Genomic DNA, 115343 nt, shown 5'->3' with positions numbered 1-115343 from the left:
CAAGTGTGGCAGCGGCTCCTATAATAGCTAGTAATGCCGGCCGTGTCGTACTTGCATCTGAAAATGGAATTTATGGATTAAATATTGTGATAGATCATGGATTTGGGCTTTATTCGCTTTATGGACACTGCTCAAGCACTAGAGTAAAAGAGGGCGATATGGTGGCAGCTGGCGATCAGATAGGTACTACTGGAACTAGTGGTCTTGCGCTTGGAGATCACCTTCACTTTGGAATTTTAGTCCAAGGTGAAGAGGTAAGACCTCAACAATGGATGGATAAAAAGTGGATAAAAGACAATATCACAAGTGTCTTAGATGCTGCAAAAGCAATGATAGACAAGAACTAAAAATTTGAAAAATTGATTTTTTAGTGCTATCATAAGCGGATTAAAAATATAAGGAAAATTCTTGAAACAAACTACTATCGCAAGACGCGTTGAGACCGTTGGTATAGGGCTTCATAAAGGTGAGCCGATAAGACTTATACTAGAACCTCTTGATGCAAATTCTGGTATTATTTTGCACCGCGAAGATCTTGGTATTAGTTTTAAAGCTGAACCTAAAAATGTTATAAATACGCAGATGGCAACCGTTGTTGGCAACGAAAAGGGCTTTATTAGTACGATCGAACACCTGATGTCAGCCATAAATGGTTATGGTATTGATAATATTAGAATTTCTGTTGATGCAAATGAAATTCCTGTCATGGATGGCAGTGCGATAAGCTTTTGTATGCTACTTGATGAAGCTGGCATAAGATATCTTGATGCTGGCAAAAAAGTAATTCTTGTTAGGCGCGAAGTTGAAGTCGTTGAGGGTTCTAAATTTGTACGAACTTCACCTTCAAGAAGTCCAAAATTTGACTATACGATAAAATTTGATCATCCAGTTATTGGTGAACAAAGATATGTTTTTGATTTTAGTAAAAGTTCGTTTATAAAAAATATAGCTCGTGCTAGAACTTTTGGCTTTTTGAAAGATTTACAACGTTTACAAGCTCAAAATTTAGCTCTTGGTGCATCGCTTGATAATGCCGTGGCAATCGATGATACGCATATCCTAAATCCAGAAGGTTTGAGATTTGAAAATGAGTTTGTAAGGCACAAAATTTTAGATGCGATTGGCGATTTAAGCTTGCTTGGGGCGCCTTTGTTGGGCGATTATACAGCATTTGCTGGAAGTCACGATCTAAATCACAAATTAACTCTTGCTTTGATGGCCGATGAGAAAAACTACGAGATCTCAACTCTAAATGGTGAACTTCTAAAAGAGTATCAAAAGGTATTTGCATAGAAAATATTGAAATTTTAGTTGTCTCTTTATCGACTCCGCTCTTGGTTGGAGTCTATAAAGACGGCGTAAAATTTGATGAAATTACAACTGATGAACATGTCAGTGAAGCTTTGATAAAAATCTTAGAAAATTTATCCTCTAAATTTAATATCACAAAAATTATCTATGCAAATACGCCAGGCAGTTTTATGGGGCTAAAGGTGGCCTATGTCATCTTAAAGACTTTCTCTTTAGCAAAGGGTTGCGAATTTTATGCGGTTAGCGGCTTTAGCTTAAATGGCAGCCAAGCTATAAGGGCAAATAAAAATTTGAGCTTCGTTTTAAAGGATGGCGAAATTTCACTTGAAAAAGTGGAGCCAGTAGGATTTAGGTTGCCTTTAAATTTAGATGAATTAAAACTAAATTCAGATACACTTCCAGATTATATCATCCAAGCAGTTTAGGAGAAATTTTGAATATCTTAGTCCCTGCAACAAGTGCGAATTTGGGCCCTGGTTTTGATGCTTTGGGGCTTAGTTTGAAGCTTTTTAATAGCGTAAAAATCGAGCCAGCAAAATTTAGCTCAGTGTCGATAAACGGCGAAGGCAGTGGAAGTGTAAATTTAAAGAGAAATAATATATTCTTAAGTATTTTTAATGAAATTTTTTTTGAGCTAACTGGTAAAAATGAAAATTTTAGAGTCGTTTTTGAAAATAATATCCCATTTTCAAGGGGGCTTGGCAGTAGCTCCGCTGTTGTCGTTGGAGCCATTGCTTCAGCATACGAAATAGCTGGTTTTAAGGCAAGTAAAGATACAGTTTTGAATAAAGCTATCATCTACGAAACCCATCCTGATAATATCTCACCAGCAGTTCACGGCGGATTTATCAGCGCGATCGTAAAAAATGGCAATGTTTACGCAAATAAAATAAGTTTAAGCGACGAGATAAAGGCGGTAGTTGTTATCCCAAATAAGCCAATGAGTACATCCTCGTCAAGACAAATTTTACCAAAGAACTATACGATGAAAGAGTGTGTAAATAACTTATCTCATGCCGCTTTTTTAACGTCTTGTTTTTATGAAAAAAAGTATGATCTCTTAAAAATAGCAAGCAAAGATTTGATGCATGAAGAGCGTAGAATGCATGCTTTAGAAGAGCTTTTTGAAGTTAGAAAAGTAGCTTATGAAAATGGTGCTTTAATGAGTACGCTTTCAGGCTCAGGCTCAAGCTTTTTAAATATCGCTTACAAAGATGATGCTAAAAATTTACAAGATATTTTAAAGAGTAAATTTAGTGATTTTAGGGTTGAGGTTTTTTCATTTGATAACGATGGATACGAAATTACGCAAAGCTAAAAACAAGTTTAAAAAGATATAATGAACAAAAATAATCCTGTAAGGACATGTGTCGCTTGTAAAATTAAAATTTCTCAGAGCTTGCTAAAAAGATACCGCTTGGTAGGTAAAAATTTAGAGCATGGCAAAGGAAATGGTCGTAGCTTTTATCTGTGCGACAAATGTATACAAAAAGATATAAAAATTTTAAAAAAAATAATTGATAAACAAACTAAAGGTGCTTTTATTTGTGATGCACCGAAGTTAAAGGAGATACTCTTAAATGAGCAATGTTAGGATTTCAGAGATCGCAAACGAGCTTGGCTATCCAAGTAAAGAGATAGTAGAAAAAGCTCAAGAGCTAGGATTAAAAGTCAAAACTCACTCAAATGCAGTTAGCCTTGAAGAGGCCGAAGCTATATATGAATATGTTCAAACTGGCGTGATACCAGATAAATTTAAAAAGAAAAAGAGTGAACCTAAACCAAAAAAAGAGCCTAAAAAAGAAATAGAAAAAGAGTCAGTAAAAAAAGAAGAAAAGCAAAAAAGTGAACCTAAAAAAGCTACTACTAAAACTGAGTCAAAGTCGGTAAAAGCTGAGACTAAGAAAGAGGCACAAATTTTAGAAGAAAAACAAAAAATTGAGCCTAAAAAAGAAGAAATCAAAGTAGAGCAAAAACAAGTCGAAGCTCCAAGACCAAAAGAGAGCTTGGCTGATGTGACTCAAAAAAGACGTGGCCTTGTGATAGTAAAAAAGAAAAAAGACTATGAAGCGCCAATTGCTACAAAAGAAGAGAAAAAGCCTGAGCCAAGCATAGCTAACATAAGCGATTTTAAAAGTATGTTTTCAGCAAATGATGAAAATTTAGCTAAGAAAAAGAAAAAAGATAAAAAAGTAGTTGTTGCAAGTAAAAAGGATAGCGCTCAGAAGATGGATCTGCTTGGCGGAAGTGATTTTGGTGACATTGTACTAGAAGATGAAGATGTAGTCGTTCTTCCTGATTTTAGTTTTAAAACCCCAGCACCAGCACCTGCTCAAAAGACAAAACAGCCAAATGTTATGAGAACTACGGTCAACAATACGATAAATTCATTTGGCGAAGGCGGCATTCAAAGAAGAGCTAGAAAAAAACACAAAAAGCCTGAAAATAAACAAAACAGTGAAGCTGTGACATCTATAAATATTCCAAAAGAAATTCGTGTTTATGAATTTGCTGAAAAGCTAAACAAACAGCCAAGCGAGATCATAGGTAAGTTATTTATGCTTGGTATGATGACAACTAAAAATGACTTTTTGGATGAAGATGCGATAGAAATTTTAGCCGATGAGTTTAATGTAGAGGTTAATATCATCGACGATCAAAAAGAATTTGACTACGTAGCAGCCTATGAGGAAGAGATAAAAGACGATGAAAATCTCCAGCCAAGAGCACCAGTTATAACCATCATGGGCCACGTTGATCATGGTAAAACTTCATTGCTTGATTACATAAGAAAATCACGTGTAGCAGTAGGAGAGGCCGGCGGTATCACTCAGCATGTTGGTGCTTATATGGTCAATAAAAACGGCAAAAACATCACATTTATCGACACTCCAGGTCACGAAGCGTTTACTGCTATGCGTGCAAGAGGTGCTGGTGTAACTGATATAGTTATCATTGTTGTTGCAGCAGATGACGGCGTAAAACCACAAACAAAAGAGGCAGTTAGTCACGCAAAAGCTGCTGGTGTACCAATAATCATCGCGATAAACAAAATGGATAAAGAGTCAGCAAATCCTGACCTGGTAAAGACTGGTCTTGCTGAGCTTGATATCATGCCAACAGAGTGGGGCGGAAAGTATGAATTTGTGCCAATCTCTGCAAAAACAGGCATGGGTATAGATGATCTACTTGAGATCGTACTTTTACAAGCTGAGCTTTTAGAACTAAAAGCAAATCCAAAGGCAAACGCAAAAGCAACTGTTATCGAGAGCTCACTTCAAAAAGGTCGTGGTCCAGTAGCTACTATCATCGTTGAAAATGGTACGCTTCATGTTGGAGATACTGTCGTAGCTGGTGTTGCATATGGAAAGATAAGAAGCTTGCTTAATGACCAAGGTAAGCCTTTGCAAGATATAAAACCAGGCGAATGCGGTGTGATAGTAGGTCTTAGCGAGATAGCAGAGGCAGGCGAGACGCTAATAGGCGTAAAAACTGATAAAGAGGCTCGTGAATACGCGCAGAAAAAGGCTGAATATATCCGCCAAAAAGAGCTTAGCAAGAGCACAAAAGTTAGTATTGATGAGCTTAGTGCTAAGATCGCTGAAGGTGAGTTAAAGACGCTTCCAGTTATTATTAAAGCTGACGTTGGTGGCTCACTTGAGGCGCTAAAAGCAAGTCTAGAAAAACTAGCAAATGATGAGATCAGGGTAAATGTCATCCACTCAGGTGTTGGCGGCATCACGCAAAGCGATGTAGCACTTGCTAGTGCGAGCGAAGACTGTATAATCCTTGGCTTTAACATAAGACCAACTGGCGAGATAAAAGAAAAGGCAAAAGAGAGTGGCGTTGAAATTAAAACTTATAACGTTATTTATAATTTAATTGACGACGTGAAAGCAATCTTGGGCGGACTAATGTCACCAATCATCAGAGAAGAGCAGCTTGGTCAAGCTCAGGTTCGTCAAGTGATCCATGTGCCAAAAGTTGGTGCTATCGCTGGATGTATCGTCACTGAGGGCACGATAAACAGAGGCGCAAAAATTCGCCTTATTAGAGAAGGTGTGGTCGTTTATGAGGGCTCAGTAAGTTCGCTCAAACGCTTCAAGGATGACGTTAAAGAGGTCGCTAAAGGCTACGAGTGTGGCGTTGGTATCGAAAATTTCAATGACATCAGAGAAAACGACTATATCGAAAGCTTCAAAGAAGTCAAGGAGAAAGCTACTCTATGAACGCTAACGAAATAAAGCGTATGAGAACAGAGAGTGTGCTAAAAGAGCTCATTCCAGAGGCTCTAGCCACTCTTGAAGATAGCATTTTAAAAGGGCTTTGCGTCACCGATGTCGAGTGTAAAAAGGGCAGATATGATGCCTTTGTTTATCTTGATAAGATGGCTTTTGATGAGCGTGAACAAGAGTATATTTTGGGGCATCTAAAGCGAGTTTGTAGGCATTTGCAAAACCACTGTATGGCAGCTGAGGGCTGGTATAGATGCCCAAATTTTCACTTTAAATTTGATGATAGATTAGAGTATCAAAACCATATGGATAAGTTGTTTGATAAAATTTCAAAGGATTTAAACAAAAATGGATAATTTAGACAAACTAGTACGCGAATGCGGTGTAGAGCTTTACGACAGCGAGATCGCAAATGAAAATGGTAAGGCTATTTTTAGAGTTTATATCACGAAAAATGGCGGAGTTAGCCTAGATGACTGTGAAAAAGTGAGCCGTCTACTCTCGCCTATCTTTGACGTGACACCACCAGTTAGTGGGGACTATAACCTTGAAGTTAGCTCGCCTGGCCTTGAAAGAAAGCTTAGTAAGCCATCTCATTTTAAATCAAGCATCGGTGAGCTAGTTAAAATTCAAACCGAGGCTGATAAATTTACAGGAAGACTCGTAAAAGCGGATGAAGAGAACATCGCAGTAGAAAACGAAGAGGGAATTTTTGAGATCAACATCAGTGAGATAAAAAAAGCAAAAACATATTTGGAGTGGTAAATGCTAAGCGACATCGAGATAACTCATCAAACAAAACTAGAACACATCAGTAAAGTTGCTGCAAGACTAGGTTTAAGCGAAGACGAGCTTGAACTTTACGGCAAATTTAAGGCTAAAATTTCCCCTAGACTTGAGCCATCAAACTCAAAGCTCATCTTAGTCACCGCGACTAACCCAACCCCATACGGCGAGGGCAAAACGACTATGTCGATCGGCCTAGCTGACGCGCTAAATTCACTTAATAAAAAGGTTTGCCTAGCACTTCGCGAGCCATCTCTTGGACCAGTTTTTGGCATAAAGGGTGGAGCAGCAGGTGGTGGCTACTCGCAGCTTGCGCCTATGGAGGATCTAAATTTACACTTCACTGGCGATTTTCACGCGATAACATCGGCAAATAACCTGATTTCTGCAATGATAGATAATAGCCTCTATCAAGAAAACCCACTAAAAATAGAGAAAATTTTATGGAAGCGCTGTATGGATATGAACGACCGCGCGCTTAGATTTATCACTGTGGGTCAAGGTGGCAGAACGGATGGCGTGCCAAGAGAAGATGGCTTTAACATCACTGCAGCAAGCGAGATCATGGCTGTACTTTGTCTAGCCACAAGCTTATCTGATCTAAAAGAGCGCGTGGCAAACATCATGGTTGCCTATGATAGTGATAAAAAGCCTATCTATGTGCGTGATCTAGGCTGCCAAGACGCTGTTTGTATACTTTTAAAAGATGCGATCAAGCCAAATTTATTTCAAACACTAGAGCACACACCTACGCTTGTGCATGGCGGTCCATTTGCAAACATCGCACACGGCTGCAACTCAGTCATCGCAACAAAAACAGCTCTAAATTTAGCAGACTACGTCATCACAGAAGCTGGCTTTGGCTCGGAGCTTGGAGCGGAGAAATTTTTAGATATAAAATGCAGGGTTGCTGATATCAAACCAAGTGCTGTAGTGCTTGTAAGTACGATCAGATCGCTAAAATATAACGGCGAAGCAAACAAGGACGAGATAACAAAACCAGATATGAACGCCCTTAAAAAAGGTATCGAAAATCTTGGCGGACACATCGAAAATTTAAAAGGTAAATTTGGTCAAAACGTGGTTGTGGCGCTTAATAAATTTGGCTTTGACACTGATGAAGAGATAAATTTCGTAAAAGAGTACTGCCGTGAGCTTGGCGTAGAAGTGGCAGTTTGTGAGAATTTCTTAAAAGGTGGCAAAGGTGCGATTGAGCTTGCCGAGCTAGTTTTAAAAGCGTGCGATAAGCCAAGTAAGATAAATTTCACATACGAGATGAGCGATGATACGAAAACTAAAATAGAAAAAGTCGCTAAGGAAATTTATGGAGCTGGTGAGGTGGTCTTTGAGGAAGCCGCTCTTAAAAAGATTGAGATGATAAAAGAGCTCAATTTGAGTCATTTGCCAGTTTGTATCGCAAAAACTCAGTATTCATTTAGCGACGATGCGAAGCTTTTGGGTAGAGCAAAGGGCTTTATATTTAGCGTAAAAGACCTTGACATTAGAACGGGAGCTGGCTTTATCGTCGCAGTTTGCGGTAAGATCATGCTAATGCCAGGACTTCCAAAAGTGCCAGCTGCTGTCAATATGAAGATAGATGCAGACGGCAAGATTGACGGCTTATCGTAAATTTAGAAAATATGAAATTTGTAAAAATACTCTTTTTAATAGTTTTAAGTGTTTTCTTCGTTGGATGTGGTGGAAGATATAAATATAATGTTGAGCCAACGCCGATACAAAAAGGCGTGGCTAAATACATTGTTAGTGATTTTAACCTAACATTGATAAATCAACCAACTAGATACGAGCACAACACTAACTATAAAAATGAAAGCGAACTTTGTGATGAGTTTATGGAATTTATAAACAAACATCTAAAAGAGCAGGGCATTTTAGGGGACGAAAATAGCTTCAAGATAAAAATACAAATGGACTATAAAAGATGGTTTAACTGGGGTGGCAAGGCGTTAAACAAGCCACACTTTCGCTATAGCGTGGAAATTTATGATAACGCTGATAGGCTTTTGGTCTCTTACGCTATACCACTTTCTACAACGAAATATAGCTATTTTAAAGAGATCGCGGTTTTGGCAGAGATTGCTGCTTTTAGGTGGGACGCAGAGGATGAGCCGACCGATATTGACTTGATCTCAAAAACTCTTGTTGATGAGATAAAAGATATAGGAAAATAAATATAGTCTGCTAAGATGAACGACGAATTTTACATGGATCTTGCTTTAAGCGAGGCTTGGAAATTTCAGATCTTGACCTATCCAAATCCAGCCGTTGGATGCCTTATCCTTGATAAAAATGGTCAAATTTTATCTTGCAAGGCTCATGAAAAGGCTGGATATTTACACGCTGAACCGACAGCGATACTTTTTGCACTTTGCAAAAAAAGTGAAAAATTTAAAGAAGATTTTATAAAAGCATATAACGATAAATTTAACTCTAATATAAAAGAGGACGAATTTGGCCTTTTGGAGCCAAAATTTACCTACGAATTTATACTAAATAACCACTCAAATTTACTAAAAAATGCAAAGGCTTACGTCACGCTTGAACCTTGCCTACATCATGGCAAAACGCCACCTTGTGCAAATTTGCTAAAAGAACTTGGCTTTAGTAGGGTGATAATAGGCAGCTACGATAAAAATAAAATCGCAAGTGGTGGTAGTAATTTGCTTAAAAGCACTGGTATAAAAGTTAAACTTGGCATTTTAAAAGAGCGTTGTGATAAGCTACTTGAGCCATTTTTAGCCTATCAAAATGGTGGCTTTAGCTTTTTAAAAATCGCAATTAGTAAAAATGGTGTGGCAAGTGGCGGCATCATCACAAATGAACTTAGCCGTACACACGTCCATAAACTAAGAAGCGTCATAGATACGCTAGTGATCGGCGGCAACACAGTGCGAGTTGATCGCCCAAAGCTTGATAGTAGGCTAGTAAGTGGCGGCAAAAATCCAGATGTCATAATCTACTCAAGAAGTGATAAATTTGATAGGACAATACCACTTTTTAGCGTGTCAGGGCGCAAAGTTAGCATTCAAAAAGAGTTTAATCTAAAAGGACTTTGCATGTTTGAAGGGGCTGGTGAGTTTTTAAAACTTGCAAAAGAGGGCAAGCTAGCAAATGTAAAGTGGCTACTTATCTATCAAAGCTCAAATTTTAAGGATGGTAAAAGCTTGAGCCTTGATCTAAATTTAAAGCCACTATTTAGTGGGAATTTTGGAGACGATAGCTACACCTGGTATGAAATTTTGGATTAAATATCTAAGCCAAAATAGTGCTTGACTAAAAAGCCAATACCAAACGAAATGATCGCAACACCAAAAGTTATCACACACATCTCAATCACTCTTGGTAAAAATTTAAGCTCTTTTGCCACGCTTATGTAAAAGTTGTAAGTGATAATGGCAACAAAGGCAAAGAAAAACATCGACAAGACAGCGTAAACACCACTTGAAAAGATGAAAAATGGAAGTATCAAAAACGCCGTTGTTATGATGTAAGAACCACCTGTGTAGAGCGAATAGGTAAGCGGTTTGATCTCGTCGCTTGGATTTTCTTTTGACTCAAGATATGCTGAGCCAGCCATGGAAAGTGCAGCTGCAATACCCATGATAAGGCCCGTCGCACCAACTGATTTTGTATTTGAAAAAGCTAGAGCGATGCCACTTAGCGTGCCAGTTAACTCAACTAATGCGTCATTCATACCAAGAACAATGCCGCCGGCATTTACGAGCTTTGTGTCTTTTAGCATAGAGATTAAATTGTTTTCATGATTTACTTCTTCATCATAAATATCTCTAGCTTCAGGATACTCATCAACGATACCAAGATAAAATTGCTCTGCGTCTTCTTCGCGTGACTCCATAAATTTTAAAGTAAAAGAGGTTCCAAAAATTTTAACGAGTATCGTATAGAATATGACTTTGAATAAATTTGCAGTTCTACTCTCACCTGTTATCTTTTGGCAAAAAGCATAGTGTCGTTTTTCTTCAGTGATTAATTTACGAAGTATTTTTTTATTTTCTTCATTTTTTTCACTAGCTTCAAGTAGCGTATAGATAGCGGTATCATCTGCTTCATTTTGTAGCTGTTTTAAAGCACGCTTTTTATCTAGCATAAATTCCCCCTTTTTAAATTTTGTAAGATTTTGGATTTTGAAGTGTAAGATTGGATGGTGCGATCAGCGAGACTCGAACTCGCACACCTAACGGCACTACCCCCTCAAGATAGCGTGTCTACCAATTCCACCATGATCGCAAAAAGAGTAAAGCCCCAAAGGGGCTAAATTTAAGCTTTACGCTTAGCCAAGCATTGGGTTTGCGTAAAGAACGATAAGTGTAATAACAAGTGCGTAGATAACTTGTGCTTCGATCATCGCAAGAGCGATAAACATTGTAGTCATAAGTTTGCTACCAACACCTGGGTTTCTAGCTGTTCCGCTAATTGTTGCAGCAGCTGTATTACCCATACCAATAGCGCCACCAAGGGCTGCAAGGCCAAGACCAATACCACCAGCGATAACTGAATATGATCTAATCATCTCGCCATCAGCGCCAAATGCAAATGCAGCAAGACCAAGAATTAAAAACACGATCTTTTTCATCGTTGCTCCTTTAAAATTTTAAAGCTCTTTCGGATCTGTCCCCTACTTAAACTTTATGAGCCGTAATATTACAAAAACAAAACTTTGTTTCAAATAAAAACACTAAAAATTTAAATTGCCCATAAAAAATTCTTGGCTTAGAAAAATAAAAGTTTTTTTATGTTATCTTTGAAAAAATTAATTTATTCTTAATCTCAGGTAATCAATGATAAATGAAAAATTTTCAAAAATAGGCTTTGTTCTTGCTATGGCAGGATCGGCTGTTGGACTTGGTAATGCATGGAAATTTCCAACAATGGTAGGAAACAATGGTGGCTCAGCGTTTATAATTTTATATTTACTTCTCACGTTTGCTATCGCTTTTGTAGCGTTTTTAGCGGAGCTTAGCATTGGTAAGCTTGGTGAGAGTGACGTTGTAAGCTCCATTTATAAACTTGCTCCAAAACATAAAAAAATATGGTCCCTTTCAGGCTTTTTTATGATAGGAGCGATACTTATTGCTTCGTTTTATATGGTTGTCATTGGCTGGATATTAAAGTATATTTATCTTGGCTTTTCGCCACTTTTGGCTGATACTAAAGAAGCAGCAGTGCAGTTTAATACGCTTTTATCAAATGATCTAAGTAGTGCTATTGTTTGCTTTAGCTTGGTCTTTTTGATGGTATTTTTTGCTGTTTCAAAAGGTGTGAAAAGTGGTATTGAGAAGCTAAATATTTGGATGATGCCGGGCCTTTTTATACTGCTTGTTTGTATACTTTTTTATGCAATTAGCATGGGTGATGGCTTTGTTAAGGCGGCTAAATTTTTATTTGTGCCAAATTTTAGTGCGATCACGCCAGATGTTGTTTTGCGAGCTCTTGGACTTGCATTCTTCTCGCTATCTATGGGTGTCGGCGTCATACCGACATACGCTGCAAATTTACCAGAGCAGACAAATCTTATAAAATCAACGCTTTCTATCATCTTTATAAACATATTAATAGGCATTATGATGGGACTTGTGGTCTTTACATTTATATTTGCTTATGGAGCTGATAGTACGGCAAGTGGACCAGGGCTTATTTTTATCTCACTTGTTACACTTTTTGCAAAGCTTGGGATGGTTGGCAATATCATGGCTATCGCATTTTTTGTTTCACTTTTATTTGCTGGTGTTACAAGTGCTGTTTCGATGATTGAACCATTTGCTTATTATTTGGTTAGAAAATTTGAAATTTCACGTAAAATGGCTCTTGTTTATATTGGAATTTTTGTCTATATTTTAGGTCTTTTTTGTATTTTTTCATATTATGCACAGACGGCTAATATCTTTAGTATTTTTGGCAAGCCAGTCTTTGATGCGCTTGATTTTCTTACTTCAAATATAATGATGCCAATAGGTGCCATAATTTTTAGTTTTTTTGTTGGCTATAAACTTAAAAAAGAGAGCCTATTTCTACTCTTTGGCGAATTTATGGGAAAAGTATTTTTTGAAATTTGGTATTTTGCTTTAAGATACATCGTACCAATCGCAATTTGTGCCATCATGATCTATCAAATAGCAGGTAAATGATGGATAGATTTAGTAAAGTTGGTTTTGTTCTTTCTATCATTGGAGCGGCTATTGGCCTTGGTAATGCATGGAAATTTCCATATATGGTCGGTAGTAATGGCGGTTCAGCATTTATTCTTATATATCTATTTTTTGCTTTTGTTGTTGGCCTTAGCATATTTTTTGCTGAGATGGCAATGGGTAAAATTTCACGCCTTGATACGGTTGGGGCATTTAAGAGTCTAGCTACAAAGGGGGCAAATTCTTGGAAATTTGCTGGTGTTGTGATGGTGACCGGGATATTCATCGCATCTTTTTATACGCTCATTATCGGCTGGGTTTTAAAATACGTTATCTTAAGTCTTGGTGAGCTTCCAAAAGATATGGCAAGCTCAGAAGCGCTTTTTGTAAATTTTACTTCAAAGGGAATAGAGGAGCAAATTTTATATTTTAGCATCGCTTTTTTTGCATACTTTTTTATACTTACAAAAGGTATAAAAAGTGGAATAGAACGTATAAATGTATATCTTATTCCAGCACTTTTTATTTTGCTTTTGCTTATGCTTGGCTACTCTTTTGGCATGAATGGATTTGATGAGGCGGCTAAATTTTTACTTGTACCTGATTTTTCAAAGATAGATCAAAGCGCTATCTTAAATGCTCTTGGGTTAGCTTTTTTTACGATGTGTATTGGCATTGGCTGCATTTTAACTTACTCATCAAGCCTAGGCAATGATACAAATTTATTCACTTCATCACTTTATGTAGTCTTTGCAAATATAATTATTAGCGTAATTATAGGGCTTATAGTTTTTACATTCACCTATGAATTTGGCTCAGAGCCATCAAAGGGTGCAGGGTTAGCATTTATCTCGCTTCCAACGCTTTTTGCAAAGCTTGGTTTGCTTGGAAATTTCTTGGCTTTTGCATTTTTTACATCTTTATTTTTTGCTGGTATAACATCGGTTATTTCGCTAGTCGAGCCATTTATATTTTTCTTAAATAAAAGTTTGGGATTTAGTAGAAATAGATCAATTATCATTGTCGGTGCCGTAGTTTATGTTTTAGGGATTTTATGTGCATTAAGCGGTATTGGCAATTTTAAAGAAGCACTTACATTTTTTGGTAAGAGCTTTTTTGATTTGCTTGATTATCTTAGCTCAAACATTATGCTCCCACTTGGTGGCATTATATTTGCCATTTTTGTTGGGTACTTTATGAAATTTGAGCTTTTAAAAGAGCTATTCTTGCCTTATATGGGTGAGATTGTTTTTAAAATTTGGTATTTTTTAATAAGGTTTGTAGCACCAGTTCTAGTTTTTGTGGTGCTAGTAAGGGAGATTGCATAATGGCAAAAGAACAGTTTTCTAAAATAGGTTATGTTTTAGCAGTTGCAGGGTCAGCTGTTGGACTTGGCAATGCGTGGAAATTTCCATATATGGTCGGTGAAAATGGTGGATCAGCATTTGTTATTTTATATCTTTTGATAACGTTTTTAGTTGGCATACCTATCTTTATGGCAGAGCTAAGTATTGGCAAACTTAGTGAGAGCGATAGTGTAAATGCCTTTAGAAAGTTAGCGAATAAAAATAAAAATTTATGGCAGCTGGTTGGAATTTTAGCTATGGTAACCGCAGCTATAATCTCATCTTATTATATTGTAATCATCGGCTGGGTCTTTAAGTATTTCACGCTATCTTTTACCGGTCTTCCAAACGATATAGAAAGTTCAAAAGTAATATTTAACGAGCTTCTTACACATGGTCTTGGCGAGCAGACACTTTATTTTGTTATAGCATTTGTAGCTTGCTTTTTTATCCTTTCAAAAGGAGTGAAAAGTGGCATTGAAAAGCTAAATGTTTGGATGATGCCAAGCCTATTTATCATGGTTTTAATCATGCTTATCTTTTCTATGACAATGAATGGTTTTACAAAATCGGCTGAGTTTTTACTTGTTCCTGACTTTAGTAAAATTTCATTTAACTCGCTCTTGCTTGCTCTTGGGCTTGCTTTTTGGACACTATCTCTTGGTATGGCAGCGATCATTACATATTCAGCTAGCTTAAGTGATGATACAAATTTAGCTACTTCTACGCTAAGTATCGTTTTTATAAACATCGTCCTAGCCATCATGATGGGTCTTGTTATCTTTACATTTATATTTGAATTTGGCGCAGAGCCGTCTCAAGGACCAGGACTTGTCTTTATCTCGCTTCCAACGCTCTTTGCTAAGCTTGGCGTGATAGGTCAAATTTTAGCTGTGGCATTTTTTGCTGCACTTATCTTTGCTGGCATTACTTCAGCCATCTCTATCGTAGAGCCGTTTGTATTTTTCTTGATCAGAGAGTATGGCATTAGCAGGATAAAAGCTCTTAGCATAGTTGGAGCCGGTGTTTTTGTTTTAGGATTTTTATGTCTTTTATCAAATATAGAAAATGTTGGCGACAAATTTATGCTCTTTGGTAAAAATTTCTTTGATTTTCTTGACTTTACCGCTTCAAATGTTCTGCTTCCAATTAGTGGCATAGGTGGAGCGATATTTGTTGGATATTTTATGAAAAGAGAAGCACTTTATGTGCTATTTAGTCCATATATGAGCGACTTTGTATTTAGTGCGTGGTATTTTTTATTAAGATATGTGGCGCCAGTTTGCGTCTTTATCATCATGATAAATAAATTGTTTTTTTAAGGGTTGTTTATGCAAAAAGTTGAGAAATTTTTTGATAAGGTCGGCGATATAGTCGGCTATATTTGCATGTTTATTATGGCTTTGATGATAATAGACGTCTTTTTTAACGTTGTGGCAAGATATTTTTTCTCTTATGGAAACGTCGCATTCCAGGAGCTTGAGTGGCATTTTTTTGCTGTGATATTTTTGCTTGGCATGAGCTATGCATTAAAAGAAGATGCGCACGTTAGAGTTGATATCTTTTATGCTAAATTTTCACCAAAAAATAAAGCTCTTGTAAATATGATAGGAACTGTTATTTTTGTAATTCCATTTGCACTTTTAGTTTCAAATTTATCGTTTGAATTTGTGAGTGATGCTTATACTTCAGCTGAAGCTAGTGCGGATCCAGGCGGTCTTACTCACAGATGGATCATAAAAGCACTTATTCCTTTTTCTTTTTATCTACTTGTATTTTTTGCGATTGGCTTTTTTATAAGAAATTTTAATCTTTACAAAAAAGCTAAAAAGGGGGAATAATGGCTGGTTTGATAATGTTTATAGCCGCACTTTTGATGCTAGGCATTGGTTTTCCAGTAGCCTTTACCTTTGGTGCGGTTTCGATGATATTTGGCATGATTGGTAGTATTGTTGAGAGCATTGGGGACGGAGATGGGCTGCTTGGAAGTATCGAAGTTTTCAAAGATATGTTTAACTTCATGCCTTATAGAATTTTCTCTATAATGGAGAGTAGAATTTTTATAGCAGTTCCACTTTTTGTCTTTATGGGCGTTGTGCTTCAAAAGTCAAAACTAGCTGAGAGGTTACTTGAGAGCATGGGCATGCTTTTTGGAGAAATTCGTGGAGGTATTGCTATTAGCACTATCTTGGTTGGAGCACTTCTTGCAGCTTCAACTGGTGTTGTTGGTGCAAGTGTCGTTGCAATGGGCGTTATAAGCTTGCCTGTTATGTTAAAGTATAAATACGACCAAGCGCTAGGTTGTGGCACTATATGTGCTGCTGGTACGCTTGGACAGATCATTCCACCTTCTATCGTGTTGATTATTTTGGGTGATATATTTTCAGTGCCAGTTGGTGAGCTTTTTCATCAAGCCATCATACCAGGACTCACGCTAGTAGCAGTTTATATCATTTATATTTTGATTGTTGCTTATTTGAAACCAGATACCGCACCGGTAGTAAAAGATGAGAGCGGTGTTAGTAAATTTAAGCAGATCATGAGAGCACTAATTGCTATCTTTCCGCCGCTTTTACTAGTTATTTGCGTGTTGGGTTCTATATTTGCAGGTATCGCTACACCAACTGAAAGTTCAGCTTTTGGCTGCGTCGGAGCCATTATTTTAGCTATTTTTTACAGGACATTTTCATTTTCTATGATAAAAGAGGCATTGGCAGAAAGCGTAAAAACTACAGCACTTGTCTTTGCTATACTTGTTGGCGCGACAGCCTTTTCTATGGTATTTAGTTATACTGGTGGCGATGAGATTGTTGAAAAATTTATGACAAATTTACCAGGCGAGAAGTGGGGCTTTATCATTTTTAGTATGGTTGTCATCTTTGTGCTTGGCTTTTTTATCGACTTTGTTGAAATTTCATACATTGTGCTTCCTATCTTGGTACCAATAGCCGCAAAGCTTGGTATAAATCCAATTTATCTAGCAATCTTAGTTGCGATGAATTTGCAAACTTCATTCCTAACGCCGCCATTTGGTTTTAGCTTATTTTTCCTAAGGTCAGTCGCACCAGCTGAGATAAAAACGACTGCTATTTATAAAGGTGTTGTGCCTTATATTTTTATTCAGCTTGCTGTACTTGTATTTTTCTGCGTCTTTCTAATGGAATTAAAGCCAATGCTTGATGCGAGCCACGGCGGATTATTAAACTTCTTACTCTCACTTTTTAAATGATATAAAAGTTTTTGGTTGTAAAATACCAAAAAACAAGCAAAATGGCTAATTTGAGTTTCTAATCAATTTAGCCATTTTCTATGAATTCTTTAAATAAATTTATAAAATTAATGAGGTGGGTGATGGCGAAGAAATTTATCGATGTTATGGATACGACCTTTAGAGATGGCTTTCAGTCAGTTTATGGCGCTAGAGTGCTTATGAACGACTTTTTGCCCGCGCTTGAAGCAGCCAAAGAGGCTGGCATAGAGCATTTTGAATTTGGTGGCGGAGCGAGATTTCAAAGCCTTTATTTTTACCTAAATGAAGATGCTTTTGCGATGATGGATAAATTTAGAAGCATCGTAGGACCAAAAGCAAATCTTCAAACCCTAAGCAGGGGCGTAAATACCGTTACACTTGATACTGGTAGCCGCGAGCTAATCGACCTTCACGCAAAGCTTTTCAAAAAACACGGAACCACCACCATTAGAAATTTTGACGCACTAAATGACGTTGAAAATTTAAAATATTCAGGCGAGAGGATCGCTCATCACGGACTAAAACACGAAGTCGTAGTTACAATGATGGATCTGCCTAGTGGCTGTGTGGGAGCACATGATGTTAAATTTTATGAGAAAATTTTAAGAGAAATTTTAGATGCAAATATCCCTTATCACAGCGTTTGCTTTAAAGATGCAAGTGGCACAAGCAGCCCACAAAAGGTCTATGAAACCATAAAAATGGCTAGAAAGCTACTACCAGAAAAAACTCATATCAGACTTCACACGCATGAAACTGCAGGCGTAAGTGTAGCTTGCTATCTTGCAGCGCTTGAGGCCGGCGTTGATGGCATAGATCTAGCCGCAAGCCCAGTAAGTGGCGGTACAAGTCAGCCAGATATCTTAACTATGCTTCACGCAGTAAAAGGCAAAAACTACGATCTTGGCGGACTTGACGTGGAGAAAATTTTAAAATATGAAAGCGTTTTGAATGATTGCTTAAAAGAGTATTTCTTGCCGCCTGAAGCTGTGCAAGTAAGCCCACTCATACCATTTTCACCGATGCCTGGTGGCGCGCTTACAGCAAATACCCAGATGATGAGAGATAATAATATCTTAGATAAATTTCCAGAGGTTATCCTTGCGATGCGTGAAGTGGTGCAAAAGGGTGGATACGGTACTTCAGTGACCCCTGTTAGCCAGTTTTACTTCCAACAAGCATTTAATAATGTGATGTTTGGCAAGTGGAAAAAGATCGCCGAGGGATACGGCAAAATGGTGCTTGGCTACTTTGGCAAGACCCCAGTTACGCCTGATAAAGAGATCATTAAGCTTGCAAGCGAGCAGCTAGGCTTAAAACCAACTACAAAACACGCAGTTGATATAGCCGATAAAGATGAGAGCAAGTCGCTTGCTCATGTAAAAGAAATTCTAAAGCAAAACAATATAAAAACTACCGAAGAAAATATATTTATAGCAGCTGCTTGTAAAGAAAAAGGCATCGCATTTTTAAAAGGTGAAGCCAAAGTAAATGTAAGAAAGATCGATCCAAATGCTAAAGCAAACGAGGGCAGACAAACTCAAAGTGGTAGATATAGTGTCGTCGTAAATGGTAGCCGCTACAATGTCGAAGTGAGCGAAGGCTTTAACGATAGTATCCAAGTAAAATCAATCACCGAAGTTGAAGGCAAGAGCGTAAAAAATGCTAAAAGTGCAGCAGCAGGCGCAACAGCAAATGATATCGTTGCAAGCTTGCCAGGCGCTGTGCATAAAATTTTAGTAAGTCCTGGCGATATCGTCAAAAAAGGACAAGCTGTTGTTGTGCTTGAAGCGATGAAGATGGAGATAGAGGTCAAAGCCCCAAAAGATGGCGTCATAGGCTCTATCGAGGTTAGCAAAGGTCAAAGCGTCGCAAACAATCAAGTGGTAGCTAAATTTAAATAAATTTGCCACTTTTAAAAAGATAGTGTTAAGCGAAATTTGATTAACATTTTGATGACTTTTAGGTCAGAATTTATAAAAAATGAAAATTTTAAAAGGAAACAACATGATAAATAAACTAGACGAGCTAGGTCTAAAAGAGATCAAAAAGATAAATCACAATCTAAGCTACGACGAGCTTTTTGAGCTTGAAAAGGCAAACAACGAGGGCAGAGTCTCAAGCAACGGCACATTTATGGTTGATACAGGAATTTTTACAGGTAGAAGCCCAAAAGACAAGTACTTTGTAAAACAAGATCCAAGTCAAAAGTATATCGCTTGGGGCAAGATCAACCAGCCTATCACAAAGGAGCTATTTGACAAGCTTCTTAAAAAAGCAAAAGAGCAGCTTAGTGGCAAGGAAATTTTTATCCAAGACGCATTTTGTGGAGCTAGTAAAAAGAGTCAAAAATCAGTCCGTTTTGTTACTGAAGTAGCGTGGCAAGCACACTTTGTAAAAAATATGTTCATCCGTCCAAGCAAGGAAGAGCTAACTAAATTTGAGCCTGATTTTGTAGTATATAACGCTTGTAAAACAAAAAATGAAGACTATAAGGCTGATGGGCTACACTCAGATGTCTTTGTTATCTTTAACGTGGAAGAAAATGTTGCAGTGATCGGCGGCACATGGTATGGCGGTGAGATGAAAAAAGGCATTTTTTCTATGATGAACTACTGGTTGCCACTTGAGGGCAAACTAAGCATGCACTGCTCTGCAAACGTAGGCGAGAAGGGCGATACAGCGCTATTTTTTGGCCTATCAGGTACTGGCAAAACCACACTTTCAACTGATCCAAAACGCAAACTAATAGGCGATGACGAGCATGGTTGGGACGATGATGGCGTGTTTAACTTTGAGGGTGGCTGCTATGCAAAATGTATCAACCTTGATCCAAGTAGTGAGCCAGAAATTTATGCAGCGATCAGGCGTGATGCGCTACTTGAAAATGTTGTGGCTAATGAAAATGGAGTAGTTGATTACAAAGATGGCTCAAAGACTGAAAACACACGAGTTAGCTATCCGATCTATCACATCGACAACTACGAACCAAGCTCAAGTGCCGGCCATCCAAAAAATATCATCTTTTTAAGTGCTGACGCTTTTGGCGTGCTTCCTCCAGTTGCAAAGCTTACAAAAGAGCAGGCGATGTATTATTTCCTAAGTGGCTATACAGCAAAAGTTGCTGGCACAGAGCGCGGTATAACAGAGCCAGTCGCTACTTTTAGTGCTTGCTTTGGCGAGCCATTTATGCCACTTCACCCAACTGTCTATGCAAAACTACTAGGTGAGAAGATCGATAAACACGGCGTTAATGTCTATCTTGTAAATACAGGCTGGAGTGGCGGTGCTTACGGCGTTGGCAAGCGTATGAGCATAAAAGCAACTCGTGCTTGCATAAATGCGATCCTTGATGGCAGCATCACAAAATGTGAGTTTGAAAATTTTGATAAATTTAACTTTGCTATCCCAAAAGAGCTTGATGGCGTCGAGACAAAACTGCTAAATCCTATAAACACATGGACACATCCGGCCGAGTATAACGCTTCACGTGATAAGCTCGCTAAGATGTTTGTTGAAAATTTCAAACGTTACGAAGATGTAAAAGAGGGCGTTGAGTACGCTAAAGCTGGACCAAAAGCTTAATTTTATAGCCTTGCAAAGAGCTTGCAAGGCTAGTCTTTTTATTTGATATTTTTGATATGACTAAATTTAAAGTATCTCTCTTCTAAATTCCAATCTCAAGTGTTACATTTGTAAATTTATTCTAGTAAGTAACAAAATATTAGATATTGCCAAATATATGAGTTGCTAATAAAATTTTTCCTATTACACTTAGCTCCTAGTTTTTCTTTTTGTGCTTGAACTAGTTATCAAATATTGTTTATTGTGTTGCTTTCTAAAAATTTTTATAGGTTTGAGGAGGAGATATATCACATTAAATTTAGAATAAAAAATAATAAGGGCAAAGTTGCCCTTATAGTTATAAAGTTATATTATGAGTGAAAGTGAAATTCCTCCGGATGATCTAGTGTGTATCTAAATTTATCCATATCGACTTTTTTATCCCAGATAGAAACTATCATGCAACCAACAGCGTTACCGCAGAGATTACCAACTGCACGCATCTCTGACATAAATTTATCGACGCCAAGTAGCACAGCTACGGTGACTACTGGTATGCCAGTGCTCGGAAGTGCGCTTAATGTGCCAGCAAGGACGACAAAGCCCGATCCTGTCACGCCAACAGCGCCTTTACTTGTGATCATTAGCACGATTAAAATGCTTATTAGATGCTCAAAACTTAGCGGTATATTAAATGCTTGAGCTAAGAAAATAACGCTTAGGCTTAGATAGATGTTTGTGCAGTCAAGGTTAAATGAGTAGCCAGTTGGGATGATAAGGCCAACAGCGCCTCTATTTATACCAGCTGATTCTAGCTTTTGCATAAGTGGCGCAAGAGCTGTTTCGCTCGAGCTTGTCGCAAAGACTACCAATACCTCTTTTGAGATAAAGCGCATAAATTTAAAGACATTGATTTTTGCAAAATAGCAAATAACACCAAGCACGACAAAGATAAAAAAGCAGCTTGCAAGTGCCATAACAACCAAAAGCTCCATCATGCCAAGAAGCGTTCCGATGCCAAATTTACCGATCAGATAAGCCATAGCTGAAAATGCAGCCACCGGGCTAAAGAGCATAAGCCAACTAAGAAGTTTCAAGACATAGTGCTGAATAAATTCAAGTGGCTTTAGGCAAGCTTGTTTTTTATCATGAGCTAGCAGCGAAAGCACGATGGCAACGATAATAGCCATGAAAAGTACTTGAAGTGTGTTTGATTTTATAAATGGATCAAGTATATGCACGTAAGGAAAAATGTCATCTACTGGCACAGCACCTCTTAAAAGATGAAGTGTATGTGCTACAAACCCACTATTTGCGTCCATATTTGCAGCCTGAGATGTAAATTTAGCTACGCTTGAGGCATCAAGCTGAGTGTAGTCAAGATTCATGCCATGTCCTGGACGAAGTGTCTCGCCAAAGATGATACCAACAGCAAGCGCAAGTGTGCTAACTATCTCAAAATAGATAAATGCCTTTAATCCAATAGACCCAAGATCTTTTAAACTCTCAAGTCCAACGATACCTGAAACGATCGTTAAAAAGATAATAGGACCAATTAAAATTTTAAGTGCTTTTATAAAATAATCAATGCCTGGCTTGCTTGCTATACCAAGCTCAGGTACGACCATGCCAACGATAACACCACCAACAATACCGATCACAACCCAAAAGGCAAGATTGGTAAATAACCTCACAGCAAGGCTTCCTTGCTTTTTAGTATTATTCATAAATTTCCCCTTTATAGGCTTTCTCTGATCTTGGCAGAGATGATCTTATCGCCTTGTCTTATAGCGTCAAGCACCTTTAGGCTCTCATCATCAACGCATTTTCCAAAGACTGTATGCACGCCATCAAGATGAGGTTGCTTGCTATGACAGATGAAAAACTGCGATCCGCCAGTATCACGTCCTGCGTGAGCCATGCTAAGGCTACCGCGCTCGTGTTTTACCTTTTGTTTATCGCATTCGCATTTTATTCTCCAGCCAGGACCGCCTGTACCTGTTCCATTTGGGCAGCCACCTTGGATGACAAAATTTGGTATAACTCTGTGAAAATTTAGACCATTATAAAAGCCCGATTTTATCAAATGTACAAAATTTGCAACAGCTTGTGGAGCTTCTTCGGCAAAAAGTTCAAGTCTGATCTCGCCTTTGTCTGTCTCTAAAACTGCAAATTTATCTTTTTTAAGCTCGTCTAAATTTATATCATAAACTTTTAATTCATCAAAACGCATGTATCTCCCTTTTATTCGATATTTGTATAAACTGCTTGAACGTCATCATCGTCTTCTAGCTTATCAAGAAGCCTCTCAACCTCAAGCATTTGCTCTTCGCTTAGATTCACAGTTTGATTTGGTAAGTATTGAAGTGAAGCTTTTTTAACTACTAAATTTAGCTTTTCGATACCTTCATGAAGTGTGCCAAAATTTGCATAATCACCGTATACAAATAGCGTCTCATCGTCAGCCTCGATATCGCTTAGGCCATAATCTATCAGCTCAAGTTCGATCTCTTCAATGTCTGCGCTTGGTTTTTCAAGCTCAAAAACGCTCTTTCTTGTAAACATAAAGCTAAGGCTGCCACTTGGTAAAATTTCTCCACCATTTTTGCTAAATATCGCTTTAACATTGGCAACCGTTCTTGTTGGATTGTCGGTCGCACACTCAACGATGATCTGCACGCCGTGAGCTGCTTTACCATCATAAAAAATAGTCTTAATATCGGCACTGTCTTTGCCATTTGCTCTTTTTATGGCAGCGTCGATGTTATCTTTTGGCATATTTTCAGCTTTTGCTGCTGCGATTGCCGCACGAAGTTTTGGGTTCATATCTGGATCACAACCACCATCTTTTGCAGCTACTGTTATAGCTTTTGAAAGTTTTGGAAATACTTTGCTCATCTTATCCCATCTAGCTTCTTTTGCCGCTCTTCGGTACTCAAATGCTCGTCCCATAAATATCCTTAAATAAATTTTTTACGGATTATAACTAAAAAAATTTTATACTTTTTTAAAACATTTTTAGTTTGCATATTGCGGGTTATTAATTTGTAAATCGCAGATTGATATTTGGTAAAAATTTAAGCTAGAGTTTTATAATGACGCACATGATACAAAATGCTCAAAAACAAGATGCAAAAAGCTGCATAAAGCTACTAAATCTAGCAATGGAGGATATCGCCTACAAGCTAAGTGGCTACGACGATCCTATTAAAAGTGATGAAATTTTAGAAATTTTTTTCAAAAGTGATACAAATAGACTAAGCTATAAAAATGTCTTTGTTTATAAACATAACGAGGAAATTATAGCTGCTATGTGTGCTTACTTTGGTGGCGACGTGGAGCAGCTTGATAGAGAAATTTCGCAGCATTTAATGGCTCTTGGCAAAGATACTCAAGTAGAAAAAGAGTGTTTTGACGATGAGTTTTATATAGATAGTATCGCTGTTGATGAAAATTTTAGAGGCCAAGGGCTTGCAAAAGAGCTCATAAGGCATTCATTTGTCGTAGCAAAAGAATTAGGGCATAAAAAGGTTTCATTAATAGTAGATACAAATAAGCCAAAAGTTCGTAAATTTTACGAGAGCCTTGGCTTTAAATTTAATGTCAAGAAAATTGTAAATTTACACGAATACGACCACATGATAAAGGAGATAATATGAAAACATTTGAAGTAAACAATATCCACTGCCAAAACTGCGCAAACACTATAAAAAACGCACTTGAAGATGACTTTGGCAAGATAGAAGTTGATCTTAGCAAAGAGCCAAGACAAGTTAGGGTTGATCTTAAAGATAGTGAAGTTGAAAAATTTAAATCTGAAATGGCTGATCTTGGATTTGACGTTATAAAGGAGCTTTGATATGCCTTTAAAAGTCAAGCTAAATATAGCGGGAATGAGCTGCGTAAATTGCTCAAACGCTATCGAGAAAGTTTCTAAAAAGATAGATGGGGTGCTTGAAGCAAATGTAAATTTTGCAAATGCAAGCGGCGAATTTGTCCTAAAAGACGCTAGCGTGCGTGAAGTTTTAGAGCAAAAGATAAAGAAGCTTGGCTATTTTGTGGCGACAAATATTGATGAATTTGAAGCCAAAAGAGACGAGCATATAACTGCGATCAGAAATAAATTTATATTTGCATTTCTAGCGAGCATGGTCATCATGGCGCTTGAGATGTTTGTAAGGCCTAGCGTGGTTGTAAATTTAGCCATTTTAGCGCTTGGCTTTTTGGTGCTAGCTTTTAGTGGCAAAGACTTCTTTGCTCACGCCATAGAGGCTGTTAAAAACAAAAACTACGATATGAACGTGCTTGTAGCTCTTGGAAGTGGCAGTGCATTTTTATACTCGCTTTTTGTTGTGATCTTTTCAGATTTCATCCCAGATGATCTAAAAAATGTCTATGTCTCGGGCGCAGCGATGATAATAGCCTTTGTTTTGCTAGGTAAGTATCTTGAAGAGTGCTCAAAGGCAAAGGCAGGCGACTACCTAAAGACGCTACTTAAAATTTCGCCAAAGACCGCCTTTTTGGTCATGCCAGATGGACATAGTAAAGAGGTAAATGTAAATGAGCTAAAAATAGGTGATATCGTCGTTGTAAAGAATGGCTACAACATCCCAAGTGATGGCGTGATAGTCCAAGGCGGAGCTGAAATCGATGCTTCGATGCTAACAGGCGAGAGTTTGCCGGTTTATAAGGAGGTGGGCGACAATGTATTTGCAGGCACATTAAATACAAATGGCTACATAAGCGTCAAGGTGACAAAGAGCTCTTACGAGAGCTTGCTATCTCAAATTTTAAACCTACTAAGCGACGCTAGCTCTAAAAAGATGCCTATCGGACGGCTGGCTGACAAGATAGCAAACATCTTTGTGCCAAGCGTGGTAGCGATATCAGTGCTCACGTTTTTGGCTTGGATCATTTTTGATGGAAATTTTGCCTATGCGATCTCTTGTGCGATCTGCGTTTTAATAATCTCATGCCCATGCGCTCTTGGACTTGCTACGCCAATAGCAATAGTAAGTTCGCTTGCACGTGGCGCAAAAGCTGGAATTTTAGTAAAAAATCCAGAAGTTTTAGAGCTAATAAAAGATGCTAAATTTGTAGCATTTGACAAAACTGGCACACTTAGTAAAGGGCAAATCAGCGTCAAAAGCTCAAATTTAAGTGAGCAAGATTTAGTGCTTATCGCTTCTGCTGAAAATTTAAGTGAGCATCTCATCTCAAAAGCTATCGTTAGATATGCAAAGCAAAAATGTATAGATTTACAAAAGCTAAATGGTAAATTTCAAAATGTTGTCGGGCAAGGCATCATCTATGAAGATGAGAATAATCAGATAATAATCGGAAACGAAAAGCTGCTTTTGGCAAATGAAGTGAGTTTAAATCCGGATGAAAGTAAAGCTATAAAAGAGGCCACAAACGATGGAAGTGGCGTCATACTTTGCGCTATAAATAAAAATTTTGTTGGCTTTTTAACACTTGCCGATGAGTTAAAAGATGAAGCGGTGAATGTCGTAAATGAACTTACGAGGCTAAATTTACAAAGTGTGATACTCTCAGGCGATGATGAGAAGGTGGTCGCAAGTATCGCTAAGAAGCTAAATGTGAGCAAATATCACGCAAATATGTTGCCTGAAGATAAATTTAATGAGATAAAAGAGCTTGCAAGTCACGGTGGCGTTATCTTTGTTGGAGATGGCGTAAATGATTCACCATCGCTTAAAGAGGCAAGTGTTGGTATCGCTATGAACTCGGGCTCAGATATAGCAAAAGGTGCTGGAGATATCGTGCTTATTAAAAATGATTTGCGTGGCGTGACCGGACTAGTTAGATTAGCAAATGCTACTATGGCAAACATAAAAGAAAATTTATTTTGGGCATTTATGTATAACGCGATTTGTATCCCAGTGGCTGCAGGCGTGCTTTACCCGGTCTTTGGACTACTTTTAAGCCCAGTTTATGGCTCAATGGCGATGTGTCTTAGCTCTGTTACTGTCGTTTTAAACGCACTTAGACTTAGATATTTACGACTTAAGGATTAAAATTGAGGCTTGGAGAACTTTATAGCGTTGTAGCGGCTGCGCTTGCTGCAAATTTTAGTGGCATTTTAGACGTTTCATCTTTTATGCGTATCAAAAAGACAAATGCGTGGATAACGCAGACAAATAACGAAGCAAATAAAAAAGGCAATGAGCTTTATGCAAAATTTATCAAAGATGAAAGTAGTGCTGCTTTATGTGACGATTTTGTCATTTTAAAGTCAAAATTTGAGGCAAGCTACTATTTTTCATCTGCAAAAGATGATCTAGCTCAATTTTATAAGGCTATAAATTTTCAGCCAAAAATTGGCGAGGTTGATAGCATCTCAAATCAGCTAATTTTAATAGCAAATATTTTAAAAAGCGAAGCATCTAAGGAGTCTATGAAGCTTCTTGCAGCTTTTAGTGTCTCATTTTTCTTGCCTTATGCTAAACAGCTTTCAAAAGATATCCAAAAAGACGCGACTAGCAATTTTTATAAATCAATGGGATATTTTTTAGAGGATTTTTGCTTGGTTTTAGAAACTATTATTGGTAAGGCTTAGTTTTAAGCCTGTGCCATTTCTATCATTTGAGTTTTAATACTTAAAATGTTATTTTGAATGGCTGACTGCTCTAAATTTAAGTAATGAAGCATTTGCATAGAATTACGATCTTTTAGGCTTTGGATGCTTGAAATTTTATGTGAAATATCTAGCTTTTGCTCTTGTAATTTTTCTAAGTCTTTTTGTAACTGTATGGCACTTGCTTTATTAATAATTATAGGGGAAATTTTAGCATCTTCTCTTTGTTCTACATGTACTTCATTGCTTCTAACAATATCTTTCTTGTCATAGCCAGAAGATACTAACATACTTGTTTTTGAGCTATTTGAAGAGATAGATGTATAGCCATCATGATAGAAAATATTTGAGTTCAAATTCGCATCTATTTGCATATCATCCTTCCTCTTATAGGTTATTTTTATTTTAAACTATATTCAATAGAAAATTAAAATAGTTTTTAAAAAGTTATATTTTGAATTATATTTCCATATCCTTAAAGATAAATTATATTTATAACTTTTTTTGCAACTTTATAGTTAAAATACCCAGTTAAGTGCTATTTTGTTAAAATCACGCAAAACTAATTAAAGGCAAAGCTATGAAAGAAGAGAAAAACGCACACAAAAAGATGTGGGAGGGTAGATTTAGCGAGGCTAGCTCGAAGCTACTTGAGGAATTTAATGCCTCTATAAATTTTGATAAAAATCTTTTTGAAGAAGATATTGCCGGTAGCAAGGCTCACGCAAAGATGCTTGGAATTTGTGGAATTTTGAAAAAAGATGAGTCAGAGGCGATCATAAGGGGGCTTGATGAGGTTTTAGCTGAGATAAGAGCTGGTAAATTTACTTTTAAGATAGAGGATGAGGATATCCACATGGCAATTGAAAAGCGCCTTAGCCAGATCATCGGCGCCGAGCTTGGAGGCAGACTGCACACAGCCAGAAGCAGAAACGACCAAGTTGCACTTGATTTTAAATTTTATGTTTTGAAGAAAAATTTAGAAATTTCATCTCTCATCAAAGAGCTCATCGCTACGCTTACAAATTTGGCAAAAAACCACAAAGATACGCTAATGCCAGGCTACACACATCTTCAACACGCTCAGCCAGTAAGCCTTAGCTATCACTTGCTAGCATATGCATTTATGTTTAAAAGAGATTTCGAGCGTTTTGTTAGCTCATATGAGCGAAACAACCTAAGTCCGCTTGGTTCAGCAGCCCTTGCAGGCACTCCTCATAAGATAGATAGAACTATCGTTGCAAGTGAGCTTGGCTTTGCAGGCTGCACGCAAAATGCGATGGACAGCGTGAGTGACCGTGATTTTGCGCTGGAAATTTTATTTAACATTAGCGTTTTCATGACGCACGCTTCTAGGCTTTGCGAGGAGCTCATACTTTGGAGTTCGCAAGAATTTGGCTTTGTAAGTATCAGTGACGCTTATAGCACGGGCAGCTCCATAATGCCTCAAAAGAAAAATCCAGACGTCGCTGAGCTCATACGCGGCAAAACGGGGCGCGTAAATGGAAATTTAGTAGCGCTACTAACTACGATGAAGGGTCTGCCGCTTGCTTATAATAAAGATATGCAAGAAGATAAAGAGGGTGTGTTTGACAGCGTCTCAACCATTTTAAGCTCGGCTACTATCCTAAATGAGATGATAAAAACAGCTAAATTTAACGAAAAAAACATGCTAAAAGCGACAAAAACTGGGCATCTAAGTGCTACTGATTTGGCAGACTATCTAGTGCGTGAAAAAAACATCCCATTTAGAACAGCACATTTTATTACAGGTAAAGCTGTCGCAAAGGCTGAAAGTTTGGGCCTTGATTTGAGTGAATTAAACGAAGAGCAGCTAAAAAGTGTGGATGAAAATTTAGATGCAAATGCTATTAAATTTTTAGATCTTTATGCTTCAAAAGAGGCACGTTGTTCGCAGGGCGGCACGGCAAATAAAAGCGTTGATGAGCAGATAGAAATTTTAGATTACTGGCTTAAGAAAAAAGAGTTATAATTACGCTACAAATTTTAAAGGATGAAAAATGTTTTTTGATGGCAAAAATAAAGAGCTTTCTAGTAAAAACGAAGCTTTGCAAAGAGAAAATGAAGCTTTAAAGGCTGAAATTTTAGCACTTAAAAATGAGCTAAAAAATGCCAAAACTTGCGAGCCAAAAGAGCAAGCTAAGGATAAGCAAGAGGCTGTAAATTTATTGCTTTCAAGTTATCAAGATGGTATAAATTTCTTGCAATTAACAATGGAAGAAAATCTAAAAATGCTTGAAAGTATAAACGGATTAAATGAAAAGACTTTCAAAGAGACGGGCGAACTCAAGTCGCAAACGGCTGAAATTTTAAACTCGATCGAGCAAGTAAGCCAGATGAGTAATGACCTTTCAAATGACGCTTCTTCGCTTGATGGAAGCGTAAATTCGATTGTTGAGATTATAAATCTAATTAAAGACATCTCAGATCAGACAAATTTACTAGCCCTAAATGCTGCTATCGAGGCGGCCCGTGCTGGTGAGCATGGACGAGGTTTTGCTGTCGTGGCAGATGAGGTTAGAAAGCTAGCTGAACGCACTCAAAAAGCAACTCTTGAAGTAGAAGTAAATATAAATGGCCTTAAACAAAGTGCAAACACGATGATCGAAATGAGTGAGAATTTCTCAAAAATTTCTGTAAATGCTATGAAAATTTTAGGTGGATTTGAAGGAAATATCTCAAGTGTAAATGCAAATACGCAAAATATCCTAAATCAAGCCCTAAACGTAACAAACGAGGTCAATGTAAGTAACGGCAAGATAGATCACATCAACATGAAGCTAAATGGATATAGAGGCGTGCTTTTAAATGAGTTTAATAAGATTCAAGATGTTCACGAGTGTAGATTTAGCAAATGGTATGAAAAAGATGTGAAAAATACTCTTGTAAAAGATGCCAAAATTCTCTCAAGTATCGCAGCTCATCATGAAAATGTTCATCATGGCTTAGAAAAAGCGATGGTTATTTTTGCTGATAAAGACAAAGGAAATCTACCTGGCGTTGAAATATTAAAAGATGTCGAAAACTCAAGTAAAGTAGGTTTTGAAGAGTTGCTTGAAGCTATTAAGTCTGCAAGAAAATAAAATTTTAGACTCAGGCTTTGAGTCTAAAATTTATAAGCTATTAAAATGTGCTTTGTGGATCAGCTACGCCTTCGCTCCAGCCAAGCTTCGCTCCGCCAAGTAGGTGAAAGTGTAGATGCATAACTTCTTGACCGCCGTTTTCACCGCAGTTTGTTATAAGGCGGTATCCGCTCTTATCAACACCCATTAAGGTCGCTACTTCTTGGATAAATTTTGTCATCTCTCCCATTAAAATCGGATCCATCTCTTGGAAATTTTTATAGTGTTTTTTTGGGATGATTAGGATATGGATAGGTGCTTTTGGATTTATGTCATTAAAAGCTAGAAATTTCTCGCTTTCAAGCACTTTGTTACAAGGGATTTCACCAGCTACGATCTTTTCAAATATGGTCATTTTAGCTCCTTTGAAATTTTGCAAAATTATATCAAAGTGTGCTTAAATTTCGTGCTCTTTATCTTGATTTTAACTCTTTTTCTATAAAATCGACTCAAAAATTTATAAAGGCAAAAAATTGCAAGATTTCGTTAATAAAATCAAAAATGAAATTTCAACGCTTGACGATCTTGAGAAGGTCAGGGTAGAAATTTTTGGCAAAAAGGGCATCTTGGCGCAAGGTTTTGCAAAGCTAAAAGAGCTTAGTGAAGATGAGAAAAAGGAATTTGCAGCAAATTTAAACAAGCAAAGAGATGAGCTTGGTGCGCTAATAGAAGCTAAAAAGGCTGAGCTTAGCGAGCAAGAGATAGATAACAAGATGAAAAAAGAGGCCGCTGATATCACGCTATTTAACGAGCCTGTTGCTAGCGGAGCTCTGCACCCTGTTATGGCTACGATGGATAAGATAATTGAATACTTTTTGGCTCTAAATTTCTCGCTCGAGACTGGACCACTGATAGAGGATGATTTTCACAACTTTGAAGCGCTAAATTTACCAAAATACCACCCAGCAAGAGATATGCAAGATACGTTTTATTTGGATGATTTTAGACTTTTAAGGACGCATACGAGCCCAGTTCAGGTGCGAACTATGCTAAATCAAAAGCCACCTATTCGCATGATAGCGCCAGGTACGGTCTTTAGACGTGATATGGACTTAACGCATACACCGATGTTTCATCAGGTAGAGGGCCTTGTGGTGGAGGATGCTGAGAAAGTTAGCTTTGCAAATTTAAAATCAATGCTTGAGGGCTTTTTAAAGCATATGTTTGGCGACGTTGAAGTGCGTTTTCGCCCTAGCTTCTTTCCATTTACGGAGCCTAGCGCAGAGGTTGATATTAGTTGTATATTCTGCCATGGCAAGGGCTGCAGAGTATGCAAGCAGACTACTTGGCTTGAGGTACTTGGATGCGGCGTCGTTGATCCAAATGTATTTAAGGCGGTTGGCTATAAAAATTTAAGTGGATACGCTTTTGGTCTTGGCGTTGAGAGATTTGCGATGTTGCTTCATAGAGTGCCTGATCTAAGGTCGCTTTTTGAGGGAGATTTAAGATTGTTGGAGCAGTTTAAATGATAATTTCAAAGCATTGGTTAAACGAGTGGATCGACCTTAGCGACGTTAACGGCGAGACACTTTCAAAGACATTAAATTCTATCGGGCTAGAAGTTGATAGCTATAAAGAGATAAATTTACCAAAGAGTATTGTGGTTGGCTACATAAAAAGTAGAGAGAAGCACCCAGATGCCGATAAACTAAGCGTTTGTCAAGTAGATGTTGGTGGAGAGACGCTTCAGATCGTGTGTGGGGCTAAAAATGTTGAAGCTGGCCAGTTTGTGCCAGTTGCACTTATTGGCACGACTATGCCAAATGGTCTTGAGATAAAAAAAGCAAAGCTTAGAGGTATCGAGTCAAGTGGTATGATCTGCTCCTCAAGTGAACTGGGACTTCCAAAGGTAAATGATGGAATTTTACCGCTTGATGAGAGCATCGGTAAGCTAAAACTTGGTACAAGCCTTAGTGAATTTGAGGTATTTAAAGATACGATAATCGAAGTTGATGTCACAGCAAACAGAGGCGATTGCCAAAATTTACATGGCATCGCAAGAGAAATTTGTGCAGCGCTTGATTTAAATATGAAAGATAGTCACGAAGACGATGAGAGCGAAAATTTACTAGGTATTGGCAGAATAGCTTCTGTGCGAGCAGAGGATAAAGTAAGTGGGTCATTTTTGTATAAGGCTTTTGAGCTAAAAGAAGGACTATATGAAAATCTAATAACTCGCATGCGTCTAGCATTAATAGAGTGTCAAAAGACAAATTTAGTTGAGAGACTGCTTGAATACGCGACATTTTGCACGGGTGTTTTATTTAGGGCTTATGATCACACTAAACTAGTAAGTGAAGGCGAAAAAGCTGTTTTTGATATAAAAAATGGCGAAAATGGCGAATGTGTCGTTTATTGCGGGGATAAAAATTTAGGCATTGCTGGAATTTACCAAAGCGACATAGCAAGGGTAGATGAGAAGTCAAAAGTGATCCTAGTAGAAGCTAGCTATGTAAAGCCAGATATAGTTTCAAAAGCTATTTTTGAAAATAAAAATTTACCAAAGGGTGATCAAATTTATCGCTCAAGTCGTGGTAGCGAGCCAAATTTAGCTTATGGAGCGGATTATTTATTTAAAAGACTTGCTAATTTTAAAGATACTCTAAATCTCTTTGCTGGCTCACAGCAGTCGCTTTTAAACACCGAGCCTATAACACTAAGCATCTCTCTTTTTGAGCTTAAAAATATGATCGGTCAAGATATTGCTAGAAATGATGTCGTTAAAATTTTAAAGAAACTTGGCTTTGAGATCGCAGTAAATGTTGAGCAAGAGAGTTTTAACGTAAAAGTGCCGTTATTTCGCCATGATATAGTAAATTCTCACGATGTTTGCGAGGAGATCGTAAGGATAGTAGGCATAGACAATATCGCCTCAAAACCACTAAATTTCTCTGAGAAAAATAGGCTAAATAAGACATATTTTGACTATAAAAACGCCCTAAATTTAAGGCGTAGAGCAGCTGATAATGGCTTTTTTGAAAGCGTGCACTATGTCTTTGATAGTGAGGATGAGCTTAGTGAGCTAAATTTTAAACCATGCAAAGTCAAGATACTAAATCCTATAAATAACGAGTTAAACACGCTTAGACCGACACTTGTTAATCACCTTCTAAACTCAAGCGAGAAAAATATCAAAAACTCGAAACGCTCAGTTAGACTATTTGAGCTTGGAGAAATTTTTGATGAAAATGCAAATCAGGGCTTAAATTTAGGCTTTGTTGTGTCTGGACTTTTAAAAGAGCCAACACTGATAAACGGTGCAAAAGGCGAGGAGGCAAATTTCTACGCATTTGCATCGATGGTGCAAAATGTCATAGGCAAATTTGAACTAAAACCTTGCCAGGGCATCTCATATCTTAGCCCATACGAGCAAGTACACATCTATCAAAATGGCGAAAATATCGGCTATATCGGTAGAGTTGACGCAAGAGTTGAGGCAAAGAGAGATCTGCCAAGAACATATGTTTGCGAGATTGATTTTGCTAAGCTTAAATTTGAGCCAATTTTGGCAGTGCCTTACTCTAAATTTCAAAGCACAACAAGGGATCTTAGCCTTATTGTGCCTGAAAATTTCGAGGCTGGACAAATTTATGAGTGCATAAGAGGGCTAAATCTAAAAGAGCTAAAGGAATTTTTACCAGTTGATATCTACAAAGATGCAAAGCTAAATGGCTCGATCAGTCTTAGCCTTAAATTTACATTCCAAGATATGGAAAAAACACTCGAGGATGACGATATAAACGCACTTATGGATAAAATTTTAAGCGAGCTAAAAGAGAAACTAAATATCGGAATAAGATGAGAATTTATCCATTAGAAAAAAGTCTAAATTTAACCATCGACGACATTGCAGCCGATAAGTCTATCTCGCATAGATGCGCGATCTTTTCGCTTTTAAGCGACAAACCATCTCACGTTAGAAACTATCTAAGAGCAGGCGATACGCTAAATACCTTAAAAATAGTCGAGCTTTTAGGCGCAAAAGTTGAGGACAATGGTTTCGAAATAACGATCACACCGCCGCAAAAGATAAAAGAGCCAAATGAAATCTTAGAGTGTGGCAACTCTGGTACGGCGATGAGGCTTTTTATGGGATTATTAGCCGCACAAGAGGGCTTTTTTGTGCTAAGTGGTGATAGATATTTAAACTCGCGTCCAATGGCTAGAATAGCAAAACCTCTAAATGATATGGGTGCAAAGATAGATGGTGCAAACAACGCAAATAACGCTCCGCTTTGCATAAGAGGAACAAAATTTGAAAGATTTAGTTTTGAGAGCAAGATCGCCTCAGCTCAGGTAAAAAGTGCGCTTTTACTAGCGGCTCTTTACTCAAATGGCTGCAAATTTAGTGAGCCAGAGCTAAGCAGAGATCATACTGAGCGTATGCTAGCTGGCATGGGAGCTGATATAAAGCGTGACGACCTAGAGATCACACTGGAACCGATGAACTCGCCACTTGCGCCACTTGATATAGACGTGCCAAATGACCCAAGCTCGGCATTTTTCTTCGCGGTCGCAGCTTTAATCATCCCAAATTCGCATATCATTTTAAAAAATATCTTGCTAAATAAAACTCGCATCGAAGCTTACAGGATTTTAGAAAAAATGGGTGCTGAGATAAAATTTCACAAAACCTCAAGCAAGTACGAAGATATCGGTGATATCGAGGTTAAATACTCACCAAATTTAAAAGGTATAGAAGTTAGCGAAAATATTTCGTGGCTTATCGATGAAGCCCCAGCTTTAGCCATCACATTTGCCTGCGCCAAAGGCCAAAGTAAGCTAATAAATGCCAAAGAGCTTCGTGTAAAAGAGAGCGATAGAATTGCTGTCACGATAAATGCTTTAAAGCAGTGCGGCGTTGATGCTAGCGAGCTTGAAGATGGCTTTATCATAAATGGCTCTGAGGCTAAATTTGCCACGATAGATAGCCACGGAGATCACAGGATTGCTATGAGCTTTGCTGTGCTTGGACTAAAATGTGGCATGCAGATAGAAAAGAGCGAATTTATCGCCACCTCATTCCCAAATTTTGCTGAAATTTTAAAGAAAATGGGAGCTAAAATTGAAGATTGAGCTTGCTAGTAGTTATGGATTTTGCTTTGGTGTAAAAAGGGCGATAAAGATTGCTGAAAATGCAGGAGATGCTGCGACCATTGGGCCACTCATTCATAATAACGAAGAGATAAACAGGCTTGAGAAAAACTACAATGTAAAAACGCTTGAGGGCATAGACGAGCTAAAGGATGAGAAAAAGGCGATCATCCGCACTCATGGCATCACTAAAAATGACCTTGCAGAGCTAAAAAAGACAGATATAAAAGTGATCGACGCAACTTGTCCATTTGTGACAAAGCCACAGCAAATTTGTGAAAAAATGAGCGAAGAGGGCTATGATGTGGTGATCTATGGTGATATGCATCATCCAGAGGTAAAAGGGGTGAAGTCATACGCCAAGGGCAATGTCTATGTCGTGCTTGATGAGAGTGAGCTAGAGGACATCAAATTTAAGCAAAAGGTTGCGCTCGTTAGCCAAACTACTAGAAAAGTCGAGAAATTTATGCAGATCGCAAACTACCTTATGCTTCACGTAAAAGAGGTACGCGTTTTTAACACGATTTGCAACGCAACATTTGAAAACCAAGAGGCTGCTAAAAATTTAGCAAAAAGGGCTGACGTGATGATAATAATCGGTGGAAAAAATAGCTCAAATACAAAACAACTCTACCTAATATCTAAAAATTTCTGCGAAGATAGCTACTTGATAGAAAGCGAAGAAGAGCTTGAAAAGTCATGGTTTGATGGCAAAAATTTGTGTGGCATAAGTGCTGGTGCAAGTACGCCTGACTGGATCATACAAAAAGTCGTTGACAGAATCAAAAAAGTATAAAATTTATCCTAGCTAAAGCCACAATTAACTATAATAAGCTAATTTGCCTCTACTGGCATAATAAAATTTAAAGGATCAAGATGGCTGTGAACAAAAGTGTTCAATTAGGAAAAGCAAAAGACGAAGATATCGAAGATATCGATTTTGCTGCGATGTTAGAGGAGTCTTTTAAAAAGACTGAAGAAGATAGTGACGCAAAGATCGTCAGTATCAATGGCGATGAGGTTTTAATCGACGTTGGCAAGAAGTCAGAAGGCATTTTAAATGTTTCTGAGATCACTGATGCAAACGGCAACCTGACGCATAAAGTTGGCGATACGATCAAAGTTGTAATAACTGGATCAAGAAATGGAAGACCTATAGTGTCGCACAAAAAAGCACTTAGAAAAGAGAAAGTTAAAGCTTTCATCGAAGCTTACGATCCTGAAAATTCTAGCGAAATAGATGTAAAAGTAGTTGGAAAAAATAAAGGTGGTTTTATAACTCAAGATGCAAATGGCGTGGAATTTTTCTTACCAAAAACTCACAGTGGCTTTAAAAATGCTGAAGGAGTAATTGGTAAAACATATAAAGTAAGAGTTATAAAAATTGATAAAGAAGAAAATAGCATAGTTGTCTCTAGAAAGAAAATTTTAGATGACGACCGCAAAAAGCGTAAAGAAGCTCTATCAAGCATAGTAGAAAATGATAGCGTTATAGAGGGTACAGTTAAAAAAATCACAACTTATGGTATGTTTGTTGATGTTGGTGGAGTCGATGGGCTTGTGCATTACAGTGAGATAAGTTATAAAGGCCCAGTAAACCCTAGCTCACTATATAAAGAAGGCGATAAAGTTTTAGTTAAAGTTATCAGCTATGACAACGAAAAACGCCACTTGTCTTTATCTATCAAGGCAGCTACTCCAGATCCTTGGGAAGAGATCATAAATGATGGACTAGAGGTTGGTGACACTATCAAAGTTACAGTTAGCAATATCGAGCCTTATGGCGCATTTGTTGATCTTGGAAATGATATTGAAGGATTTTTACATATATCTGAAATTTCATGGGACAAAAATATCAAAAATCCAAAAGATCACATCAATGAAGGTCAAGAGATCGATGTTGAGGTTATTGAGATAGATGCAAAAGGACACCGTCTAAGAGTGAGCCTTAAAAATTTACTTCCAAAGCCATTTGATGAGTTTAAGGCAAAACATAAAGAGGGCGACGTAGTAAAAGGCGTTGTGACAACTATCACAAATTTTGGTGCATTTGTTAGAGTGGGTTGCGTTGAAGGCTTGTTGCATAACGAAGACGCATCTTGGGATAGAAACGATAAATGCAAAGATATGTTTAAAGCTGGTGACGAGCTTGAAGTAAAAATCATCAAAATCGATAGTGCTGAACAAAAAGTTTCACTTAGCCTAAAAGACCTAAAACAAAGTCCAGTTCAAGTATTTGCTGATAAATTTAATGTAGGCGATATCGTAAAAGGAACAATTCGCGACATTAAAGACTTTGGTGTGTTTGTAGAGCTTGGCGATAACGTTGATGCACTAATCCGCAAAGAAGATCTAGGTGGTGTAGATGTTAGCACACTTAAGATCGGCGATGAGATCGAAGCAGCTATCGCATTTATCGATGAGAAGAAAAATAGAATTCGCCTGAGCATACGTCGTTTAGCAAAACAAAAAGAGCGTGAAGTGTTAAATGAGATCAATGATAACGACGATAAAGTAACACTTGGCGATATCATAAAAGAACAATTACTTTAGTTTAAATGGGCAGACGCGTACTTTTATTAGTAGTTGTCCTGCTATTTGTAATATTGGGATTGGTTGGAATTTCTCTTGTTAAATTTGCAAGTGTAAATTTCAGCCAGATACATGAAGAAAATATCACAAATGAGCAAAATTTAACCAAAAATACAACCAGCAATACTAGCTGGATGAGTGAACTAGCAACTATTAGAAAAAGAGATTATGTGCTGCCCGTAAATGAAATTTTTATAGAATACAACCGACCCAAAATAGAAAAACCAAAGATTACTGCATATGAGCTTTTGATAGATAAAAATGATATCTATTCAATGTTTTGTTTGATGCAGACTTTAAGAAAAAGCGAGGTCGATTTTACTGTTGTAAAAGATGGTGCAAAAAGCCAGATATTTTTAAATACTCAAGACTCTAAACTTCTACAAAATATCATTTTAGAACTAAGAGTTTATGATATTCACTCAAGTGTGAGAGAGGTAAAATTATGAAAACTATCATTGTTTGCGATGCGATACATCCAGTAGGTTTTGAACTTTTAAAAAAAGAGCAAGATATAAACGTAATAGACGCAGTTAATACTCCCAAAGATGAACTTTTAAAAATTTTAGGCGAGGCTGATGTTGCTATAACAAGAAGCTCAACTGAAGTAAATGAGGCCTTTTTAAACGCTGGTAAAAAACTAAAAGCCATCGTTAGAGCTGGTGTTGGTGTAGATAATGTCGATATAGAAGGATGCTCAAGGCGTGGCATAATAGCTATGAACGTTCCAACTGCAAACACTATTGCAGCAGTTGAGCTAACAATGGCTCATATGCTAGCTTCAGCTAGATCTCTTGAATACGCTCATAATGATCTAAAGCTAGATAGAATTTGGAAGCGTGAGAAATGGTATGGGGTTGAGCTTTTTAAGAAAAAACTTGGCGTGATTGGCTTTGGAAATATTGGCTCAAGGGTAGCTGTTCGTGCAAAAGCTTTTGGTATGGAGATCATAGCTTATGATCCATATATTGATCCATCTAAAGTTATCGATATGGGCGGTACTTATACTAAAAATTTTGATGATATTTTAGCATGTGATTTTATCACGATACATACGCCAAAGACTAAAGAGACGACCAATATGATCGGCGCTAAAGAGATCGCAAAAATGAAAGATGGCGTAAGACTTATAAACTGCGCTAGAGGCGGTCTTTATAACGAAGAAGCGCTTTATGAAGGACTAAAAAGTGGCAAGATAGCATTTGCCGGTATTGATGTTTTTACAAAAGAGCCAGCAACTGATCATCCACTTCTTGATCTAAATAATGTAAGTGTCACCCCACACCTTGGAGCAAATACGCTTGAGTCACAGCGAAATATCGCAGTAGAGGCAGTCGAGCAAGCTATTTTAGCAGCTCGCGGCATAAGCTATCCAAATGCGTTAAATTTACCTATAAAAACAGAAGATCTACCGCCATTTGTTGAACCTTATATCGATCTTACAAGCAAGATGGCATTTCTTGCTGCACAGATAAATAAAAGCGTTATCAAGGCCATTCGTATCGAGACTCACGGTCAGATTAGCGAATATGCAAATTCAATGCTAACTTTTGCAATCGTAGGTGCTTTAAAAGAGAGTCTTGGTGATGCGATAAATTATGTAAATGCTAAATTTTTATGCGATGAAAAAGGTATAGTGACTGAAACTAGTCTTGGCGGAGATAGTATTTTTAAAAATAAAATTACCGTTCGCTTAACTACCGAAAATGGCATTGTAACCGTTGGTGGAACGGTATTTGGTGAAAATCAGCAACGCATCGTAACGATAAATGGTTTTAAGACCGACTTTAAACCAAAAGGTAAGATGATTATCTTTAAAAACCATGATGTGCCAGGCGTTATTGCTCAGATTAGTAAAATTTTAGCTGATGAAAAGATCAATATCGCAGACTTCCGTCTTGGCAGAGATGATCACAATATGGCACTTGCTGTCATTTTGGTTGATGAACATATAAAAGCAGAAACGTTAGAGAGACTAAACGCACTTGAAGCTTGCGTTTGGGCTCAATACGCAGTTATATAAAATTTTGAAAGGATAAAAAATGGCTTCATATTCAATGGGCGATCTAAAAAAGGGACTAAAGATCGAGATCGATGGCGTTCCTTATAAAATCGTAGAATATCAACACGTTAAACCGGGCAAAGGTGCAGCTTTTGTTCGTGCGAAAATCAAATCTTTTATCGACGGAAAAGTGCTTGAAAAGACTTTTCACGCAGGCGATAAATGCGAGCAACCACATCTTGAAGAAAAAGAGATGCAGTATCTTTATGATGATGGTGAGTATTGCCAGTTTATGGATACTGTTACTTATGAACAAGTTGCTATTAGCGATGAGGATGTGGGTGATGTTAAAAAATGGATGATCGATGGCATGATGGTTGAAATTTTATTTCACAATGGCAATGCGATCGGCGTTGAAGTGCCACAAGTAGTTGAGCTAAAGATAGTTGAGACTCCACCAAATTTCAAGGGCGATACGCAAGGCGGTAAAAAGCCAGCTACTCTTGAGAGTGGTGCGGTAGTTCAGATACCATTTCACGTACTTGAGGGCGAGGTTATCCGTGTGGATACTGTTCGTGGCGAGTATATCGAGCGTGCGAATAAATAATGCAGTTTAATCTTTCTTACTAAAACGTTTAGTAAGCCTAATGCTTAGCTAAAGTCACTATTTAAAAAGTATTGGCTTTAGCAAAAACTTCATTTCTACATTGTAAAATTTCAAACAGTGTTAGCTTAGAATACACAAAATTTTTATATTTTATAAAAATCCAAATATAGCCAAATATCAGCTCATAAAATCTTCAAAAATCAAAAAATATATAAAAAAATGAAAATTCTTAGCGAGATAAGCAAATGTTTTAACTATAAAATTTTTATATTATGATAGTAGAACCGTAAGTCAAAAACAGGGGAAAAACGAGACGGTTTCCCGTCTCGGTAGCTAGCATTAAGCCGACTTTTCTTTGAGATATTTGTTTATAAGAGTTGTGATCTCTTCACCGTGAGGAAATCTCGCTTCTTCATTTCCAATGCGATCTTTCTTAGAAAATATAACATCTCCATCAACCTCGACAATGAAATTTCCACCATCACCTACAACCTTTTCGACTCTTGCATCACTAAAGTTCGCTTTTATTTCATCTTCTACACGAGAAGCTACCGGACGATAGTTTCAAGAGTTGCAGTAAATAATTTTTACTTGCATGCTCTGTCCTTTCTTGTGAAATAAGCCAACATTATATAAAATTTTATTTAACAAATAAAACATATTACTTGAAAGGATAAATTTATGAAAAAAGTTGCTGTGATTTTAGCTGAAGGATTTGAGGAGATAGAAGCACTAACTTCTGTTGATGTTTTACGTAGAGCTGGAGCGATAGCTTCTATTGTTGGGCTAAATGACGTAAACATCAAAGGATGTCACAATATATGCGTAAAAGCCGATGTGACACTTCGCGAGATGAAGGAGCTAGACTACGATACGATCGTCCTTCCTGGGGGACTTCCAGGAGCTAGCAATCTAGCAAACGATACAAGGCTCAAAGCAATTTTGCAAAATTTTGATAAAAGCAATAAGCTTATTTGTGCCATTTGTGCTGCTCCTATGGTGCTTGAGAACGCTGGTGTACTAAAAGATCATTTTGTTTGTTATCCAGGATTTGAAGAAAATGTAAGAAGTGATAAAAGGGGCTATGATAACGGCAAGAGTGTATTGAGGGATCAAAATATTATTACAGCAAAAGGTCCTGCTTTTTCAATGGAATTTGCACTTTTTATAGTTAAAAATTTACTTGGCGATGAAGCGTATCTTAAAGTAAAGAATGATTTACTTTATAAATAGCTTATAAAGATAAAATAATTTTTTATTTAATTATTCTTTTTAAACTTAAAATTAGATTTTGTTTAGTGATAGTTATAAAAACTCTATATATACGAGTTTGTAGCTTTTAAGAATATTTCTCAAAAAAAATATAATAAATTTTTGATTTTTTACATCTTTTTGACGAAAATTAGCTATTATCACACTAACCGAATAAATCGGTAATTTTTTTAAGGAACACTCCTGTGAATATTTATGTAGGAAATTTGTCGTATAGAACGACAGAGGCAGAATTGAAGGAAGCTTTTGCACAATTTGGTGAAGTAAAGCGCGCAAAGATCGTAAAAGATAGAGAAACTGACCGCTCAAAGGGTTTCGGCTTTGTTGAGATGGATGACGCAAATGAAGGACAAAGAGCCATAGAAGCGTTAAATGAAAAAGAGTTAGGCGGACGCACTTTAAGGGTAAATGAGGCTAGACCAAGGGATTAATGACTATTTGCCACCATCTGGTGGCATAGTCTCTCGCATTGCTCCTACACCAAGCGGATTTTTACATGCTGGTAATGCTTATAACTTCATTCTGACTTACCTTTTGACACGTTCAGTAAGTGGCATTTTGCACTTACGTATTGATGACTATGACCTTAGTAGATACCGGTGCGAGTTTGTTCAAAATATCTTTGATGTTTTAGAATTTTTGGAACTTGAATGCGATAAAGGACCTACTTGTACGAGTGAGTTTGAGCAAAAATTTAGCTTTAAATTAAGGGCTAAAAGGTATGAAGAAGTGCTTAAAAAGCTAGATGAAATTTATATCTGTGAATGTTCAAGGACTACAAAAAATGCCTACATAAACGGCATTTATACTAAAATATGCAAAGATAAAAATCTAAAATTTATAAAAGACAATACTGCTATTAGACTAAGCGTGGATGAGGGCGATCCTCTTGGTAAGCTTGTGGCAGAGCAAATGGGCGATTTTGTGATATACAAAAAAGATTTTACTCCTGCTTACAACTTTGCAAGCGTGATAGATGATGAAGATATGGGCGTAAATTTGGTTGTTAGAGGTGAGGATCTAAAGGCTTGCACGCTAGCTCAAAGATACCTTGCAAAAAAGCTAAATTTTAACTTTTATAATGCTAATTTTATTCATCATAAGCTACTTTTAAAAGATGGCAAAAAGCTCTCAAAAAGCTCAAAATCACCACCAATTAATCTAAAAGATAGCCCGCAAATTTATTATAAAATTTTAGCAAATGATCTTGGTTTAGATATCAAATCAACAGACAAAATTTCAAATCTACTTTATGAGTTTAAGCTAAAAAATATAGCCAAAAAATTTTTGCAAAGCATGAGCTAAATTTATACTATATATGCAGTTTATCGCCGCCCTGATCTTTTGCTTTGATTATTTGAGCTTTGTCTCAAAAAATGCACTAAGAAGCGAGTTTATGCCTTGCTTTGTAAATTTCTCCATTATCTTTTCGATCTGCGGTTTTTCTTGCCAGACGGGCTCATTTACGAGGCTCATTTTAGCTAGCTCGTTTTGAGCATCTATGTAGCTACCAAGGCTGTCAATTAGCCCCATTTTTAGGGCATTGTGAGCTAAAAAGACCCTTGCATTTGCCCACTCATCTTTTTTCTTGATATCTAAATTTCTAGCCTCTGCCACGTCGCTTACAAATAGCATGTAAGCATCATTTACGAGCCCTTGCAAGCTCTCACGCTCTTGCTTGCTCCAGCTCCTCATAAAGGTACCAGCCTCTTTAAACTCGCCAGCCTTCACTACTTGCTCGCTTACGCCTAAATTTTTGGCTAAATTTTCGATGTTTGCCCCTTGTATGATGACGCCGATAGAGCCGATGAAAGCGCCCGGATTTGCTACGATAGTGTCGGCATTTACGCCAGCGTAGTAGCTACCACTTGCCATGTTGCCAGCAGCGTATGCGAGCACTTTTTTGTTCTCTTTTAGCCTCTTGACCGCCATAGCTAGCTCCACGCTAGGACTTAGCGCACCGCCTGGGCTGTCGATGTAGAGCAGCACGCCTTTGATGTTGCTATCAAGCCTTGCTTTTTCTAGTGCTTCTAAAATTTCGCTTGTGTCCATTATCGTGCCGGTGATGTCGATACGGGCTAAATTTGGCTCTTTCATCTTGCCATCTGGTGCAAATACGAAAAATAAGATCAGCAAAAATATGAGCGCCTTAAAGTAGTTATTTATAAATTTAAAAATTCCCAAAATTCCTCTAAAAATAAGCCTTAAAATTTGCAAATTTTGCCTCCGATATATAGTTTTTTAGCTTCGTTTGTATGAAGTATGAGCTGAAGTATTAGCTCGCTATCATCGCACTCTAGGTCGTTATAGACGGCAAGATCGGCCGCTCGTCCTGTCTTTATCTCGCCGTTATTTGTCCTAAGCGCCTTTGCGCCCCCGTGCGTTGCAGCGACAAAAAGCCTAGTGGCAAGCTCGTTTAGATCAAGGCTCGCGTGGGTAAAAAGGGCGGCTCGTAGCTCATGCCAGAAATTTAGGCTGATATTTGAGCTAAGGCCGTCTGTGCCGATGTTTAGACTGACGTTATTTTTGAAAATTTCTTTTAAATTTAGCGCTTTTTTGCCAAGCAGTCTGTTTGAAATGGCGCAGTGCGTCACGCTGTGATGAGGCTTAAATTTAGCAAAATCGCTCACATAAACGCAGTGCGTAAAGAGTGTATTTATCTCACGAAACATCGCAAAGTAGCTCTTCGCGTCATACATCGGCCTTGGATCTTGGCTAAATCTTAAAAGATGCTTTTTGAAGCCGCCGCTGCCGTGCTCTAGCCACTGCTTTTCAGCCTTGCTCTCTAAAAAGTGCGTGCTTACAAGCAGGTCATCTTTTTTAGCTATCTCAAGGGCGGCTTTGGCGAGCTTTGGGTGCACAGAGTAGGGAGAGTGTAGTGAGATAGCTGGAGTGAAATTTTGGCTTTTATAGCTCTTTGTTTTTTCAAATTTAGCTAAGAAATTTTGCAAATTTTGCTGAACTATCTGCTCATTTGAGCCTAAAATTTCACTAAAAAGTACGACTTTTAGCGGACTAGCGGCTAAAATTTCAAGATCACTACCAAAGCTAGATATCTCGCCAATGGTACAAACTCCGCTTTTTAACAGCGAATTTATGGCTTCATTCATCGCTTTCTTAGCTTCCATTTTAGCTAGCTCGCCGCCTTTATCAACGATAGAGCTAAGCCATTTTATAAAGTCGCCATATTTTAGCGTGCTAACGTTTGAGCTAAACTCCAAATGAACGTGCGTATTTATAAAAGCTGGGGCGATCACGCTCTCACCAAAGTCGCAAATTTTGGCCTCTTTAAATTTTTTTTGCGCCTCTTTTTCGCTTGTAATTTCTAAAATTTTATCATCATCAATAACGACACAAGAATTTCTTAAAATTTTTGGATTTTCTCCGCCAGTGATTATTTTTTTTGCTTTTAAAATTTCCACATTTGAGCCTTAAATTTTTGTTATTGTAGCGAAAATTTAGGAACGAAAATGTATAATTTGGGCTATTTAATCAAAAAGGAGTGACATGGATAAGAAGCTAAAAATAATGGTTATCCAAGGCCCAAATATCAACATGCTTGGCGCTAGAGAGCCAGGAATTTACGGCGTTATGAAGATGGAGGATATCCACTCTCAAATGAAGATCGTTGCCGATCAAAATGACGTTGAGATCGAGTTTTTTCAAAGCAACCTTGAGGGCGAGCTAGTCGATAAGATCCAAGAGTGCTTGGGCGATGCTGACGGCATCATCATAAACCCAGCCGCTTACACTCACACATCTATTGCTATCCGCGATGCGCTAAGTGCGGTTGCACTGCCAGTTATCGAGGTGCATATCAGCAACGTTTATAGAAGAGAAGAGTTCCGCCACAAAAGCCTCATCGCACCAGTTGCAGCAGGCCAGATCGTGGGTTTTGGACCAGTTGGTTATCATTTGGCGATGATAGGCATGCTTCAAATTTTTGAGCAAATCAAAGCAGTAAGAGCAAATCAAAAAGCACAATGAATTTCATTTTAAAGGACGAAAACGCCGTATTTTACGAGTGCGGCTACAGCTGCGACAATGAGTTTTTGCTATGCGTTGATGGCGTGAAATACTTTTTCACGGACGCGAGATATTATTTCGAGGCAAAAAGCTGCGTAAATGCAGGCGTGGTCGTTCTTTTGGCGCAGAGAAATTTAATAAACGAGGTTAGGGCATTTTTAAGAAAGATGAAGCCAAATAGCCTTGTTTTTAACCCTGATGAGCTAAGCTTAAGCGAGTATAACGCGCTTAGCAAGGGTTTTAAGATAAATTTCAAGCCAAAGGCAAATTTCTCTAGGCTAAAGAGAATTTGCAAAAGTGAAGATGAGATAAAAATTTTAAAAAAAGCTAGCGAATTTGGGGCAAAATGCTTTGATGAATTTGCTAAATTTGTGCGTGAAAATGGCGAAGGGATGAGCGAAAAAGAGCTTCATTTTAACGCCTCGCTCATCTTTAGGCAAAAAAACGAGCTAGGTCTTAGCTTTGATCCGATCGTAGCGATAAACGAAAATGCCGCAAAGGCGCATGCGCTACCTGGGGATAAAATTTTAAAAAAGGGCGATTTGCTGTTACTTGACGCTGGGGTTAAATTTAAGCGCTACTGCTCTGATCGCACTAGAACTGCTTGCTTTGATGAAAATTTTAACTTTTCAAAGGAGCAAAAATTTAAAAACGCCAAGATGCAAGAAATTTACGAGATCGTAAAAGAGGCTCAGGCTGCTGCGATAAAGGTCGCAAGAGCTGGCGTTAGGGCGTGCGAGATAGACCTTGCAGCAAGAAGTGTGATAGCAAAGGCTGGATATGAAAAGGCCTTTTTTCACTCGACAGGACACGGCGTGGGTGTCGACATACACGAGCTTCCAGTCATCTCAGCAAGGAGCGAAACGCTCATAAAAGAGGGTATGGTCTTTAGCGTGGAGCCAGGAATTTATCTAGAAAATGAATTTGGCGTGCGCATCGAAGATGTCGTGGTCGCAAGAGAAGGTGGGTGCGAAATTTTATGAGGCTAGCTGGAGCAAGAAAGATCGTAAAAAGCCGTTTTTGCCCTAGTTTTTTTCATAAAAGAGATGAATTTAAGTATGAGGCGCTAGTTGGCATGGGTGGCAACATCGGCGATAGCGCAAAGAGGTTTGATAAATTTATAAGAGCGATTAGTGAAGATAGGCGGTTTCACGTGGTTGAAGTCTCGCCGATCCTTATAAATGCGGCGTTTGGCTACGAAGCGCAGGATGATTTTAGTAACGCTGTTATAAATTTACAAACATCTATGAGCCCTAGAGAAACTCTAAAAATTTTGGGGCACTATGAGAGTAAATTTAAGCGTGTCAGAACATTTAAAAATGCGCCACGTACGCTTGATCTGGATATTTTGTATTTTAGTAAAAAAGTCTATAAGACGCCGCACATTATCGTTCCGCACCCAGGGGCTGGTAAGAGGCTTAGCGTGATCGTGCCACTAGGGCTTATGAGAGGTTAAAAGGATATAAATGGCTACAAAATTTCATACTTTTACAGGAGAGAGCACCATCGAGGCTTTGAAAAAGGCTCAAGAAACGTGCGGCGAAAAGGCCATACTAGTTACTACAAAACAGATTCAAGCCAAAACGATAAATAAAAAACCGCTTTATGAAATTTTAGTAAGCGTCGAAGAGGACGACGTGAAGCAACCCCTAAAACCAAATACAAAAGCCATAAATTATGAAAATGCCTACTCTAAATTTAATAAAAACTATGAACCTGCTAAGCCAAAATTTGAGATAAAAGAAGAACCGGCTAAATTTGAGGCAAAGACAGCATCACCCGAGCCTTACGATCCAAACGAGAGCGTGCTTTTAAATATCTCAGCTGCTGCAAAAGAGATAAGCACGATCGCAAATGTAAATATCGATGACGTCAAAGATAAAGAGTCAAGCATACCAAATGGCATGAATAAAAAAATAGACGATGTGGTAAAGCAAGTAAGCGTGCTAAGCGAAAAAATAGGGCTCATAACTGACATGATCTGGGATGAAAAAGCCCCAAATCGCAATAATCTTTCGATCCCACCAGAGTTTGCCAGCATCTATAAACTCGCAAAACAAAGCGGCATGAAAGATGAGCATTTAGAGGCTATCATGCAGACGACGCTTGAAAATTTGCCAGTTTCGATGAAGAACAATCCAGCTGCTGTAAAGAGATATTTCTACTCACTTTTACGCAATATGCTACCTTGCAGAAAAGAGCCAAACGATAAAAAACAACGTATCATGATGCTAGTTGGTCCAACTGGAGTTGGTAAGACGACGACTCTTGCAAAGCTAGCTGCTCGTTTTGCTTACGGCAATGAAAAGCGCTATAAGACAGGCATCATCACGCTTGATACGTACCGTATCGGAGCGGTTGAGCAGTTATTTCAATACGCTAAAATGATGAAGCTGCCTATTCTAGATGTTATCGAGATAGATGACTTTCAAAATGCTATCAAACAGCTTAATTATTGTGATGTGATACTTATTGATACGACTGGAAATTCGCAGTATGACAAAGAAAAGCTCGAAAGGCTTGATAAATTTTTAAAGCATAGCGGCGCAAAGATTGATGTAAATTTAGTCCTTTCGGCTGGCTCAAAGGTTGAAGATCTAATAGAAATTTATAATGGATTTTCGTTTTTAGACATCGACACACTTATAATCACCAAATTTGATGAGACAAAAATTTTTGGCAATGTCTTTTCGCTGATATATGAGACAAACACGCCAGTTAGCTACTTTAGCGTGGGTCAAGAGGTGCCTGATGATCTTGTGGAGGCAAAGAGTGAATTTTTAGTAGAGTGCGTGTTTGACGGCTTTACAAAGCAAAAGGCTAGCGATGAATAATCAAGCACAAAAACTACAAAATTTAGTCCAGTCTCAAAGCAAAAGCAAAAACACACATTTTATTGCGATAACTAGCGGTAAGGGTGGTGTTGGTAAGAGTACGATAAGCGCAAATTTAGCAAATGTTTTATCAAAAAATGGCTACAAAGTAGGGCTTTTTGACGCTGATATCGGTCTTGCAAACCTTGATGTCATCCTAAATGTAAAAATGGGTAAAAATTTACTTCACGTGCTAAAAGGTGAGTGCAGCCTAAAAGATATCTTGATACCTATAAATAAAAATTTGATCCTCATTCCTGGCGAGAGCGGCGATGAAATTTTAAAATTTAACAATCAATTTTTATTTGAGAGGTTTTTGGATGAGGCGAGCGAGCTTGATGAGCTTGATTTTTTGATCATTGACACCGGAGCTGGCATAGGCGGTAGTACGCAGCTGTTTTTAGAAGCGGCTGATGAGGTTGTAGTGGTGACCGTGCCTGATCCTGCGGCGATAACCGATGCGTACGCTGTCATAAAGATCGTTTCAAGGTTTAAAAATAGTGAGCTTTTGCTTTTAAATATGGTAAAAAATGAGGCAGAAGCGACTAGAATTTATGAAAATATCAAACGCGTTGCTAATGCAAATATCGGGCCTAGCTTAAATTTAGAGCTTATAGGATTTGTGGCTTCTGATAAGAATGTTTCAAGAAGCATAAAACAACGAACGCTTTTTACAGACGACGCTGCTTATGCTGAGCCTAGTGCTCAGATAAAACAGATAGCTTCGAATTTACTTTATAGGTTGGAACGAAAAGTGCTTGACGATGAGCAAAGCAGGAGCTTTGGGGGCTTCTTTAAGCGTTTGATAGAACAATTTTAATGGAGATTGAGCTTTGCGTGCAGAAAATTTTATAGCATTTTTTACGGTTTGTGGTTTTTTTGTAGGTATAGTTTTTACCTTGCTAAAGGTGAGTGAGCCTATCGAAATGCTTGTTTATACACTAGTTATTACTTTGTTTTTTTATCTTATAATTCACATTGTTATCATGAACTACATCGATGTGAAAAGAGCTTTAACTAAAATTTTTGATAAACAAAAACACGAAGAGATCGCAGACTATCTCATCTCTGAGCTAAATACTAGAGAAAAGCGTATGGAAAATATTATGGTAAAAATGACTACTGAAAATTTTGATTCTGGTAAACGAAATGCACGAGTTAAAGCAAAAGCAGCTTAACGCTTATAAAAACACGATAAAAAAAGAACAAGACGAAATCGTCTTAAAATATATGCCAGCACTGCGTGCAATGGCGTTTAGGCTTAAAGAGAGGTTGCCATCAAGCATAGATACAAATGACCTAATAAGCATTGGCGTCGAAGAGATGATAAAACTTAGCAGGAAGTATGACAAGGAGCAAAATGACTCTTTTTGGGGTTATGGCAAAAAGAGAATTTATGGCTCTATGCTTGATTATCTAAGGACGCTTGATGTTGTTAGCAGAAGCGATAGAAAGCTAGTAAAGAGCATAAATAGCGAGATAGATAACTATTTTAATGAATTTGAAGAAGAGCCAAGCGATGAGTATTTGGCCGAAAAGCTTAATGAAGATATTGAGAAGATAAGAGAGGCAAGAGGCATTAGCGGTATTATCACTATTTTGCCAATAGACGAGCAAATGGAGCTAATTGGTCAAAATGATGTCGAGAAAAGCATTGAGAGAGAGGATCTCATTTTAAAAATAGAAGAAGCTTTAAAAGATTTTGACGAAAGAGATCAGATGTTGGTTCAGCTTTATTATTATGAAGAGCTAAATTTAAAAGAGATAAGCCAGATCATGAATATCAGCGAGAGTAGAATTTCACAAATTCATAAACGTTTGCTTGATCGTATCAGGCGTAGCTTGGGGGTTTAATGGCTGATATTTTAAGTCAAGAAGAGATAGACGCGCTACTTGAAGTTGTTGATGAAGACGGCGATACAAGTAATATCGAGGTTGAAGAGAGATCGCAGGGCGAACAAAAGCAGATTATTATTTATGATTTTAAGCGTCCAAACCGCGTTAGTAAAGAGCAACTTCGTGCGATAAAAGGCATCCATGATAAGCTTGCCAGAAATTTGGCTAGTCAAATTTCTAGTGTTATGAGAAGTATCGTCGAGATCAGACTTCACAGTGTTGATCAAATGACTTATGGCGAGTTTTTGATGAGTTTACCAAGTCCAACTAGTTTCAACGTCTTTTCTATAAAACCGCTTGATGGAAACTGTGTTTTGGAGATAAATCCAAGTATTGCCTTTCCGATGATAGATCGTTTGCTTGGCGGAACTGGTGAAAATTTTGAGGCAAATAGAGAACTAACCGACATTGAAGTAAATTTACTTGATGCGGTGCTTAGAATGATCATGCAGCGTCTTAAAGAGAGCTGGTCGATGATAACTGATATGTATCCAAATGTGGAAGCTAAAGAGAGCAGTCCAAATGTCGTACAGATCGTCTCTCAAAATGAGATCGTCATCATGGTCGTTATGGAGATCATAGTTGGCGGATCAAGCGGTATGATAAATTTATGCTATCCAGTCATCTATCTTGAACCGATACTCTCACGCCTTGCAAACAGAGATATTATGCTTGGTGAAACCAGTGCAAAAAAAAGTAGAAATAAAGAGCTAAAAACACTTATTGGACGAGCAGAAATTTTATATGAAGCCATACTTGGCAAGTCGATCATTAGCGTAAATGAGTTTTTAAATTTAAAAGAAGGCGATATTTTAAGGCTTGATAGAGGAGCTGATGATAAGGCGATCGTTTGTATCGATAAAAAAGAAGTTTTCTTGGCCGAAGTTGGGCTTCATAGATTTAGAAAATCTATAAGGATTGAGCAGTTAATACGCTCTGATAAAGATGAGATCAAAAATATCTTAGAAAAATACGAAGAAGAGCGAAAAGCAAAGCTAATGGCGTATGAAGCTAATGAGCGCAAAATGGAAGAAGAAGAGGACGACGAAGATGATGAATGATTTTTTTAATATATTTTCTAACGAATTAAAAGCTACTATCGAAGGACTTACGGGCAGAGCTCCTGAGGTTGGTGAAAGAAATGAATTTGATGCACCAACGCAAAATGGCATAAAACCGCCGGTAGTGATGGCTAATATCTCTTTAAGTGGCGATATCAATGCTAAAACAGAGATAGTATGTACTCCAGTTTTAATAAGTGCCATTAGCGAATGGATGATGGGTGAAGAGGAAATTTCAAAGAATGAAAATTTAGGCAGTGATGAGCTTGACGCCGCAAAAGAGATATTTTCAAATCTTTTTAGTGCTTTTAGTACATCTTTGGGTGCTCAAAAGGGCATGCCAAAGATAAATTTTGAAGTAATAAATGTAAATTTTTTAGATGAAAATTCTTCGCTTGATTTTAGTGTTTATGAAAAGTTATTTTTATTTAATGTCAAAATCGAAGATCTAAGTGAGCATATCGGTTTTGCTTGCGATCATTCGTTGATGAAATTTTTTGAGCCAACAAAGACCGAAGCACCAGCTGCACCAGCGAGCGCTCCTCACGTAGCTAAGGGTGACTTTAGCGCTGAAGAGATGAGAAATATCGGGCTTATAATGGATGTTAGGCTGCCTATTCGTGTTCGTATCGGCTCAAAAAGAATGCTTTTAAAAGATGTGCTTACCATGGATATTGGCTCAGTTATCGAGTTAAATCAATTAGCAAATGATCCACTAGAAATTTTGATCGGCGATAAGGTAATAGCTCTTGGTGAAGTTGTAATAATCGATGGAAACTTTGGCATCCAGATCACTCAGATAGGCTCAAAACGCGAGAGGCTTCAACAGTTAAAATAATGAATAATGAATTAGTTAGCGATCTTTTAAATTTTCCAAACGTCTTAAAATATAAAAATAAAAATGTTACCTTCTTTGGCTCGGCTAGATTTGAGGAAGATAATTTTTACTGCAAAAAGGCTTATGAACTAGCTTATAAGCTAAACGAGCTAGGATATGCCATCTTAACTGGTGGCGGAGACGGCATAATGAGAGCCGCAAACAAGGGCGCGTTTGATAGTGCAAAATCGCCAAGCATAGCCCTAAATGTGAGGCTTCCGTTTGAACAAAATACAAACCCTTACGTTACGGCAAAATACCTCTTTTCAAATTTAAGCCCAAGAAAATTTGCACTTACCGATCGTTCAGTCGCATTTGTCGTCTTTCCGGGTGGCTTTGGCACCCTTGATGAACTTTTTGAAATTTTAGTACTTGCTCAAGTTGGTAGTAAAAAAGTAAAAATTTTTCTTTTTGGGAGCGAGTTTTGGCAAGGGCTTGATGAATTTATAAAAAATACGCTAGTTAGCCAAAAAACAATAAAAAAAGAAGATATAAATTTATACAAAATCACCGATGATTTAGAGCTTATTGTAGATGAAATTTTGGCTATTTAAAAATAAGATATAAAATATCCCCTTTTAAATTTCAAAGAGGTAAAAAATATGAAAATAATGGTCGCAATGAGCGGTGGTGTAGATAGCACTATGACGGCTAAATTTCTGCAAGAAGCTGGTCATGAAGTACAAGGTTGCTATATGATGCTACATCAAAAGCCAGGATATCACGAAGAAAATATCAGAAAAGTAAAAAAAGTAGGCGAGTATCTTGGCATAAAGGTGCATATTTTGGATCTGCAGGATAAATTTAACGAGTTTGTCTATGATCCTTTTGTGAAGCTCTATAAAGAGGGCAAGACGCCAAATCCTTGTGCTTTGTGCAATAAATTTATAAAGCTTGGTGCACTGCTTGATTTTGCAAAGGCAAATGGCTGTGAGAAGCTTGCTACTGGGCATTATGTGCAAGTTATTGATGGATTTATCACATGCGCAAAAGATCCTAGCAAGGATCAAAGCTACTTTTTAGCCCAAGTGCCAAAAGAGATATTAAAAGATGTTATTTTCCCGCTTGGGGATAAATTTAAAAAAGATATAAAAGAGCTTGCAAGAAGTGTAAAAGTGCTTGAAGAATTTGCTACGCAGGCAGAAAGTAGTGAAATTTGCTTTGTGGAAGATACTTATATCGAGGTTTTAAATAGGCATTACAATACAAATTTGCCAGGAAACGTAGTTGATAAAGACGGCAAAATAATCGGTCGCCACCAAGGTTATATGCACTATACTATCGGTAAGCGCCGTGGTTTTGAGGTTTTTGGTGCTCATGAGCCACATTTCGTTATAAAGATAAATGCCGATAAAAACGAGATCGTTGTAGGAACAAAAGATGACTTGGCTCAAAAGGTAGTCGAGCTTGAAAACGTAAATTTGTTTATAGATAAAGATAAATTTGAGTGCGAAACCAAGATAAGATATAGAAGCCCTAAACTTGATGCTTTTGTTGAGGTTGATAAAGAGAATAAAACAGCAAAACTAACGCTAAATCAAAATGCACTTGGTGTGGCACAAGGCCAGCTTTGTGTTATGTATGATGGCGATAAGGTTATTGCAAGTGGATTTATAAAAGGCTAGTTGTAGCCTTTTATAAAAATTTATTGGGCTCTGTACAATTTTTTATAAATTAAGCTAAAATTTATTGACAAAACATATCTTTTCGTCTATAATACGAGCTCTTTTCAAGTGTTCCGGATTAGCTCAGCGGTAGAGTAGGTGACTGTTAATCACTTGGTCGCTGGTTCGAACCCAGCATCCGGAGCCATTTATATTCAAAAATCCTTTTAAAACCCCGATTTTTACAATGTTTCAAGAGCTTTAAGTTTTCTTAGTTTTATAAAATTTGTTCCCTGTTTGTTCCCGAAATTTTTTAATATTCCAATTTCTCGCCATGTTTTCTAAGTCAATCTAAGATGCTTTATTTTTGTTTTTAAAAACAAGAAAACATTTTTTATCCTAAATTACTCTAAAATACCCTAAGGAATCATAGGGTATTAAAAATTTTTCAAAAACTATCCAAAAACTACTCAAAATAACAAGAGTAAATGAAAAGTACATATAATTAGTTATATAAGAATAAGCATAAGGAGAAAATGGGATGCTTAACGAACTATATAACGATGTAGAGTACAAAACGCTTCTTGAGCACATATCTAGCCAATATAAAGGAAAGGTAGTTCTAGACAGAAAGCAAACCGCAGGGGTTCTTGGCATCGGCGTATCTACTCTTGATCTTCGTATATCGCAGGGCAGAGATATTCCGCGTTATATAAAGATGGGAGATGCAAAGAATTCTCGCATAGCGTTTGCGATAACGGACATTGCGACTTATATTTTTCAAAAAAGGGTTAAAACATGCTCTTAATTTCTATAGTAGATAATAAAGAAAAGGACTAAAAATGAGTGATGCTCTTCAAATAGGCGGACACAGCCTAGTTCTTTGTGTAAGAAGCGAATTCTTGACGCTCAAAAAGGCTATTATAAGGTATGAGCACAATGTTAGAGAGGTTAAGCACGCCTCTAAGATCGGATATCTTAGAGGCAACAGCCGTAATAATAGATACATAGTGCTTAGCGAATATAACGATAACGGCAATATGCGAGAGATGCCTAATAGCGATAGGGAATTTAGCGATAGAAAGTATATAAAAGCACTCTTGAAAAAATACCACGAAAAAATGAAGGCCGACTACGAAGCCCAAACTAAAATCTATAAAAACGGCAAGGTGGTAAAGAATCGTTGGCGAGAAAATATGGTCGGGTTTTCCGAAATAGTCATAAGTTTCGGCACCGATCGGAATAAAGAATCCAAAGAAGGGCTAAATAAAACCGAAGTAAATTTTATCAACGCTCAGGTCTCGCTCGACAGAGTTAGAAGATTTGCAAACGATTATTGCGCTAAATACGGCGTTAAATGCCTGCTAATCGCTGAGCACAACGATTAGAAAACTAAGCATTATCAGCTTATTTTTACGAATTACCAATTTGAAAACCATAAAAATCTTAGGTTTAACGGCAAGGGCGAAACGCTAAAATTCGGCAGAAGTATGCAAGAAATGGGAGGGGCGGCGTTTAAGGGCATAGCATTGCGCGGCGAGCTAGGCTCTAAGATGAGGCATAAAAATATAAAACAAATGCACAAAACCGAAAAAGAGTATAGTAATGAGCAAAAGTTTAAAAATAAAATTAGACAATCCATAGTCGATGAAGCAAGAAAGTATATAAAAAAGAAAGAGTCTATGTTCGGCAAAGACTATTTGAGATTGGAAATCGAGGACGATAAGACTTTTATAACGAGTCTTACGAATTTAGTATTAGATCAAATGCAAAATAATATAAGTATAGTTACCGACGTAGAACTAAAACAAAGGGTTTACGAGCTAACGAATCAACTAATAAACAAGGGTGAGATAATTGCAAAAAATAACGAGCTGGATCAATCCAATGAAAATCTAATCCAAGAAAATAAAAATCTAAAAGAGATTAACGCGAACCTAAACAATCAAGACAATATTATAAAAGATAGGAATTTGCAAATAAGCAACCTCTCGGCCGAGCTAATCCAAAAAGAAGATGAAAACAATAAATTAAAAAGCCGATTAGAAAATATTGAAGCTGATATAGCGCAAATAGATAAACTAAAACAAAAAGCCGACCAAAGCGATGCCCTACAAAGCAAGCTTAAAAAAGCTAATACAGATCTAGAAAGCAAAGAAAAAACAAATCAGTCTTTGAAACAAAGAAACGAAGAGCTGGAGGCGTCGTTAAGTAACGAGAATGCCTTAAAGGAAGACAATGAAAGCAAGCTACTACAAATCGTTAAACTACAAACTTCTATAAATGGCAAAGTTCAAAGAATATCTGAGCTAGAAGAAGAAGTAAAAGTTAAAGACGAAAGGATAGAAAATTTACAGGATAAGTTAACTATATTAGAAAGCTTTAAAACGAAGGTTATTAATTTTATCTCAAAAATAAGCAATTTAATACCGAATTTTAGTAAGCTACTGGATGATGAGCCTACAGAGATAAAAAATGAGATAAAAGGCAAAGCATACAGTAGGGATGGGATGGAGATATAAGCAAGTTATCGGCAGCAAGAAATCTTTAATAGATTGTTATAGAGTGGGTACCGGTAGGACAAATTTTATCAAAATGACCAATATGTGATTTTGCTTTCAAAATACGATTTTAAAGACAAATTTAGCCAAAAGAGTAATATGCTAAATTTGCATATTACTTAAATAATTCTTAAAAAAATATACTAATTTTAAAACTAAATTTACATTTGCAGTTGTATAATAATCTCATAATTTTCAGTAATACCAGAAAGGATCAAAAATGGAAGAGATCGTAAAGACCACCTGTCCATATTGCGGTACGGGTTGCGGCATCGATCTTATCGTGCGAAACGGTAGAATCGTAGATGCCAAACCTAGCAAAGACCACCACGTAAACGACGGCGAGCTTTGCTTAAAAGGAATGTTCGGATGGGAGTTCGTAAACTCTCCTAAACGCTTAAGCCGACCGATGATGAGAAAGCTAAACGGCGTTTACGACAAGCGCGGAGAGCTTGAAGAAGTGAGTTTTGAGGAGGTTTATGATTTCCTCGCGGATAAATTTAAATCCACCGTCGAAAAATACGGCCCAAGCTCGATCATGGGCTTTAGCTCTGCGCGCTCAAATAACGAAGACAACTATGTTTTCCAGAAATTTTTCCGCGCCCAGGGTAGCAACAACGTCGATCACTGCGCCCGTCTTTGACACGCTCCTACAGTGGCAGGTCTTGCCAGCACGCTAGGAAACGGAACGATGACTAATGATTTGGTAGAATTTGCGACCGATACGGACGTATTTTTACTCATCGGTACCAACACGAGCGAGTGCCACCCGATCATCGCTATGCAGATGCAGCGCGGACTTCAGCGCGGCGCCAAGATGATCGTCGTAGATCCAAAGCGCACCGATATGGCTAAAAAAGCCGATATTTTCTTGCAAATCCCGATCGGAGCGAATATCAAAACGCTAAATACGATGATGCACGTCATAATCGCCGAAAATTTACAAGATAGCGAATTTATCGAGAAGTACTCCGAGGGATTTGAATATCTAAAAGAAGCGGTCAAGGACTTTACGCCTGAGCGTTTCGAGCGCGAAACCGGTATAAAAAAAGAGCTCATCATAGAGGCAGCTAGGATGTATGCTAAAGCAGGCGCGGCGGCGATTTGCTACACGATGGGTATCACGCAGTTTAGCGACGGCACGTCAAACGTCTTTTCGCTATCAAATTTAGCCGTTTTAACGGGGAATTTGGGCAAAAAGGGCGCTGGCGTAAACCCTCTGCGCGGTCAAAACAACGTCCAGGGTGCATGCGACATGGGCGCGCTGCCTAACGTCATCCCGGCAGGCGCGGTAAACAGCCCTTACGCGCAGGAGCAAGCGCGCAAAGTATGGCACTTTGAGCTAAATCCGGTTCCTGGCTTTAAGCTAACGCAAGCACCCGATAAAATGGATAGCGGCGAGCTAAAAGTTCTCTACGTCTACGGCGAAAACCCCGTAATGAGCGATCCTTGGACCGAGCACTTCGTCCACGCCGTACATCATCTAGACTGCTTTATCGTGCAGGATTTGTTTTTCACAGAAAGCGCGCACAAGGCCGACGTCGTATTACCTGCCGCGGGCTGGGGCGAAAAGGACGGAACCTTTATCAACACCTCTCGCCGCGTCCAACGCACTCGCAAGGCTAGCGAGCCCGTTAACGGCGTGGAGCCTGATTGGAAGGTCGTTTGCAACATCGCAAACCGCATGGGACTAGAGGGGTTTGATTTTGCGAGCCCTGAGCAAATTTGGAACGAGCTAAGGGAGCTTATGCCTAAATTTTTCGGTGGTATCAGCTACTATAGACTAGGCAAACTAGGCGGTATCAGCTGGCCGTGCCCCGACGAGGAGCATCCGGGTACGCCCGTGCTTTACGCAGATCATAAGTCCATGCTGCCTGGCGGTAAATTCCGCTTCGCGCCGGTACTTTACGTAGACGATAAAGAGGAGCGCGCTAAAGCCGAGGCCGAATTTAGAGCCAAGATGAATATCCCGGAGGGCTATCCGGTCGGTAGCGGCGCGCTTAGCGAAGTGCCCGACGAGGTATATCCGTGCCTATTTACGACCGGACGCAAGGTCTATCACTACCACACGGGCACGATGACGAGAGAGTGTCCGGCTCTTGAATACGGTGCGGGCATCGAGGGCGCGCTCATAGAGGTGAGTCCCGATATCGCTCGCGAGAGGGAGCTAGAGGAGGGCTGCTACGCGCTCGTACAAAACAAACGCGGCCAGATCGCGGCCAAACTACGCGTAAATCCGGATCTAAAAGAAGGCACGATATTTACGACCTTCCACTATAGCGAGGCCGACGGTAACGAGCTAGCCAACGCCAGCGATCCCGATCCGCTCTCAGGCATCACGCCGCTAAAGATGACGATAGCAAACATCAGGCGTCTAAGCGAAGAGGAATTTATCAAATTTAGAGAGCAAAACGAGATGTCGATGCACTCGGCAAATCCGTATTTATCGCCTGTTAGAGCGTAAATTTAGGGCGGGAGACCGCCCTTTTTTCTGCTAAAATTTATCCATTTTTATTTTAAATTTGCCTGCATTCAAATTTGACGAACTACCGCGTAAAATTTAATAAAGCTAAAGAAGTGTGAGTCAAATTTAACGAACTACCCATGTAAAATTTAATGAAATCAAAGAAGTGCGAGTTAAATTTGACGCAGCCAAACTGCGTCAAATTTGATGAGATTGCTCGCTCCTGCAATCTCGGCGAGAGCGAGCTAAATTTTAAGATTTTATCTTAAGCCTATCGCCAGCATAGTAGGCGAGCTTCCAAGTCAGAGTTTGCTTTAGGTCTTTAAAGCCGTAGCCGCGTGCCTTGACTCTATCGCCGTAGATTTTTTCTATCATCGCTGATTCGCCTACTAGCAGCGCCTTTGTCGAGCACATCGCCGCACAAACCGGCACTTTGCCTTCTGAAATTCTATCCTGACCGTACTCTTCGCGCTCGGCTTCGCTATTTGTCGGTAGCGGACCGCCTGCACACATCGTGCACTTATCCATCGAGCCTTTGGCGCCGAACACTCCATCGCGCGGGAACTGAGGCGCGCCGAACGGACACGCGTATAGACAGTATCCGCAGCCGATGCAGATATCTTTATCGTGTAGCACGATACCATCGCTCCTGATATAAAAACAATCAACCGGGCAAACCAGCGAGCACGGAGCGTCCTCGCAGTGCATGCAGGCTATCGAGGTTGATATTTCCTTACTGGGTACGCCTTCGTTTAGCGTGATGACGCGGCGGCGGCGGATGCCAAGAGGCAGCTCGTGAGCCTCGTCGCAAGCTACCGCGCAGCCGTTACAGTCGATGCATCTATCGTCGTCGCAGTAAAATTTAAGTCTATTGTTATCGTTAAATTCGCTCATTTTACGCCTTTTCTATGCGGCATAGACCGCTTTTGGTTTCAGGGATTTGAGTGACTATATCGTAGCCGTAGTTAGCGACGGTATTTGCGCTCTCGCCTACCGCATAAGGCTTGGTGCCGTCAGGGAAATTACCCGTCATATCGACGCCTTGCATGTATCCAGCCCAGTGAAACGGCAAGAATATAGTATCTGGTTTAACCGACGGTACGACTCTAGCGCGTACCCTGATCTTCGTGCCTTCAGGCGAATGAATCCATACGAAATCCCAGTTTTTAATGCCGTGTTTAGCCGCAAGCTCAGGATGGATATCTGCAAACATCTCAGGCGTGATGCGAGATAGATACATACTAGCACGGGTTTCCATGCCAGCACCGCTAAAGTTTACAAGGCGTCCCGTAGTCAAATTTATCGGGAACTCTTTTGAGAAGTCCTTGCTTAGCTGCAAGCTCTTGTATTTCGTAAATACGCGGTAGTGATTCGGCTTATCCTCAAAGCTCGGATACTTCTGCGCAAGGTCTTGGCGAGGTGTATGTAGCGGCTCTCTGTGCTGCGGTATCTGATCTACGAAGGTCCAAACTACCGCTCTAGCTCTTGCGTTGCCGTACGGAGCGATGCCCTTTTCCATGCATTTTTCGGCAATTATACCGCTACCGTCGGTCGCCCAAGTAGCGCCCATTTTTTCGCGCTCTTCATCCGTTAGCGTGATGCCTAGTATCTTTTCGATGTTATCTTTTTTGATCTCCGGATACCCGCCGCTTTGCGCTCCGCCTACAGGCGCGCTACCGTCGGCTGCTAGCTGATTTACGCCGTTATGCTCTAAGCCGAAGCGGTTTCTAAAGCCCATGCCGCCTTGCATTACCGGTCTGCTTATATCGTATAAATTTGGACTGCCCGGGTGTTTTTCCGTCCAGCAAGGCCACGGCAAGCCGTAGTATTCGCCAGCCACCTCGGTGCCCTCTTTGCCTATTAACGTTTTTTCGTCAAATTTATCCCAGTTAGCCTGATGGCGTTTTAGACGCTCTGGCGTCCAGCCGGTTAGGCCGATGCTTTTTACGATGCTAGCGATCTCGCGAGTAGCAGCTTCTGGCCACTCGATCTTGCCCTCAGAGTCTCTGATCGTGCGCGTTAGCTCGTCATAGTAGCCTAGCCTTTTGGCAAGCTCAAACAAAATTTCGTGATCCGGCATACTCTCAAAAAGAGGCTCTACAACCTGGCTTCTCCACTGACCGCTACGGTTTGTAGCTACGACCGTGCCGCTAGTTTCAAACTGCGTCGCTGCAGGCAGTAGATAGACGCCGTCTTTTTTATTTGTTATAACGCCGGCGTCGTTTACGAAAGGATCTACTAGAACCAAAAGCTCAAGGCCGTCAAGGCCCTCCTGTACTTTTACTTGTTGCGCGGTCGAGGTGATGCCGTTGCCGATGACGATTAGGGCTTTTAGGCTATAGCCTGCGTTTTCAACCTGGTCATTGCCGTTTTTGCCGTCAAGTACGCCCGCCCACCAGCGAGCTAGGGTAAATCCCGGCTTAAACATCCATTCAGGTTTTATAAAGTTACCCTGCAACCACTCGTAGTCTACTTTCCACATTTTGGCAAAATATTTCCACGTGGCTTCGTTTTTAGCGTAGTATCCGGGCAAGCTATCAGGGGCGTTTGCCATATCGCTAGCGCCTTGTACGTTATCGTGACCGCGCAAGATGTTGCAGCCGCCGCCGCTTACGCCCATATTTCCTAGTATTAGTTGCAGGATCGGAGCGATACGAGTGTTTGAGCTGCCTATGGTGTGCTGAGTTAGACCCATCGCCCAAACGACTGATCCCGGTCGATTTTTAGCAAAAACTTCGGTTATCTCTTTTAGCGTCGCAGCCGGCACTCCCGTTACGTCTTCTACTACTTCAGGCGTCCATTTTGCAGCCTCTTTGCGGATCTCATTGATACCGTATGTGCGGTCTTCTATAAATTTCTTATCTTCCCAGCCGTTTTCAAAGATGAGATTCATCATACCGTACATGAAAGGTATGTCCGTGCCTGGGCGAATTTGAGCGAAATAATCAGCCTTTGCCGCAGTTCTTGTATATCTTGGATCGACCACGATTAGCTTTGCACCGTTATTTTCCTTCGCTTTTAGAAAATGCCTAAATCCTACCGGGTGGTTTACAGCCGGATTTGCGCCGATTATAAAGATAGACTTCGCATTCTGGATATCTCCAAGGTGATTAGTCATAGCTCCATAACCCCACGTATTCGCCACACCGGCGACTGTTGCGCTATGTCAAATTCTAGCTTGGTGATCTAGGTTGTTTGTCCCAAACATCGCGGAAAATTTGCTGATGTAGTAGCTTTGCTCGTTGCTGTCTTTTGCGGAGCCTAGAAACATCACTTGTTCAGGGTTTTTCTCGCGATATGCTTTTAGTTTGGCGCCGATCTCGTCAAGCGCGTCTTTGTAGGTGATACGTTTCCATTTGCCGTCTACTTTTTTCATCGGGTATTTTACGCGGCAGTGAGAGCGCACCATATCGATGACGTCGCTGCCTTTACAGCAGTGGCCGCCAGCACTTACCGGGTGATCTTGGGCTACTTCTTGGCGTACCCAAACGCCGTTTTCTACCTCGGCGCGCACTCCGCATCCAACGGAGCAAACCGTACAAATGGTTTTTACGATTTTAGAGTTTGGAAACGGATTTGCCATCTCTTCTTTTGTGGCGCTTCTAGTTACGCCGCTAGCGGCCAGCCCGCTCATGCCGCCCGCTACGCCCGCTAGCGCGGCCATTTTTAAAAACGATCTTCGCCCGACTGCGTTTGAGTGGGGCATAAGACGTAAATTTGCCTCAGACATATTTATCCTTTCTTAAAATTTTATTATTTCGCTTGTTCGTAGTATAGATCCCAGTTTTTGCTTCTTTTATAAAGCACCTCGGTCTTTTTGCTTTTACCGTATTTTAGGTTTGACGCCGCTGCCGTCGCTACTCCGGCCGTAGCCGCTACCGCGCCGACTAGCCCCGCCTTTTTTAAAAATTCTCGCCTATTTTTTTGCATTTTCTTCCTCCATAGCTTTTAGCTTTCTCACTCTGTTTTTTTGTCTTCTTATGGCTTCGGATCTTGAAACTCCGTCCAAAGTCTTTTTGTTTTCGCCTTGATTTATAGGGCGCGGCGCGCTTAAAACTACGCGCTCAAACTCTATAAATCCTTGCAAAAGCACTGCGACGTCTTTATAAATTTCGCTGCTTTCGTGGTTAAAAAGATCATTTATAAACTCGTCGATGTTTGGGTTTATGATCTCTTTAAAAAGCTGCTCCTCAAGCTCGCCGTATAGCTCCAGCTCGCTCTCTCGCGCGATAAATTCGCTCATTAGCGCAAACACGAAACCCACGTTGTCTTCGTTTTCTTTAAATTTAGCCTCATCGCGCCTAATGTCTGTGCGGGCTAAAATTTTACGCACTTTTGCGCAGGCGTGTCCGACCTCGTAGCCCTCGTCGTAGTAGGACAGCGAGTTTCTAAGCGGACTTGGCAGAGCGTGGAAAATTTCATCGAATTCATCCGCTAAATTTTGCGAATTTTTCTCGTCGAATTTTGCCTGTATGCGCATTATCGCGGCGGCCGATTCCTCGTTTAGAGCGTGCGCCGAGGCAAGGCCTAGCATCGCGTTTACGCCGCTAAATCTATCGGCTTCTTGGCTAAAAACGAAAAAACGCGAAAATAGCGAGTAGTAAAGCCCACGTCCCGCCGCAAATTCACCCTTGCTAGTCATCGCCTTCCTTATATCATTTTTGTCTATTTTTTGAGATTTTTCTCGATTGTGAAACTATACTACTTTTTGGCTTATTTCTTATACTTAAAAAAAAATAAATCAAAAAAATTAATATATGCTTAAATATGCCTTAGTTGCATATTGCTTACGGCGAATTTTAGGAGGTAAAATAAATATGAAATTTCAGCATATATATTGCATTTACGCTTCATTTTGATGTTTACTTTTAACTAGGCTCTTTTAACGGGCGTTAAACGAGTCTAAATTTAAAATTTGAAGCGAAATTTGCAAAATTTCAGGGCTCACTCAAGCCCCAAAAACGCTTCCTCGTCAAATTTAAAATAAATATTTTCGCCGACTCTAAAATTTTGCGAATTCGCCGCCAGCGTTTTAATCAAAAAGTCGCCGACTTTGATTTTCACCAAAAGCTCTTTGCCAAGATAGAGCGAAACCGAGTGCAAGATGCCGCCCAAATACCCATCTATCGGCGTTTTGCTTAGCGTTATTTTGCTTGGATTTACGGCGATCTTTACGGCGTTACGTAAATTTTGCGGCAAATTTACGCTCGCATTTTCGTCAAATTTTAAAACCCCGTCCCGCGAGTCAAATACATTTTTGTATTCAAATTCGCACACGCGGCCCTTGTGCAAAAAGACGTTTTCTTCGGCGACCGCGCTTAGCCATTTGTCGTCGTGGCTAGCGATCACAAAGCCGCAGCCGTATCTTTGCCGCATGTAAAGCACCGCCTTGCCAAAAAGTTTTGAAGTGCCCACGTCCACGCTATTTGTCGGCTCGTCGAGTAGATATAGACGCGATCTAAGCGCCAAATTTAACGCAAAGCTAATGCGCTGCGTCTGTCCCGAGCTAAGCTCAAAGTGGCGCTTGCTTAAAAAGCTCTCGTCAAGCCCGACCAAATTTAACGCCTCGCTCGCCCTTTGCTCAAATTCAGCTAGCACTCCGCGGCTTTTTAAAACGGCTCTAAAATTTTCCCTCACGGAGCGTTTTAAAAGCGCGGGTTCGGGCAACAAAACGCTAACTTCGCGCAGTAAATTTAGACTCGGCGCGCTGCTCCCCCACAGCCGCACTTCGCCGCTAGTGGGCTTTTGCAAAAACGACATCACTCGCATCAGCGTGCTTTTGCCGCTGCCGTTGCCGCCAGTTAGCGCGGTGATTTTGCTAACGTCGATATCAAGGCGCGGGATGTTTAAAATCTCGCTCGTACCGTAGTTTAGGCGTAAATTTCTAACGTTTATCACTGCGCGCCTTTCTCGTTAAATTTACAAAAAAGCTCAAATTTGACGCGCCTAGCCCGCTTTTTGCGAGCGTAAATTTTCTAAATTTATCAAATTTCATTTATCCAGCCTTTTTAGCATGTGTATCGTCAAATTTACGGCAAATGCGATAAAGATAAGTACCAACGCAAGCGCGATACCCATCGCAAACTCGCCCTTGTTCGTCTCCAGCGACACTGCAGTAGTAATCGTGCGAGTGAAGTATTTGATATTTCCGCCGATCATCATCGCCACGCCGACCTCGGCCACGATACGCCCGTACGCCGTCGCTACGACCACCATCAGAGCATACCTCAGCTCGTACAGCACGCAGCCAACGAGCCTAGGTGCGCTCAGACGTAAATTTAGGATGGTTAGATAGTGCTTTTTGTCCATATTTTCCACGACGCTAGCGCTTAGCGAGACGATGATAGGCAGAGCCAGCACGAACTGGCCGAGCATCACGGCCTTTAGCGTAAAAAGCAGTCCAAACTCGCCAAACGGGCCGTTTCGCGTGATAAACGCGTATAAAATAAGCCCGATCGCAACTGTCGGCATCGCAAGCGCCGTATCGCTAAGCAATCGTAATACTCGCCGTCCGCGAAAATCGTAAAATCCCAGCGTAAATCCAAGCGGAAAGCCGACTAAAATCGCAAAAAATATCGAGACGCTCGAAGTGTAAAGCGTCGCCCTGATCGCCGAATACGTCTCCTCGTCGCCGCTAAAAAGCAGCCTAAAAGCCTCCAAAAATCCGTTTAATAAAAAATCCAAATATTCTTTCTCCGCATATTTCTAAGGTTAATTTAATGTGCTATAATAGCATACTTTTAAAAAAGGAGAAAAATGAAAAAAGTAATATTAGGCTCGCTAATCGCGAGCGTTTTGGCGTTTGCGGGCGATAGCGAACTCATCATGGCTACCACCACCAGCACCGATAACACGGGGCTACTAGACGCGATCTACCCTGCGTATAAGGCAAAAACCGGCGTCGATATCAAATGGACGGCGGTAGGCACCGGAGCGGCCTTGAAACTCGGCGAAAACTGCGATGCAGACATACTTTTCGTGCATTCGCCAAAAGTTGAGAAAGAATTCGTAGAAAAAGGCTTTGGCGTCGAGAGAAAAGCCGTAATGTACAATGATTTCGTCGTTATCGCCGATAAATCTATCGCCGATAAATTTAAAGGCAAAGACATAAAAGAGAGCTTTGAGCTGATCAAAAAAGAGAATATCAAATTTTTCTCTCGCGGCGATAAATCAGGCACTGACAACAAAGAAAAAGGTATCTGGAAAAAAATCATCGGCGAAGTGCCTGAAAAAGACGGCTGGTATATGCAAACCGGCCAAGGCATGCTAGCTACCATCAACGCTGCAGCCGAGCAAAAGGGCGTGACGTTCACCGACCGCGGCACCTACATCAAGTACGAGGACACCAAAAAAGGCGCGCCTGAGATGGTCATCATCAACGAGGGCGACAACGACCTAAAGAACTTCTACTCGCTAATCGCGGTAAATCCGAAGCACTGCGCTAAGGCCGACATCGAAAACGCAAATAAATTTATAGAGTGGGCGACGAGCGAAGAGGGTCAGAAATTTATCGGCGACTTTAAGCTGCTAGATAAGCCGCTTTTCACGCCTGACGCAAACAGTCGCAAAAACTAATTTTTACGCGTGTTTAGGTCAAATTTGACTCTACTCGCGCAAATTTGGGCGCGCTTTGCGCCCTTTTTTATAAATCAAAATCTATTTTACCTCTTATTCAAATTTAAACTCACCGACGTTATTTTTAAATATTTCAAAACACTTATTACTAACCACCTCGTCTTTAGTATATGCTTGATATAATTTTAGTAATTCTAAAGTCGTTATTATTAATATACCTTCACTTTTTGCATAACTTATTTGATTGGCATGTATCGGCTCTCTTTTGCTAGGATCTATGTCGCGTTGAGGATTAATTATCAGTAGTCCCTTTACGTTATCAGGAGACATAGTATTATCTTCGGCTATTAAAAAATCAGTTACATGTTTCTTGCATTGTGCTATATTGCTATTTTTAACGTTTGTGTTTATCCCTTTTATTTCTACTATAAAGTTCATATTTCCACATTCGAATCTAAAATCTTCTTTTTTTACATCTATAAAATAATCATCTTGCAACTTAAAAATATCTACTAAAATTTCCTTTACCACACCAATCAACTCATCTCCATTTGAATATAGGATTGATTTAAATCTATTATTTTTATAAATTTGCCCGTCTATATTTTTAATTTGCCGATACATATCCAATAATTCACTACGCTTATTTTTTAACGCAGCATCATCAAAGTATTCCAAACTGTTAAACCAATCAGGAACATCGGATTTTTTAAATCTAGAAAGAATAAATGATATTAAAATTCCTAAATCGTTGGCTGTATTTTTTATGAGAAGGGTAGTAGAATATAGTCTTTCATTATGTTTTATTATTGTGCTTTTACCACCATTAGACCGCTTGATAGTTTCGTAATCTGCATCGTCAAATACAAAATCCGAATAAAAATCCTGTTCGTCTATGGTTGTTGTACTTATTTCATATCTTAGCCGCACGTCAGACAAAGTTAATTCACGCAATCCATAATTAATTTGATTGATAATATCTTTAATTAAAATAGTTTGAGTAGTTAAGCCTCCAGAACGAAGCAATGATACTTTTGTGTTCGTAGGCATTAATATGATAGACATGCTTTTTTAGAGTTCTCCATAATTTCTTTTAATGTTTTAATACAATATATGGCCCTGTTGCATTTTTGGTCTTCAAGACTGAAACTCCACAATTTGGGACTATTTAAATCTATAATATTTAGATCAAACTCATCAAAGCTTCTCGGACGATCAAAAGTACTAATGGTCTGAGATATATGCGGATCATTTATTTTAAATATTGTGGAGTAAGATATTATTTGAATTTTCATTAGTTGCGCCTCTTTAAATTTATTTATTTTGCTTCTAATTAACCACTATCATAAGGCTAAATCTTCCCGCTGAACATCTCATACATCGCCTTTTCCTCGCCCCAAAGGTCACGGTGCTTTTTGATGCAGGATTTTATCGCGCCCGTGAGATATAGCACGTCCTGCTCGGTGTGCGTGTAGTGCAGGCTCACGCGCACAAAGCCGGGCTTGCTTTCCGGCATACGCCCCTCCTTGATACCCAGCAGATCGTGAGCGTACGGCCCCGCGCACATCACGCCCGCGCGCGTCTGGATACCGAAGTCATTGCTAAGGCTCGCGGCGAAATCATACGCCGAGACGCCGCGCACGTTAAACGAAATTATCGGCAGTCGCGGCGCGCCCTTTGGAGCGTAGCTTATGACCTCGTCAATGCCTGCTAGCTCGCGCTCAAAAAGCCGTGCGAGCTCGTCCTCTATGCTTTTTATTTGCTCGAAGCCCACCTCGTTTCGCAGCGCATAAGCCAAATTTGCCCGCATAAGCCCGATAATAGGCGGCGTACCGCCCTCCTCTAGCTGCTCGGGATTTTTCAAAAACACGTGCCCTTCGCGGCTGGCGTAGGCGACCGTCCCGCCCGCGGCAAATGTCGGCACATCGCTGTTAAGCAGCTCTTTTTTGATCGCCAAAAGCCCGCAGCTTGCAGGCCCTCCGAGCAACTTATGCGGCGAGAGGAAAATCGCGTCGAAATGATCGCAGTCTAAATTTGCATGCGAGCTCAGCGCCGCGCAGTCAAAGGCCACGATACCGCCCGCAGCTCTGATTAGCTCGCTGATCTTTTTATAATCGCTGACGACGCCCGTGACGTTCGAGGCGGCGCTAAACGAGCCAATAATGCGGCGTCCGGTATTTAGCTTCAGGATGCGCTCAAGCGCTAGCAGATCGATCTCGCCTGATTCACTAAGCGGCACGCGCATGTAGTCGCAAAGCCCCTCGCGAAAGCTAAGCTCGTTTGAGTGGTGTTCGTACGGCGAAACGAGCACGAGCGGAGGCTGCGCGGCGCGTAAATTTGCCTCGCCGATCGCGCTTCTGGTTGCAGGCGGCAGGTAGATGCCAAGCAGCTCCTGAAATTTCTTGATCGCTGCCGTCGCACCCTGCCCACAGGCGATGAGATAAAACCGCTCGTCAAGCCCAAGTAGCTTTTTTAGGCTCTCTCTCGCGCCCTCGTAGCGTCGCTGCGTGATGATGGCGCTTGAGCTACTGTCGGAGTGGGTGTTGGCGTAGGTTTTGAGGATGTCTGCTATCTCGCGCTCTACGGGCTCATAAGCAAGCCCCGAAGCGGTATAATCAAAATAGTGCACGCCATGTTTTAGTATGATATTTTTTCGTATTTCGTCTAAATTTAGCATTTTTACTCTTTAAATTTGATGCGGTAATTATAGTAAATTTTCACGAATTTAGGGCTTTTGCGGTGGAAATGATTTAGTAAATTTGGAGATTAAATTTGAGCAAGCTAAATTTAACCGCAAAGCGGCAAATTTAACTTAATAAAGCAGAGAATCGCGAGCCACAGAGGCTCACGACCATTTTATTATTTGTTTATAAAATTTTTCTCTAGCCACTCGATAGCTTTTGCTTCGCTCTCGAAGCGTCCGCTTTTAGCGACCTGATTTTGCCCCTCGTAGAAGCGAATCCTGATACCGTCTTGGACGCTATCTACCTTTATTCTAGTGATCTTGTCTTTGTTTAGATAGACCCTATCGTTTAGTTTTACGTACATTTTTTCTCCCTTAAATTTGATGTGGTTTTATTTCTTTTTATCTTTTGCGTCGTCTTTGGTCGAGTCCTTTTTCTCGCCGTCTTTTTTCAAAAATAGCTCCTTAAAGCGCTTATCCGCAAAGTCCTCGATATCGTTTTGTAGCTGCCTATAGGCGTTTATGAGCTCATGCGCGCGCTCGTTTAGCGTCGTGCCGGCGTTTTCGCCGCCGCCTTGCCTAGTCGTAAAAAGCTCCTCTTTTAGATTTTTTTGCAAAATTTGCAGATGATTCCAGCATTTTTTATAGTTCATGCCTAGGATTTCGGCGGCCTTTGAGATCGAGCCGACCTCGGCGATGACGTCTAGGACTTCGGTTTTGCCCTTACCGAAGATCAGCTCGCCCTCGTCGTTTTCTATCCAGGTTTTGGTTTTTACTCTCATCTTTTTTCCTTTCTTCTCCTTAAAACACCCCAACTGGCAGTATTTTACGTCGATTTTATAGTCTCTTAACGTTGATCGGATCGTCTTTAGCCCCACGCCCGCAGCCGCGTTTCTAGCGTCTTTGCACAGGATTCTGTCTTTTTCGTCGGTCATCTGCTTTAGCTGCGTCATCACGGTGTATTTGCCCCGTCCGTTTTCCAGCCCGCCAAACTGCCCTAGCTCGCAGTTGTCGATCTTTACGCCCATTTTTTCGGCCTCGTCGCTAACCAGACCGACCTCTACGCCTAGTTTTGCGGCGATCCTAAACGCCGCACCGCAGTCTAGCCTGCCCTTTGGATTTAGCAGTTTGGTTATCAGTTCGCGGATTTGCTCACTCATAGATTCTCTCCGCGCCGCTATATACATTTATGTTTTCGCCGCGCGCAAAGCCGCACAGCGTGAGGTTAAATTTACGCGCTATCACGACGCCAAGGCTAGTCGGAGCCGTGCGCGAGACGAGCACTGGGATGCCGTGCATGACGGCTTTTGCCACCATCTCGGAGCTGAGCCTCCCGCTCACCATCAAAAACGAATTTTGCAGCTGCGCGCCGGCTAATACCGCCTTACCGACGGCCTTATCTATAGTGTTGTGCTGAGCGATATCCTCGCCGATATAAAACTGCTCGCCGCTAACAAAAAGCTTAGCCGTGTGCACGCAGCCAGTCATCTCGTAGAGCTCGCACTGCGTGTAAAACTGCCCCATCTGGCGCAAAATTTCGTCTTTGTGAAATTTAACCTCGCCCTTTATCGAGCGCGCCGCCATAGCCTCAGGGTCGATGTTTGCCGTCGAGCTGCGTCCGCAGCCGCTGATTATCACCTTTTCCTCATCAAACTGCTCGAGGCGCTTTTCGTTGATTTTGGCCTTTACCCGCACGCTTAAAGCGTCCTCTGAGAGCTCGATACTCTCGATATCCTCAGGACTCTCGATCAAATTTTCGCTGATTAGATAGCCCGCCGCTAGCGCCTCCTGATCGGTCGGAGTGGCCATCACTGCGCCGAAACGCTTGCCGTTTATGTAGATCTCAAGCTTGATCTCGCGCACCAAAATATCATCAACGGCGCTTTTTTGCGCGCCTTTAAATTTGATGATTTGCGTCGTAAAAATAGGTTGCATGATTTTCCTTAATTTTTGCGAAATGATAGCTTGAAAATCTAAATTTAGGATTTGATTGTAGTGAAATCTTGCTTAAATCAAGCAAAAACTTAAACTATTTTTAGTACGATTTTATCGGTATCTGATGATGATTTATATATGCAAATTTAGCATACATCTTAAGATATTTTTTGACTAAGATTTTATCATTATCTATTATTTGTATAAGAAATAAAAGAATAGTAAAAAATAGTATAAGGCTAGAATTGGATCGCACATAACTTGCTGTATATAGGTTAAATCTTGAAAAATTATAAATATAATTTGCAGCCTGACGTAAGACCGAGAAGGAAATTTATATTATAGAGTCAAATTAAAAAAACTAATTTTTGTCAAGCTGTATTTTACTGTTATATAGTCCGTGCACGACTCAAACACGCCGACCGTATATAAAAAGCCCTTAATTATATTCATTAAGGGCTTTTTATATGAAAACTTAGACATTTTGCCGATGAAAAATCATTTTCGAGCGATAAAGCTTCGTATAAGTTTTTATATTTTTTGCTCGGCCAAAGAAAAATATAGGCCGTCTGCCAAGACCTTACAGCAAACTCATTTGAGTTTGCTAAGTAAGTATTAACATATTGTTCTATGTAGAGGTTATTTGTTCTTAATATTTTGATAAATGATATTAAGTTCTAAGACTATACGACGGAATTAGAAGCTGTTATTTTTTATTAAGTTAAAGTAAATTTTGGTTTATAGGGAAATTTACTTTTGTTTTTTTATTTGGTATTTTAGCGCAAATTTTAAAAATTGAGATTTTGTTGGTTTTTATATAGCATAAATAAAGATTAAAGTAGAGATTGTTTTTTGAGCAAGAAATAAAAATCAAGCATGAGCTTTGAAAACGGCATAAAACAGCTAGAAAAAGAGCAGGGCAAAGATGAGATAGCGCACCTTTTTAAATACATCCAGCTAACTATCGCCGCAAACGGCAGCGAGGCAAGATACGGCACAACTGGCACGCCGTTTAAATTTTATAGCGTGTGGAAAGAGCAAGAAGGCGCAAATGAGAGCCTAAATGGCGCGATAAAAGATAGAAAGATAAGCGCGCTTGATACTACGCTCTTTTCGCTGTTATCTAAAGATAGGCTGCTAAGGCTAATTAGGCACTATATATTATTTGATAAAAAAGCGAAAAAGGTTTGTAGATATCAGCAGTTTTTCGCTATCGAAGAGACGCTAAAGAGAGTATCGGCGAAAAAAGATGGTGTAAGAGCGGGCGGACTAATCTGGCACACGCAAGGAAGCGGCAAATCGCTTACAATGGTAATGCTAACAAAGCTTTTAAAGCAAATTTATCCAAATTCAAAAATCATCGTCGTAACCGACAGGATAGATCTAGATGAGCAGATACAAGGGACCTTTAAAAACACGGATATAAAAGCAGGGCGAGCAAGCAGCGGAAGCGATCTGATAGAAAAGCTGCAAAGCGGCGTTAGCGTGATAACTACGCTCGTACATAAATTTGAAAAGGTAAAAAACCAAAAGGTAGTGATAAGAGATAGCGATATATTTGTGCTAGTGGATGAGAGCCACCGCACGCAAGGCGGCGATCTGCATAAGGCTATGAAAAAGGCGTTGCCTCTTGCTTGTTATATAGGATTTACAGGGACACCGCTTTTAAAGCGTGAGAAAAATAGCTTTGCTAAATTTGGCGGAGAGATACATAGATATACGATAGACGATGCGGTCAAAGACGGAGCCGTGTTGCCACTACTTTATGAAGGGCGATACGTGGGTCAAGAAGTGCTAGACTCTGAGGGGCTAACTAGGAAATTTGACCTCATATCGAGAGAGCTTGGCGATGAGGCTAAAAGGGACTTACAGCAAAAGTGGGCGAGGTTTGAGCGTGTAGCATCAAGCGAGCAAAGGCTGGAGCTAATAGCTGTGGATATAAATGAACACATCAAAAAGACTTTGAAAGAAAGTGGTTTTAAGGCGATGTTGGCAACGCAAAGAAAATATGACGCCATAAAATATCATGAGATATTTGAGGAATTTGGAGAGATAAAAAGTGCTTATGTGATATCAAGCAACGAGCACGAGGAGCTTGAGGGCGGGCATAAAGAGTATGTCGCAAAGGCGTGGCAAGAGACTATAAGGGGCTACGGCAGCGAGGAAGAATATCTAAAACATGTGAAGGATGAATTTGTTTATGGCGACGAGATAGACTTGCTCATCGTCGTTGATAAGCTTTTAACTGGCTTTGATGCGCCAAGAGCAAGCACACTTTATATAGATAAACAGCTAAAAGAGCATAATTTGCTTCAAGCAATAGCTAGAGTAAATAGGCTTTACGACGGGAAAGACTACGGCTACATTATTGATTATAGAGGGCTTTTAGGTGAGCTTGATGAGGCGCTTACTAGCTATGCTTCGCTAAGTGGCTTTGACACAGAAGATATAACTGGAGCTGTGATAGACGTAAGAAGCGAGATAATAAAGGCAAAGACTTACTATACTCATCTGGACGATCTTTTTAGCAGTGTGAAATTTAAAGACGATCTGGAAAGCTACGTGGCGGTTTTAGAGGACGTGCAAAAACGAGATGACTTTAAAGAGTGGCTATCACAGTTTGCTAGGGCGTTTAAACTAGCGCTTTTAAGTGAGAAAATTTATGACATATTAAGCGAAGAGGAGATCAAAGCTTATAAGCAAAGAGTTAAATTTTATAACGAGCTAAGAAAGACGGTGCAGCTAAGGTATCATGAGGCTTGCGACTTTGGCAAATACGAAGCGCAGATGCAAAAGCTACTTGATACTTACGTAAATGCACAAGGGGTTAATGAGCTTACGAAACTCGTAAATATCTTTGAAACGGAATTTGACGATGAGGTGCAAAGGGTTGAGGGTAAAAACGCAAAGGCTGATACGATCATCAGTGCCGTAAGCGCGGTGGTAAAAGAGAAAATGGACTCAAATCCAGTATTTTATAAATCAATAGCGCAGCAGATACAAGATATCATCGACGAGTACAAGGCAAAAAGGCTAAGCGAAGAGGAAAAACTTGCCAAAGCAAAACTGCTAAAAGACCTCATAACTGGTGCTTTAAAGCCAAATGAAGATAGGTATCCAAAAGAATTTAATGGTAAGAAAATTTTATTTGCCATTTATGATAATTTGCTCGATATTTTGGGCGATGTGGGGCTTATGGATGTTGAGACGGTCGCTAAAAATTTGAGCCTGAAATTTTATGAAATTTATGAAGAAGCCTCAAAAAAACCAGAATGGCACAAAAATAAAGACGTAGAAAACGAGATAACAAGTCAGATGGAAGATGCTCTTTGGGATGTCGAGGACGAATACGGCGTTTCTATCGATGAGAAAGAGAAAATTTACCAAACTATCCGAGGCATAGGGATAAGTTTTTATGCTTGAAGGCGTAAAAATCGTCCGAAAAGACGTAAAAAATATCACTTTAAAAGTTAGACCAAATGGCGAAGCGATATTAACCACGCCAAAAGCCGCAAGCGATGAGCATATAAAATTTATCATAGAAAAAAGAGCCAAGTGGATAGCGAAAAAGCGCACGTTTTTTGCCTCATTTAAGACGCCACAAAAAGAATACGTAAGCGGCGAGGATTTTAAATATCTTGGGCGAAGCTATAGGCTAAAAGTGGTGCAGTCTAAAGAGGAGCGCGTAAAGCTGCAAAGAGGCTATCTAGAGCTATTCGTAAAAGATAAAAGCGACCTAGAGCGAAAAAGAAATTTGGTCTATGAATGGTATAACGAAAAGGCGATGCTGTATTTTTTTAATATCTTGCAAGAGTTTAACAAGATAGTAAAACAAGATATCAAAAGTGTAAAAATAAGACAGATGAAGACGAGGTGGGGGAGTTGCAATCCATATAAATCATATATAAATTTAAACATAGAGCTTATCAAAAAGCCAAGAGCGTGTATCGAGTATGTTGTATTCCACGAGCTAGTGCATCTTCTCTATCCTGATCACTCAAAGAAATTTTATGACTATCTGACGCTTTATATGCCTGACTGGCAAAAACGAAAGGAAATTTTAGAGAGAACTTAGAAAATTTAGGATATTTAAATCTTTCTATTTTTAAATTTTAAAAATATTTTAAAACTTAAATAAAAAACGACGAAAATTTTTTGATCTTGCGATGTTGGTGAAGTAGGTGGTGGGTTCACCAGGACTCGAACCTGGGACCATCCGGTTATGAGCCGGATGCTCTAACCAACTGAGCTATGAACCCACAGTTGAAAGAAAACCGTATTATACAAGAAAAAGCTTATCTAAATATAAAAATAGCCTTTTTAATATGACGTATAAAAACGAACAAATTTAAAAAGAAAAAGCCCTAAAATAGGGCTTATAAATTATTTATAATTTTTTATCGCAGCGTCTAAAATCTCTTTTGCAGCATTTGCATCTTTAAATTCTTTCACTTTAACCCATTTGTTTGGCTCAAGAATTTTATAAGTTTCAAAGAAATTTTTGATCTTATTTAGTGTTGCAACTGGCAGATCTTCATAGCTTTTTATCGCGTCATATCTTGGATCGATCTTTGTAACTGGCACAGCTAAAAGCTTCTCATCCATACCTGCTTCATCTTCCATTACCAAAACGCCTATTAAACGGCAAGGGATGACACTGCCAGCTTGGAGCGGATATTCGTTTAGTACCAAAATATCAGCTGGATCGCCATCAGCCGCAAGTGTGTTTGGCACAAAGCCGTAGTTTGCTGGGTAAAACATCGCTGAGTAAAGCACACGATCAACTACAACCGCACCGCTATCTTTGTCGATCTCGTATTTTATATTTGAGCCATAAGGTATTTCGATTACGGCATTGATTTTGTCTGGATTTGAACCAGCTTTGATCTTTGAAACGTCCATATATTCGTCCTTTTTATTAGAAATTTTCGTGATTTTAGTATTTTTTGCATTAAATACGCGTAAAATTTAACTACTTTATAACCTCTATGCTATCGACATCGATCTCTGTTTTCATAAGGTCTTTATCTACTTCGCCTCTTATTCTTAAAGGCGTATCTTCGTTGGCTGTTATGTTACCCCATTTTTTGTTATCGATCTCAATAGTAATGACGTCACCATTTTTATCAATAAATTCATATTTGTCTGATTTTATGTGCGATTTTATTTTGCCCTCAAGTACGACTTTAGCGTCGTCTTTTAGTTTCAAAGCCTCTTTTGCGCTTATCGTTCCACTTGAATATTTTGATGTAAAGCCCCCAGCCATTGCGATGCTAGCAGTTAGTGAAGCGATTATGATTTTTTTCATTTTTATCCTTTTAGAATTTGTTGTAAAAATTTAAAAGGATATTACATTTTTGATGTTAATGAAAAGTAAGTTTTTACATAAAGTCTTTTGTAACAATGTTATAGATGTTTTTGGCGGTGATTGGTAGTGCTCTATCTGCATTGCCGCCAAGAAAGCCATATCTGATCTCGACCGTAACGTTAAATTTGGCTACCTCTTTACCATTTTGATCAACTAAATTTATGACTGCGAGAGTTTCAGATTTACCAGCACCACCTATGCCTAGGGTTAAGTGCCTAAGGATCCTAACTCCATTTTTTGTTCTTTGTATATCGCATTTTATAATTAGGTCGTCACCGTATTGGTTTTTCTTTTTTAAAAATGTATTTATGTGCCCTTCTAGCTTTTTATCAAGTTCAGTTTCGCCACAAACCGCTTTAGCACTGCTGTACTTATATGCAGTATCCTTTTCAACCATCTCTATATGCTTTTTGGCACATCCTGTAAAAGCAAAAATGGCTATGATCGCAAGTAGTATCGTAAATTTAATTTTATGCATAATTTCATCTTTGTTTATGTTTTTTAAAATAATCTTAGGATTGTAGATTAGAACCTTGCACCTTTTGATGCAAGGTCTGTAAATTTATAAAAGTTTAGCTAGTAAATTTTTAATATCAGCTACGATCTCGTCTATACCGCGTTCACCGTTTACTACATGAAGTAGCTCTTTTTTACTGTAAAATTCACGGATAGAAACAATCGGATCAAGATATACTTTCATGCGATTGTTAAATACTTCGTTGTTATCATCAGCACCTCTTGCACGGCCGAGCACTCTTGCTCTTGCCACATCTTCGCTAACGTCTACTTCGATGACGCCTTTAAGAGAAATTTCTTTTTGTTCGCTTAATACCTTGTCAAGCTCTGTCATTTGTTCAACGCTTCTTGGGTAGCCGTCTATTATGATGTTTGATTTTTCTGAGCCTTTAATGGCTGATACAATCGCATTTACGACAACGTCAAGCGGAACTAAATTTCCCTTTGAGATAAAGCCGTCTATAAGCTTGCCAAGCTCGCTACCACTAGCAACCTCAGCTCTTAAAAGATCGCCAGTTGAAAAGTGTGCAAATTTTTCATCTTGCTGTGCGATGAGTGATGCGTCTGTCGTTTTGCCGCTGCCTGGAGCGCCTATGATTAAAAATAAATTCTTCATTCTTTCCCTTTTTACATTTTTTGAGCGCCTTTGAATGAGTTTGAAAATTTCACCCTGCAGCAGACTATATGTCTAGCTTTGGGATGAAATTTTCTGCACAACATCCAAAATTATCTCAAAAATTTAATCTTTAAAATAAAATAACTCAAATTTAGACATCCAAAAAGTCCAAATTTATTACAACAAAATTTTAAGCCTTTTGCTCTTTTTCTCTTATCCTTAGTCCTAGCTCCCTAAGCTGTTCGTTACTAGCGTGGCTTGGTGCCTTTGTTAGTGGGCACTGAGCACGTTGTGTTTTAGGGAAGGCTATGACGTCACGGATCGAGCTTGCTTTATTTACAAGCATATTTAGCCTATCAAAGCCGATCGCGATACCACCATGTGGAGGTGCACCAAATGTCAAGGCATCAAGCAAGAAGCCAAATTTCTCACGCTGCTCCTCTTCATCTATGCCAAGAAGTTTAAAGACCTTTTGTTGGATGTCGTTTTTGTGAATTCTTATACTTCCGCCGCCAAGCTCAAAGCCATTAAGCACGACATCGTGAGCGATAGAGAGGATATCTTCAAGATCAGGCTCGTCTATATTTTTTGGCATAGTAAATGGATGGTGCATTGCAGAGTAGCTGCCATCGTCGTTTTGCTCAAACATTGGGAAGTCAAGCACCCATAAAAACTCAAGTTTGTCTTGATCAATGATGCCCATTTGCTCAGCTAGGAAAATTCTAAATCTTCCCATGTAATCAAGCACGATCTTCTTCTTGCCAGCGCCAAAGAATACAACGTCACCAACTTTTAGTTCACATCTTGAGACGATCTCGTCAAGGTCACTTTGCTCGAAAAATTTACAAAGTGGGCCTTTTAGTCCTTCTTCTTTCATCTGGAAGTAGCCAAGACCTTGCGCGCCAAATTTACGTACAAATTCTTCAAATCTATTCATCTCACGCTTGCTAAAGATGTTGTCGCCATTTGGTACTTTTAGCGCTTTGATACGGTTTTTCTTCTTGTCTTTTGCAATAGAGCTAAAAATTTCATTGCTTGAACGTTCAAAAATATCAATTACATCGACCATTTTCAAATCATATCTGAGGTCTGGCTTGTCTGAGCCGTAAGTCTCAGTGGCCTCTTTGTAGCTCATGCGTCTAAATGGCGTTTTGATGTCGTATCCGCAGGCTTTAAATATATCTTTTAGCATCGTTTCAGCCATATTTATGATATCTTCTTGCTCTACAAAGCTCATTTCGATATCTATTTGGGTAAATTCTGGTTGGCGATCAGCCCTTAGGTCTTCGTCGCGGAAGCATTTTGCGATTTGGAAATATTTATCAAAGCCAGAACACATCAAAAGCTGTTTAAATAGCTGTGGGCTTTGTGGGAGTGCGTAAAATTGACCCGGATATACACGGCTTGGCACTAGATAGTCTCTCGCACCTTCTGGAGTCGCGCGTGTTAAAACAGGAGTTTCAAACTCGATAAAGCCCATTTTGTCTAGGCTGTTTCTAGCTGCGATCGCTGCACGAGAACGCATTTTAAAGATATTTTGTAAGCGCTCGCTTCTAAGGTCTAAAAAGCGGTATTTTAGCCTGATATCCTCGTTTACGCTCTCATCGCCTATCATAAATGGTAGCGGCTCGCTTGGATTTTCGATGATTAGTTCACTTACTATTACTTCTATCTCGCCAGTTTTTAGCTTTGGATTGGTTAGTCCTTCGCCTCTAGCTCTTACTTTTCCTTTTGCTTTTAAGACATATTCATCTCTTACTTTTGCAGCAATATCATGTGCTTCTTTGCTATCAGCTGGATCACAAACTAACTGTATAAGCCCACTAACGTCTCTTAAGTCGATGAAAACAACGCCGCCGTGGTCTCTATATGTGTTTGCCCAGCCACAAAGTATTACTTCTTTGCCGATGTCAGCTTTGCTAAGATCGGTGCAATAATGACTTCGCATAAAATGCTCCTTTGCAATGTTTTTTAGGCAATTATAATCGCTTTTTTCTTTTGAAAAGCTTTGTTAAAATAAAATATGTTACAATCATTTACATGAAAAATGAACAAAAATTTAATACTTTTTGCACAAAAAAAGTAGGACTTATTGCTAAAGATTATCCATTATTTAGGCAAGATTTAGAAAAATTAGAAAAAATTTTAAAAAAGTATAACGCAGAAATTTTACTTGAGAAAAATTGTGCCAAGCGTATAGAAAAAAATGGTTTTGAACTTATAAAATTAGCCAAAGAGTGCGAATTTTTAATCACGCTTGGTGGCGATGGCACTATAATCTCAACTTGTAGAAAACTAGCTCATATCTCACCGCTTGTCCTTGGTATACACGCTGGTAGACTCGGATTTCTAACCGACATAATGATTAATGAGAGTGAGAAATTTTTTAAAGACTTTTTTGATGGTGAGTTTGAGATAGAAACGCCTTTTATGCTTGATGTTACGCTTCACAGAAACGATGGCAAAACTGAGCAAAAGATAGCATTTAACGATGCAGTCATCGTTAGTAAAAATGGCGGCTCGATGACGCATATTGAGGCGTTTTTAAATGAAAAATATTTTAACTCGTATTACGGTGATGGTGTCATAGCGGCGACTCCAGCAGGCACTACGGCTTACAATATGAGCGCAAATGGCCCGATCATCTATCCCTTAAGCGAGGTTTTTGCGCTAACTCCCATCTGCTCGCACTCGCTCACACAGCGTCCAGTCGTGCTTACGAAAAATCACACGGTTAAATTTAAAACAAAAAGCGATGCTATCTTGGTAATAGACGGTCAAGACCGCTTTGATATGAGTAAAATTTCAGCCGTTAGCATGAGTTTAAGTGACAAAAAAGCTAGGCTGATACGCCACATCGGTAGGGATTATTTTCAAATTTTAAAAGAGAAACTTCACTGGGGTTATAATGATTGATCGAATTTTGATTAAAGATTATTTAAATTTTAAAAATGTCGAGCTAAATTTCAAAGAGGGCCTTAGCGTATTTACGGGCGTTAGCGGCGCTGGTAAGTCGGTGCTAATGAGCGCTATAATGGCTGTTTTTGGGCTAAAAGATAGCGAGGCAAGGCTAATAGAAGCTGACGTAGAACACAAATTTGAGCTTGACGAGTTTGGCATAGAAAACGAAGAAGTCAATATTTTCAAGCTTTTAAAAGATAAGAGCACGAGGTATTTTATAAACCAACAAGCCATCTCAAAGAAAAATTTAGCCCAAGTGGCGCGCGAGCATATCAAATATCTCTCGGCAAAAGAGGCAAACGAGTTTGAAAATGAGAAATTTCTAAATTTGCTTGATAGGCTAGAAATTTCAAAAAATGAGAAATTTAAAGAAACAAAGCAGGAATTTGAAGAGGTATTTTTGGAATTTTCTAAAATTTCAAAAGATCTAGCAACTATAAAAGAGGAAGAGAAAAAGGTCGAGGAGCTAAAAGAGCTTGCTAGCTTTGAGATCGAGAAGATAAGAAGCGTGGGACCTAAAAAAGGCGAGTTTGAAGAGCTTATGGAGACTAAAAAGAGGCTTAGTAAAAAGGATAAGATAAATGAGGCGTGGGCTAGAGCTGATCGGATATTTGAGCTAGAGCATAGCGTAAATGAGGCACTAAGCATCAGCGACCTTGACAACGGCTTTTTTGAAGACGCGATGAACGAGCTAAGGGTCGCAAGAGATAGCCTAAATATGGAGGAGCTTGACGATATCGACGTGGAGAGCGTGCTTGATAGAATAGAAGCTCTTAATGCCATCATTAGGCGATACGGCAGCGAGGAAGAGGCATTAGAAGCGCTTGATAAAAAGGAAAAAGAGCTTGCCAGATATGAAAATTTAAGCTTTGAAAAGAGCGAGCTAGAGAAGAAATTTGAAATTTTAAGCAAAAAGGCAAATGAGCTAGCTGACGCTTTAAGCAAGGCAAGGGGCGTAAATTTAAAAGAGCTTGAGAGTATGATAAATTCATATTTAAAAGAGCTTTATATGCCAGATATTACGCTGAGTATTGAGGCTAAAAAGCTTGATATTTTGGGCGTTGATGAGATTTGTCTAAATTTAAATGAGACTTCGCTTAAAAATTTAAGCTCAGGCGAGCTAAATCGCTTAAGGCTGGCTTTTATAGCCGCATCTAGTGAGATTACAAAAACGGGCGGTGATGTCATCATACTTGATGAAATAGATGCAAATTTAAGTGGAAAAGAAGCGATGAGTATCGCAAATGTGTTGCTTAAGCTTGCAAATTTTTATCAAATTTTTGCCATTTCACATCAGCCGCAGCTTAGCTCAAAGGCAAATTCACACTTTTTAGTAGAGCGTCACGGTGAAAACTCGGTCGTAAGAGAGCTTGATAAAGATGAACGAGTGAGCGAATTAGCACGTATGATAAGCGGTGAGCACATAAGTGAAGAGGCAATAAATTTTGCGAAAGGGCTTTTAAAGTAGCTTAATTTAAATTATTAATTTAAGCTTTATAAATAAATTTATTTGATAAAATCGCCACTAATTTGATAAAAATTTTTGTAGGAATAATATGGAAAGAATCCTTGTAGTTGATGATAATAAGGCGTTAGCAAAGCTGATTGTTATGCAGATGGAAAAGACTATTGATGAGATGGCAATTGATGTCGCATATAGTTTTGCCGAGGCTCAAATGCTAATTAATGAGCATGATAAAGATTATTTTATGACTATTTTGGATTTAAATTTGCCAGATGCTCCAAATGGCGAGATCGTTGATTATGCACTCTCCAAAGGACTTTCGGCTATCGTTTTAACAGGTAGCATTGATGATGAAACAAGGCAAAATTTTATAAATAAAGATATTGTTGATTATGTTTATAAAGGAAATATGGACGATATCAACTATATCTTTCAAATGATAAATAGACTGAGCAAAAATAGACAATACAAGGTTTTGGTTGTTGAAGACTCGCTCCCTTTTAGAAATATGATAAAAAAGATATTAACTAGCCTTCAGTTTAAAGTTTTGGCTGCGGCTCATGGCGAAGAGGCAATGAGTTATTTTGCAGATAATCCCGATATAAATCTTATAATAACTGATTATAGAATGCCAGTAAAAGATGGCCTTGAAGTTTTAAAAGAGGTTAGAAAAGAAAAAGATAAAAATAGCCTTGGCGTAATCGTTATGACATCTCCTAGCGAAAAGACTGACGCATCAATATTTTTAAAAAATGGTGCGAGCGATTTTATAGCAAAACCATTTTCAAAAGAAGAGCTAATATGTCGTGTTAATAATACGATTGAAGCAATGGAAAATATAAATAAGATAGCAAATTTTGCAAATCGTGACTTCTTGACCGGAGTTTATAATAGAAGATTTTTTTATTCTGACGTAGAAGAGTATGTCCAAATAGCTGAAGAGACTAATGAGCCTTACGCTTTTGCAATGATTGATGTTGATTATTTTAAGAAGATAAATGATACATATGGCCATGATGGTGGAGATAGGGTACTAAAATCAATCGCAAAAATTTTAAATGACAATACAAAAGGAAGTGATATTGTTGCTAGATTTGGCGGCGAAGAATTTTGCGTTGTCCTTAAAAAAATAAATAAAGAAGAAGCTGTTAAATTTTTTGTAAATTTACGAGCCAAAGTAGCTGAAAATAAAGTAACTATAAAAAAGGAAAAAGTAAAAGTTACTATATCAATAGGTGTATCTTTTGGCAATGGGCATTGCGAGATAGACGATATGCTTGAGGCTTGCGATTCAGCACTTTACACCGCAAAAGAAAATGGTAGAAACAGAGTAGAAATAGCTTTATGATTATAGATACGCATTGTCATTTGGATAGTAAAGTTTATGATCCTGACCTTGATAAAATTTTAGGTGAAGCTAGAAATTTAGGGCTAAAAGGCTTTATTATCCCTGGAGCTGATATCAATGATTTACCAAAAGCGGCTAAAATAGCGCGTGAAAATTCTGACATTTTCTTTGCCGCTGGAGTTCATCCATATGATAAAGAGAGTTTTAGTATTGAAATTTTAAGGAATTTTGCTAAAGATGAAAAGTGTGTGGCGATTGGTGAATGCGGTCTTGACTACTTTCGCTTGCCAAAAGATGAAAATGAAAAGATAAAAGAAAAAGAGGATCAAAAACGTATTTTTTTAGCTCAACTTGATTTGGCTGTTGAGTTAAAAAAACCCGTTATTCTTCACATTAGGGAGGCTAATGAGGACTCTTTTAATATCTTAAAAGAGTATGCATCAAAGCTTGAAGCTGGAGCGATTTTGCACTGTTATAATGCTTCGCCACTTCTTTTAGAGCTTTGTAAATTTGGGAATTTTTACTTTGGTATAGGCGGTGTTTTAACATTTAAAAATGCTAAAAATTTAGTCGAAATTTTGCCAAAAATCCCATTTGATAGGATAGTTATTGAAACTGACGCTCCTTATCTCACGCCAGAACCAAATCGCGGCAAGAGAAATGAGCCGGCGTTTACGACATTTGTTGCTAAAAAGATAGCTGAAATTTTAAACCTTGAGTTTGAAGTTGTTTGTGAAAAAACTTCAAATAATGCCAAAAGGTTGTTTAAGTGCTTTGCTTAAATTTTGAGCGTTGCACTTGTTTAAGATGCTAGCATCTTAAGTTTTGACACGAAAAAGGATAGAAATGAAAGCAATGCTTAAAATATTTTTAATGTTTGCATGTAGTACCTTACTACTAGCAAATACGCCTGAAAAAAGCTCATACGACACTCAGGTAAAAATTTTAAAAGAGCTGGATATTGACGCTAGCTTTATGAAGACTTCTCACTATGCAAGGATGAGGCAAGGTATCAAACAATCACAACTTGAAACATTTACAGAAGCTCTAAAAAATGGTTATATGTATATACCGATGGTAAAAGAGCAGATCAAAAAATCAGGCGTACCTGAGTCATTCTTTTATCTAGCTATGATAGAATCAGGCTTTTCAAATCACACAGTCTCAAACGCAAAAGCTACTGGCATGTGGCAGTTTATGGAGCAAACGGCTAGACTGCATGGTCTAAAGGTAGGACAGTATGTCGATGAGAGAAAAGATCCAGTAGAGTCTACTGTTGCAGCAACAAATTATCTAAAGTCGCTTAAAAATCAATTTGGTAAGTGGTATCTAGCAGCTATGGCCTATAACTGCGGCGATGGAGCCTTAAAAAGAGCTATACAAAAAGCTGGTACAGATGACCTTGTAACGCTTCTTGACGCAGAGAAAAAATACCTTCCAGCCGAAACTAGAAATTTTGTTATTAAAATTTTAAGAGCAGCATATACTGCAAAAGACGCAGACTTCTTGATGTCTAAAGATTCATCTTTATTGAACATAAATGGAGGACTAAAGCTTGTAAAAGTAAAAGTACCTGGCGGTACAAATTTAGCTCAAATAGGCGATAGTATCGGCCTTAGTACAAAAAAGATGAAAAATAACAATCCGCATTTAAAATTTGTATTTACTCCGCCAACTCTAAAAGATTATTATGTTTATATCCCTGAAAATAAAAAACAGCTTTTTGCAGAAAATTTCAAGCCATTTAACGGTAAAAATAATTTTTATACCTATGTTGTAAAAAAAGGCGAAACATTACTTTCTATCTCTAAAAAAACAGGTGTTAGTCATAGAGCGATCAAGGACTACAACGAGCTTAGTACAAATGCCGTAAGCTATAATCAAAAACTAATTATTCCATTTTCCGCACAAAATAAATCTCAAAACTATATAGTCCAAACTGGTGATACGATAGCTTCTTTATCTAAAAAATTTAATGTGAGCGAAAAAGATTTAAAAGATGCAAATTCTTTTGCTAGTTCAAATTTAAATGTTGGAGCAAATATTGTCATACCATAAGAGCCTAAAATTTTATATAGGGCTAAGTTTTACTCTTTTAGTTACTGGTTGCTCTTGGAGTGGAGCACCATTTACACCAAGTGGCCCAACTAATGTAAAGGGCAACAATTCAGCTTCTATCCAAAAAGCAACAATGAGACCTTACACGATAAATGGCAAAACATACTACCCAACCGTTGTAAGTGTGGGTGATAGGGCAAGTGGTACAGCAAGCTGGTATGGTCCAAATTTTCACGGTAAAACAACCTCAAACGGCGAAATTTATAATATGTACAACATGACTGCAGCACACAAAACTTTGCCGATGAATACGATCCTTAAAGTAACAAATTTAAGAAATCAAAAAAGCGTCATTGTTCGCGTAAATGATCGTGGACCTTTTGTGGCTGATAGAGTTTTAGACCTTTCAAAGGCGGCTGCAACTAAACTTGATATTATCGGTACAGGCACAGCTCCAGTCAGTATGGAAGTCATAGGCTTTAATGAAGATATAAATGCTGTTGCAAGCATTAACACTCAAGCAAAACCGACAAGCACTGGCATAAAAGTGCCAAATCCAGTCTCTCCGACAGCTCCAACTGGAGGCATTATTATTTCGTCAGAGCAACGAGTCGTAGGTGGAGATTTTATGGTGCAAATTGGCTCATTTAAAAACCTTGAGGGCGCAAACAGATATCAAAGAGAGCATCAAAGCATAGATGGTTACAAGTCGGTAGTTAGGACATTTACTATAGATGGCTCGACCATTTATAGGGTATTTTTAAATGGCTTTAGAAGTGAGGACGAGGCTAGGGATTATGCAAGAAGCGGTAAATTCCAAGGTGCATTTATAGTAAGAGGTTAGGGCGTGAGAGAAGAAATTTTAGAGCTAACTAGAAATACAAAAGAGACACAAATCTCAATGAAGCTTAAAATTTATGGCTCTGGTATTGCAAAGGTAGATACTGGCATTGGCTTTTTTGACCATATGCTTGAAGCTTTTACAAAGCATTCTTTGCTTGATCTTGAAATTTCATGCAAGGGCGACACGCATGTGGATTTTCACCACAGCGTTGAGGATGTAGGCATAGTTTTGGGTCAGCTTTTAAAAGAGGCCTTGTATCCTTTAAGTGGTGTTGAGAGATTTGGCGAGGCAAGCGTTGTTATGGATGAGGCGGCTGTTTTTTGCGCGCTAGATCTTAGCAATAGAGCCTACCTCGTATATGAAAATTTTAACCAAAACGCTAAAGTAGGGGAGTTTGACACTGAGCTTGTGGAGGAATTTTTTAGGGCAGTTGCTATAAATTCAGCCATCACTCTTCATCTAAATCAAATTCGCGGTAAAAACACTCACCACATCATCGAAGCAACATTTAAATCATTTGCTGTAGCACTTCGTAGAGCACTTGCTAAAAACGCAAGGATTGGCACGCCAAGCACAAAGGGTGTTTTATGATAGAGATTATATTTTTAGATGTTGATGGCTGCCTGACTGATGGCAAGATCATCTATAATGCAAACGGCGAAGAGCTTAAATTTTTTGATGTAAAAGATGGCTACGCGATAGAAAGCTGGCTAAAACTTGGCAAAAAGGTAGCTATCATTACAGGTAGAAAGTCAGCCATCGTTGAGCGAAGAGCTGAAGATCTAAAGATAAATCACGTCTATCAAGGCGTTAGCGATAAATTTGAAGTGGCAAGCGAGATATTAAAATTTGAAGGGCTTAGCTTTAAAAACGCAGCAGCCATCGGCGATGACTACAACGACTATAAAATTTTAGACGCAGTTGCATGGAGCTTTAAGCCAAAAGATGCCATTAAAGAGCTTGATGTAAAGACAAAGCTAAAGCACAAAGGTGGCAATGGCGCGGTTAGAGAGATGATCGAGATGATCATAAAATCAGAAAATTTATATGACGAGTGGTCTAAGCGTTGGTTGTAAAAATTTTCTACTTCGTCGTGGCTATTTTTAGTGTCGTGATGATATTTTTGGCAGCTCAAGATCCATACCTTGCAAATGTTTTAAAGATCGACACAAAGATATCAAATATGCAGATAAATGATGTGATAGATTATGAGATAAATTCCACGAAAATAAGCGGAGTATACGAGGCTGACGAGCTAAATAGATACAATGATAAAGATGAGTTTTTGAGTTTTAAGGCAAAAATTTTAAGAGGAAATTTAAAACATTTTTTAAGCTCAGACAAAGCAATCTCACAAAATGATGAAATCATCTTTCAAAAGAATGCGAACTATGAAAACAACGATAGTTTGAGATTTATAAGTGACGAAGTGATATATGGAACAAAAACAAAAATAGTAAGATCTGAAGCAAATTTCACGCTCATAAGAAATAATGATAAGGCACTGGGTGAGAGTGGAAGCTATGATCTTGGCAAAAAACAAACGCAGGTAAAAGGGTTAAGGGCATGGGTAGAAGAAAATCAGCGATTTTAGCGGTGATATTGGGTTTTACATTTTTAAATGCAGAGCAAGTTGAAATCACATCAAATGATTTTTTTGCGGATGAGAATAAACAAACTAGTGAATTTATAGGTAATGTAAATATCAAAAAGGGCTCATTTGATGAGCTTAAGGCAGACAAAGTGGTTGTCTATTTTGACAAAAAACGCCAGCCTATAAAATATGTGGCCACTGGCAATGCTAGAGCAAAAATTTTTATAAAAGATAAGCACTACGACGGCAAAGGCAATACTCTTACATACGAGCCAGCAAAACAGATCTATACTGTTAGTGGAAATGGCTATTTGCATGAAGTAGAAACTGATAAGAATGTTTATGGTGAAAAGATAGTTGTTAATCAAAAAGATGGCACATATAGTGTAAATAGTGATGAAAAAAAGCCTGTTAAGTTTATCTTTCAGGTAGAGGAAAAAGATAAGTGATAAGGCCACTAGGTGCTAAATTTATCACATCAAGTCCAAGTATAAAAGAGGCTCCAAGTTTCGTAACAAGCGAAGTCGTCTTTTTAGGTAGATCAAATGTTGGTAAAAGCAGCCTCATAAATACACTTGTAAACCAAAAAAACCTAGCCAAAAGCTCATCGACTCCTGGTAAAACTCAGCTTATAAATTTCTTTGAGGCCGAGTTTTGTGAGCAAAAAGATGAGCAGGAAGAAAAAGATAAATTTAAGCTCATTTTGGTTGATTTGCCAGGCTTTGGCTATGCAAAAGTGGCAAAAACAAAGCATGATGAATGGCGTAAAAATTTAGATGAGTTTTTGAAATTTAGAAGCGACATTAGACTTTTTATACATCTAATTGATGCTAGGCATTTTGATTTAGATATAGACGTAAATGTGGATGCTTATCTAAAAAGCTTTTTAAGAGCTGATCAGAAAATTTTAAATTTATATACAAAAAGCGATAAGCTAAATCAAAGCCAAAAGAGTGCGGTAATGAAATTTGATCCAAGCGGCATCTTGGTCTCAACTCTTAATAAAAGCGGTATCGAAAAGGCTAGAGAAGCTATCATAAATAACGCTCTTGGTAGATAAAATGCAAACCATAAGCAGCTTAGATATTAAAATTTTTAAAGAATTTTGGTGGGCTGTTTTTTTATTCTCATACGAGATCGCAACTACGCAATTTGGCTTTTTGCCACCACTCATTGGCATTTTTTTTACTTATATGATTTTGGAGTATTCAAGAAAACAAAAGCAATACGACGAGTTTAAGCACAATTGGTACTTTGCGATAATTTTTATAATATTTGCTGAGCAAATTCATGGATTTCATCTTTTTTCAACGATTATTGCATTTTTGCTTTTTTATAATTTTATTTTAGACTGGCTATATACCACGATGAAGTGGCGAAACTGCCTACTTATCATCTTTGTAGCAGCTGGATATACTTTAACATTTCTTGTAAATAACCTATTTGCTTACGTTTTAAATGAGCAAAATTTAGCATTTTCGACTGAATATCTATTTTTTATAGCATTTGAAAGTATCCTTGCTATTGTTCTTTTTAGGGATAAAGTGCTATGAGGATGCGCATCGTCTTTAGTGTGATCGCTCTTTTTTGGATTATACTTTTGGGACGAATTTATCATCTAAGCATCAACTCAAATACTTACTACAACGAGATCGCAGAACAAAACGCGATAAAGACTATTTATATTCCGCCAGTTAGGGGTATCATCTTTGACGCACATGATAAGCCAATGGCTGTTAATCGTCTTGGTTTTTCGGTATCCATTAGACCTCATTTAAGTGCTAATAAAAAGGTAAAAATTTTAGATGATGAGCTAGCTTACATTGGCTCACTATTTAGCGATCTAAATGTCACAAAGCTTAAAAATGAATACATAAAAAATGACTCAGCTTATAACCAAGATTTTATAAATGTGGTTGAATTTATTGATTATGATAAATTTTTACCATTTTTTGCATCACTTTCTTTGCGTGAAAATTTAGAGATAAGACCCGCTTCAAAACGCCACTATCCGTATAACGATCTGGCTTCTCACATCATCGGCTACGTTGGTAGGGCAAATCAAAAAGATATGGATAATGATCCTTTGACAAAGCTTACAAATTATATCGGAAGAAGTGGTGTGGAGCGGTTTTATAATCCGATCTTACAAGGAATTCAGGGATTTAAAAAGATAAAGGTAAATGCTTTAAATGAAGAGATCGAGCAGATAAACTATCAAGCACCACAAAGTCAAAACATCAAGCTTGCAGTCGATCTTGAGCTTCAGCAGTTTGTGTCCGATGTCTTTGGTAAGGATGCAGGAAGCGTCATAGTTATGAGTCTAAAAGATGGTGCTATCATAGCTGCTGGTAGCTTTCCAGAGTACGATCTAAACCCATTTGTGCTTGGAATTTCTCAGCCTGAATGGGAAGAGCTTGTAAAAAACGTCGATCATCCTTTCACAAACAAGCTAATAAACGGCCTTTATCCGCCAGGTTCTGTCGTAAAAATGGGTATGGCGCTTGCGTTTTTGGATAATGGCATGAGTAAATATGATAGCTTTTTTTGCAGTGGCTCGTATGAGCTTGGAGGGCGTAAATTCCGCTGCTGGAACTCTCACGGACATGGAAATGTTAATATGAATACGGCAATTAGAGAGAGCTGTGATGATTATTTTTATAAAGGTAGTCAAAAGATCGGCATAGACGCTATTGTGCCGATACTTGAGCGTATGGGATTTGGTAGAAAAACAGAGGTTGATTTGCCAAATGAGTTTGTGGGGACTTTGCCAAGTAGAGAGTGGAAGATGAGAAAGTATGGCAAAGCGTGGTTTCAAGGCGAGACCCTCATTACTTCTATCGGCCAGGGAAATTTCTTGGTCACGCCTATGCAAGTAGCAAAATATACAGCAGGCCTTGCAACTGGGCTAAACGTGACTCCACATTTTTTAAAGAGCATTGATGGCAAGGATGTTGATTTTACGCCAACAGACGATGCTTTTACACCGTTTGAAAAATCACAGTTACCAGCCATTAGGCATGCAATGTATGAAGTGGCAAATCACCCAAGAGGCACGGCAAATAGGCATTTTATTGGAAGCCTAGTTAAAGTTGCTGCAAAGACCGGTACTGCCCAGGTCGTTGGAATTTCTCAAACTGAAAAGAAACGTATGAAAGAAGAGGATATGGCGTATTTGCAAAGATCTCATGCATGGATGACTACATATGCGCCCTATGAAGATCCGCAATACGTTATCACAATGGTTATCGAGCATGGTGGCCATGGCGGAAGTGCGGCTGGGCCAAAAATCGCTCAAATTTATAATAAACTCGTTGAAATGGGATATATAAATTTAGAAAAAATCCAAAGCGATCAAAATAAGAAACAAGACAATAAGAAAAAATAAGATCACTAAAAAGCCGTGGCAGCAACCACTTACTTAAAAATTTTTACTTTATGCTTGGTACGTTTTGGCTAAGTTTATCAACTACTTTTTAATCTTCTTTATTAAATTTTGGCAAACTTGACTGAGAATTTATGTTTTTGGTAGCTAGCAAGAGTCTAAACGTTGATATATCTTTAAATTCGTTAAATGCTCTTGCTTAATAATTTATCACTTTTAGAGGCCCATAAGGAAAATTTTTGATTTTTATATGCGATTTTATCAGTGGTGTTTGCCTTTTTAAAGCCATTTAATCTTAATCTGCAACTATCACAAAGTCCGCATGCCTCGTCCCCGCTCTCGTAGCAGCTCCAGGTTAGCTCTAGTGGCGAGCCAAGCTCAAGCGATTTTGCTACGATGTCAGCCTTGCTTAAATTTACAAGTGGAGTAATTATCTCACACGAAAAACTAGGCGATGTGCCTAAATTTATAGCCTCGTTTATACTTTTTATGAAGCTTTCTTTGCAGTCAGGATAGCCTGAACTATCTTCTTCTACGACTCCGATATAGATAGCTTGTGCATTTTCTTTTTCAGCAAGTGCGGCAGCGATCGAGATAAAAATACCATTTCGAAAAGGTACATAGGTATTTGGCACATCTTTTTCCACTCCGTCTTTTCTTATTTGCAAGCTTTCATCGGTTAAAGAATTTCCGCCTATTTGGGCAATAAAGCTAACATCTAAACTTATCTTTTTTGTAATGCCTAATCTTTCACAAATTTCGTTAAATGCACGTTTTTCACGTTTCATCGTCCTTTGGCCATAGTCAAAATGAAGTGCTACGATATCATATCCAGCCTTTTTTGCCATTACAGCACAAAGCGTACTATCCATACCGCCGCTCATTATACAAACTGCTTTTTTCATATTTTGCCTTTTATTTTTGCTAGAATTATACAAAAAGTTACTAAGGAAAGAGCCTAAAATGATACTTTGCGAAGAGAGCTATCCAAAAATTTTAGATGAAATTTGTGAATATTTGACGTTAGGAGAAATCGAACTGGTTTTTGTCGGTAGAGAAGAGATGAGAGAACTAAATAAAACTGAGCGAGGCATTGATAAAACGACAGATGTTTTAAGTTTTCCGCTTGAGCTTGTCATTCATGCCCCACTTGGCTCAATCGTTATAAACAAAGATATGGTAAAAGAAAAAGCTGCAGAGCTAAATCATAGCGAAGATGCCGAAACCGCACTACTTTTTACACATGGATTGCTTCATATCTTGGGATTTGATCATGAAAAAGATGATGGCGAAATGAGAGAAAAAGAGTGCGAGGTTATCAAGAAATTTGAGCTGCCTAAAAGTCTAATCGTAAGAAGTGAGGATGTTAGGCTAATTGATCTTATAAATAATAAAAATTTAAAAGAGTAGATTTTCTTCAGATGCTTTGTGAAGCTCTTCTAAAAGCTCCTCTTTTTGGCATAAAATCAATATATAGATAAAATTTTTAAGCTTTTTTATCTCGCTTAAATTTTTAAAGTAGATTGCGTTTTGTACTTTTAATAACGAGCCTTCTGGCAAGCAAATTTTTATCTCGTCAGAGCTAAATTTTTTATTTAAAAATATACTTTGGCTTATGAATAAATCTTCATCACTTTCAGTAATTATGGCTCTAAAGCTATTTCCAAAACTAGTAGGAATAAAATTTTTATCTATAAAAATCGGGTCAAAATGCCCGTGAATCCTACCTTCGTAAGGCTTAAATGAAATTTTATTGCTATCAAGAAATTTTAAGAGCCCATAAAACATCCCAGCAAAAACTCGTGGTATGTTTAAGTTTTGATAGTATGTTTGCTTAAAGACCGTGTTTGTAAAAAAGATCGAGCTTGGATTTATCTCGTGCATAGTTGTATCTGTGTAAATGGTCTCAAAAAGAGGCGATATTCGCTGAAGTGTTCTTGTATCATCGCCAAAAAAGACATCAAAGACCTTTGCGTGAAAAATTTGATTAAAAAGCTCAGTGATATTTTTTGACATGACGTGTGCGTTAGAGCCAAGTTTTGATTTTTCTAAAAAATCATTTATAAAAGGATTTACGGCGCAAAATTTTAAATCTTTGTGAGTAGCCTCAAATCTCATGAGTTTTATCATGGCAGTTTGTAAGCTACTAACTTTTAAAAAAGCGATCTCTTTGTCGATAATTGGTACATTATCTTCGCTAATTATGGCGTATGCGCCTTGTTTAATCGCTGTTTCTATGTCGCTATCGTTTGCGTTTAAGCAAATATAGGCAAAGCCACGTCTTACATGCTTTAGCTCGAAAACAAACTCGCTTACGCTAGTTATCGTCGGCGCGTTTAGAGCCTCGGCATTTATTAGGCGTGTTAAATTTTCTATTGTCATTTAGCCAACGATCGCACCGTTTTTGACCTTGCCCTGCGTGCCAAGAAGCGTTAGCGAGCCGTCTGATGCGCTTAGGATCATGCCTTGAGAGACATATTTTTTCATCATCATTCGCTCTTTTAAATTTGCTAAAACGCAAACTTGCTTGCCCACAAGCGAGCTAGGCTCGTAGTATTTTGCAATGCCAGATAAAATTTGACGTGGCTGCTCCTCGCCAAGATCTATCTTAAATTTAAGCAGCTTCTCGCTACCTTCAACTCTCTCGCACTCTAGCACTTCACCTACTTTTATCACCACCTTTGCAAAGTCATCAATGCTAATGATTTCGTCCTCTTTTTTCTCCTCTTTTGGCTCATCTTTTGCTTCAACCTTTGGCTCATTTGCCTCGCTCATTAGCTCTTTTTCTATCCTTGGGAAAAGTGGCTCGGTAGCTTTTGCTACAAAATTTGAAATTTTATTTTTTAAGACAAGATTCTCGTAAGAAGCTGTGTCTATGCTAAAGCCAAGCGTGTCAGCTATCTTAGCACAAGTTTTTGGCATGGCTGGACTAAGTAGTATCGCCACTTTTGCAAGCAAATTCGCACAAAGTGCTACAAGCGCGTTTGCCTCGTCAGTTTTGCCAGCTTTGATAAGCGACCATGGCTCATACTTCGCAACGGCTGCATTTGCTAGCGTTACGATCTTCCAAAGATCCTCTAAATAGCGGTTCGTCGCTAAATTTTCTAAATTTTTAATAGCCTCATCAAGGTAGCCCTTTGCCTCATCAAGTTCAGCTTTGTGAGATTTGAGCACATCTTTCGAATCGATTTTATAGTCGCTATACTTTGCACTCATGCCAACAATGCGGCTTAGTAAGTTGCCAAGTCCGTTGCCAAGCTCTGAGTTTATGCGCTCGATTAATGCTTTTTGGCTGTAGTCACCATCTTGACCAAATGGCACCTCTCTAAGCAAAAAGTATCTGAAATTTTCAAGTCCGTAAGCATTTGCGACCTCTCTTGGGTTTATAACGTTACCCTTACTTTTGCTCATCTTTTCGCCATTTATGGTCCACCAGCCGTGCGCTGCTACGTGTTTTGGTAATGGTAAGCCAAGACTCATCAAAAATGCCGGCCAGTAAACTGCATGAAAGCGTAAAATATCTTTGCCAACGATGTGAGTAGTGTATGGCCAAAGATCCATTCTAGCGTCATCTCTTGAATATCCTAGTGTTGTTAGGTAGTTTATAAGCGCGTCAAGCCAGACGTACATAACGTGCTTTTCATCGTTTGCGCTCTTTGGTAGCTTTATGCCCCAGTCAAAGCTAGTTCTAGTTACTGAAAGATCTTTTAGTCCACCTTTTACAAAGCTTACGACCTCGTTTTTCTTACCTTTTGGGATGACGCAAAGCTCGTCATTTTCGTACCATTTTAAAAGCGCGTCTTCATATTTTGAAAGCTTGAAAAAGTAGCTCTCTTCTTTGACTAAAGACGTCACGCGGCCGCAGTCTGGACAGTGATTGTCTTCTAGTAGGTCTCTTTGGTTAAAAAAAGTTTCGCAGCTAACGCAGTAAAAGCCTTCGTATTCGCCTTTGTAAATATCGCCATTTGCTTGCATCTTTTCAAAGACATTTTGTACGGTTTGCTTGTGCTCTTCGTCGGTCGTTCTTATAAAATGATCATAGCTTATCTCAAACTCATCCCAAAGTGACCTAAATTTAGCGCTAATCTCATCGGCGTACTCTTTTGGAGTCTTGCCTCTAGCACGAGCTGCTTGCTCGATCTTTTGTCCGTGCTCGTCTGTGCCCGTCATAAAGTAGGTCTCTTTGCCTTGCAAGCGGTTAAATCTAGCAAGTGTATCGGCGATGATGGTCGTATATGCGTGGCCAATGTGTGGCACGTCGTTTACATAGTATATTGGGGTTGTTATATAAGCTTTTTCTTTCATATTTTTCCTTTAATTTTAAAAATCAAATCCACCATCACTGCCAGTATTGCCCTTTGACATCGAGTTGTAGCAGCTATTTACGTACTCTTTTCTTGTCTCGCAGTCAAAAAATACTTCGCAGTTAAAGCAGCTTTTTTGCCCTTTTTGGCTTTGGCACTCTTGCAAAATTTTTGCTTTTTGCTTTAAGGCTAGTTCAAATGCGTCAAGTGACTCGCTTGCTTGTGTTTCTTGCATTATTTTTGCTCGTAAAATTTATGCAAAAGAGAAATTTCATCACGTGAGCCAAAGAAGCATGGCGTTGTTTGGTGAATTTTTTCTATTTTTATATCAAAAAGCGTTTGGTTTTTGCCGTTTGTCGTTGCGCCCTTTGCGTTTTCATATATGAAGGCAAATGGCAACACCTCAAAGACTACTCTTAGCTTGCCATTTGGATGATCGCTCGTTGCTGGATAGCTAAAAAGACCGCCACCTTTTAGCAAAATTTGATGTAGGTCGCTCACCATCGCACCTGAGTATCTTAGTCTGTAGCCCTCGTTAAATAACTCGTTTATAAAATTTCTATGCGTTTGGCTCCAGCCCTTTTGCGTGGCTCCCGTGGCATTTAGCTTTCCCTTTTCTTTTAGCTCAAGCTCTTTTACAAATTTAAACTCGCCATCTTTGCCAAGTCTATAAAATTTAGGCAAAGCGCCCTTTTTCTCAGCAATTACAAGCTCAAGCCTTGGGCCATATATGCTGTAAGCTGCGGCTATTAAATTTTCTGGTTTTACCTCGTCTTCGTAGATGCCAAAGATCGAGCCAACGGCGAAATTTACATCAACTAGGCTTGAGCCATCGAGTGGATCGTAAGCGATGATAAATTTAGCGTTTTTATTGATCTCAAGAGCGTCCTCTTTCTCTTCGCTAATTAGTGCTTTTACGCAGGCAAGCTCCTTAAATTTAGCCGTAATGATCTCGTCGCTTTTCACATCAAGTTTTAGCTGTGTGTCGCCAGTCGCGTTTTCGTGGGTTGTGTAGCCAAGATCGGCGTATTTTATCACTTCGCTTATCTCTTTTGCGATCTCTTTTATGGTGTTAAAAATTTGATTTAATTCTTGCATTATACAGCCTTTGCATTTTTGATTATCCACGCACAAATGGCGTCTATATCGTCTAAATTTATATTTTTTATCTCGTAAGGAATTTGTTTTTTATATGTTGCGATCGCATCTGAAAAGCTAAGATATTTTTCATCTATTTCATCTTTAAAAACACTTAATCTTGGCAGTGGAAGCGTCTTTAAACCCTCAACTAATAGCACATCAAACTCGCCTAGCATTTTAATGACATCGCTAATTTCTTGTGGATTTTGTGAAAAATAAGTTGTTCTAGTCGGACTCATCACCACCACATCTGCCCCAGTTTGTGAAAATTTAAAGCTATCCTTGCCTTCAACATCAAATTTAGCCTTGTCGCCCGGGTCGTGTTTTACTATCGCGACTTTCAAACCATCATCTATAAATTTTTTTGCTACCTTTAAAATAAGAGTCGTTTTCCCGCTATTTGAAGGGCCAGAAAAAGCGATAGCAAGTCTTTTCATAAGAACCTTTTTTGTTAAAATTTCTCGCGATTATAACTTATGTTGGCTTTAAAATTTATGAGTGAAATTTAAAAATTAAAATGCTAAAATGGCAGAAATTTTAGAAATTTAAGAGTTTTTATGAGTAAATTTATATCGTTTTTTGTATTTATTTTGATGATATTTGGCTGTGCTGGTGAAAAAGTAATCGTACATGAGCCCTTAAAAAATGAGCTTTTGGCCTACACAAGCAAGAGTGAGATTATTGATGGCGCTGACAGGACGCTCATCATCGCTACTTATTTAAATCCGATCTACAATTCGAATTTAGACCAGAGCAAAGAGCATTTTTTGGTGGCCATAAATCCAAAAGAAGATGCACAAAATTTAAAGAACATAAAAGTAAATGGCGACTCAAATACCACAAACGCAAGGCTGCTTGATGAAAATGACGAGATGCTAAAATTTGCTGGATTTTCTATGCCTTGGGCGGTTTATTATGAAGTTACCGCACCAAGTAAGCAAAGTGACGATCTAGCACTTAGTTTCGAAATTTATCAGTCAAAGCCGGTTTTGTTAAATTTTCGAAAAGTTGCGAAATCTTTATATTGGAACCAGTAAGCGCCATATAGATCACGTAGTTGGCAAGCACCTTTTTTCCGTAGTTTCTAGTCTCTGCGACTGGGACAAGCTCGATCGATAAAAATGGCTCAAATTTCCCCTCTTTAAACATATCATCTCTTGTGATAAGCTTTTTGGTAAAGCCGATACCGCCATTATATGCGTAGGCTGTAAACAGCGGGTGGTAGAGAAATTTATCAAGATAGTTTAGGTGGTGATTTGCAAATTTAAATGCAATATCTGTTTTAAAAAGATCATCCTGGTCAAAATTTGGGATTTTTAGCTCTTTTTTGCCGATCGCATTTGCGAGAAATGGCATAAACTGCATCATACCAAGGGCGTATGAAGTAGAAACCACACTTGGGATAAAGAGACTCTCTTGTCTAGCTAGGGCATAGATCATCGATTTTCTCTCGTTACTGACGCCATCAAGCTCAGGAGAGCTTGGCATTAAGAAGTATTGTTTCTCCCAACCATGCGCCTTTTGCATGAAGTATGCATAAGCACCAATGCTTTCGTTTGTATAAAATTTCTTCGCAAATTCGCTTGCTTGCGTGGCATTCATATCCTTTGCAAGGGCTGCAGTTTTGTTCCATAAAAACGGATCGCTCACGTCAAAATTTTCGATATTTTGCTTATTAGGCCTTGGCACGATGACTTCAAGTGGTTCGCCACCGATCAAATCTCTTGCGTAAAGAGAGTAGATATTTGCGTCCTTGCTGGCACTTAGCTCTTTTAAAAAGCTTTCGTTTTTACTTATCTGGTACTGCCAAAAGGTCGCATTGTCTCTTTGCCACGCCCTTTCAAATGTGCTCTTGGCTCTTGCAAAAAGACTAAAAGCGATATCGTCTTGTCCTAGTAAAATGGCATTTAATCCAAGCGTAAAAGCATCATTTTTCTCAGTGATGGCTGGATCGATGCTTAGCAAATTTCTTCTAAAACCTTCATATTTTTTATTAAAAACAATATCGTTTAATAAATTTGTAAAGCCCTTTTGAGAGTATAGCTTGGTCATAAAATTTGCATCAAAGCTTTCGCTAAAAAGTATACTTTTATTTTGCGGGTTAGAGACGTTAAATAGCTCTAGAAAGCTCTTTGTATCGTTTAGTTTTACAAATGCTTGAGCTGGATTTGGCTCATTTAATGCGAGTAAAATTTTTGATTTTTCTGGATTTGTCTTTGCAAGATTAGCTGCTAAAATTTCACGAGTGTGATTATCGAGCTTTAAGCTAAATGCAATAGATGTTAGCAAATTTTGGCAGGTTAGATTTGCTTGGGTGATATTTTTTGCATTTACACCAGGGCATTTGCTAGGAGCCGCTTTTGGAGGTAAAATTTTATCGATTGATTTTTGAACAAGACCCGCTTTTCTAAACACATCACGCGAAAGCTCTGCGATCTGCTCTTTTGTGTAACTACCCTCGTTAATAAGACGGTTGATGTAGTAGTCTTTTGCTAGGCTTTTTGGCTCGTTTTTTAGCTCTTCGTAGGTATAAATTTTAGCCAAAAGAGCAACACAGACAAGGGAGAGAATACTAAAGTGACGCAGCAAAACCAAACAAAAGCCTTATTAAAAATTGATCTAAAAATTGAAGTGCTAAAAGTACGATAAGCGGAGTAAAGTCAATACCACTAAAATTTGTTTTTATATAGCGTCTAATAAAGCAATAAACCGGCTCAGTTAGCCTATAAAGCAGCTGCACGACCGGTGAGCTAGGATCAGGTCTGACCCAGCTAATCAGAGCTGCTGCGATGATGATCCAAGTATAGACCGTGATAATAAGGTGCAAAATGTTTGCAATCGCTGAAAATAGGGTGGAAAGTATCATTTTTGCTCCTAGATTAAAATTTTAGCCAGATCATCTTTGATAAGAGGATAGAGCTCACTAAGCTCAGGACCGTGAAGGTCGTTCGTAAGAAGCGCACGTAGCGGCATGAAAAAGTTTTTACCTTTTAAATTTGTAGCGCTCATAAGCTCTTTTTTAAACTCATCAAATGTTTTGCAAGCTTTTAAATTACGAGCTGCTTTTTTGATGATATCAAATTCGTTTTTGTACTCATCTGGAGCTATCTTTGGCGAATATATAGCCTCAACTTTTGCCTTTATCTCAGGCACTAGTGAGCTTTCTTGAGTGTAAAATTTAACTAACTCAGCCAAATTTTCATCTACACCAAAAATTTCTTTTATACGCTCTTTTGAGGCAAGCTTGATGTGTTCTCTATTTATCTGCTCAAGTTTTTTAATGTCAAATCTAGCAGGTGAACGTGAAATTTTGGTTATATCAAACCATTTCACCGCCTCTTCGATGGTAAAAATTTCAGTCGGAGTTTTGTTACCAAGAAGTATCAAATAGTTTGCGATCGCCTCAGGTAAAAATCCCTGCTCAAAGAGCCATTTTACACTTGATTCGTTCTCGCGCTTGCTCATTTTTTTACCTTCAATATTTAAAAGTATAGGCAAATGCGCGTAATTCATCTTGCCGGTGTAGCCAAGACCCTCGCGTATGAGGTCTTGCTTTGGTGTATTGCTCACGTGATCCTCGCCACGTATGACAAAGGTCACGCCCTCAAGCATATCATCGACTGCGCAGGCGAAGTTATAAGTTGGTGTTTTGTCTGCTCTCATGATGACAAAGCTATCAACAGCGTCTGGCTCGAAGCTTAGCTCGCCTTTGATCGCATCTGTAAAGCTCATAGTGCGTGTTGGCTTTTTCATGCGGATGACAAATGGCTTCTCGCAGTTTAAAACTTCAGCATCGCTTAGTCTCTCGCAGGTACCGTCATATCTATATGCCACGCCTTGTTCTTTTGCTTTTTGTTTTTTTGCCTCAAGCTCTTCTTCGGTGCAAAAACAAGCAAAGGCCTTTTTATCGATAAGAAGCTTTGAAGCTAACTGCCTGTGGAATTTTAAATTTTCACTTTGGATGTAAATTTGCTCTGGTTTTATGCCAAATTTGCTTAAAATTTCTAAGATATCTTTCTCTTTTCCCTCTATATTTCGCTCTTTGTCGGTATCTTCTATACGTAAAATAAAGCCGCTTTTATCTTGTAAAGAACAAATATAATTAAAAATAGCGGCACGTAAATTTCCTATGTGCATATCTCCTGTTGGAGAGGGTGCAAAACGATACATAAGCTCATTCCTTACGTTAAATTTTGAATTTGGATTATAACACCAGCTTGATAAATTTAAAGTTATGTAATTTGATTTTTTTAGCCGAAGCAAAGCATTTCTTGAATAAAATCCGAACAAAAATTTAACATTTTTAGGAGAAACAATGAGTTTTATAAGCGAATTTAAAGAATTTGCGATGCGCGGAAATGTCATAGATATGGCAGTTGGTGTTGTTATAGGTGGTGCGTTTGGAAAGATCGTTTCATCACTAGTTGGTGATGTTATCATGCCTGTTGTTGGCGTTTTAACTGGCGGTGTAAATTTTACTGATCTTAAGCTTACACTAAAAGAAGCGGTGGATGGAGCACCTGCCGTTACGATAAATTATGGCTCATTTATACAAACAATGGTTGATTTTTTAATAATTGCATTTTGTATTTTCTGCGTCATCAAGGCTTTAAATACACTTAAAAATAAATTACCAAAAGAAGAGCCAGCTCCAGCAGAGCCTGAAACTCCAGCCGACATTGCACTTTTAACTGAGATTAGAGATCTACTTAAAAAATAATTTCATACAATTCAAAGGGAAAATTCCCTTTGAAAATCTATTAAAATTTATCTTATTTTTATATGCTAAAATATTTTTTATTTCAAAAAGGCGAGTGAAAATATGATAGAGAAAATCCCATTTTTTCAAGGCTTAAACGAAGAAGATTTAGCCAAACTTGAAGCCATAAGTGTCGTAAAAAAGTATAAAAAGGGTGAATTTTTATTTATGGAAGGTGAGGAGCCAAAATGGTTAATATTTTTAATAAGTGGCTCTGTTAAGCTTTATAAAACCACGGCAAACGGAAAAGAAATTTTTATTCATCAGTTAGCACCTATGAATTTTGTAGCTGAAGTCGTAAATTTTGAAAATATTGTCTACCCAGCTAGTGCCATTTTTACCATATCTGGCGAGGTGTTAAAGATAAATTATGAAAAATTCGCGGCTGAATTTTTAATAAAACCAGAAATTTGTATGAAATTTTTAAAATCAATGTCCGAAAAGATAAGAATCACAACAAATCTACTTCATCAAGAGTTAATTTTAAGCTCAGAAGAAAAAGTGGCTAAGTTTATTTTAGATCATGAAGATTTATTTAACGAGCTAAAACACACAAAAATTTCATCAATACTTAATATGACTCCAGAAACTTTTTCGAGAATTTTAAATAAATTTAAAACAAATGGTTTAGTTAAACTTGATGAAAAGAACCAAATTTTGGAAAAAGATGTGGGTGGACTGCAAGAAATTTATTCTTATTGAAAGTTAATATCAAATAAATATTTTTATTTACTTAAAGAAAAAATTTATATTTTTTTAGATAACATTCACTTAAAATTTTCGTAAAAATTTACGATATATTGATAAATTCAGGAGGAGATTTTGGCTGAAGTTAAGAAGAAATTTTTTGTTTGGTCATCTGTTATTATCGGCATTGTGATCGGACTTATTGCGTCTATGGGTATTGCTGATGCACTTCATGCAACTGGTAGCGGCTACATCTGTACCATTTGCCACACTATGGATCCTATGAATGCTGCATATCATGAAGATGTACACGGTGGCAATAACAAGCTTGGCATAAAAGCTGAATGTTCAGCCTGTCACCTAAATCATACAAGTGCCTATACCTATGTACTTACAAAACTTAAAGTATCGATAAATGATGGTTATAAGACATTTTTTACAGATACGGACAAGATCGACTGGCGCAAAAAACGCGAGCATGCATCTCACTTTGTCTATGATAGTGGATGTTTAACTTGCCACTCAAATTTAAAAAATGTTATTCAAGCTGGTAAATCATTCTTGCCACATAGAGATTATTTCGTTCTTGGAAATCCTAATAAAAAATCATGTGTTGACTGCCACGAGCACGTTGGTCACAAGAATTTAGGACTACAAATCGATAAATTTGAAGCAATAAAAAAACAAGAGAACAATAAAACCAAATAAGGAGGAAAGATGTTTAAAAAGTCGCTAATGTTATTAGCCTGTCTAATGTCTTTTGGCGTTGCCGCAAACATGGATGCAAATAAATCTGACGCTTTAAACCTTAATGTTGTAAAAAATATTAAAGTTGCTCACAAAATGTCAGACTTATCAAAAAGCTGTGTTGAGTGCCATGCTAAAGAGACACCCGGCATAGTTGCCGATTGGAAAAATAGTCGCCACGCTCACGTTGGCGTAAGTTGTATGGATTGCCACTCTGTAAATGCAGATAATCCTATGGCTTCAGTTAAGGTGCATCCAAAAGATTCTAACAACCACGTATCAATGCTAGTTAGCCCAAAAACTTGTGCTAAGTGCCACGAGAATGAGGTTGAAGAATTTGTTAAGAGTGGTCACGCAAGAGGTGCTATGCAAATGTATGCTAACCCTGTGATAGTAAAACTAATGTATCACTATGAAGGTATGGATCATCCAGAATACAAAATGGCTCCAGACGCTACTGGTTGTTCTCAGTGCCACGGAACCGTCATCAAACTAGACGCTGATCACAAACCTACAAAAGAGACTTGGCCAAACTACGGTATAGGTAATGTTTATCCTGATGGTGGCGTAGGCGGATGTAAATCATGCCACAGCGCACACACATTTAGCATAGCTGAAGCTAGAAAACCAGCTGCTTGTGCATCTTGCCACCTTGGACCTGATCACCCAGATATTGAGATCTTTAACAACTCAATGCACGGACATATCTATAATAGCGAAGCTCACAAATGGAATTTTGATGCTGCTCCTGATACATGGGATGTACCAGACTTTAGAGCTCCAACTTGTGCAGCTTGCCACATGAGTGGTGTTGGTGAAACAACAACAACTCACAACGTTTCAAGAAGACTAAAATGGAACCTATGGGGCGTCAGCAGTAAGCTAAGAACAGCTGGTGATGAACAAGCTGCTGTTGTTTACGAAAAAACTGGCAAACTAAACGTAGGAACACCTCTAGCAGGTCATCCAAATGGACCAGAAGCAGCAAGAGCTGAGATGAAGCTAGTTTGTAAAGCTTGCCATACATCAACTCATACAGATAACTTCTTCATTATGGGTGATAAACAAGTAGAGCTTTATAACGTTTACAATGCTGAAGCAACTAAGATGCTTGAAGAGTTGAAAGCTAAAAACCTACTACTAGAAGATGCTTGGGAAGATGAATTCCAAGATATCTACTATCATATGTGGCACCATGAAGGCCGTCGTATGAGACAAGGCGCTCTAATGGGTGGCCCTGACTATTCACACTGGCATGGTGTATTCGAAGTTAAGAACGACATTAGAAAACTTCGCAAAATCTATAAAGAAAGAATTGAGTCTGGCAAAGTCCAGTAATTCTTTTTAAGGTGGGAGTTTTCCCACCTTTTTATTTTTAAATTCCAAAATTTTATCTTTTAGTTATTATCCTAAAGTAAATATCTTTTAACAATTATTTTTGTAAATTTAAATTATAAAATCATACAGCTTAGCACTACAAATTGTTCTAAATAATTAATAAAATTTATAATGTAAATTTAAAAATATAAAATATAATCTTTGTTTTTAAGGAGATATTTTGGGACTTTTTCGGATCATTATCGGGGCATTTATCTTTAGTGTTCTTACAAATTTATACTCATACAAACGTTTTATTAAAAAGGTATCGTTTTTTACACCGCATCTTAAAAAAATTCGTATATTTTTCTATATTATTAGTGTACTTGAGTTTGTATTTGTTCTTCAACTAAGATTTTCTTTTTTAAATATAGAACTCTACCTGATAGCAGGAACGCTCATTGGTTTTTCTCTTTTTTTATTTGGCGTTAGTTTGTTTTATGATGTTGTTAGATCCATTTGCTCAAAAGCTCATTTTAATCCCACAAGACGAAAATTTATTAAATTTTGCTTTGATGTGACATTTGTTGTTTTTATAGTTGCTTGCTTTTTGAAAGGAATTTTTAACGCACTTACTCCGCCAAAAATTAGACAAATTAGTATAAAAATAAAAAATTTACAAAATGATCTAAAAATAGCCATGATAACAGATGTACATATTGGTGAGTTTTTGCAAAAGGACTTTGTGGCTGAGCTTATAAAAGAGATAAATTTAGCTAGACCAGACCTAGTGGTGATAGTTGGCGACTTGGTTGATATGAGAGCTGAGCTTATCGGCGATTTTTTAGATCCATTAAAAAACCTTAAAAGTACCTATGGCACCTTTTATGTCCCTGGCAATCACGAATACTACCACGGAGTTGATGGGATATTAGAAAAAATTCGCGCTCTAGGTATTAGGGTGCTTGGCAATAAAAATGAAAAAATAGCTGGCATAAATTTAGCAGGGGTCTATGATCTAGCTGGCATAAGGTTTAAAAATTTAGAGCCAAATTTAGACGAAGCACTAGCTGGACGCGATCCAAATTTGCCGACCATCCTACTCTCTCATCAGCCAAAATTTATAAAAACTATGCAAAAAGATGTCGATCTAGTCCTTTGCGGTCACACGCACGCTGGGCAAATTTTCCCTTTTAGTATCTTAGTTTTACTGGATCAAGGTTTTTTACATGGGCTTTATAAGATTAATGATAAAATGCAAGCTTATGTTAGTAGTGGTGCAGGATTTTGGGGACCTCCAGTTAGGATATTTGCCCCCAGCGAGATCGCTATTTTAAATTTAAGCAAGGAATAAAATGAACAAGGACAATCTATTTTCTCAAATTTTTGGCAAGGTAGCAAAATTAAACTTTTTTAAACCGCTTCAAGAGCTTATCAACTCCTTTTATATAAAGCTATTTAAGATTGACATGAGCGAGTTTAAGCCAGCAAATGAGTATAAAAATTTAAACGAACTTTTTACCAGAGAGCTCTTAAAGCCAAGAGAATTTGACGCAGCAGATGAGATATTTATTAGCCCAGTTGACGGCACCTGCCTTAGTTTTGGCACTACAAAGGATCTAGAAGCTTTTAGTATAAAAGGCATGAATTACGGGTTAAAAGAGCTTTTGGGGCAGGGCGAGCTTGAGGGCGAGTTTGACTTTGCTAACATCTACCTTAGTCCAAAAGACTACCACCACTATCACGCACCTTGCGATATTACGATAAAAAAAGCGGTTTATATCCCTGGCAAGCTTTACAGTGTGGCGGTAAAATGGCTTGGCAAGGTTGATAGCCTTTATACCAAAAACGAGCGTGTGGCGCTACTTTGCGAGATGAAAAATGGCAAAAAACTTTGGCTAGTTTTCGTGGGCGCGCTAAACGTTGGTAAGATGAAATTTTGCTTTGATGAGCGCATCCAGACAAATGCGATGGCAAATTTCACGCAAATTTATGAGTATGAAAATTTACATATCAAAAAGGGCGAGCGCCTTGGGAATTTCGAGCTTGGCTCAACTATCGTGATACTTAGCAAAAAAGATGCGATCGAATACAATCTCTTTGAAAATAAAGAGCTTAAATTTGCTGAGACCATCGGAATAATAAAATAAATATGCTAGGCATATAAGTAAAATTTTTATACCCTACTTGGCCGGTGTCTTATTTGCTTAGACTTTGGTTGTAAGTTTTACACAGTCTTTAAAAATTATTATAGATTTAAAAGTTTGTAAAAGATGATGAATACATTATTTTATCTATCGAAATTTCTCTCGACTTAGTACTTTGTCCTAAGATTTAATTGGCTTACCCATAAAATCCATATTGATATCACAGAGCTGATAGCATTTACACCATTACTTGTATAGAGAAGCTTGTGTATCAATAAAGATTATTAATAAGATATAAGATAACTTAGTATATTTTTCAAAAGAATTTTTATCAACTATAATAAGGAAGTTTTAATTTACCTTACAACCCAAGGACTAAATATTTTTTGACTATTTAGCCCAAAAGAGGGCTAAAATTAAACATTAAATCTAAAGTGCATAACATCGCCATCTTGTACGATGTAGTCTTTGCCCTCAAGTCTCATCTTGCCAGCCTCTTTGGCTCCGTTTTCGCCGCCATGTGCGATATAGTCGTCATAGCTTATCACTTCAGCTCTGATAAAACCCCTCTCAAAGTCGTTGTGAATGACGCTTGCTGCTTTCGGTGCTTTCCAGCCCTTTGTGATCGTCCAAGCTCTTACTTCAACGACGCCAGCTGTGAAATAGCTTATCAAATTTAGCTTTGCAAAAGATGTTCTGATGATCTTTTCAAGGCCACTCTCGCTCGTGCCAAGAGAGGCTAGAAACTCGTGTGCCTCCTCGTCGCTTAGACCAATTAGCTCCTCTTCTACTTTGGCGCAAAGCTTGATCACCTCGTGGTCTGAGGCTTTTGCGTACTCTTTTAGCGCTTTTACAAATTTATTATCTTCGCTAAGCCCCTCTTCATCGACGTTTGCGCCATAAACTACCTCTTTGGCGCTTAGAAGCCTTAGCTCTTTGTTTAGTGCCAAAAACGCCTCACTATCTCTTTGCTCAAAGCTGCTCGCACTTTTGCCATCATTTAGGTGAGCAAGAAGTAAATTTGCTATCTCTAGCGCCTCTTTAGCACCTTTTGCATTTGCTTTTGCCTCTCTTGTGAGCTTTTCTATCTTTTTATTTAGTTGCTCGATGTCAGCTAGTATCAGCTCGGTTTGGATGATCTCGATGTCTCTTACTGGATCGACGCTGCCCTCGACGTGAGTGATGTTTTCATCCTCAAAGCAGCGAACTATGTGTAAGATAAGCTCGGTTTCTCTGATGTTTGATAAAAATTTATTGCCAAGTCCCTCGCCAGAGCTAGCCCCTTTTACAAGGCCTGCGATATCTACGAATTCGATGGTTGAATACTGAATTTTATTAGGACTTACTATCTTTGCAAGCTCATTTAGGCGCTTATCAGGCACTGGCACGATGGCTTTGTTTGGCTCGATAGTGCAAAACGGATAGTTTGCACTCTCGGCATTTTGCGCCTTTGTAAGTGCGTTAAATGTCGTTGATTTGCCCACATTTGGTAGGCCTACTATTCCAACTGAAAGTCCCATCAATTCTCCTTGCTAAGTGCTTGTAAAAAGTATAAATTCATCCTAACTCCTGCTCCACTCGCACCTGCTTGGTTGTATCCCCAAGCCTTTTCGCGGTATGCTGGGCCTGCGATATCAAGGTGTAGCCACTTATCTTTATACTCATCTTTGATAAATTTAGCTAAAAACATGCCAGCTGTGATCGCACCACCATATCTGCTTGATGCGCAGTTGCTAACGTCTGCGATCTGGCTTTTGATAAGCTCGCTAAGATAAGGGTTAAAATCAAGCGTAGTTGCTAGCTCGCCGCTATCTTTTATCTTGTTTTTAAACTCATTTTTTAGGCTCTCGCTGTTGCCCATGATGCCTATCGTGTATTCGCCAAGTCCCACGACGCAAGCGCCAGTTAGGGTTGCCATGTCGATTAAGATGTCTGGTTTAAAGTCCTGCGCGTAGCTTAGGCAGTCAGCCAGCACCAAGCGTCCCTCCGCGTCGGTGTTTCTCACCTCTATGCTAACGCCACTTCTTGAAATAAGCACGTCGTCTGGCTTATAGGCGTTGCCGCCGATCATATTTTCAGTTGCGCCCAAAATGGCGTGAATTTCAAATGGTAAATTTAGCTCTGCTGCACCTTTTATGATGCCAAGTGCTGCTGCTGCACCGCTTTTGTCTGATTTCATAGTTAGCATATAATCAGCCGGCTTCAAGCTAAGTCCGCCGCTATCGTATGTTAGCCCTTTGCCAACAAAGATGATGCGTTTTTTAGACTTTTTAGGCTTGTAGGTTAGGTGGATGAGCCTTGGTTTATGCACGCTTGCGCGATTTACCGCCAAAAATGCGTTCATATTCTCTTTTGCTAGAAATTTCTCGTCATAGACCTCGCACTTTATGCTTGCGATGTTTTTGGCTAAATTTTGCGCATCCTCGGCCATCTTTTGTGGTGTATAAATTTCTGGGATTTCATTTACGATATCTTTTGCAAAATTTGTAGCACTTGCTATTATCTCTGCCTCTTTAAAGCCATCATTTGCAGCTTTTAGATCGACCTTTTTGCCAGCAAATTCTTCAGTAGAAAAGATGATCTCTTTAAGGGTGTATTTCTCTTTTTTCTCTTTATACTTGTTAAATTCATAACTTCCAAGCAAAAAGCCCTCAGCTAGCGCCTCAAAGCTTAGTTTTTGACACTCCGCTATGTAAGAAGCTAACTTTATGCTCTTAATATTTAGCGACTTTAGTGCGTTATAAGCTTTAGCAGCTGCAACTCTAAGCTCGTCAAGATCAAGCTTAAAAAGTGGCACGTAAGCCCTTTTTGCCTCGCTTAGGACAAGGACACTCTCACCTTTGTAATTATTAAATTTAATAGCCTCTTTATCGCCTATAAATTTATGTTTTAACTCCTTATCTACTACGAAAATTAGTTCAATATCAGCTTTTATATCTTTTAATTTTTTATCAACTATTTGAAACTGCATGTCTTCTGTCTCTCCTTTCGTTTAAAATTTTATTTTCGATGCGCTTAAATGTATAGATCAAAAGTCCCATAAATATGGCAACCACTGGGATAGCGACGTACCAGTGTTCTTTTGCTTTTTGAAGCAGCACAAGTATATGCTCACCAAGTATCCAAGCAGGTATGGTGGTGATCGCCGCCCAGCACCAAGCGCTGATTAAATTTATAAAGGCGTATTTTTTAGCATCATAGCCAGTAAGCCCTATGCAAAGCGGTATGATGACACGAAAACCATACATATAGCGTTGCAAAAAGATGATCGGCCAACCGTATTTTTTCAGCATTATGTGCGCCACTGCAAATTTTCTACGCTGCGTGTGAAGCCTTTTTGCGATGTATTTTTTATTGTAACGGCCAAGATAGAAGTAAATTTGATCTCCCACAAAGCCTCCAAGTCCAGCCACAAATATAGCAAGCGCGATATGCATGTGCGTGGTGTGAGCGAGAATTCCAGCCATTATTAAGGCCATCTCGCCCTCCATTATACACCAGACAAAAAGTATGATGTAGCCGTACTCTTTAAGTAGTTCTATAAAAAACTCTTCCATTCTAAACCTCTAAAACGCTATAAATTTTAGTAAGCGACTTTAATTTTTCGCTCCCTTTTAGATCGACTAGATCTATGAGAAAGCAAGCTTCAACGCAGGTTGCGTTAGTTTGGTTGATAAGCTCAGCTGAAGCCTTTGCGGTGCCTCCAGTGGCTATGAGATCATCCATCAAAAGCACTCTAGCGCCCGCTTTTTCTCCAAAAGCATCGATGTGAATTTGAACTTCATCGACGCCATACTCTAGGCTATATTTTTGAGAAAGCGTGATAAAAGGCAGTTTTTTTGGCTTGCGAATAGGCACAAAAGGCAGCCTTAGCCTTGCCGCAAGCGCCGCGCCAAAGATGAAGCCACGTGACTCGATGCCAGCGATGTAGTCGATATTTGCGTCTTCATATCTCGCCACTAAATGATCTATCAAAAAGTTAAATGCATCTTTGTTGTTTAGTAGTGTTGTGATGTCGCGAAAGACTATGCCAGGCTTTGGAAAGTCGTTTATGCAGCGAATAGAGTTTAGTAAAAATTCTCTTCCTTTTTGATCTAAAATTTTCATAAATTTCCTTAAATTTGATGTTAAAGTAGCGCTTCGATCTTGCCTTCAAGCTCACGAATGCGTTGTCTTAGCTTATCGTTTTCTAAGCGGTACTGGGAGTTTCTTGTGCGAAGTGAGGTTACGTCGTTTTTAGTTTTGTTTAGCTCATCTGTTAAGATGTCGATGTTGCCTAGACTTCGTTGAAGTTGGATCTGAAATTTTCTTATGACGACCTCGGTGTCTTGGAGGTTATTTTTCATAAAATCTTTTGTCGCACGCTCTTTTTTTAGAAGCGTTTTGAAGTAAAAAACCATGACGGTTAGGTAGATCGCAGCACAAACAAGAGCGGTAAAAACGATCCACTCGCCTATCATTTGCCTGCCTCAAGCTCTATTTTTTTGACTCTTCTTTCGTGTCTGCCGCCTGCAAACTCAGTCTTTAAAAAGGCTTCAACCGCCGAGATAGCCACGCCAGCGCCGATAACTCTTGCGCCAAAAGCGATCACGTTTGCGTCGTTGTGCTCTCTGGCAAGTCTAGCGGTAAATTCGTCGTGGCAAAGGGCGCATCTTACGTTTTCGTGCCTGTTTGCAGCTATTGATATGCCTATGCCAGTGCCACAAACTAGCACGCCGTAGCAGTTAGGCTCAAGCTTGCTCGCCAGCAAATGCGCATAATCAGGGTAATCAACGCTATTTTTATCGTTTGTGCCAAGATCAACCACTTCGTATCCAAGCCCTTTAATGGCCTCTTTAAGCTCGTTTTTTAGCTCAAAACCAGCGTGATCGCTAGCTAAGAAAACTTTGTCTATCTTCATGAAAAGTCCGTTAAATTTTTTGTTGATTATAGTCAAAGTTGCATTAAAATAAAATTTTACTCTCAGCCAAAATGAAGCTATAATTTACCAAAAATTTAAAGGAGAAAATGTGAAAAAAGCACTCTTTTTAGCGGCTTCTACGCTAGCCTTTGCAAATGAAAATCTAATAGAGATCTACACAGATCAAACCATCATCACTCAAAAATTTAATGACGCAAATAGCTCTTTTAGCGCCTTTGTGCCAGAGGGTGTGGAGAGTGAGAACATCACGATAAATGGGGATTGTGACGCGAATGCTTATCTAAAAAAGATCAGTGAAGAAAATAGTCCAAGTTACATAAAATGGAAGCAAGAAGTTGCAAATTTAAATAACAAGCTTGAGGCGCTAAATGCAAGAGGTAGATTTATAGAGCAGGCTTTAGTAGAAGAAAACAAAAGTAACGATGTGACAAAAAGAGCTGATGAGTTTTATAAATTTAGCCTAGAAAATATTGAGAAAATTTCAGCTGCTAAAAGTGAGCTTGAAGCGCTTAATAAAAATGAGCCAAAGAGCGAGATGGCTGGATTTTTGCAGCTTGATATGAAATTTGCTTGCGACCCAAAAGAGGCGACGCTTTCATACATGGGTGATGAGGCGCCAAAGACGCTAAATGAAATTTATGCAGACACAAAAAACAAAAATATCTTGATAAAACAAGAAATTTTGCTCACCAACCCTTTTGTAAGCGATGTTAAAAATTTAAAGCTCGCCATCTATCCAACCAGATATCAAAAGGCGCTTGCTCCAAGTAAATTTTACCCTTGGTACGAGGAGAGCGAGGCGGAGGCTGATGGTTACGGCGCTTCGAAAGATATGCTAAGAGCCGCGAAAGTCGCCGCTGAGGTCGCTGATATGCGTGTGCAAAGAGATGAGAATGAGTTTGCCAAAATTTGGAAGATAGATGGGATAAATTTAGCAAAAGGCGAGAGCAAATATATAACTTACGACACGCAAAAAATGGACGCAAATTTTAGCGTTTTTGCTGATTTTTACGGCTCGCTAAAGGCATATAACGTAGCTAGCTTTAAGCTAAATGATGATCTAACGCCAGCCAAAACGCAGTTTTACGTTAATGGTGTGAGTGTTGGCAGTCCAAGCGAGTTTGAGATGAAAGCTAAAGATGAGCCAGTGCAATTATTTTTAGGACAAAACGAGCTAATCGAGCTTAAAAAAGAGCGATTAAATAAATTTAAAAAGAGCTCGTTTCTTGGCAAAGAGCGCTTAAGCGAAGAGGGCTATGAGATAAGTATCAAAAATAACTCAAGCAAGAGCGTTGATGTTACTTTGGTCGATCGTGTACCAGTGTCTGCCGATGAGGCGGTAAAGGTCGAGATAAAGGGCTTTGATAAAAAAGATATCAGCAAAGATGGCAAGGTGGAGCTTAAATTTAGCCTTGCGCCAAAAGAGGAATTTAAAAAAGAGTACTCTTATAAGATCAAAAAGCCAAAAATTTAGAGCAAATTTGCTCTAAATTTAGCCGTTTATAAATGCACTTGCGATATCTAAAACGTATCTTGTCGGATAAAAGATAGTATCTTTTAAAGGCGAGATGAGGATGATGATAAGGATGACAAAGCCATATCGCGAGATGCCCTCAAGCTTTTCAGCTAGTGCGTGAAAACCAAAATTTCTAAGCGCATACTCGAGCGCGTGAAAGCCATCAAGTGGCGGGATCGGATAGAGATTAAAGATGGCTAACATCAAATTTAAAAGCGCAAGCGTAAATAAAAACTGAAGTAAAATTTCAAAGGTTTCTATATTTAATAAAGCCTTTAGCACAAAAAGCGACAAAATGCCTAGGATGACGTTGTAGCAAATGCCAGCTAGACTTACGTAGATAGCTGCTTTGTAGCCGCCATTTCGCACTACTGTGTAGGTATTTACAGGCACTGGTTTTGCCCAGCCAAACATCATACCAGTGCTTAGGTAAAGTACCAGCGGTACGATGATGGTGCCAACTGGGTCAATATGTTTTATAGGGTTTATACTAAGCCTGCCAAGACTTTTTGCGGTGTTGTCGCCAAATTTATAAGCGACATATCCGTGAGCGATCTCGTGGCCGACGATGGCGATTATTAAAGAGATGACGATAGTGGCGACTTTAACTATGTCTATGTTATCAATGAAGCCCATCTACTTCGCCTTCTTTTAGAGCTTTGTTAGTGAAAAATTCGTCATTTTCTATCGTATCTACAAAACGCCCGATACGCTCCCAGCGCACATTGTAGTTCTTGTCCCAGCTAAAATATATAAACCAAGGCTGTCCGACTATGTCCTTGTAAGCCACACTTCCCCAAAAACGGCTATCGTTTGAGTGATCGCGGTTGTCACCTATCATGAAGTATTCATCTTTTGGTACTTTGACGTAAAATGCATTAAGGTTAAAATTTGGATTTTGCGGTAATGAGCTAATGGACACTGGCTTCATAAAAACACTATCTTTGTTTGTATTTAGCATGAAAATCATCTGCTCAAATAAATTTACATTTTCGTCATAGTGGATGCCGCTAAACCTATATGGCTCTTTTATGAAAAGTTTGCCATCAAGCTCGGCTATATCGCTACATGAGTAGCCAAATTTACTCTCTTTGCCGTTTAAATTTTCACGGCAGTTTGCCTTTATAAAATCATCTCCCTCTTTTGGGCGTAGATAGAGGGCTTTTTCGGTAAATACTATCTCATCTTCGCTTGTGGCAAAGCAGCGTTTTACAAAGTGGGTTTTCTCGTCTTTTGGATAACGAAAGACGACTATATCGCCTCTTGCCGGACCATCGCCTGTGATAAGATGCCCATTGTCATTTAGCTCAGGTAAAATTTTTACCTCAAGCCACGGAATTCTTGGTGTTGGTATGCCATAAACAAATTTTTTGGCGAATAAAAAATCACCAACCAAAAGCGTATTTTTCATCGAGCCAGACGGGATAACAAAGGCTTGAGCTATGAAAAATATAACAAAAAGCACGATGATGACCGTGCCTGTCCAGCTCGAGCAAAAGTCATAAAATTTAGTAAAAATTTTTTTCATTATTACGCTCTTTTGTGGCTAGCTATCTTAGCTTGGGCTGCAAGGATTGTGTTATTTAAAAGCATGGCTATGGTCATCGGACCTACGCCGCCAGGAACAGGCGTGATGTATGAGCATTTTGGTGCGACTTCGTCAAAATCCACATCACCTACAAGTCTGCCATCATCAAGTCTGTTTATACCCACATCAACGACTACGGCGCCATCTTTTACCATATCTGCCTTTAAGAAAAATGGCTTACCGATGGCTGCGACGATGAGGTCGGCATTTTTGCAAATTTCTTTTAAATTTTTAGTCTTGCTGTGAGTCACGGTAACGGTTGCTGAGGCGTTTAGAAGTAAATTTGCCATAGGCTTGCCAACAATGTTGCTTCTACCGATCACCACCGCATTTAGTCCAGCCACATTAATGTCATACTCTTTTAAAATTTCCATAACTCCAAGCGGCGTACAAGGCACAAAGCCATCTAGTCCACTAACAAGTTTGCCGACATTTACAGCGTGAAAGCCATCTACGTCTTTTGTTGGATCAATCGTAGCTAAAACGGTATTTGTATCTATATGTTTTGGAAGTGGCAACTGCACTAAAATTCCATGGATG

The 115343-nt window shown here is 38.8% G+C and carries 119 protein-coding genes, 3 tRNA genes and 1 pseudogene (2 of these 123 cut by a window edge); 76 read left to right on the top strand and 47 right to left on the bottom strand.

The genetic code is table 11. From position 1 onward, the window contains the following. The 10 genes from CVT05_RS05815 to ribD all read left to right on the top strand — a co-directional run. Positions 1-347: the end of a M23 family metallopeptidase gene (locus CVT05_RS05815; protein WP_107698139.1), read on the top strand. The gene continues 1024 nt to the left of window position 1, outside the view; only the last 347 of its 1371 coding nucleotides appear in the window; its start codon lies beyond the left edge, outside the window; the stop codon is at positions 345-347. A 61-nt stretch (positions 348-408) separates the two neighbouring features. Beyond that, on the top strand, positions 409-1293 hold the full coding sequence (gene lpxC / locus CVT05_RS05810) for a UDP-3-O-acyl-N-acetylglucosamine deacetylase (RefSeq protein WP_107698138.1): 885 nt from the start codon (positions 409-411) through the stop codon (positions 1291-1293). Between the two features lie 41 nt (positions 1294-1334). Further along, a complete protein-coding gene (locus tag CVT05_RS05805; protein WP_107698137.1) occupies positions 1335-1736 on the top strand; it encodes a glycoprotease in 402 nt (133 codons plus the stop codon). Positions 1737-1744: 8 nt separating this feature from the next. After that, entirely contained in the window at positions 1745-2629 is an 885-nt protein-coding gene (gene thrB, locus CVT05_RS05800; protein WP_107698136.1) for a homoserine kinase, read from the top strand. Between the two features lie 262 nt (positions 2630-2891). Further along, positions 2892-5540: a translation initiation factor IF-2 gene (gene infB / locus CVT05_RS05790; protein ID WP_107698135.1), complete on the top strand. Its 2649-nt coding sequence runs from the start codon at positions 2892-2894 to the stop codon at positions 5538-5540. Beyond that, on the top strand, positions 5537-5902 hold the full coding sequence (rbfA, locus tag CVT05_RS05785) for a 30S ribosome-binding factor RbfA (RefSeq protein ID WP_021090755.1): 366 nt from the start codon (positions 5537-5539) through the stop codon (positions 5900-5902). The genes infB and rbfA overlap by 4 nt, the downstream gene beginning before the upstream one ends. Further along, positions 5895-6311 (top strand): ribosome maturation factor RimP, encoded by a 417-nt coding sequence (rimP, locus tag CVT05_RS05780; protein WP_107698134.1) that lies wholly within the window; start codon positions 5895-5897, stop codon positions 6309-6311. The genes rbfA and rimP overlap by 8 nt, the downstream gene beginning before the upstream one ends. Beyond that, positions 6312-7961 carry a formate--tetrahydrofolate ligase gene (locus CVT05_RS05775; RefSeq protein ID WP_107698133.1) on the top strand — a complete coding sequence of 550 codons (1650 nt, stop codon included), beginning with the start codon at positions 6312-6314 and terminating at the stop codon, positions 7959-7961. It begins immediately after the preceding gene. Between the two features lie 11 nt (positions 7962-7972). Beyond that, complete coding sequence (locus CVT05_RS05770; protein WP_107698132.1) at positions 7973-8524, top strand: hypothetical protein; 552 nt, start codon at positions 7973-7975, stop codon at positions 8522-8524. 15 nt (positions 8525-8539) lie between these two features. After that, entirely contained in the window at positions 8540-9601 is a 1062-nt protein-coding gene (gene ribD / locus CVT05_RS05765) for a bifunctional diaminohydroxyphosphoribosylaminopyrimidine deaminase/5-amino-6-(5-phosphoribosylamino)uracil reductase RibD (protein WP_107698131.1), read from the top strand. Here ribD and CVT05_RS05760 read toward each other — a convergent pair. The 3 genes from CVT05_RS05760 to CVT05_RS05750 form a co-directional block, all read right to left on the bottom strand. Then, positions 9598-10461 carry a VIT1/CCC1 transporter family protein gene (locus CVT05_RS05760; RefSeq protein WP_107698130.1) on the bottom strand — a complete coding sequence of 288 codons (864 nt, stop codon included), beginning with the start codon at positions 10459-10461 and terminating at the stop codon, positions 9598-9600. The two genes, ribD and CVT05_RS05760, sit on opposite strands and share 4 nt — an antisense overlap. Before the next feature lie 55 nt (positions 10462-10516). After that, positions 10517-10601: transfer RNA gene (locus CVT05_RS05755), tRNA-Leu, on the bottom strand. Positions 10602-10644: 43 nt separating this feature from the next. After that, a complete protein-coding gene (locus CVT05_RS05750) occupies positions 10645-10947 on the bottom strand; it encodes a F0F1 ATP synthase subunit C (protein ID WP_004317263.1) in 303 nt (100 codons plus the stop codon). Positions 10948-11152: 205 nt separating this feature from the next. Between CVT05_RS05750 and CVT05_RS05745 the strand changes: the two genes are divergently transcribed. The 7 genes from CVT05_RS05745 to pckA all read left to right on the top strand — a co-directional run bounded on the left by CVT05_RS05745 (position 11153) and on the right by pckA (position 20680). Then, positions 11153-12499, top strand: a complete 1347-nt coding sequence (locus tag CVT05_RS05745; RefSeq protein WP_107698129.1) for a sodium-dependent transporter — start codon at positions 11153-11155, stop codon at positions 12497-12499. After that, positions 12496-13827: a sodium-dependent transporter gene (locus CVT05_RS05740; RefSeq protein WP_107698128.1), complete on the top strand. Its 1332-nt coding sequence runs from the start codon at positions 12496-12498 to the stop codon at positions 13825-13827. The genes CVT05_RS05745 and CVT05_RS05740 overlap by 4 nt, the downstream gene beginning before the upstream one ends. After that, the gene (locus CVT05_RS05735) at positions 13827-15167 is read left to right on the top strand and encodes a sodium-dependent transporter (protein ID WP_021090462.1); all 1341 of its coding nucleotides are present in this window, start codon (positions 13827-13829) and stop codon (positions 15165-15167) included. The genes CVT05_RS05740 and CVT05_RS05735 overlap by 1 nt, the downstream gene beginning before the upstream one ends. A 9-nt stretch (positions 15168-15176) precedes the next feature. Then, entirely contained in the window at positions 15177-15686 is a 510-nt protein-coding gene (locus CVT05_RS05730) for a TRAP transporter small permease subunit (RefSeq protein WP_021090735.1), read from the top strand. Then, positions 15686-17074: a TRAP transporter large permease gene (locus CVT05_RS05725; protein WP_054196248.1), complete on the top strand. Its 1389-nt coding sequence runs from the start codon at positions 15686-15688 to the stop codon at positions 17072-17074. Before CVT05_RS05730 ends, CVT05_RS05725 begins: the two co-directional genes overlap by 1 nt. Positions 17075-17196: 122 nt before the next feature. Further along, positions 17197-18999, top strand: coding sequence for a biotin/lipoyl-containing protein (locus tag CVT05_RS05720; RefSeq protein WP_021091058.1), 1803 nt, complete (start codon positions 17197-17199; stop codon positions 18997-18999). Positions 19000-19105: 106 nt separating this feature from the next. Then, positions 19106-20680, top strand: a complete 1575-nt coding sequence (gene pckA / locus CVT05_RS05715; protein ID WP_199906740.1) for a phosphoenolpyruvate carboxykinase (ATP) — start codon at positions 19106-19108, stop codon at positions 20678-20680. Positions 20681-21030: 350 nt separating this feature from the next. Here the strand turns inward: pckA and CVT05_RS05710 are convergent, their stop codons facing one another. From CVT05_RS05710 to CVT05_RS05700, 3 genes are read right to left on the bottom strand one after another with little or no spacing between them, the layout of a single operon-like run. Further along, on the bottom strand, positions 21031-22386 hold the full coding sequence (locus CVT05_RS05710) for a cation:dicarboxylate symporter family transporter (RefSeq protein WP_107698126.1): 1356 nt from the start codon (positions 22384-22386) through the stop codon (positions 21031-21033). Positions 22387-22397: 11 nt separating this feature from the next. After that, positions 22398-22892 (bottom strand): peptidylprolyl isomerase, encoded by a 495-nt coding sequence (locus CVT05_RS05705; RefSeq protein WP_107698125.1) that lies wholly within the window; start codon positions 22890-22892, stop codon positions 22398-22400. An 11-nt stretch (positions 22893-22903) separates the two neighbouring features. Next, positions 22904-23611, bottom strand: coding sequence for a YebC/PmpR family DNA-binding transcriptional regulator (locus tag CVT05_RS05700; protein ID WP_054196253.1), 708 nt, complete (start codon positions 23609-23611; stop codon positions 22904-22906). A gap of 152 nt (positions 23612-23763) precedes the next feature. Between CVT05_RS05700 and CVT05_RS05695 the strand changes: the two genes are divergently transcribed. The 4 genes from CVT05_RS05695 to CVT05_RS05680 are packed head-to-tail and all read left to right on the top strand — an operon-like array spanning position 23764 to position 27239. Beyond that, complete coding sequence (locus CVT05_RS05695; protein ID WP_107698124.1) at positions 23764-24318, top strand: GNAT family N-acetyltransferase; 555 nt, start codon at positions 23764-23766, stop codon at positions 24316-24318. Next, positions 24315-24518 carry a heavy-metal-associated domain-containing protein gene (locus tag CVT05_RS05690; protein WP_107698123.1) on the top strand — a complete coding sequence of 68 codons (204 nt, stop codon included), beginning with the start codon at positions 24315-24317 and terminating at the stop codon, positions 24516-24518. Before CVT05_RS05695 ends, CVT05_RS05690 begins: the two co-directional genes overlap by 4 nt. Before the next feature lies 1 nt (position 24519). Beyond that, positions 24520-26697 (top strand): heavy metal translocating P-type ATPase, encoded by a 2178-nt coding sequence (locus CVT05_RS05685; RefSeq protein ID WP_107698122.1) that lies wholly within the window; start codon positions 24520-24522, stop codon positions 26695-26697. 2 nt (positions 26698-26699) lie between these two features. Further along, a complete protein-coding gene (locus CVT05_RS05680) occupies positions 26700-27239 on the top strand; it encodes an oxidoreductase (RefSeq protein WP_107698121.1) in 540 nt (179 codons plus the stop codon). A 2-nt stretch (positions 27240-27241) separates the two neighbouring features. Here the strand turns inward: CVT05_RS05680 and CVT05_RS05675 are convergent, their stop codons facing one another. Next, entirely contained in the window at positions 27242-27631 is a 390-nt protein-coding gene (locus CVT05_RS05675; RefSeq protein ID WP_087576705.1) for a hypothetical protein, read from the bottom strand. A gap of 206 nt (positions 27632-27837) precedes the next feature. On the opposite strand from CVT05_RS05675, the gene argH reads away from it, so the two are divergent. The 3 genes and pseudogenes from argH to CVT05_RS09710 all read left to right on the top strand — a co-directional run bounded on the left by argH (position 27838) and on the right by CVT05_RS09710 (position 30361). Continuing rightward, entirely contained in the window at positions 27838-29250 is a 1413-nt protein-coding gene (argH, locus tag CVT05_RS05670; protein WP_107698120.1) for an argininosuccinate lyase, read from the top strand. A gap of 439 nt (positions 29251-29689) precedes the next feature. Beyond that, positions 29690-29995, top strand: a pseudogene (locus CVT05_RS09715) (methyl-accepting chemotaxis protein); the annotation flags it as partial. Between the two features lie 57 nt (positions 29996-30052). Further along, positions 30053-30361 (top strand): CZB domain-containing protein, encoded by a 309-nt coding sequence (locus tag CVT05_RS09710; RefSeq protein ID WP_413784142.1) that lies wholly within the window; start codon positions 30053-30055, stop codon positions 30359-30361. Positions 30362-30401: 40 nt separating this feature from the next. Here the strand turns inward: CVT05_RS09710 and CVT05_RS05660 are convergent, their stop codons facing one another. Beyond that, entirely contained in the window at positions 30402-30755 is a 354-nt protein-coding gene (locus CVT05_RS05660) for a histidine triad nucleotide-binding protein (protein ID WP_072594719.1), read from the bottom strand. 118 nt (positions 30756-30873) lie between these two features. On the opposite strand from CVT05_RS05660, the gene pheS reads away from it, so the two are divergent. From pheS to efp, 8 genes are all read left to right on the top strand, one after another. Continuing rightward, on the top strand, positions 30874-31869 hold the full coding sequence (gene pheS, locus CVT05_RS05655; protein ID WP_107698118.1) for a phenylalanine--tRNA ligase subunit alpha: 996 nt from the start codon (positions 30874-30876) through the stop codon (positions 31867-31869). After that, positions 31866-34202: a phenylalanine--tRNA ligase subunit beta gene (gene pheT / locus CVT05_RS05650; protein WP_107698117.1), complete on the top strand. Its 2337-nt coding sequence runs from the start codon at positions 31866-31868 to the stop codon at positions 34200-34202. Before pheS ends, pheT begins: the two co-directional genes overlap by 4 nt. Next, positions 34199-35476 (top strand): 3-phosphoshikimate 1-carboxyvinyltransferase, encoded by a 1278-nt coding sequence (gene aroA / locus CVT05_RS05645; RefSeq protein WP_103618260.1) that lies wholly within the window; start codon positions 34199-34201, stop codon positions 35474-35476. Before pheT ends, aroA begins: the two co-directional genes overlap by 4 nt. Continuing rightward, complete coding sequence (locus tag CVT05_RS05640) at positions 35466-36290, top strand: 4-hydroxy-3-methylbut-2-enyl diphosphate reductase (RefSeq protein ID WP_107698116.1); 825 nt, start codon at positions 35466-35468, stop codon at positions 36288-36290. The genes aroA and CVT05_RS05640 overlap by 11 nt, the downstream gene beginning before the upstream one ends. A gap of 80 nt (positions 36291-36370) precedes the next feature. Beyond that, complete coding sequence (locus CVT05_RS05635) at positions 36371-38047, top strand: 30S ribosomal protein S1 (RefSeq protein ID WP_107698115.1); 1677 nt, start codon at positions 36371-36373, stop codon at positions 38045-38047. A gap of 59 nt (positions 38048-38106) precedes the next feature. Continuing rightward, on the top strand, positions 38107-38535 hold the full coding sequence (locus CVT05_RS05630; protein WP_234400561.1) for a hypothetical protein: 429 nt from the start codon (positions 38107-38109) through the stop codon (positions 38533-38535). Beyond that, entirely contained in the window at positions 38529-40109 is a 1581-nt protein-coding gene (serA, locus tag CVT05_RS05625; RefSeq protein ID WP_223155256.1) for a phosphoglycerate dehydrogenase, read from the top strand. Before CVT05_RS05630 ends, serA begins: the two co-directional genes overlap by 7 nt. 19 nt (positions 40110-40128) lie before the next feature. Continuing rightward, positions 40129-40695: an elongation factor P gene (gene efp, locus CVT05_RS05620; RefSeq protein ID WP_021090997.1), complete on the top strand. Its 567-nt coding sequence runs from the start codon at positions 40129-40131 to the stop codon at positions 40693-40695. Between the two features lie 339 nt (positions 40696-41034). On the opposite strand, the gene CVT05_RS09630 is transcribed toward efp, so the two are convergent. Beyond that, complete coding sequence (locus CVT05_RS09630; protein WP_265094347.1) at positions 41035-41292, bottom strand: SelT/SelW/SelH family (seleno)protein; 258 nt, start codon at positions 41290-41292, stop codon at positions 41035-41037. Positions 41293-41376: 84 nt separating this feature from the next. On the opposite strand from CVT05_RS09630, the gene CVT05_RS05610 reads away from it, so the two are divergent. From CVT05_RS05610 to CVT05_RS05600, 3 genes are all read left to right on the top strand, one after another. Beyond that, the gene (locus tag CVT05_RS05610; RefSeq protein WP_107698113.1) at positions 41377-41928 is read left to right on the top strand and encodes a DJ-1 family glyoxalase III; all 552 of its coding nucleotides are present in this window, start codon (positions 41377-41379) and stop codon (positions 41926-41928) included. A gap of 224 nt (positions 41929-42152) precedes the next feature. Then, positions 42153-42398, top strand: a complete 246-nt coding sequence (locus tag CVT05_RS05605; RefSeq protein WP_107698112.1) for an RNA recognition motif domain-containing protein — start codon at positions 42153-42155, stop codon at positions 42396-42398. Next, positions 42376-43272: a glutamate--tRNA ligase family protein gene (locus tag CVT05_RS05600; RefSeq protein ID WP_107698111.1), complete on the top strand. Its 897-nt coding sequence runs from the start codon at positions 42376-42378 to the stop codon at positions 43270-43272. Before CVT05_RS05605 ends, CVT05_RS05600 begins: the two co-directional genes overlap by 23 nt. 48 nt (positions 43273-43320) lie before the next feature. Here the strand turns inward: CVT05_RS05600 and sppA are convergent, their stop codons facing one another. Next, positions 43321-44184 (bottom strand): signal peptide peptidase SppA, encoded by an 864-nt coding sequence (sppA, locus tag CVT05_RS05595; RefSeq protein WP_107698110.1) that lies wholly within the window; start codon positions 44182-44184, stop codon positions 43321-43323. Continuing rightward, positions 44172-45389, bottom strand: coding sequence for a metal-dependent hydrolase (locus CVT05_RS05590; RefSeq protein WP_107698109.1), 1218 nt, complete (start codon positions 45387-45389; stop codon positions 44172-44174). Before CVT05_RS05590 ends, sppA begins: the two co-directional genes overlap by 13 nt. Before the next feature lie 85 nt (positions 45390-45474). Here CVT05_RS05590 and aroQ point away from each other — a divergent pair, with 85 nt between their 5' ends. From aroQ to CVT05_RS05510, 16 genes are all read left to right on the top strand, one after another. After that, positions 45475-45954, top strand: coding sequence for a type II 3-dehydroquinate dehydratase (aroQ, locus tag CVT05_RS05585; protein ID WP_004317604.1), 480 nt, complete (start codon positions 45475-45477; stop codon positions 45952-45954). Then, positions 45951-46976: a M24 family metallopeptidase gene (locus tag CVT05_RS05580; protein ID WP_107698108.1), complete on the top strand. Its 1026-nt coding sequence runs from the start codon at positions 45951-45953 to the stop codon at positions 46974-46976. The genes aroQ and CVT05_RS05580 overlap by 4 nt, the downstream gene beginning before the upstream one ends. Then, entirely contained in the window at positions 46973-47449 is a 477-nt protein-coding gene (gene folK, locus CVT05_RS05575; RefSeq protein WP_107698107.1) for a 2-amino-4-hydroxy-6-hydroxymethyldihydropteridine diphosphokinase, read from the top strand. The genes CVT05_RS05580 and folK overlap by 4 nt, the downstream gene beginning before the upstream one ends. A gap of 10 nt (positions 47450-47459) precedes the next feature. Next, positions 47460-48827, top strand: coding sequence for a flagellar biosynthesis protein FlhF (gene flhF / locus CVT05_RS05570; protein WP_107698106.1), 1368 nt, complete (start codon positions 47460-47462; stop codon positions 48825-48827). After that, positions 48820-49686, top strand: coding sequence for a P-loop NTPase (locus CVT05_RS05565; RefSeq protein WP_107698105.1), 867 nt, complete (start codon positions 48820-48822; stop codon positions 49684-49686). The genes flhF and CVT05_RS05565 overlap by 8 nt, the downstream gene beginning before the upstream one ends. A 13-nt stretch (positions 49687-49699) precedes the next feature. Next, entirely contained in the window at positions 49700-50044 is a 345-nt protein-coding gene (locus CVT05_RS05560; protein WP_107698104.1) for a hypothetical protein, read from the top strand. Further along, a complete protein-coding gene (locus CVT05_RS05555; protein WP_107698103.1) occupies positions 50016-50720 on the top strand; it encodes an RNA polymerase sigma factor FliA in 705 nt (234 codons plus the stop codon). Before CVT05_RS05560 ends, CVT05_RS05555 begins: the two co-directional genes overlap by 29 nt. Continuing rightward, positions 50720-51823 (top strand): flagellar motor switch protein FliM, encoded by a 1104-nt coding sequence (gene fliM, locus CVT05_RS05550; RefSeq protein ID WP_054196277.1) that lies wholly within the window; start codon positions 50720-50722, stop codon positions 51821-51823. The genes CVT05_RS05555 and fliM overlap by 1 nt, the downstream gene beginning before the upstream one ends. Then, positions 51813-52661, top strand: a complete 849-nt coding sequence (fliY, locus tag CVT05_RS05545; protein ID WP_085657666.1) for a flagellar motor switch protein FliY — start codon at positions 51813-51815, stop codon at positions 52659-52661. Before fliM ends, fliY begins: the two co-directional genes overlap by 11 nt. Further along, complete coding sequence (locus tag CVT05_RS05540; protein ID WP_107698102.1) at positions 52661-53254, top strand: TIGR00730 family Rossman fold protein; 594 nt, start codon at positions 52661-52663, stop codon at positions 53252-53254. Before fliY ends, CVT05_RS05540 begins: the two co-directional genes overlap by 1 nt. Before the next feature lie 48 nt (positions 53255-53302). Further along, entirely contained in the window at positions 53303-54325 is a 1023-nt protein-coding gene (mnmA, locus tag CVT05_RS05535; protein WP_087585565.1) for a tRNA 2-thiouridine(34) synthase MnmA, read from the top strand. Between the two features lie 112 nt (positions 54326-54437). Then, positions 54438-54512 (top strand) — tRNA-Asn (locus CVT05_RS05530). Between the two features lie 333 nt (positions 54513-54845). Further along, entirely contained in the window at positions 54846-55112 is a 267-nt protein-coding gene (locus CVT05_RS05525) for a helix-turn-helix transcriptional regulator (protein WP_084040956.1), read from the top strand. Positions 55113-55146: 34 nt separating this feature from the next. Beyond that, positions 55147-55692, top strand: a complete 546-nt coding sequence (locus CVT05_RS09515) for a hypothetical protein (protein ID WP_234400560.1) — start codon at positions 55147-55149, stop codon at positions 55690-55692. A 102-nt stretch (positions 55693-55794) separates the two neighbouring features. Next, the gene (locus tag CVT05_RS09510; protein WP_234400559.1) at positions 55795-56826 is read left to right on the top strand and encodes a hypothetical protein; all 1032 of its coding nucleotides are present in this window, start codon (positions 55795-55797) and stop codon (positions 56824-56826) included. Between the two features lie 259 nt (positions 56827-57085). Continuing rightward, entirely contained in the window at positions 57086-59329 is a 2244-nt protein-coding gene (locus tag CVT05_RS05510) for a molybdopterin oxidoreductase family protein (protein WP_234400558.1), read from the top strand. A 252-nt stretch (positions 59330-59581) separates the two neighbouring features. Here the strand turns inward: CVT05_RS05510 and fdh3B are convergent, their stop codons facing one another. From fdh3B to tupB, 6 genes are all read right to left on the bottom strand, one after another. After that, the gene (gene fdh3B / locus CVT05_RS05505) at positions 59582-60223 is read right to left on the bottom strand and encodes a formate dehydrogenase FDH3 subunit beta (RefSeq protein WP_107698101.1); all 642 of its coding nucleotides are present in this window, start codon (positions 60221-60223) and stop codon (positions 59582-59584) included. A 1-nt stretch (position 60224) separates the two neighbouring features. Next, positions 60225-63035 (bottom strand): molybdopterin-dependent oxidoreductase, encoded by a 2811-nt coding sequence (locus tag CVT05_RS05500; protein ID WP_234400568.1) that lies wholly within the window; start codon positions 63033-63035, stop codon positions 60225-60227. A 47-nt stretch (positions 63036-63082) separates the two neighbouring features. Next, positions 63083-63259 carry a twin-arginine translocation signal domain-containing protein gene (locus CVT05_RS05490; protein ID WP_009496297.1) on the bottom strand — a complete coding sequence of 59 codons (177 nt, stop codon included), beginning with the start codon at positions 63257-63259 and terminating at the stop codon, positions 63083-63085. After that, positions 63246-63971, bottom strand: a complete 726-nt coding sequence (locus tag CVT05_RS05485) for a molecular chaperone (protein WP_103604459.1) — start codon at positions 63969-63971, stop codon at positions 63246-63248. The genes CVT05_RS05490 and CVT05_RS05485 overlap by 14 nt, the downstream gene beginning before the upstream one ends. Positions 63972-64273: 302 nt before the next feature. After that, complete coding sequence (gene tupC, locus CVT05_RS05480) at positions 64274-65227, bottom strand: tungstate ABC transporter ATP-binding protein TupC (RefSeq protein ID WP_107698098.1); 954 nt, start codon at positions 65225-65227, stop codon at positions 64274-64276. Positions 65228-65320: 93 nt separating this feature from the next. Then, positions 65321-66013 carry a tungstate ABC transporter permease TupB gene (gene tupB / locus CVT05_RS05475; RefSeq protein WP_107698097.1) on the bottom strand — a complete coding sequence of 231 codons (693 nt, stop codon included), beginning with the start codon at positions 66011-66013 and terminating at the stop codon, positions 65321-65323. 72 nt (positions 66014-66085) lie between these two features. Between tupB and tupA the strand changes: the two genes are divergently transcribed. Then, positions 66086-66904, top strand: a complete 819-nt coding sequence (tupA, locus tag CVT05_RS05470; RefSeq protein ID WP_002951010.1) for a tungstate ABC transporter substrate-binding protein TupA — start codon at positions 66086-66088, stop codon at positions 66902-66904. Positions 66905-66997: 93 nt separating this feature from the next. Here the strand turns inward: tupA and CVT05_RS05465 are convergent, their stop codons facing one another. The 6 genes from CVT05_RS05465 to fdhD form a co-directional block, all read right to left on the bottom strand. Continuing rightward, positions 66998-67969 (bottom strand): hypothetical protein, encoded by a 972-nt coding sequence (locus tag CVT05_RS05465; protein ID WP_107698096.1) that lies wholly within the window; start codon positions 67967-67969, stop codon positions 66998-67000. Then, positions 67954-68199, bottom strand: coding sequence for a hypothetical protein (locus CVT05_RS05460; RefSeq protein WP_107698095.1), 246 nt, complete (start codon positions 68197-68199; stop codon positions 67954-67956). The genes CVT05_RS05465 and CVT05_RS05460 overlap by 16 nt, the downstream gene beginning before the upstream one ends. 56 nt (positions 68200-68255) lie before the next feature. Beyond that, positions 68256-69581 (bottom strand): aminotransferase class V-fold PLP-dependent enzyme, encoded by a 1326-nt coding sequence (locus CVT05_RS05455; RefSeq protein WP_107698094.1) that lies wholly within the window; start codon positions 69579-69581, stop codon positions 68256-68258. 182 nt (positions 69582-69763) lie between these two features. Further along, positions 69764-69952 (bottom strand): hypothetical protein, encoded by a 189-nt coding sequence (locus CVT05_RS05450; RefSeq protein ID WP_004320751.1) that lies wholly within the window; start codon positions 69950-69952, stop codon positions 69764-69766. Positions 69953-69979: 27 nt separating this feature from the next. Beyond that, on the bottom strand, positions 69980-70747 hold the full coding sequence (locus CVT05_RS05445) for a winged helix-turn-helix domain-containing protein (protein ID WP_107698093.1): 768 nt from the start codon (positions 70745-70747) through the stop codon (positions 69980-69982). Continuing rightward, positions 70740-71522 (bottom strand): formate dehydrogenase accessory sulfurtransferase FdhD, encoded by a 783-nt coding sequence (gene fdhD, locus CVT05_RS05440; protein WP_107698092.1) that lies wholly within the window; start codon positions 71520-71522, stop codon positions 70740-70742. Before fdhD ends, CVT05_RS05445 begins: the two co-directional genes overlap by 8 nt. A gap of 876 nt (positions 71523-72398) precedes the next feature. On the opposite strand from fdhD, the gene CVT05_RS05430 reads away from it, so the two are divergent. Next, on the top strand, positions 72399-74945 hold the full coding sequence (locus CVT05_RS05430; RefSeq protein ID WP_234400557.1) for a type I restriction endonuclease subunit R: 2547 nt from the start codon (positions 72399-72401) through the stop codon (positions 74943-74945). Further along, on the top strand, positions 74938-75597 hold the full coding sequence (locus CVT05_RS05425; protein WP_107698091.1) for a M48 family metallopeptidase: 660 nt from the start codon (positions 74938-74940) through the stop codon (positions 75595-75597). Before CVT05_RS05430 ends, CVT05_RS05425 begins: the two co-directional genes overlap by 8 nt. Positions 75598-75704: 107 nt before the next feature. Here the strand turns inward: CVT05_RS05425 and CVT05_RS05420 are convergent. The 6 genes from CVT05_RS05420 to aspS all read right to left on the bottom strand — a co-directional run bounded on the left by CVT05_RS05420 (position 75705) and on the right by aspS (position 79970). Beyond that, positions 75705-75781, bottom strand: a tRNA-Ile gene (locus tag CVT05_RS05420). Positions 75782-75905: 124 nt separating this feature from the next. Beyond that, positions 75906-76424, bottom strand: a complete 519-nt coding sequence (ppa, locus tag CVT05_RS05415; RefSeq protein ID WP_107698090.1) for an inorganic diphosphatase — start codon at positions 76422-76424, stop codon at positions 75906-75908. A 70-nt stretch (positions 76425-76494) separates the two neighbouring features. Continuing rightward, complete coding sequence (locus tag CVT05_RS05410; RefSeq protein WP_107698089.1) at positions 76495-76830, bottom strand: NirD/YgiW/YdeI family stress tolerance protein; 336 nt, start codon at positions 76828-76830, stop codon at positions 76495-76497. 73 nt (positions 76831-76903) lie between these two features. Then, a complete protein-coding gene (locus CVT05_RS05405) occupies positions 76904-77368 on the bottom strand; it encodes a hypothetical protein (RefSeq protein WP_107698088.1) in 465 nt (154 codons plus the stop codon). Between the two features lie 84 nt (positions 77369-77452). Continuing rightward, entirely contained in the window at positions 77453-78022 is a 570-nt protein-coding gene (locus CVT05_RS05400; RefSeq protein WP_054196301.1) for an adenylate kinase, read from the bottom strand. A gap of 190 nt (positions 78023-78212) precedes the next feature. Then, positions 78213-79970, bottom strand: coding sequence for an aspartate--tRNA ligase (aspS, locus tag CVT05_RS05395; protein WP_107698087.1), 1758 nt, complete (start codon positions 79968-79970; stop codon positions 78213-78215). A 92-nt stretch (positions 79971-80062) separates the two neighbouring features. Between aspS and CVT05_RS05390 the strand changes: the two genes are divergently transcribed. The 13 genes from CVT05_RS05390 to mrdA all read left to right on the top strand — a co-directional run bounded on the left by CVT05_RS05390 (position 80063) and on the right by mrdA (position 91680). Then, positions 80063-80938 (top strand): NAD(+) kinase, encoded by an 876-nt coding sequence (locus CVT05_RS05390; protein WP_107698184.1) that lies wholly within the window; start codon positions 80063-80065, stop codon positions 80936-80938. Further along, positions 80931-82451 (top strand): AAA family ATPase, encoded by a 1521-nt coding sequence (locus CVT05_RS05385; protein ID WP_107698086.1) that lies wholly within the window; start codon positions 80931-80933, stop codon positions 82449-82451. Before CVT05_RS05390 ends, CVT05_RS05385 begins: the two co-directional genes overlap by 8 nt. 88 nt (positions 82452-82539) lie before the next feature. Beyond that, positions 82540-83796 carry a diguanylate cyclase gene (locus CVT05_RS05380; RefSeq protein WP_107698085.1) on the top strand — a complete coding sequence of 419 codons (1257 nt, stop codon included), beginning with the start codon at positions 82540-82542 and terminating at the stop codon, positions 83794-83796. Then, the gene (locus CVT05_RS05375) at positions 83793-84578 is read left to right on the top strand and encodes a TatD family hydrolase (protein WP_107698084.1); all 786 of its coding nucleotides are present in this window, start codon (positions 83793-83795) and stop codon (positions 84576-84578) included. The genes CVT05_RS05380 and CVT05_RS05375 overlap by 4 nt, the downstream gene beginning before the upstream one ends. Positions 84579-84642: 64 nt before the next feature. Then, positions 84643-85854: a lytic transglycosylase domain-containing protein gene (locus tag CVT05_RS05370; protein WP_107698083.1), complete on the top strand. Its 1212-nt coding sequence runs from the start codon at positions 84643-84645 to the stop codon at positions 85852-85854. Then, positions 85841-86698 carry a septal ring lytic transglycosylase RlpA family protein gene (locus CVT05_RS05365; RefSeq protein WP_085657642.1) on the top strand — a complete coding sequence of 286 codons (858 nt, stop codon included), beginning with the start codon at positions 85841-85843 and terminating at the stop codon, positions 86696-86698. Before CVT05_RS05370 ends, CVT05_RS05365 begins: the two co-directional genes overlap by 14 nt. Positions 86699-86713: 15 nt before the next feature. Beyond that, complete coding sequence (hisB, locus tag CVT05_RS05360; RefSeq protein WP_199906739.1) at positions 86714-87289, top strand: imidazoleglycerol-phosphate dehydratase HisB; 576 nt, start codon at positions 86714-86716, stop codon at positions 87287-87289. Beyond that, the gene (locus CVT05_RS05355; RefSeq protein WP_107698081.1) at positions 87286-87774 is read left to right on the top strand and encodes a KdsC family phosphatase; all 489 of its coding nucleotides are present in this window, start codon (positions 87286-87288) and stop codon (positions 87772-87774) included. The genes hisB and CVT05_RS05355 overlap by 4 nt, the downstream gene beginning before the upstream one ends. After that, entirely contained in the window at positions 87765-88292 is a 528-nt protein-coding gene (locus CVT05_RS05350) for an LPS export ABC transporter periplasmic protein LptC (protein WP_087578521.1), read from the top strand. Before CVT05_RS05355 ends, CVT05_RS05350 begins: the two co-directional genes overlap by 10 nt. Beyond that, positions 88265-88741, top strand: a complete 477-nt coding sequence (lptA, locus tag CVT05_RS05345) for a lipopolysaccharide transport periplasmic protein LptA (RefSeq protein WP_072594780.1) — start codon at positions 88265-88267, stop codon at positions 88739-88741. Before CVT05_RS05350 ends, lptA begins: the two co-directional genes overlap by 28 nt. Then, the gene (gene yihA, locus CVT05_RS05340) at positions 88738-89352 is read left to right on the top strand and encodes a ribosome biogenesis GTP-binding protein YihA/YsxC (RefSeq protein ID WP_107698080.1); all 615 of its coding nucleotides are present in this window, start codon (positions 88738-88740) and stop codon (positions 89350-89352) included. The genes lptA and yihA overlap by 4 nt, the downstream gene beginning before the upstream one ends. Before the next feature lies 1 nt (position 89353). After that, positions 89354-89845, top strand: coding sequence for a hypothetical protein (locus CVT05_RS05335; RefSeq protein ID WP_084040994.1), 492 nt, complete (start codon positions 89354-89356; stop codon positions 89843-89845). Further along, a complete protein-coding gene (gene mrdA / locus CVT05_RS05330; protein WP_107698079.1) occupies positions 89842-91680 on the top strand; it encodes a penicillin-binding protein 2 in 1839 nt (612 codons plus the stop codon). Before CVT05_RS05335 ends, mrdA begins: the two co-directional genes overlap by 4 nt. Positions 91681-91862: 182 nt before the next feature. Here the strand turns inward: mrdA and queC are convergent, their stop codons facing one another. Then, the gene (queC, locus tag CVT05_RS05325) at positions 91863-92615 is read right to left on the bottom strand and encodes a 7-cyano-7-deazaguanine synthase QueC (protein WP_265094346.1); all 753 of its coding nucleotides are present in this window, start codon (positions 92613-92615) and stop codon (positions 91863-91865) included. A gap of 25 nt (positions 92616-92640) precedes the next feature. Between queC and ybeY the strand changes: the two genes are divergently transcribed. Continuing rightward, positions 92641-93087, top strand: coding sequence for an rRNA maturation RNase YbeY (gene ybeY, locus CVT05_RS05320; protein ID WP_107698077.1), 447 nt, complete (start codon positions 92641-92643; stop codon positions 93085-93087). Here the strand turns inward: ybeY and CVT05_RS05315 are convergent. Genes CVT05_RS05315 through mobB form a run of 5 tightly spaced genes read right to left on the bottom strand, consistent with a single transcriptional unit; the run spans position 93076 to position 97558 of the window. Next, positions 93076-94059 (bottom strand): ferrochelatase, encoded by a 984-nt coding sequence (locus CVT05_RS05315; RefSeq protein WP_107698076.1) that lies wholly within the window; start codon positions 94057-94059, stop codon positions 93076-93078. The two genes, ybeY and CVT05_RS05315, sit on opposite strands and share 12 nt — an antisense overlap. Continuing rightward, positions 94060-95982 carry a methionine--tRNA ligase gene (gene metG / locus CVT05_RS05310; RefSeq protein WP_107698075.1) on the bottom strand — a complete coding sequence of 641 codons (1923 nt, stop codon included), beginning with the start codon at positions 95980-95982 and terminating at the stop codon, positions 94060-94062. It lies immediately after the preceding gene. Between the two features lie 15 nt (positions 95983-95997). Further along, the gene (locus tag CVT05_RS05305; protein ID WP_021090564.1) at positions 95998-96216 is read right to left on the bottom strand and encodes a hypothetical protein; all 219 of its coding nucleotides are present in this window, start codon (positions 96214-96216) and stop codon (positions 95998-96000) included. After that, complete coding sequence (locus CVT05_RS05300) at positions 96216-97079, bottom strand: class 1 fructose-bisphosphatase (RefSeq protein ID WP_234400556.1); 864 nt, start codon at positions 97077-97079, stop codon at positions 96216-96218. The genes CVT05_RS05305 and CVT05_RS05300 overlap by 1 nt, the downstream gene beginning before the upstream one ends. Further along, positions 97079-97558: a molybdopterin-guanine dinucleotide biosynthesis protein B gene (mobB, locus tag CVT05_RS05295; protein ID WP_085657630.1), complete on the bottom strand. Its 480-nt coding sequence runs from the start codon at positions 97556-97558 to the stop codon at positions 97079-97081. Before mobB ends, CVT05_RS05300 begins: the two co-directional genes overlap by 1 nt. Before the next feature lie 120 nt (positions 97559-97678). Between mobB and CVT05_RS05290 the strand changes: the two genes are divergently transcribed. Then, entirely contained in the window at positions 97679-98158 is a 480-nt protein-coding gene (locus tag CVT05_RS05290) for a hypothetical protein (RefSeq protein ID WP_107698073.1), read from the top strand. Here the strand turns inward: CVT05_RS05290 and CVT05_RS05285 are convergent. The 3 genes from CVT05_RS05285 to gltX are packed head-to-tail and all read right to left on the bottom strand — an operon-like array spanning position 98079 to position 101291. Next, positions 98079-99716: a lytic transglycosylase domain-containing protein gene (locus CVT05_RS05285; protein ID WP_107698072.1), complete on the bottom strand. Its 1638-nt coding sequence runs from the start codon at positions 99714-99716 to the stop codon at positions 98079-98081. The genes CVT05_RS05290 and CVT05_RS05285 overlap by 80 nt on opposite strands. Next, positions 99694-99987, bottom strand: coding sequence for a YggT family protein (locus tag CVT05_RS05280; protein ID WP_107698071.1), 294 nt, complete (start codon positions 99985-99987; stop codon positions 99694-99696). Before CVT05_RS05280 ends, CVT05_RS05285 begins: the two co-directional genes overlap by 23 nt. A gap of 8 nt (positions 99988-99995) precedes the next feature. After that, positions 99996-101291: a glutamate--tRNA ligase gene (gltX, locus tag CVT05_RS05275; RefSeq protein ID WP_107698070.1), complete on the bottom strand. Its 1296-nt coding sequence runs from the start codon at positions 101289-101291 to the stop codon at positions 99996-99998. A 145-nt stretch (positions 101292-101436) separates the two neighbouring features. Between gltX and mscL the strand changes: the two genes are divergently transcribed. The 6 genes from mscL (at position 101437) to CVT05_RS05245 (ending at position 106781) form a co-directional block, all read left to right on the top strand. Beyond that, positions 101437-101841, top strand: coding sequence for a large-conductance mechanosensitive channel protein MscL (gene mscL / locus CVT05_RS05270; RefSeq protein ID WP_054196324.1), 405 nt, complete (start codon positions 101437-101439; stop codon positions 101839-101841). Positions 101842-101943: 102 nt separating this feature from the next. Further along, complete coding sequence (locus tag CVT05_RS05265) at positions 101944-102582, top strand: Crp/Fnr family transcriptional regulator (RefSeq protein ID WP_107698069.1); 639 nt, start codon at positions 101944-101946, stop codon at positions 102580-102582. Between the two features lie 120 nt (positions 102583-102702). Further along, a complete protein-coding gene (locus CVT05_RS05260; protein WP_009294580.1) occupies positions 102703-103275 on the top strand; it encodes a cytochrome c3 family protein in 573 nt (190 codons plus the stop codon). A 9-nt stretch (positions 103276-103284) separates the two neighbouring features. Continuing rightward, a complete protein-coding gene (locus CVT05_RS05255; protein ID WP_107698068.1) occupies positions 103285-104652 on the top strand; it encodes a multiheme c-type cytochrome in 1368 nt (455 codons plus the stop codon). A gap of 220 nt (positions 104653-104872) precedes the next feature. Then, positions 104873-105985: a metallophosphoesterase gene (locus CVT05_RS05250; RefSeq protein WP_107698067.1), complete on the top strand. Its 1113-nt coding sequence runs from the start codon at positions 104873-104875 to the stop codon at positions 105983-105985. Between the two features lies 1 nt (position 105986). Further along, positions 105987-106781, top strand: coding sequence for a phosphatidylserine decarboxylase (locus CVT05_RS05245; RefSeq protein WP_107698066.1), 795 nt, complete (start codon positions 105987-105989; stop codon positions 106779-106781). A gap of 413 nt (positions 106782-107194) precedes the next feature. Here CVT05_RS05245 and ychF read toward each other — a convergent pair whose 3' ends face one another. The 6 genes from ychF to rpiB are packed head-to-tail and all read right to left on the bottom strand — an operon-like array spanning position 107195 to position 111678. After that, the gene (ychF, locus tag CVT05_RS05240) at positions 107195-108298 is read right to left on the bottom strand and encodes a redox-regulated ATPase YchF (RefSeq protein WP_107698065.1); all 1104 of its coding nucleotides are present in this window, start codon (positions 108296-108298) and stop codon (positions 107195-107197) included. Beyond that, on the bottom strand, positions 108298-109749 hold the full coding sequence (locus tag CVT05_RS05235; RefSeq protein ID WP_107698064.1) for a leucyl aminopeptidase: 1452 nt from the start codon (positions 109747-109749) through the stop codon (positions 108298-108300). Before CVT05_RS05235 ends, ychF begins: the two co-directional genes overlap by 1 nt. Continuing rightward, positions 109730-110335: a DedA family protein gene (locus CVT05_RS05230; RefSeq protein WP_021083652.1), complete on the bottom strand. Its 606-nt coding sequence runs from the start codon at positions 110333-110335 to the stop codon at positions 109730-109732. The genes CVT05_RS05235 and CVT05_RS05230 overlap by 20 nt, the downstream gene beginning before the upstream one ends. A 1-nt stretch (position 110336) precedes the next feature. Further along, on the bottom strand, positions 110337-110885 hold the full coding sequence (gene apt, locus CVT05_RS05225; RefSeq protein WP_107698063.1) for an adenine phosphoribosyltransferase: 549 nt from the start codon (positions 110883-110885) through the stop codon (positions 110337-110339). A 20-nt stretch (positions 110886-110905) separates the two neighbouring features. Continuing rightward, on the bottom strand, positions 110906-111238 hold the full coding sequence (locus CVT05_RS05220; RefSeq protein ID WP_002939538.1) for a hypothetical protein: 333 nt from the start codon (positions 111236-111238) through the stop codon (positions 110906-110908). Next, positions 111235-111678, bottom strand: a complete 444-nt coding sequence (gene rpiB / locus CVT05_RS05215) for a ribose 5-phosphate isomerase B (RefSeq protein ID WP_021086444.1) — start codon at positions 111676-111678, stop codon at positions 111235-111237. Before rpiB ends, CVT05_RS05220 begins: the two co-directional genes overlap by 4 nt. A gap of 109 nt (positions 111679-111787) precedes the next feature. Between rpiB and CVT05_RS05210 the strand changes: the two genes are divergently transcribed. Further along, entirely contained in the window at positions 111788-113173 is a 1386-nt protein-coding gene (locus tag CVT05_RS05210; RefSeq protein WP_107698062.1) for a DUF4139 domain-containing protein, read from the top strand. A gap of 18 nt (positions 113174-113191) precedes the next feature. Here the strand turns inward: CVT05_RS05210 and CVT05_RS05205 are convergent, their stop codons facing one another. The 3 genes in view from CVT05_RS05205 to folD are tightly spaced (at most 2 nt apart) and all read right to left on the bottom strand, a layout consistent with a single transcriptional unit that may run on beyond the window. Further along, positions 113192-113851: a site-2 protease family protein gene (locus tag CVT05_RS05205; RefSeq protein ID WP_107698061.1), complete on the bottom strand. Its 660-nt coding sequence runs from the start codon at positions 113849-113851 to the stop codon at positions 113192-113194. After that, positions 113838-114743: a signal peptidase I gene (lepB, locus tag CVT05_RS05200; RefSeq protein ID WP_107698060.1), complete on the bottom strand. Its 906-nt coding sequence runs from the start codon at positions 114741-114743 to the stop codon at positions 113838-113840. Before lepB ends, CVT05_RS05205 begins: the two co-directional genes overlap by 14 nt. A 2-nt stretch (positions 114744-114745) precedes the next feature. Then, positions 114746-115343, bottom strand: the 3' portion of a protein-coding gene (gene folD, locus CVT05_RS05195) for a bifunctional methylenetetrahydrofolate dehydrogenase/methenyltetrahydrofolate cyclohydrolase FolD (protein WP_107698059.1). It continues 263 nt past the right edge of the window; only the last 598 of its 861 coding nucleotides appear in the window; its start codon lies beyond the right edge, outside the window — the gene reads right to left on this strand; its stop codon occupies positions 114746-114748.

The sequence above is a fragment of the Campylobacter concisus genome (assembly GCF_003049705.1).
Lineage (GTDB): Bacteria > Campylobacterota > Campylobacteria > Campylobacterales > Campylobacteraceae > Campylobacter_A > Campylobacter_A concisus_AR.
The sequence above is the reverse complement of the archived record's forward strand: the minus strand, read 5'-3'. Positions and strand labels throughout refer to the sequence as shown.

What these genes read in the sequence shown, in the direction of transcription:
- infB (WP_107698135.1), top strand. Translation starts at nt 2,892, where the DNA reads ATGAGCAATGTTAGGATTTCAGAGATCGCAAACGAGCTTGGCTATCCA.
- rbfA (WP_021090755.1), top strand. Translation starts at nt 5,537, where the DNA reads ATGAACGCTAACGAAATAAAGCGTATGAGAACAGAGAGTGTGCTAAAA.
- rimP (WP_107698134.1), top strand. Translation starts at nt 5,895, where the DNA reads ATGGATAATTTAGACAAACTAGTACGCGAATGCGGTGTAGAGCTTTAC.
- CVT05_RS05775 (WP_107698133.1), top strand. Translation starts at nt 6,312, where the DNA reads ATGCTAAGCGACATCGAGATAACTCATCAAACAAAACTAGAACACATC.
- CVT05_RS05770 (WP_107698132.1), top strand. Translation starts at nt 7,973, where the DNA reads ATGAAATTTGTAAAAATACTCTTTTTAATAGTTTTAAGTGTTTTCTTC.
- ribD (WP_107698131.1), top strand. Translation starts at nt 8,540, where the DNA reads ATGAACGACGAATTTTACATGGATCTTGCTTTAAGCGAGGCTTGGAAA.
- CVT05_RS05760 (WP_107698130.1), bottom strand. Translation starts at nt 10,461, where the DNA reads ATGCTAGATAAAAAGCGTGCTTTAAAACAGCTACAAAATGAAGCAGAT.
- CVT05_RS05750 (WP_004317263.1), bottom strand. Translation starts at nt 10,947, where the DNA reads ATGAAAAAGATCGTGTTTTTAATTCTTGGTCTTGCTGCATTTGCATTT.
- CVT05_RS05745 (WP_107698129.1), top strand. Translation starts at nt 11,153, where the DNA reads ATGATAAATGAAAAATTTTCAAAAATAGGCTTTGTTCTTGCTATGGCA.
- CVT05_RS05740 (WP_107698128.1), top strand. Translation starts at nt 12,496, where the DNA reads ATGATGGATAGATTTAGTAAAGTTGGTTTTGTTCTTTCTATCATTGGA.
- CVT05_RS05735 (WP_021090462.1), top strand. Translation starts at nt 13,827, where the DNA reads ATGGCAAAAGAACAGTTTTCTAAAATAGGTTATGTTTTAGCAGTTGCA.
- CVT05_RS05730 (WP_021090735.1), top strand. Translation starts at nt 15,177, where the DNA reads ATGCAAAAAGTTGAGAAATTTTTTGATAAGGTCGGCGATATAGTCGGC.
- CVT05_RS05725 (WP_054196248.1), top strand. Translation starts at nt 15,686, where the DNA reads ATGGCTGGTTTGATAATGTTTATAGCCGCACTTTTGATGCTAGGCATT.
- CVT05_RS05720 (WP_021091058.1), top strand. Translation starts at nt 17,197, where the DNA reads ATGGCGAAGAAATTTATCGATGTTATGGATACGACCTTTAGAGATGGC.
- CVT05_RS05710 (WP_107698126.1), bottom strand. Translation starts at nt 22,386, where the DNA reads ATGAATAATACTAAAAAGCAAGGAAGCCTTGCTGTGAGGTTATTTACC.
- CVT05_RS05705 (WP_107698125.1), bottom strand. Translation starts at nt 22,892, where the DNA reads ATGCGTTTTGATGAATTAAAAGTTTATGATATAAATTTAGACGAGCTT.
- CVT05_RS05700 (WP_054196253.1), bottom strand. Translation starts at nt 23,611, where the DNA reads ATGGGACGAGCATTTGAGTACCGAAGAGCGGCAAAAGAAGCTAGATGG.
- CVT05_RS05695 (WP_107698124.1), top strand. Translation starts at nt 23,764, where the DNA reads ATGATACAAAATGCTCAAAAACAAGATGCAAAAAGCTGCATAAAGCTA.
- CVT05_RS05690 (WP_107698123.1), top strand. Translation starts at nt 24,315, where the DNA reads ATGAAAACATTTGAAGTAAACAATATCCACTGCCAAAACTGCGCAAAC.
- CVT05_RS05685 (WP_107698122.1), top strand. Translation starts at nt 24,520, where the DNA reads ATGCCTTTAAAAGTCAAGCTAAATATAGCGGGAATGAGCTGCGTAAAT.
- CVT05_RS05675 (WP_087576705.1), bottom strand. Translation starts at nt 27,631, where the DNA reads ATGCAAATAGATGCGAATTTGAACTCAAATATTTTCTATCATGATGGC.
- argH (WP_107698120.1), top strand. Translation starts at nt 27,838, where the DNA reads ATGAAAGAAGAGAAAAACGCACACAAAAAGATGTGGGAGGGTAGATTT.
- CVT05_RS09710 (WP_413784142.1), top strand. Translation starts at nt 30,053, where the DNA reads ATGAAGCTAAATGGATATAGAGGCGTGCTTTTAAATGAGTTTAATAAG.
- CVT05_RS05660 (WP_072594719.1), bottom strand. Translation starts at nt 30,755, where the DNA reads ATGACCATATTTGAAAAGATCGTAGCTGGTGAAATCCCTTGTAACAAA.
- pheT (WP_107698117.1), top strand. Translation starts at nt 31,866, where the DNA reads ATGATAATTTCAAAGCATTGGTTAAACGAGTGGATCGACCTTAGCGAC.
- aroA (WP_103618260.1), top strand. Translation starts at nt 34,199, where the DNA reads ATGAGAATTTATCCATTAGAAAAAAGTCTAAATTTAACCATCGACGAC.
- CVT05_RS05635 (WP_107698115.1), top strand. Translation starts at nt 36,371, where the DNA reads ATGGCTGTGAACAAAAGTGTTCAATTAGGAAAAGCAAAAGACGAAGAT.
- efp (WP_021090997.1), top strand. Translation starts at nt 40,129, where the DNA reads ATGGCTTCATATTCAATGGGCGATCTAAAAAAGGGACTAAAGATCGAG.
- CVT05_RS05610 (WP_107698113.1), top strand. Translation starts at nt 41,377, where the DNA reads ATGAAAAAAGTTGCTGTGATTTTAGCTGAAGGATTTGAGGAGATAGAA.
- CVT05_RS05600 (WP_107698111.1), top strand. Translation starts at nt 42,376, where the DNA reads ATGAGGCTAGACCAAGGGATTAATGACTATTTGCCACCATCTGGTGGC.
- aroQ (WP_004317604.1), top strand. Translation starts at nt 45,475, where the DNA reads ATGGATAAGAAGCTAAAAATAATGGTTATCCAAGGCCCAAATATCAAC.
- CVT05_RS05580 (WP_107698108.1), top strand. Translation starts at nt 45,951, where the DNA reads ATGAATTTCATTTTAAAGGACGAAAACGCCGTATTTTACGAGTGCGGC.
- folK (WP_107698107.1), top strand. Translation starts at nt 46,973, where the DNA reads ATGAGGCTAGCTGGAGCAAGAAAGATCGTAAAAAGCCGTTTTTGCCCT.
- flhF (WP_107698106.1), top strand. Translation starts at nt 47,460, where the DNA reads ATGGCTACAAAATTTCATACTTTTACAGGAGAGAGCACCATCGAGGCT.
- CVT05_RS05565 (WP_107698105.1), top strand. Translation starts at nt 48,820, where the DNA reads ATGAATAATCAAGCACAAAAACTACAAAATTTAGTCCAGTCTCAAAGC.
- CVT05_RS05555 (WP_107698103.1), top strand. Translation starts at nt 50,016, where the DNA reads ATGCACGAGTTAAAGCAAAAGCAGCTTAACGCTTATAAAAACACGATA.
- fliM (WP_054196277.1), top strand. Translation starts at nt 50,720, where the DNA reads ATGGCTGATATTTTAAGTCAAGAAGAGATAGACGCGCTACTTGAAGTT.
- fliY (WP_085657666.1), top strand. Translation starts at nt 51,813, where the DNA reads ATGATGAATGATTTTTTTAATATATTTTCTAACGAATTAAAAGCTACT.
- CVT05_RS05540 (WP_107698102.1), top strand. Translation starts at nt 52,661, where the DNA reads ATGAATAATGAATTAGTTAGCGATCTTTTAAATTTTCCAAACGTCTTA.
- mnmA (WP_087585565.1), top strand. Translation starts at nt 53,303, where the DNA reads ATGAAAATAATGGTCGCAATGAGCGGTGGTGTAGATAGCACTATGACG.
- CVT05_RS05525 (WP_084040956.1), top strand. Translation starts at nt 54,846, where the DNA reads ATGCTTAACGAACTATATAACGATGTAGAGTACAAAACGCTTCTTGAG.
- CVT05_RS09515 (WP_234400560.1), top strand. Translation starts at nt 55,147, where the DNA reads ATGAGTGATGCTCTTCAAATAGGCGGACACAGCCTAGTTCTTTGTGTA.
- CVT05_RS09510 (WP_234400559.1), top strand. Translation starts at nt 55,795, where the DNA reads ATGCAAGAAATGGGAGGGGCGGCGTTTAAGGGCATAGCATTGCGCGGC.
- fdh3B (WP_107698101.1), bottom strand. Translation starts at nt 60,223, where the DNA reads ATGAGCGAATTTAACGATAACAATAGACTTAAATTTTACTGCGACGAC.
- CVT05_RS05490 (WP_009496297.1), bottom strand. Translation starts at nt 63,259, where the DNA reads ATGCAAAAAAATAGGCGAGAATTTTTAAAAAAGGCGGGGCTAGTCGGC.
- CVT05_RS05485 (WP_103604459.1), bottom strand. Translation starts at nt 63,971, where the DNA reads ATGACTAGCAAGGGTGAATTTGCGGCGGGACGTGGGCTTTACTACTCG.
- tupA (WP_002951010.1), top strand. Translation starts at nt 66,086, where the DNA reads ATGAAAAAAGTAATATTAGGCTCGCTAATCGCGAGCGTTTTGGCGTTT.
- CVT05_RS05465 (WP_107698096.1), bottom strand. Translation starts at nt 67,969, where the DNA reads ATGTCTATCATATTAATGCCTACGAACACAAAAGTATCATTGCTTCGT.
- CVT05_RS05460 (WP_107698095.1), bottom strand. Translation starts at nt 68,199, where the DNA reads ATGAAAATTCAAATAATATCTTACTCCACAATATTTAAAATAAATGAT.
- CVT05_RS05455 (WP_107698094.1), bottom strand. Translation starts at nt 69,581, where the DNA reads ATGCTAAATTTAGACGAAATACGAAAAAATATCATACTAAAACATGGC.
- CVT05_RS05450 (WP_004320751.1), bottom strand. Translation starts at nt 69,952, where the DNA reads ATGTACGTAAAACTAAACGATAGGGTCTATCTAAACAAAGACAAGATC.
- CVT05_RS05445 (WP_107698093.1), bottom strand. Translation starts at nt 70,747, where the DNA reads ATGAGTGAGCAAATCCGCGAACTGATAACCAAACTGCTAAATCCAAAG.
- fdhD (WP_107698092.1), bottom strand. Translation starts at nt 71,522, where the DNA reads ATGCAACCTATTTTTACGACGCAAATCATCAAATTTAAAGGCGCGCAA.
- CVT05_RS05430 (WP_234400557.1), top strand. Translation starts at nt 72,399, where the DNA reads ATGAGCTTTGAAAACGGCATAAAACAGCTAGAAAAAGAGCAGGGCAAA.
- CVT05_RS05425 (WP_107698091.1), top strand. Translation starts at nt 74,938, where the DNA reads ATGCTTGAAGGCGTAAAAATCGTCCGAAAAGACGTAAAAAATATCACT.
- ppa (WP_107698090.1), bottom strand. Translation starts at nt 76,424, where the DNA reads ATGGACGTTTCAAAGATCAAAGCTGGTTCAAATCCAGACAAAATCAAT.
- CVT05_RS05410 (WP_107698089.1), bottom strand. Translation starts at nt 76,830, where the DNA reads ATGAAAAAAATCATAATCGCTTCACTAACTGCTAGCATCGCAATGGCT.
- CVT05_RS05405 (WP_107698088.1), bottom strand. Translation starts at nt 77,368, where the DNA reads ATGCATAAAATTAAATTTACGATACTACTTGCGATCATAGCCATTTTT.
- CVT05_RS05400 (WP_054196301.1), bottom strand. Translation starts at nt 78,022, where the DNA reads ATGAAGAATTTATTTTTAATCATAGGCGCTCCAGGCAGCGGCAAAACG.
- aspS (WP_107698087.1), bottom strand. Translation starts at nt 79,970, where the DNA reads ATGCGAAGTCATTATTGCACCGATCTTAGCAAAGCTGACATCGGCAAA.
- CVT05_RS05390 (WP_107698184.1), top strand. Translation starts at nt 80,063, where the DNA reads ATGAAAAATGAACAAAAATTTAATACTTTTTGCACAAAAAAAGTAGGA.
- CVT05_RS05385 (WP_107698086.1), top strand. Translation starts at nt 80,931, where the DNA reads ATGATTGATCGAATTTTGATTAAAGATTATTTAAATTTTAAAAATGTC.
- CVT05_RS05380 (WP_107698085.1), top strand. Translation starts at nt 82,540, where the DNA reads ATGGAAAGAATCCTTGTAGTTGATGATAATAAGGCGTTAGCAAAGCTG.
- CVT05_RS05375 (WP_107698084.1), top strand. Translation starts at nt 83,793, where the DNA reads ATGATTATAGATACGCATTGTCATTTGGATAGTAAAGTTTATGATCCT.
- CVT05_RS05370 (WP_107698083.1), top strand. Translation starts at nt 84,643, where the DNA reads ATGAAAGCAATGCTTAAAATATTTTTAATGTTTGCATGTAGTACCTTA.
- CVT05_RS05355 (WP_107698081.1), top strand. Translation starts at nt 87,286, where the DNA reads ATGATAGAGATTATATTTTTAGATGTTGATGGCTGCCTGACTGATGGC.
- lptA (WP_072594780.1), top strand. Translation starts at nt 88,265, where the DNA reads ATGGGTAGAAGAAAATCAGCGATTTTAGCGGTGATATTGGGTTTTACA.
- CVT05_RS05335 (WP_084040994.1), top strand. Translation starts at nt 89,354, where the DNA reads ATGCAAACCATAAGCAGCTTAGATATTAAAATTTTTAAAGAATTTTGG.
- mrdA (WP_107698079.1), top strand. Translation starts at nt 89,842, where the DNA reads ATGAGGATGCGCATCGTCTTTAGTGTGATCGCTCTTTTTTGGATTATA.
- ybeY (WP_107698077.1), top strand. Translation starts at nt 92,641, where the DNA reads ATGATACTTTGCGAAGAGAGCTATCCAAAAATTTTAGATGAAATTTGT.
- CVT05_RS05315 (WP_107698076.1), bottom strand. Translation starts at nt 94,059, where the DNA reads ATGACAATAGAAAATTTAACACGCCTAATAAATGCCGAGGCTCTAAAC.
- metG (WP_107698075.1), bottom strand. Translation starts at nt 95,982, where the DNA reads ATGAAAGAAAAAGCTTATATAACAACCCCAATATACTATGTAAACGAC.
- CVT05_RS05305 (WP_021090564.1), bottom strand. Translation starts at nt 96,216, where the DNA reads ATGCAAGAAACACAAGCAAGCGAGTCACTTGACGCATTTGAACTAGCC.
- CVT05_RS05300 (WP_234400556.1), bottom strand. Translation starts at nt 97,079, where the DNA reads ATGCAAGAATTAAATCAAATTTTTAACACCATAAAAGAGATCGCAAAA.
- mobB (WP_085657630.1), bottom strand. Translation starts at nt 97,558, where the DNA reads ATGAAAAGACTTGCTATCGCTTTTTCTGGCCCTTCAAATAGCGGGAAA.
- CVT05_RS05290 (WP_107698073.1), top strand. Translation starts at nt 97,679, where the DNA reads ATGAGTAAATTTATATCGTTTTTTGTATTTATTTTGATGATATTTGGC.
- CVT05_RS05280 (WP_107698071.1), bottom strand. Translation starts at nt 99,987, where the DNA reads ATGATACTTTCCACCCTATTTTCAGCGATTGCAAACATTTTGCACCTT.
- gltX (WP_107698070.1), bottom strand. Translation starts at nt 101,291, where the DNA reads ATGTATCGTTTTGCACCCTCTCCAACAGGAGATATGCACATAGGAAAT.
- mscL (WP_054196324.1), top strand. Translation starts at nt 101,437, where the DNA reads ATGAGTTTTATAAGCGAATTTAAAGAATTTGCGATGCGCGGAAATGTC.
- CVT05_RS05265 (WP_107698069.1), top strand. Translation starts at nt 101,944, where the DNA reads ATGATAGAGAAAATCCCATTTTTTCAAGGCTTAAACGAAGAAGATTTA.
- CVT05_RS05255 (WP_107698068.1), top strand. Translation starts at nt 103,285, where the DNA reads ATGTTTAAAAAGTCGCTAATGTTATTAGCCTGTCTAATGTCTTTTGGC.
- CVT05_RS05245 (WP_107698066.1), top strand. Translation starts at nt 105,987, where the DNA reads ATGAACAAGGACAATCTATTTTCTCAAATTTTTGGCAAGGTAGCAAAA.
- ychF (WP_107698065.1), bottom strand. Translation starts at nt 108,298, where the DNA reads ATGGGACTTTCAGTTGGAATAGTAGGCCTACCAAATGTGGGCAAATCA.
- CVT05_RS05235 (WP_107698064.1), bottom strand. Translation starts at nt 109,749, where the DNA reads ATGCAGTTTCAAATAGTTGATAAAAAATTAAAAGATATAAAAGCTGAT.
- CVT05_RS05230 (WP_021083652.1), bottom strand. Translation starts at nt 110,335, where the DNA reads ATGGAAGAGTTTTTTATAGAACTACTTAAAGAGTACGGCTACATCATA.
- apt (WP_107698063.1), bottom strand. Translation starts at nt 110,885, where the DNA reads ATGAAAATTTTAGATCAAAAAGGAAGAGAATTTTTACTAAACTCTATT.
- CVT05_RS05220 (WP_002939538.1), bottom strand. Translation starts at nt 111,238, where the DNA reads ATGATAGGCGAGTGGATCGTTTTTACCGCTCTTGTTTGTGCTGCGATC.
- rpiB (WP_021086444.1), bottom strand. Translation starts at nt 111,678, where the DNA reads ATGAAGATAGACAAAGTTTTCTTAGCTAGCGATCACGCTGGTTTTGAG.
- CVT05_RS05205 (WP_107698061.1), bottom strand. Translation starts at nt 113,851, where the DNA reads ATGGGCTTCATTGATAACATAGACATAGTTAAAGTCGCCACTATCGTC.
- lepB (WP_107698060.1), bottom strand. Translation starts at nt 114,743, where the DNA reads ATGAAAAAAATTTTTACTAAATTTTATGACTTTTGCTCGAGCTGGACA.